This window comes from Shimia sp. FJ5 (assembly GCF_032918335.1).
GTDB classification, from domain to species: Bacteria; Pseudomonadota; Alphaproteobacteria; order Rhodobacterales; family Rhodobacteraceae; genus Shimia; species Shimia aestuarii_A.
Window position 1 is genome coordinate 277025 of the sequence record NZ_JAWJUV010000003.1, and the last position, 113692, is coordinate 390716.

At 61.0% G+C, this 113692-nt stretch carries 106 protein-coding genes and 1 tRNA gene (2 of these 107 cut by a window edge); 58 read left to right on the forward strand and 49 right to left on the reverse strand.

Features of this window, described 5'->3' with window-relative positions; genetic code table 11:
• The 3 genes in view from rplI to rpsF are tightly spaced (at most 28 nt apart) and all read right to left on the reverse strand, a layout consistent with a single transcriptional unit that may run on beyond the window.
• A protein-coding gene (rplI, locus tag R1W01_RS12045; RefSeq protein WP_297756926.1) for a 50S ribosomal protein L9 crosses the window boundary here: on the reverse strand, window positions 1-565 show its 5' portion. It extends 65 nt beyond the left edge of the window; the window shows 565 of its 630 coding nt (coding positions 1-565); the start codon lies at window positions 563-565; its stop codon lies beyond the left edge, outside the window.
• Between the two features lie 11 nt (window positions 566-576).
• Complete coding sequence (gene rpsR, locus R1W01_RS12050; RefSeq protein ID WP_008328567.1) at window positions 577-804, reverse strand: 30S ribosomal protein S18; 228 nt, start codon at window positions 802-804, stop codon at window positions 577-579.
• A gap of 28 nt (window positions 805-832) precedes the next feature.
• The gene (rpsF, locus tag R1W01_RS12055; protein WP_243613073.1) at window positions 833-1186 is read right to left on the reverse strand and encodes a 30S ribosomal protein S6; all 354 of its coding nucleotides are present in this window, start codon (window positions 1184-1186) and stop codon (window positions 833-835) included.
• Between the two features lie 265 nt (window positions 1187-1451).
• On the opposite strand from rpsF, the gene R1W01_RS12060 reads away from it, so the two are divergent.
• The 3 genes from R1W01_RS12060 (at window position 1452) to R1W01_RS12070 (ending at window position 3416) form a co-directional block, all read left to right on the forward strand.
• Window positions 1452-1946: a hypothetical protein gene (locus R1W01_RS12060; RefSeq protein WP_243613072.1), complete on the forward strand. Its 495-nt coding sequence runs from the start codon at window positions 1452-1454 to the stop codon at window positions 1944-1946.
• A 102-nt stretch (window positions 1947-2048) separates the two neighbouring features.
• Window positions 2049-2624: a YceI family protein gene (locus R1W01_RS12065; RefSeq protein ID WP_243613071.1), complete on the forward strand. Its 576-nt coding sequence runs from the start codon at window positions 2049-2051 to the stop codon at window positions 2622-2624.
• Between the two features lie 228 nt (window positions 2625-2852).
• Window positions 2853-3416 carry a dihydrofolate reductase family protein gene (locus R1W01_RS12070; protein ID WP_297756936.1) on the forward strand — a complete coding sequence of 188 codons (564 nt, stop codon included), beginning with the start codon at window positions 2853-2855 and terminating at the stop codon, window positions 3414-3416.
• 69 nt (window positions 3417-3485) lie between these two features.
• Here the strand turns inward: R1W01_RS12070 and R1W01_RS12075 are convergent, their stop codons facing one another.
• On the reverse strand, window positions 3486-4706 hold the full coding sequence (locus R1W01_RS12075; RefSeq protein WP_297756938.1) for a cytochrome b/b6 domain-containing protein: 1221 nt from the start codon (window positions 4704-4706) through the stop codon (window positions 3486-3488).
• A gap of 166 nt (window positions 4707-4872) precedes the next feature.
• On the opposite strand from R1W01_RS12075, the gene fabD reads away from it, so the two are divergent.
• The 8 genes from fabD to R1W01_RS12115 all read left to right on the forward strand — a co-directional run bounded on the left by fabD (window position 4873) and on the right by R1W01_RS12115 (window position 12846).
• A complete protein-coding gene (gene fabD, locus R1W01_RS12080) occupies window positions 4873-5811 on the forward strand; it encodes an ACP S-malonyltransferase (RefSeq protein ID WP_243613068.1) in 939 nt (312 codons plus the stop codon).
• Between the two features lie 74 nt (window positions 5812-5885).
• A complete protein-coding gene (gene fabG, locus R1W01_RS12085) occupies window positions 5886-6623 on the forward strand; it encodes a 3-oxoacyl-[acyl-carrier-protein] reductase (protein WP_243613067.1) in 738 nt (245 codons plus the stop codon).
• Between the two features lie 229 nt (window positions 6624-6852).
• A complete protein-coding gene (locus tag R1W01_RS12090; RefSeq protein WP_036558652.1) occupies window positions 6853-7086 on the forward strand; it encodes an acyl carrier protein in 234 nt (77 codons plus the stop codon).
• A 152-nt stretch (window positions 7087-7238) separates the two neighbouring features.
• Window positions 7239-8498 (forward strand): beta-ketoacyl-ACP synthase II, encoded by a 1260-nt coding sequence (gene fabF, locus R1W01_RS12095; RefSeq protein WP_243613066.1) that lies wholly within the window; start codon window positions 7239-7241, stop codon window positions 8496-8498.
• Window positions 8498-9652, forward strand: coding sequence for an endolytic transglycosylase MltG (mltG, locus tag R1W01_RS12100; protein WP_297756943.1), 1155 nt, complete (start codon window positions 8498-8500; stop codon window positions 9650-9652). Before fabF ends, mltG begins: the two co-directional genes overlap by 1 nt.
• Window positions 9653-9830: 178 nt before the next feature.
• Complete coding sequence (locus tag R1W01_RS12105; RefSeq protein ID WP_297756945.1) at window positions 9831-10169, forward strand: hypothetical protein; 339 nt, start codon at window positions 9831-9833, stop codon at window positions 10167-10169.
• A 22-nt stretch (window positions 10170-10191) separates the two neighbouring features.
• The gene (locus R1W01_RS12110; RefSeq protein ID WP_297756947.1) at window positions 10192-12549 is read left to right on the forward strand and encodes a phage tail protein; all 2358 of its coding nucleotides are present in this window, start codon (window positions 10192-10194) and stop codon (window positions 12547-12549) included.
• Window positions 12550-12846: a hypothetical protein gene (locus tag R1W01_RS12115; protein WP_297756949.1), complete on the forward strand. Its 297-nt coding sequence runs from the start codon at window positions 12550-12552 to the stop codon at window positions 12844-12846. It abuts the gene before it with no gap.
• Here the strand turns inward: R1W01_RS12115 and R1W01_RS12120 are convergent.
• Window positions 12827-13165 carry a TraR/DksA family transcriptional regulator gene (locus tag R1W01_RS12120; protein WP_243613061.1) on the reverse strand — a complete coding sequence of 113 codons (339 nt, stop codon included), beginning with the start codon at window positions 13163-13165 and terminating at the stop codon, window positions 12827-12829. The genes R1W01_RS12115 and R1W01_RS12120 overlap by 20 nt on opposite strands.
• An 85-nt stretch (window positions 13166-13250) precedes the next feature.
• Here R1W01_RS12120 and cysE point away from each other — a divergent pair, with 85 nt between their 5' ends.
• A complete protein-coding gene (cysE, locus tag R1W01_RS12125) occupies window positions 13251-14051 on the forward strand; it encodes a serine O-acetyltransferase (RefSeq protein ID WP_243613060.1) in 801 nt (266 codons plus the stop codon).
• A 72-nt stretch (window positions 14052-14123) separates the two neighbouring features.
• Here the strand turns inward: cysE and R1W01_RS12130 are convergent, their stop codons facing one another.
• The 4 genes from R1W01_RS12130 to R1W01_RS12145 all read right to left on the reverse strand — a co-directional run bounded on the left by R1W01_RS12130 (window position 14124) and on the right by R1W01_RS12145 (window position 18268).
• A complete protein-coding gene (locus R1W01_RS12130; protein ID WP_297756952.1) occupies window positions 14124-15449 on the reverse strand; it encodes a pyruvate dehydrogenase complex dihydrolipoamide acetyltransferase in 1326 nt (441 codons plus the stop codon).
• 12 nt (window positions 15450-15461) lie between these two features.
• Window positions 15462-16823 (reverse strand): pyruvate dehydrogenase complex E1 component subunit beta, encoded by a 1362-nt coding sequence (locus R1W01_RS12135; RefSeq protein ID WP_243613058.1) that lies wholly within the window; start codon window positions 16821-16823, stop codon window positions 15462-15464.
• Between the two features lie 21 nt (window positions 16824-16844).
• Entirely contained in the window at window positions 16845-17834 is a 990-nt protein-coding gene (gene pdhA, locus R1W01_RS12140) for a pyruvate dehydrogenase (acetyl-transferring) E1 component subunit alpha (protein WP_243613057.1), read from the reverse strand.
• A gap of 131 nt (window positions 17835-17965) precedes the next feature.
• On the reverse strand, window positions 17966-18268 hold the full coding sequence (locus R1W01_RS12145) for an FtsB family cell division protein (protein WP_243613056.1): 303 nt from the start codon (window positions 18266-18268) through the stop codon (window positions 17966-17968).
• A 159-nt stretch (window positions 18269-18427) separates the two neighbouring features.
• On the opposite strand from R1W01_RS12145, the gene R1W01_RS12150 reads away from it, so the two are divergent.
• A complete protein-coding gene (locus tag R1W01_RS12150) occupies window positions 18428-20047 on the forward strand; it encodes an acyl-CoA dehydrogenase family protein (protein WP_297756956.1) in 1620 nt (539 codons plus the stop codon).
• A gap of 84 nt (window positions 20048-20131) precedes the next feature.
• On the opposite strand, the gene R1W01_RS12155 is transcribed toward R1W01_RS12150, so the two are convergent.
• Together R1W01_RS12155 and R1W01_RS12160 are read right to left on the reverse strand one after the other, a co-directional pair.
• On the reverse strand, window positions 20132-21025 hold the full coding sequence (locus tag R1W01_RS12155) for a fructose bisphosphate aldolase (protein ID WP_297756958.1): 894 nt from the start codon (window positions 21023-21025) through the stop codon (window positions 20132-20134).
• A 139-nt stretch (window positions 21026-21164) separates the two neighbouring features.
• Window positions 21165-22355, reverse strand: coding sequence for a phosphoglycerate kinase (locus tag R1W01_RS12160; RefSeq protein ID WP_243613053.1), 1191 nt, complete (start codon window positions 22353-22355; stop codon window positions 21165-21167).
• A 136-nt stretch (window positions 22356-22491) separates the two neighbouring features.
• Between R1W01_RS12160 and R1W01_RS12165 the strand changes: the two genes are divergently transcribed.
• Window positions 22492-23004 carry a peptidylprolyl isomerase gene (locus tag R1W01_RS12165; protein ID WP_297756962.1) on the forward strand — a complete coding sequence of 171 codons (513 nt, stop codon included), beginning with the start codon at window positions 22492-22494 and terminating at the stop codon, window positions 23002-23004.
• Window positions 22997-23551 (forward strand): peptidylprolyl isomerase, encoded by a 555-nt coding sequence (locus R1W01_RS12170; RefSeq protein WP_297757197.1) that lies wholly within the window; start codon window positions 22997-22999, stop codon window positions 23549-23551. Before R1W01_RS12165 ends, R1W01_RS12170 begins: the two co-directional genes overlap by 8 nt.
• A 230-nt stretch (window positions 23552-23781) precedes the next feature.
• Here the strand turns inward: R1W01_RS12170 and R1W01_RS12175 are convergent, their stop codons facing one another.
• The 4 genes from R1W01_RS12175 to R1W01_RS12190 form a co-directional block, all read right to left on the reverse strand.
• A complete protein-coding gene (locus tag R1W01_RS12175) occupies window positions 23782-24315 on the reverse strand; it encodes a polymer-forming cytoskeletal protein (protein WP_243613051.1) in 534 nt (177 codons plus the stop codon).
• Window positions 24305-25618, reverse strand: a complete 1314-nt coding sequence (locus tag R1W01_RS12180) for a M23 family metallopeptidase (protein WP_243613050.1) — start codon at window positions 25616-25618, stop codon at window positions 24305-24307. Before R1W01_RS12180 ends, R1W01_RS12175 begins: the two co-directional genes overlap by 11 nt.
• Window positions 25619-25770: 152 nt before the next feature.
• The gene (locus R1W01_RS12185; protein WP_297757200.1) at window positions 25771-26580 is read right to left on the reverse strand and encodes a ferritin-like domain-containing protein; all 810 of its coding nucleotides are present in this window, start codon (window positions 26578-26580) and stop codon (window positions 25771-25773) included.
• A 20-nt stretch (window positions 26581-26600) separates the two neighbouring features.
• A complete protein-coding gene (locus R1W01_RS12190; protein ID WP_297756965.1) occupies window positions 26601-27062 on the reverse strand; it encodes a peroxiredoxin in 462 nt (153 codons plus the stop codon).
• A gap of 157 nt (window positions 27063-27219) precedes the next feature.
• Here R1W01_RS12190 and R1W01_RS12195 point away from each other — a divergent pair, with 157 nt between their 5' ends.
• From R1W01_RS12195 to R1W01_RS12220, 6 genes are all read left to right on the forward strand, one after another.
• Window positions 27220-30435 (forward strand): AsmA-like C-terminal region-containing protein, encoded by a 3216-nt coding sequence (locus R1W01_RS12195; protein WP_297756967.1) that lies wholly within the window; start codon window positions 27220-27222, stop codon window positions 30433-30435.
• A 5-nt stretch (window positions 30436-30440) separates the two neighbouring features.
• On the forward strand, window positions 30441-31499 hold the full coding sequence (queA, locus tag R1W01_RS12200; protein ID WP_297756969.1) for a tRNA preQ1(34) S-adenosylmethionine ribosyltransferase-isomerase QueA: 1059 nt from the start codon (window positions 30441-30443) through the stop codon (window positions 31497-31499).
• Window positions 31500-31585: 86 nt separating this feature from the next.
• Window positions 31586-32845 carry an MFS transporter gene (locus R1W01_RS12205; RefSeq protein ID WP_243613046.1) on the forward strand — a complete coding sequence of 420 codons (1260 nt, stop codon included), beginning with the start codon at window positions 31586-31588 and terminating at the stop codon, window positions 32843-32845.
• 101 nt (window positions 32846-32946) lie between these two features.
• Complete coding sequence (locus tag R1W01_RS12210) at window positions 32947-33525, forward strand: DUF924 family protein (RefSeq protein ID WP_243613045.1); 579 nt, start codon at window positions 32947-32949, stop codon at window positions 33523-33525.
• A 133-nt stretch (window positions 33526-33658) separates the two neighbouring features.
• Window positions 33659-35050, forward strand: coding sequence for a dihydrolipoyl dehydrogenase (lpdA, locus tag R1W01_RS12215; RefSeq protein ID WP_297756972.1), 1392 nt, complete (start codon window positions 33659-33661; stop codon window positions 35048-35050).
• A 22-nt stretch (window positions 35051-35072) separates the two neighbouring features.
• On the forward strand, window positions 35073-35669 hold the full coding sequence (locus R1W01_RS12220; protein WP_297756975.1) for a class I SAM-dependent methyltransferase: 597 nt from the start codon (window positions 35073-35075) through the stop codon (window positions 35667-35669).
• 15 nt (window positions 35670-35684) lie between these two features.
• Here the strand turns inward: R1W01_RS12220 and R1W01_RS12225 are convergent, their stop codons facing one another.
• Complete coding sequence (locus R1W01_RS12225; RefSeq protein ID WP_243613042.1) at window positions 35685-36044, reverse strand: rhodanese-like domain-containing protein; 360 nt, start codon at window positions 36042-36044, stop codon at window positions 35685-35687.
• Window positions 36045-36225: 181 nt separating this feature from the next.
• Here R1W01_RS12225 and uvrA point away from each other — a divergent pair, with 181 nt between their 5' ends.
• Complete coding sequence (uvrA, locus tag R1W01_RS12230; protein ID WP_297756980.1) at window positions 36226-39084, forward strand: excinuclease ABC subunit UvrA; 2859 nt, start codon at window positions 36226-36228, stop codon at window positions 39082-39084.
• Window positions 39081-39956 carry a patatin-like phospholipase family protein gene (locus R1W01_RS12235; RefSeq protein WP_297756982.1) on the forward strand — a complete coding sequence of 292 codons (876 nt, stop codon included), beginning with the start codon at window positions 39081-39083 and terminating at the stop codon, window positions 39954-39956. Before uvrA ends, R1W01_RS12235 begins: the two co-directional genes overlap by 4 nt.
• A gap of 31 nt (window positions 39957-39987) precedes the next feature.
• Here R1W01_RS12235 and mmsB read toward each other — a convergent pair whose 3' ends face one another.
• From mmsB to R1W01_RS12260, 5 genes are all read right to left on the reverse strand, one after another.
• A complete protein-coding gene (gene mmsB / locus R1W01_RS12240) occupies window positions 39988-40860 on the reverse strand; it encodes a 3-hydroxyisobutyrate dehydrogenase (RefSeq protein ID WP_243613039.1) in 873 nt (290 codons plus the stop codon).
• A 3-nt stretch (window positions 40861-40863) separates the two neighbouring features.
• Window positions 40864-41904 carry an enoyl-CoA hydratase/isomerase family protein gene (locus tag R1W01_RS12245; protein ID WP_297756986.1) on the reverse strand — a complete coding sequence of 347 codons (1041 nt, stop codon included), beginning with the start codon at window positions 41902-41904 and terminating at the stop codon, window positions 40864-40866.
• A 64-nt stretch (window positions 41905-41968) separates the two neighbouring features.
• Entirely contained in the window at window positions 41969-43114 is a 1146-nt protein-coding gene (locus R1W01_RS12250) for an acyl-CoA dehydrogenase family protein (protein ID WP_297756988.1), read from the reverse strand.
• Between the two features lie 110 nt (window positions 43115-43224).
• The gene (locus R1W01_RS12255; protein WP_297756991.1) at window positions 43225-44358 is read right to left on the reverse strand and encodes a carboxylate-amine ligase; all 1134 of its coding nucleotides are present in this window, start codon (window positions 44356-44358) and stop codon (window positions 43225-43227) included.
• Window positions 44359-44502: 144 nt separating this feature from the next.
• On the reverse strand, window positions 44503-46002 hold the full coding sequence (locus R1W01_RS12260) for a CoA-acylating methylmalonate-semialdehyde dehydrogenase (protein WP_243613035.1): 1500 nt from the start codon (window positions 46000-46002) through the stop codon (window positions 44503-44505).
• Window positions 46003-46103: 101 nt separating this feature from the next.
• On the opposite strand from R1W01_RS12260, the gene R1W01_RS12265 reads away from it, so the two are divergent.
• From R1W01_RS12265 to R1W01_RS12290, 6 genes are all read left to right on the forward strand, one after another.
• Entirely contained in the window at window positions 46104-47000 is an 897-nt protein-coding gene (locus tag R1W01_RS12265; protein WP_297756994.1) for a LysR family transcriptional regulator, read from the forward strand.
• A gap of 59 nt (window positions 47001-47059) precedes the next feature.
• Window positions 47060-47494: a CBS domain-containing protein gene (locus R1W01_RS12270; RefSeq protein ID WP_297756996.1), complete on the forward strand. Its 435-nt coding sequence runs from the start codon at window positions 47060-47062 to the stop codon at window positions 47492-47494.
• A 119-nt stretch (window positions 47495-47613) separates the two neighbouring features.
• Entirely contained in the window at window positions 47614-48105 is a 492-nt protein-coding gene (gene coaD, locus R1W01_RS12275) for a pantetheine-phosphate adenylyltransferase (protein WP_243613032.1), read from the forward strand.
• Window positions 48106-48413: 308 nt separating this feature from the next.
• Window positions 48414-49388, forward strand: coding sequence for a DUF808 domain-containing protein (locus R1W01_RS12280; RefSeq protein WP_243613031.1), 975 nt, complete (start codon window positions 48414-48416; stop codon window positions 49386-49388).
• Window positions 49389-49508: 120 nt separating this feature from the next.
• Window positions 49509-49952, forward strand: coding sequence for a hypothetical protein (locus R1W01_RS12285; protein ID WP_243613030.1), 444 nt, complete (start codon window positions 49509-49511; stop codon window positions 49950-49952).
• A gap of 63 nt (window positions 49953-50015) precedes the next feature.
• Window positions 50016-50138, forward strand: a complete 123-nt coding sequence (locus R1W01_RS12290; RefSeq protein WP_279391774.1) for a hypothetical protein — start codon at window positions 50016-50018, stop codon at window positions 50136-50138.
• 91 nt (window positions 50139-50229) lie between these two features.
• Here the strand turns inward: R1W01_RS12290 and tkt are convergent, their stop codons facing one another.
• Window positions 50230-52251, reverse strand: a complete 2022-nt coding sequence (gene tkt, locus R1W01_RS12295) for a transketolase (RefSeq protein WP_297757002.1) — start codon at window positions 52249-52251, stop codon at window positions 50230-50232.
• A gap of 234 nt (window positions 52252-52485) precedes the next feature.
• Between tkt and R1W01_RS12300 the strand changes: the two genes are divergently transcribed.
• Complete coding sequence (locus R1W01_RS12300; protein ID WP_317275240.1) at window positions 52486-53139, forward strand: hypothetical protein; 654 nt, start codon at window positions 52486-52488, stop codon at window positions 53137-53139.
• Window positions 53139-53522 (forward strand): cell division protein ZapA, encoded by a 384-nt coding sequence (locus R1W01_RS12305; RefSeq protein ID WP_243613027.1) that lies wholly within the window; start codon window positions 53139-53141, stop codon window positions 53520-53522. The genes R1W01_RS12300 and R1W01_RS12305 overlap by 1 nt, the downstream gene beginning before the upstream one ends.
• Window positions 53523-53617: 95 nt before the next feature.
• Here R1W01_RS12305 and grxD read toward each other — a convergent pair whose 3' ends face one another.
• The 6 genes from grxD to R1W01_RS12335 all read right to left on the reverse strand — a co-directional run bounded on the left by grxD (window position 53618) and on the right by R1W01_RS12335 (window position 59474).
• Window positions 53618-53980: a Grx4 family monothiol glutaredoxin gene (gene grxD / locus R1W01_RS12310; protein WP_243613026.1), complete on the reverse strand. Its 363-nt coding sequence runs from the start codon at window positions 53978-53980 to the stop codon at window positions 53618-53620.
• On the reverse strand, window positions 53977-54258 hold the full coding sequence (locus tag R1W01_RS12315; RefSeq protein WP_243613025.1) for a hypothetical protein: 282 nt from the start codon (window positions 54256-54258) through the stop codon (window positions 53977-53979). Before R1W01_RS12315 ends, grxD begins: the two co-directional genes overlap by 4 nt.
• 4 nt (window positions 54259-54262) lie before the next feature.
• Entirely contained in the window at window positions 54263-54493 is a 231-nt protein-coding gene (locus tag R1W01_RS12320) for a BolA family protein (protein WP_243613024.1), read from the reverse strand.
• A gap of 115 nt (window positions 54494-54608) precedes the next feature.
• Window positions 54609-56768 carry a phosphoribosylformylglycinamidine synthase subunit PurL gene (purL, locus tag R1W01_RS12325; protein ID WP_243613023.1) on the reverse strand — a complete coding sequence of 720 codons (2160 nt, stop codon included), beginning with the start codon at window positions 56766-56768 and terminating at the stop codon, window positions 54609-54611.
• A gap of 98 nt (window positions 56769-56866) precedes the next feature.
• On the reverse strand, window positions 56867-58336 hold the full coding sequence (locus tag R1W01_RS12330; RefSeq protein WP_297757012.1) for a nitrilase-related carbon-nitrogen hydrolase: 1470 nt from the start codon (window positions 58334-58336) through the stop codon (window positions 56867-56869).
• A 232-nt stretch (window positions 58337-58568) separates the two neighbouring features.
• Window positions 58569-59474 (reverse strand): LysR family transcriptional regulator, encoded by a 906-nt coding sequence (locus R1W01_RS12335; protein ID WP_243613021.1) that lies wholly within the window; start codon window positions 59472-59474, stop codon window positions 58569-58571.
• A gap of 172 nt (window positions 59475-59646) precedes the next feature.
• Between R1W01_RS12335 and R1W01_RS12340 the strand changes: the two genes are divergently transcribed.
• The 10 genes from R1W01_RS12340 to R1W01_RS12385 all read left to right on the forward strand — a co-directional run bounded on the left by R1W01_RS12340 (window position 59647) and on the right by R1W01_RS12385 (window position 71175).
• Window positions 59647-63066 (forward strand): indolepyruvate ferredoxin oxidoreductase family protein, encoded by a 3420-nt coding sequence (locus R1W01_RS12340; protein WP_297757015.1) that lies wholly within the window; start codon window positions 59647-59649, stop codon window positions 63064-63066.
• A 132-nt stretch (window positions 63067-63198) separates the two neighbouring features.
• Window positions 63199-64077, forward strand: coding sequence for a lysophospholipid acyltransferase family protein (locus R1W01_RS12345; protein WP_243613019.1), 879 nt, complete (start codon window positions 63199-63201; stop codon window positions 64075-64077).
• 30 nt (window positions 64078-64107) lie between these two features.
• A complete protein-coding gene (murI, locus tag R1W01_RS12350) occupies window positions 64108-64920 on the forward strand; it encodes a glutamate racemase (RefSeq protein WP_297757018.1) in 813 nt (270 codons plus the stop codon).
• Between the two features lie 107 nt (window positions 64921-65027).
• Window positions 65028-66056, forward strand: a complete 1029-nt coding sequence (argC, locus tag R1W01_RS12355; protein WP_297757021.1) for an N-acetyl-gamma-glutamyl-phosphate reductase — start codon at window positions 65028-65030, stop codon at window positions 66054-66056.
• Window positions 66057-66072: 16 nt separating this feature from the next.
• Window positions 66073-66516: a cytochrome c maturation protein CcmE gene (ccmE, locus tag R1W01_RS12360; protein ID WP_243613016.1), complete on the forward strand. Its 444-nt coding sequence runs from the start codon at window positions 66073-66075 to the stop codon at window positions 66514-66516.
• A 136-nt stretch (window positions 66517-66652) separates the two neighbouring features.
• Window positions 66653-67264, forward strand: coding sequence for a holin-associated N-acetylmuramidase (locus R1W01_RS12365; protein WP_297757024.1), 612 nt, complete (start codon window positions 66653-66655; stop codon window positions 67262-67264).
• Window positions 67255-67815: a holin family protein gene (locus R1W01_RS12370; protein ID WP_297757027.1), complete on the forward strand. Its 561-nt coding sequence runs from the start codon at window positions 67255-67257 to the stop codon at window positions 67813-67815. Before R1W01_RS12365 ends, R1W01_RS12370 begins: the two co-directional genes overlap by 10 nt.
• 83 nt (window positions 67816-67898) lie before the next feature.
• Window positions 67899-69875 carry a heme lyase CcmF/NrfE family subunit gene (locus tag R1W01_RS12375; protein ID WP_297757030.1) on the forward strand — a complete coding sequence of 659 codons (1977 nt, stop codon included), beginning with the start codon at window positions 67899-67901 and terminating at the stop codon, window positions 69873-69875.
• Window positions 69872-70324 carry a cytochrome c-type biogenesis protein CcmH gene (locus tag R1W01_RS12380; RefSeq protein WP_297757033.1) on the forward strand — a complete coding sequence of 151 codons (453 nt, stop codon included), beginning with the start codon at window positions 69872-69874 and terminating at the stop codon, window positions 70322-70324. The genes R1W01_RS12375 and R1W01_RS12380 overlap by 4 nt, the downstream gene beginning before the upstream one ends.
• A 71-nt stretch (window positions 70325-70395) precedes the next feature.
• Complete coding sequence (locus R1W01_RS12385) at window positions 70396-71175, forward strand: enoyl-CoA hydratase-related protein (protein WP_297757036.1); 780 nt, start codon at window positions 70396-70398, stop codon at window positions 71173-71175.
• On the opposite strand, the gene R1W01_RS12390 is transcribed toward R1W01_RS12385, so the two are convergent.
• From R1W01_RS12390 to gltX, 3 genes are all read right to left on the reverse strand, one after another.
• Entirely contained in the window at window positions 71172-72173 is a 1002-nt protein-coding gene (locus R1W01_RS12390; protein WP_297757039.1) for a calcium-binding protein, read from the reverse strand. The two genes, R1W01_RS12385 and R1W01_RS12390, sit on opposite strands and share 4 nt — an antisense overlap.
• 241 nt (window positions 72174-72414) lie before the next feature.
• Window positions 72415-73710 carry a citrate synthase gene (gene gltA / locus R1W01_RS12395; protein ID WP_243613009.1) on the reverse strand — a complete coding sequence of 432 codons (1296 nt, stop codon included), beginning with the start codon at window positions 73708-73710 and terminating at the stop codon, window positions 72415-72417.
• Window positions 73711-73780: 70 nt separating this feature from the next.
• Window positions 73781-75205: a glutamate--tRNA ligase gene (gltX, locus tag R1W01_RS12400; RefSeq protein WP_297757042.1), complete on the reverse strand. Its 1425-nt coding sequence runs from the start codon at window positions 75203-75205 to the stop codon at window positions 73781-73783.
• A gap of 79 nt (window positions 75206-75284) precedes the next feature.
• On the opposite strand from gltX, the gene R1W01_RS12405 reads away from it, so the two are divergent.
• Window positions 75285-77330 (forward strand): ComEC/Rec2 family competence protein, encoded by a 2046-nt coding sequence (locus R1W01_RS12405; RefSeq protein ID WP_297757045.1) that lies wholly within the window; start codon window positions 75285-75287, stop codon window positions 77328-77330.
• Here the strand turns inward: R1W01_RS12405 and lexA are convergent.
• The 7 genes from lexA to R1W01_RS12440 form a co-directional block, all read right to left on the reverse strand.
• Window positions 77324-78034, reverse strand: coding sequence for a transcriptional repressor LexA (gene lexA, locus R1W01_RS12410; RefSeq protein WP_297757050.1), 711 nt, complete (start codon window positions 78032-78034; stop codon window positions 77324-77326). The genes R1W01_RS12405 and lexA overlap by 7 nt on opposite strands.
• 91 nt (window positions 78035-78125) lie before the next feature.
• Window positions 78126-79301, reverse strand: a complete 1176-nt coding sequence (gene glp, locus R1W01_RS12415; protein WP_297757053.1) for a gephyrin-like molybdotransferase Glp — start codon at window positions 79299-79301, stop codon at window positions 78126-78128.
• On the reverse strand, window positions 79298-79783 hold the full coding sequence (gene moaC / locus R1W01_RS12420; protein WP_243613004.1) for a cyclic pyranopterin monophosphate synthase MoaC: 486 nt from the start codon (window positions 79781-79783) through the stop codon (window positions 79298-79300). The genes glp and moaC overlap by 4 nt, the downstream gene beginning before the upstream one ends.
• Complete coding sequence (gene trpC, locus R1W01_RS12425) at window positions 79783-80595, reverse strand: indole-3-glycerol phosphate synthase TrpC (protein WP_243613003.1); 813 nt, start codon at window positions 80593-80595, stop codon at window positions 79783-79785. The genes moaC and trpC overlap by 1 nt, the downstream gene beginning before the upstream one ends.
• Window positions 80592-81248 carry a uracil-DNA glycosylase gene (locus R1W01_RS12430; RefSeq protein ID WP_297757057.1) on the reverse strand — a complete coding sequence of 219 codons (657 nt, stop codon included), beginning with the start codon at window positions 81246-81248 and terminating at the stop codon, window positions 80592-80594. The genes trpC and R1W01_RS12430 overlap by 4 nt, the downstream gene beginning before the upstream one ends.
• 57 nt (window positions 81249-81305) lie before the next feature.
• Window positions 81306-82328: an anthranilate phosphoribosyltransferase gene (gene trpD, locus R1W01_RS12435; RefSeq protein WP_243613001.1), complete on the reverse strand. Its 1023-nt coding sequence runs from the start codon at window positions 82326-82328 to the stop codon at window positions 81306-81308.
• Entirely contained in the window at window positions 82325-82918 is a 594-nt protein-coding gene (locus tag R1W01_RS12440; protein WP_297757060.1) for an anthranilate synthase component II, read from the reverse strand. Before R1W01_RS12440 ends, trpD begins: the two co-directional genes overlap by 4 nt.
• Before the next feature lie 175 nt (window positions 82919-83093).
• Between R1W01_RS12440 and R1W01_RS12445 the strand changes: the two genes are divergently transcribed.
• The gene (locus R1W01_RS12445; RefSeq protein WP_297757063.1) at window positions 83094-84455 is read left to right on the forward strand and encodes a divergent polysaccharide deacetylase family protein; all 1362 of its coding nucleotides are present in this window, start codon (window positions 83094-83096) and stop codon (window positions 84453-84455) included.
• 42 nt (window positions 84456-84497) lie between these two features.
• On the opposite strand, the gene trpE is transcribed toward R1W01_RS12445, so the two are convergent.
• The 5 genes from trpE to fabI all read right to left on the reverse strand — a co-directional run bounded on the left by trpE (window position 84498) and on the right by fabI (window position 90621).
• Window positions 84498-86006 carry an anthranilate synthase component I gene (gene trpE / locus R1W01_RS12450; protein ID WP_297757066.1) on the reverse strand — a complete coding sequence of 503 codons (1509 nt, stop codon included), beginning with the start codon at window positions 86004-86006 and terminating at the stop codon, window positions 84498-84500.
• Window positions 86007-86031: 25 nt separating this feature from the next.
• The gene (locus R1W01_RS12455; RefSeq protein ID WP_317275241.1) at window positions 86032-87873 is read right to left on the reverse strand and encodes a peptidylprolyl isomerase; all 1842 of its coding nucleotides are present in this window, start codon (window positions 87871-87873) and stop codon (window positions 86032-86034) included.
• Between the two features lie 88 nt (window positions 87874-87961).
• The gene (locus R1W01_RS12460) at window positions 87962-89146 is read right to left on the reverse strand and encodes an aminotransferase (RefSeq protein ID WP_297757072.1); all 1185 of its coding nucleotides are present in this window, start codon (window positions 89144-89146) and stop codon (window positions 87962-87964) included.
• A 134-nt stretch (window positions 89147-89280) separates the two neighbouring features.
• A complete protein-coding gene (gpt, locus tag R1W01_RS12465; protein WP_243612995.1) occupies window positions 89281-89799 on the reverse strand; it encodes a xanthine phosphoribosyltransferase in 519 nt (172 codons plus the stop codon).
• A 3-nt stretch (window positions 89800-89802) separates the two neighbouring features.
• The gene (gene fabI / locus R1W01_RS12470; RefSeq protein ID WP_243612994.1) at window positions 89803-90621 is read right to left on the reverse strand and encodes an enoyl-ACP reductase FabI; all 819 of its coding nucleotides are present in this window, start codon (window positions 90619-90621) and stop codon (window positions 89803-89805) included.
• Between the two features lie 96 nt (window positions 90622-90717).
• Between fabI and pdxH the strand changes: the two genes are divergently transcribed.
• From pdxH to R1W01_RS12495, 5 genes are all read left to right on the forward strand, one after another.
• Window positions 90718-91323: a pyridoxamine 5'-phosphate oxidase gene (pdxH, locus tag R1W01_RS12475; RefSeq protein ID WP_297757077.1), complete on the forward strand. Its 606-nt coding sequence runs from the start codon at window positions 90718-90720 to the stop codon at window positions 91321-91323.
• Window positions 91324-91468: 145 nt separating this feature from the next.
• Window positions 91469-92005: a cold-shock protein gene (locus R1W01_RS12480; protein WP_243612992.1), complete on the forward strand. Its 537-nt coding sequence runs from the start codon at window positions 91469-91471 to the stop codon at window positions 92003-92005.
• Window positions 92002-92481, forward strand: coding sequence for a DUF192 domain-containing protein (locus tag R1W01_RS12485; protein WP_297757080.1), 480 nt, complete (start codon window positions 92002-92004; stop codon window positions 92479-92481). Before R1W01_RS12480 ends, R1W01_RS12485 begins: the two co-directional genes overlap by 4 nt.
• A gap of 27 nt (window positions 92482-92508) precedes the next feature.
• Window positions 92509-92585, forward strand: a tRNA-Pro gene (locus R1W01_RS12490).
• A 612-nt stretch (window positions 92586-93197) separates the two neighbouring features.
• Window positions 93198-96866 carry a vitamin B12-dependent ribonucleotide reductase gene (locus R1W01_RS12495; RefSeq protein WP_297757083.1) on the forward strand — a complete coding sequence of 1223 codons (3669 nt, stop codon included), beginning with the start codon at window positions 93198-93200 and terminating at the stop codon, window positions 96864-96866.
• Window positions 96867-96991: 125 nt separating this feature from the next.
• On the opposite strand, the gene R1W01_RS12500 is transcribed toward R1W01_RS12495, so the two are convergent.
• Window positions 96992-97462 carry an RNA polymerase sigma factor gene (locus R1W01_RS12500; protein ID WP_297757086.1) on the reverse strand — a complete coding sequence of 157 codons (471 nt, stop codon included), beginning with the start codon at window positions 97460-97462 and terminating at the stop codon, window positions 96992-96994.
• Between the two features lie 277 nt (window positions 97463-97739).
• Here R1W01_RS12500 and R1W01_RS12505 point away from each other — a divergent pair, with 277 nt between their 5' ends.
• Window positions 97740-97979 carry an EF-hand domain-containing protein gene (locus R1W01_RS12505; protein WP_243612988.1) on the forward strand — a complete coding sequence of 80 codons (240 nt, stop codon included), beginning with the start codon at window positions 97740-97742 and terminating at the stop codon, window positions 97977-97979.
• Window positions 97980-98212: 233 nt separating this feature from the next.
• On the opposite strand, the gene R1W01_RS12510 is transcribed toward R1W01_RS12505, so the two are convergent.
• The 3 genes from R1W01_RS12510 to R1W01_RS12520 form a co-directional block, all read right to left on the reverse strand.
• Window positions 98213-99751 (reverse strand): trimethylamine methyltransferase family protein, encoded by a 1539-nt coding sequence (locus R1W01_RS12510; RefSeq protein ID WP_317275242.1) that lies wholly within the window; start codon window positions 99749-99751, stop codon window positions 98213-98215.
• Between the two features lie 208 nt (window positions 99752-99959).
• Window positions 99960-101132 (reverse strand): pyridoxal phosphate-dependent aminotransferase, encoded by a 1173-nt coding sequence (locus R1W01_RS12515; RefSeq protein WP_297757093.1) that lies wholly within the window; start codon window positions 101130-101132, stop codon window positions 99960-99962.
• A 141-nt stretch (window positions 101133-101273) separates the two neighbouring features.
• Window positions 101274-101618 carry an MmcQ/YjbR family DNA-binding protein gene (locus R1W01_RS12520; protein ID WP_297757096.1) on the reverse strand — a complete coding sequence of 115 codons (345 nt, stop codon included), beginning with the start codon at window positions 101616-101618 and terminating at the stop codon, window positions 101274-101276.
• A 215-nt stretch (window positions 101619-101833) separates the two neighbouring features.
• Between R1W01_RS12520 and cysS the strand changes: the two genes are divergently transcribed.
• From cysS to R1W01_RS12540, 4 genes are all read left to right on the forward strand, one after another.
• Window positions 101834-103228 (forward strand): cysteine--tRNA ligase, encoded by a 1395-nt coding sequence (gene cysS / locus R1W01_RS12525; RefSeq protein WP_297757102.1) that lies wholly within the window; start codon window positions 101834-101836, stop codon window positions 103226-103228.
• Window positions 103229-103355: 127 nt separating this feature from the next.
• On the forward strand, window positions 103356-104984 hold the full coding sequence (gene cimA / locus R1W01_RS12530) for a citramalate synthase (protein WP_297757105.1): 1629 nt from the start codon (window positions 103356-103358) through the stop codon (window positions 104982-104984).
• Window positions 104985-105004: 20 nt separating this feature from the next.
• Window positions 105005-105985, forward strand: a complete 981-nt coding sequence (locus R1W01_RS12535) for an alpha/beta hydrolase (protein WP_297757108.1) — start codon at window positions 105005-105007, stop codon at window positions 105983-105985.
• A complete protein-coding gene (locus tag R1W01_RS12540) occupies window positions 105982-106758 on the forward strand; it encodes a squalene/phytoene synthase family protein (protein WP_297757111.1) in 777 nt (258 codons plus the stop codon). Before R1W01_RS12535 ends, R1W01_RS12540 begins: the two co-directional genes overlap by 4 nt.
• A 134-nt stretch (window positions 106759-106892) precedes the next feature.
• On the opposite strand, the gene R1W01_RS12545 is transcribed toward R1W01_RS12540, so the two are convergent.
• Window positions 106893-108101 carry an MFS transporter gene (locus R1W01_RS12545; RefSeq protein ID WP_297757114.1) on the reverse strand — a complete coding sequence of 403 codons (1209 nt, stop codon included), beginning with the start codon at window positions 108099-108101 and terminating at the stop codon, window positions 106893-106895.
• 58 nt (window positions 108102-108159) lie between these two features.
• Between R1W01_RS12545 and R1W01_RS12550 the strand changes: the two genes are divergently transcribed.
• The 4 genes from R1W01_RS12550 to R1W01_RS12565 all read left to right on the forward strand — a co-directional run bounded on the left by R1W01_RS12550 (window position 108160) and on the right by R1W01_RS12565 (window position 112064).
• Window positions 108160-108792: a DNA-3-methyladenine glycosylase family protein gene (locus R1W01_RS12550; RefSeq protein WP_297757117.1), complete on the forward strand. Its 633-nt coding sequence runs from the start codon at window positions 108160-108162 to the stop codon at window positions 108790-108792.
• On the forward strand, window positions 108789-109454 hold the full coding sequence (locus tag R1W01_RS12555) for an alpha/beta hydrolase (RefSeq protein WP_243612979.1): 666 nt from the start codon (window positions 108789-108791) through the stop codon (window positions 109452-109454). Before R1W01_RS12550 ends, R1W01_RS12555 begins: the two co-directional genes overlap by 4 nt.
• A 134-nt stretch (window positions 109455-109588) precedes the next feature.
• On the forward strand, window positions 109589-111238 hold the full coding sequence (locus R1W01_RS12560; RefSeq protein WP_297757121.1) for a hypothetical protein: 1650 nt from the start codon (window positions 109589-109591) through the stop codon (window positions 111236-111238).
• A gap of 241 nt (window positions 111239-111479) precedes the next feature.
• The gene (locus tag R1W01_RS12565) at window positions 111480-112064 is read left to right on the forward strand and encodes an HNH endonuclease (protein ID WP_297757124.1); all 585 of its coding nucleotides are present in this window, start codon (window positions 111480-111482) and stop codon (window positions 112062-112064) included.
• On the opposite strand, the gene R1W01_RS12570 is transcribed toward R1W01_RS12565, so the two are convergent.
• On the reverse strand, window positions 112065-112973 hold the full coding sequence (locus R1W01_RS12570) for a hydrogen peroxide-inducible genes activator (protein ID WP_297757127.1): 909 nt from the start codon (window positions 112971-112973) through the stop codon (window positions 112065-112067).
• Between the two features lie 109 nt (window positions 112974-113082).
• Between R1W01_RS12570 and R1W01_RS12575 the strand changes: the two genes are divergently transcribed.
• Window positions 113083-113692 carry the 5' portion of a sodium-dependent bicarbonate transport family permease gene (locus R1W01_RS12575; RefSeq protein ID WP_317275243.1) on the forward strand. 362 nt of this gene lie beyond the right edge of the window, so the window shows 610 of its 972 coding nt (coding positions 1-610); the start codon lies at window positions 113083-113085; its stop codon lies beyond the right edge, outside the window.

The window sequence follows — 113692 nt, forward strand, 5'->3', positions numbered from 1 at the left end:
CTTCCGACGCAGCCGCGCCGATATCGTCGAAGAGTTCCGCGATCTCGAATTCGGCTTCGGCTTCTGCCTCGGCTGCGAGTTCCTGGATCGACTTGCCCGATGCCTGAAGCTCGGCTTCTTCGTCGGAGCGTGCCACGTTGAGCTTGATCACGACGTCGACTTCGGGGTGCAGGTGCACTTCGACTTCGTGCAGGCCGAGGGTTTTGATCGGCTGACGGATCAGAACCTGCTTGCGGTCGATCGAGAAGCCGGCCTCGGTTGCCACGACTGCGGCGTCACGGGTCGAAACGGAACCGTAGAGGTTGCCGCCATCGGATGCCGAACGAATCACGACAAACTGTTGACCGTCGAGTTTCTCACCGAGAGCTTCGGCTTCTTTCTTGGACTCGAGGTTGCGGGCTTCAAGCTGGGCTTTCTGCTCTTCGAACTGGGCGATGTTGGCCGCGGAAGCGGTCAGCGCTTTGTTCTGGGGCAGGAGGTAGTTGCGAGCGTAGCCGGGTTTGACGTCGACGACTTCGCCCATCTGGCCGAGCTTGGCCACACGTTCCAGAAGGATAACTTGCATCAGTTCTCTCCTTATTTCACGGCGTAGGGAAGCAGGGCGAGGAAGCGGGCGCGCTTGATTGCGCGGGCCAGCTCACGCTGCTTCTTGGCGGAAACGGCGGTGATGCGCGAAGGCACGATCTTGCCGCGCTCAGAGATGTAACGCTGAAGGAGCTTGGTGTCCTTGTAGTCAATCTTCGGTGCGTTGTCGCCCGAGAAGGGGCAGACTTTGCGGCGGCGGAAAAACGGTTTTGCAGCCATGGTTTAGTGTCCTTTCTTCACGCGTGGATCAACGACGTTCGCGACGGTTGTCGCGGTCGTCTTTCTTCTGCATCTGGATCGACGGACCCTCGGCGTGCTCGTCAACCTTGATGGTGAGAACGCGCATCACGTCGTCATGCAGGCGCATCAGGCGTTCCATTTCCTGAACAGCCGCCGCCGGAGCGTCGGTGCGCAGGAAGGCATAGTGGCCCTTGCGGTTCTTGTTGATCTTGTAGGCCATCGTTTTGACGCCCCAGTATTCGCTGTTGATGACGTTGCCGCCATTGTCAGCGAGGACGGTGCCAAAATGTTCGATGAGGCCTTCGGCTTGCGCGTTGGACAGGTCCTGGCGCGAGATGAATACATGCTCATAGAGGGGCATGTGTGCTCCATTCATTTTCAGGCGCATTTCAAAGAGCGGGGCGTTGACGTCCTTTCGCACCCCACCCACGAGAGACTGCGCGGTTCATAATTCACGCGAAAGGATGGCGCTGTATAGCGGTTTGAGCGGCTGGCGCAAGGCTTGTTTTCAGGTTTTCACGCCACGGGCGGCGGCGTGAGAATTCCCCGGCGTTGCCGCATTCTCGCCCGAATCTCGACCGACCATAAGGCATCGAAATGATAGTCTCATGAGTGGGAGTGGGAAAATGGCTGTCGCAGTTCAGGGGCTTTCTGCCTCATCAAGCGTCCAGTCCGAGGAATTGAAGCGCGCGCAATCCTTTCCGGTCCGTGCCGCGGCAGTGCTTTTCGGCTTTGGGTTCATCTGGGCAGGGGCGGGTCTCTGGCTCGTGCCGGGGCAGGATCTCGATCCGTCGATCCTTCTTGCCAAGATGTTCCTGTCGATCATGATGGTGACCGCTGGCGTCGGCATGACCCAGATCGCCACCGACAAGCCGCGCTTTGAGTTGCATTTCGACGGGCGCAACCGTCAGGTGCTTCTTGTGCAGGGGTTGTCGCGGGGGCGCAGCCATATCGTGCGCAGCATCAACTATGAAGATATTGGCCGGATCCAGGTCTCGGATGACGTGCTGACGATGTATGGCGACACTGGTAAGATTCTTGCGGAACTGCCGCTCGAGGGGGCGAATGCCCGTCTTGACGCGATCGCACAGCTGCGGAGCCAATCGCTCGCAGTTTCGTGATGTTCACCAGCGCACAAAACCTGTTGGAGTGTAGCGAATTGTGCACGACCCGGTTGGGATAGACATTCAGGCCATCTGAAAACCCAACCGGAGTTATCCAAAATGAAAACCCATATGATTGCTGCTGCCGCACTTCTTCTTGGTGGCGGAATCGCATCGGCCGAGCCTGTTGCCTACACGCTCGACGCCAGCCACAGCCAGATCCTCTTTAGCTATAACCATCTCGGTTTCTCGACCACCTACGGGATGTTCTCGGGGTTCGAGGGCGATATCCAGTTCGACAAGGAAGACCCGGCGGCCTCGTCCGTCAACGTGGCCTTTCCGGTGCGTGCGATGATGACCGGCTGGGAAGCACGGTTCGCGCATTTCATGTCGGAAGATTTCTTTGGCGCGGGTGAAGACGAGATGGTCACCTTTACCTCGACCGGTATCGAGGTCACGGGCGAAGCGACGGCCAAGATCACCGGCGACCTGACGCTCAACGGCGTGACCAAGCCTGTGGTGCTGGATGCGGCGCTGAACCAATCTGGCGAACACCCGATGGCGGGCAAAGAATGGGCCGGTTTCGACGCGACCACCACGCTCGTGCGTTCGGACTATGGCCTTGGCAAGTTCGCACCTTACGTCTCGGACGAGGTCGAGGTGATGATCTCGGTTGAGGCGATGAAAGCCGAGTGATCCGCAAAGGGTCTATTTGAGGCATAGAAGACATAGAAAGGGCCGCCGGGGAGACCGGCGGCCCTTTTTGCGGGTTGGTTCCGTTCAGATTTGGGTCGATTTGACGCCGGAGCTACGGCCATGCTAGCCCAATGACAGTAGTAGAGGAGTGCCCTGCCAGTGATCAAATAGTTCCAAATTCGTTTCACGCCGATATCGGCAGATTTGGAATTGCTGCAGGAGCAACGCATGCAACCTATTATTTATGACGTTGCCGTCTCGTTGGACGGCTATATCTGCGGTCAGGATGGGGATATCTCTCAGTTTGCCCCAGATGGGCCAGTTGTTGACGACTACATGGCGCGACTTGACGGCTATGCGACCGCAATCATGGGACGAAAGACCTATGAATTTGGATATGATTTCGGGCTTCGTCCAGGGGACAATCCATATGCACACATGGAAACCTTTGTATTCTCGCAAAGCCTTCGTCTAGGCGATAAGAGCCAAATTCACGTTGTAGAAGACCGGTGGTCTGATCGGATAGATCGCCTGAAGGCAAAATCCCCAGGGCCAATCTACCTTTGTGGCGGAGGAGAATTCGCCGGTTGGCTTCTTAGGCAGGGTCTTATCGACCGACTCGTCTTGAAGCGTGCGCCCTGTGTCTATGGGGACGGTGTACCGCTCTTCGGTGGGCAAGGGCGGCCTCTGTCTCTTCTCAGAACGGGGACGACTTCTTACGAAGGAGGGTATCTCGTTGAGCGATTTGAGCTGGGCGCAGCCAACAGTTCGGAACCCGTTCTTGTGACATAGGCCTTGTGAGCGCCCTCGGAGAGTTCTCTGAGGGCGTTCTTTCAATGCATGATGCCCAAGACGGTAAGCTTAGCTGTTCGCGTCTGGCGCAGTGCGGGTGGCGGTGAGGGAAATGTCGAGACGGACACCAAAGCCGAGCGAGCTTTCTTCGGCGATATTGTCACCGATGGAAAAGTCGCGGCGGTCGAGGGTGAGCTCTCCTTGCATTGTGGCGGTGTCGCCGTCGATCTCGAGGGTGAAGGGCAGATCAAGCGGCTGTTCTGCGCCGCGTAAGGCGAGTGTGCCACGCGCGATATAGCCGGTCTCTGCGGGTAGGATGTCTGCTGTGAAGAGGGCGGTCGGGTGCGCTTCGGCGGCGAGGAAATCGGGGCCAAGCGCCTGATCGGTGACAGAGCCGAGGGTCAGTGACGGGATGGACACACGTGTTTCGACGCGGCCGTGGCTGCCGTTGGTGGCGGTCTCGTGGAAGGTAATCTGAGCATCCCATGTCTCAAAGCGCCCCGACACTTCGGAGCCGAACTGCGAGACGGTGAGGGCGAGCGTGCCGCTTTCGACCTGCCAATTGGCGGCGGAGTCGCTTGTGGCGGGCGCGGGCGCAGCGGCCTGTTGCGGGGCTTCGGGGGCGAAGCTCGTGCTCATGGCGCCAAAGGCGATGATCCCGGCCCAGACAGCAGCCGCGGCGAGCGGTGGCAGGATGTGGCGGCGCGGCGCGGTTGCGGGGAAATCGGCGCGCTGCGGCAGCATCCGGCGCAATGTATCGTCACGGTCGATCAGGGCATGTTTCAGCGCCCCCGCCACATGGGCGAGGATCGTGCCCGCGAGGATCAGGAAGCCGAGGTAGTGCACCGTCGAGGCCAGTTCCGAGACGGTTTCGGATTTCGGCACGAAGGGCAGGGATTGGCCAAGGGGCCAGAGAATCGGCGCGAATCCGGTTGTGGCGGCGTGATGCACCCAGCCCGAGAGAGGCACAATCACCATCGCGCCGTAGAGGAGCCAATGGGCGAGGTGGGCGGCAAAGGCTTCGAGACGGCGCTCGGGGTGGAGGAGGCCGGGGCGGGTTTGGCTCACGGCCCAGAGGATGCGCAGGAGCGCGGTCAGGAAGGCGGCGATGCCGACGGTCTTGTGAATTGAGAAGAGCGTTGCCTTGCGGGCCAGCTCGTCGCCCGTCGCATAGGCCGCGTTCTCGGCCAAAAGACCGAGGCCGATCGCGCTTAGGATCAGAAGGGCGGTCAGCCAGTGAAAGGTCTTGGTCAGGCTGCCATAGCGAGCCGTTGTGTCTTGCAGGGGCATGGAGATGTCCTTGGGTCGCGGGTTCTCGATCTATCTAGGCTGCACGGGCGAAAACCGGAACGCAGACAGGCGCACAAGGGCCGTGCGCAAATGCGCTATGGCGTTGCGCCCGTGGGGCGGTCGGGGTATCCCGGTTTGAAACGTGGAGGCAGACGGGAGACCAGTTATGAGCCGAGCATTCGTATTTCCGGGCCAGGGCGCACAGGCGATTGGGATGGGCAAGGCCCTTGCCGAAGCCTATCCGGCAGCAAAGGCCGTTTTCGACGAGGTGGACGAGGCGCTTGGGGAATCCCTGAGTGGGCTGATCTGGGAGGGGGAGCAAGACGAACTGACCCTGACGCAGAACGCGCAGCCGGCGCTTATGGCGACCTCGCTGGCGGCGATGAAGGCGCTTGAGGCAGAGGGCGTGACCATCGAGGCGGCGTCCTGTGTGGCGGGCCACTCTCTTGGTGAGTATTCGGCGCTGGCAGCGGCAGGCGCCCTGTCTATTGGCGATACCGCGCGTCTTCTGCGCACGCGTGGGCAGGCGATGCAGGCGGCGGTTCCGGTTGGGGTCGGCGCCATGGCGGCGCTTCTTGGGCTGGATTTCGAAGCGGCGCGCGAAGTTGCCGCCGAAGCTGCCGAGGGCGAGGTGTGCCAGGCGGCGAACGACAATGACCCCGGACAGGTCGTGGTGTCGGGCCACAAGGGCGCGGTCGAGCGCGCGGTGGAAATCGCCAAGGGCAAGGGCGCGAAACGCGCGGTTCTTCTTCCAGTGAGTGCACCGTTCCATTGTGCGCTTATGAAACCGGCGGCGGATGCCATGGCAGAGGCGCTTGGCCAAGTGGATATCAAGGCGCCTGCGGTGCCGGTCATCGCCAATGTCTTGGCCGAACCGGTCAGCGATCCGACCACGATCCGCGCGCTACTCGTCGATCAGGTCACTGGCTCCGTGCGTTGGCGCGAATCGGTGCAGTGGATGTCGGAAAACGGCATCACGGAAGCGTGGGAAGTTGGTGCAGGCAAGGCGCTGGCGGGAATGATCCGGCGGATTGACCGGGCGATTGCCTGCAAGGCCGTGGGCACACCCGATGATGTGAAAGCGGCGGCCGAGAGCCTCGGTTAAGCTGAAACGAGTATGGCCCGGCGTGTGACCCGTGAAAGGGCATGTGCCGGGTGGCAGGAATAAGGATAAGAGACATGTTTGATCTGACAGGAAAATGCGCCCTTGTGACCGGGGCGTCGGGCGGGATCGGCGGCGAGATCGCCAAGGCGCTTCATGCGGCGGGCGCGACGGTGGGCCTTTCCGGCACCCGCGTGGAGCCTCTTGAGGCGCTGGCGGCAGAGCTTGGCGAGCGGGCGCATGTGCTGCCCTGCAACCTCAGCGATCCGGAGGCGGTCGACGCGCTTCCGAAACAGGCCATCGAGGCGATGGGTGCGCTTGATATTCTCGTCAACAATGCCGGGATCACCCGTGACCAGATCTTCATGCGGATGTCGGACGAGGAGTGGCAGTCGGTGCTTGACGTCAACCTCACCTCGACGATGCGGCTCTGCCGCGGCGTGATGCGCCCGATGATGAAGGCGCGTTGGGGGCGGATCATCAATATCTCGTCCATCGTTGGTGCCACCGGCAACCCCGGCCAAGCAAACTATGCCGCCTCCAAGGCGGGCATGGTGGGTCTTACAAAATCCATAGCCTACGAGGTCGCAAGCCGTGGCATCACCGCCAACGCTGTGGCGCCGGGCTTTATCGCCACGGCGATGACCGACAAGCTCACGGATGATCAAAAAGGCAAGATCAACGCCCAGATCCCGGCAGCGCGCATGGGGTCGGCCGAGGAAATCGCGGCGGCGGTGCTTTACCTTGCCAGCCCGGAAGCAGGCTATGTCACGGGCACGACGCTTCACGTCAACGGCGGTATGGCGATGCTTTGAGGCAAAGGGGCAGAGGAGATGCATGAAATCGCCTCTTGCGCCACGCTCTTGCAGTCTCCATTTTGGGGTTTACGCAAGGGGCGGGAAAGCATTTGCCAAACAGGCGCAGTGTGCTATAGCGCGCCAGAGTTTGCCGAAGGGGGCTGTTCCACGGCACATCATTGCCTGTAAAAAGGCATCAGGATCACAAGACGGGACATGCTCCCAAACCAAAAATGAGGAATGAACCATGAGCGACATCGCAGATCGCGTTAAGAAAATCGTTGTCGAGCACCTTGGTGTGGAAGAAGACAAAGTCGTTGAGAACGCATCGTTCATCGACGATCTGGGCGCAGACAGCCTCGACACCGTGGAACTCGTGATGGCCTTCGAAGAAGAGTTCGGCATCGAGATCCCGGACGACGCAGCCGAGACCATCCAGACCTTTGGCGACGCGGTGAAGTTCATCTCCGAAGCGTCCTAAGGCTTTTCGACCTTCTTGAAGGTCACGGAACCCCTGCCATATTGGCAGGGGTTTTTCTTTTGCCGGATCCTGCCGATCGGGCGTCAAACTCTTGCCCCGCAGGGGCAAGCCGGGCTAAGAGCTTTCGGGAATATTGAGGAAAGGGCATAAACATGCGTCGTGTTGTCGTTACCGGACTGGGGCTTGTGACTCCGTTGGCCAACGGGGTCGAAGAAACCTGGTCGAGGCTCCTTGATGGGCAATCCGGGGCTGGCCCCATCACGCGGTTCGATCCCGAGCGCGTGACGACGAAATATGCGTGCGAAGTGCCTTATGGCGACGGCAGTGACGGGACGTTCAACCCGGACGACTGGATGGAGCCGAAAGAGCGTCGCAAGGTCGATGACTTCATCCTCTACGGTCTGGCGGCTGCCAAGCAGGCGGTTGAAGATTCGGGCTGGAAGCCGGAAGATTCCGAGGGCCGAGAGCGCACGGGCGTGATGATCGGGTCGGGGATCGGCGGTTTGCAGTCGATTGAACAGACCACGTTGCTGATGGCCGAAAAAGGCCCGCGCCGTGTTTCGCCGTTCTTTATTCCCGGCGCCCTTATCAACCTGATCTCGGGTCAGGTCAGCATCGAATACGGCTTTAAGGGGCCGAACCACGCGGTTGTCACGGCGTGCTCGACCGGCGCGCATGCGATTGGGGATGCCAGCCGGATCATCATGTTCGGCGATGCCGATGTGATGGTGGCGGGCGGCGCAGAGGCGGCGATCTGTGAGATCGGCATTGCCGGCTTCAACTCGGCGCGTGCGCTTTCGACGAAACGTGCGGACGATCCCAAGGCCGCGAGCCGCCCCTATGACGCAGATCGCGACGGGTTCGTGATGGGCGAGGGCGCAGGCGTTGTGGTTCTTGAGGAATACGAACACGCCAAGGCACGCGGCGCGAAGATCTATGCCGAAGTGATCGGCTATGGCATGTCGGGCGATGCCTATCACATCACGGCCCCCTCGGAAGATGGCGAAGGCGGCGAGCGGTCCATGCGTGCGGCGCTGCGCAATGCCGGGCTTGAGCCGAAGGACATCGACTATATCAACGCGCATGGCACCTCGACCATGGCCGACGTGATCGAACTTGGCGCGGTAGAGCGCATGATGGGCGATGCGGCAGGAAGCGTCACCATGTCCTCGACCAAGTCGATGACAGGTCACCTTCTTGGTGCCGCGGGCGCGATCGAGGCGATCTTCTCGATCCTTGCAATCCGCGATCAGGTCGCGCCGCCGACCATCAACCTCGAGACGCCTGCGGTCGAGACGCAGGTCGATCTTGCACCGAACAAGAAGGTGGAGCGCGAAATCAACGTGGCGCTGTCGAATTCCTTTGGCTTTGGCGGCACGAACGCCTCGGTGCTCTTCGGAAAGGTGAGCTAATGTGGCGACACATCGCCTCGAACGCGATCATGCTTTTGATCGTGGCATTGTTCCTGCTCGCGGGCCTCGTGCTTTGGGGGAAGGGGCAATACACCGCGGAAGGGCCATTGGATGCGCCGATCTGCCTTCGGGTGGAACCGGGGTCGACAATGGACCGCATCTCACGCCAGCTTGACGAGAGCGGCGCGATCAGCAGCGGCCCGATCTTTCGCATCGGTGCGGATTACACGGAAAAGGCCAGCCAGTTGAAGGCAGGATCGTTCCTTGTTCCGGCGCATGCCTCGATGCAAGAGATCACCGATATCGTGACCCGTGGCGGGGCGAGCACCTGTGGCACGGAGATCGTCTATCGTGTCGGCGTCACCCGTCAGGTTGTGCAGGTGCGCGAGTTGGACCCGGAGGCGAAGGCTTTTGTTGAGTTGGCGTCGTTCAACCCGGCCGAGGCCGAAGAGGTGCCGCAGGTCTATACCGATCGACGCCAGCGCCGTGATACGCGCTATCGCATCGCGTTGGCCGAGGGCGTGACGAGCTGGCAGGTGGTCGATGCGCTGAAGGCGATTGATCTTTTGTCGGGCGAGGTCGAGGTGCCTGCAGAAGGCACGCTTGCGCCCGATAGCTATGAGGTGCGCGCAGGGGATAGCCGTGCGTCGGTCATCGCGCGCATGGCTGAGGCGCAGACCGTGCGCATCGCCGCCGCGTGGGAAAGCCGCTCGGAGGATACGGTGCTTGAGTCGCCCGAAGAGATGCTCATCCTTGCGTCGATCATCGAGAAGGAAACCGGGGTTCCGGAAGAGCGCCGTCAGGTGGCGAGCGTCTTTACCAACCGCCTTGAGCGCGGCATGAAGCTCCAGACCGACCCGACAGTGATCTACGGTATCACGCGGGGGCAGGGCGTTCTTGGCCGCGGCCTGCGCCAGAGCGAGCTGCGCGGTGAAACGCCTTGGAACACCTATGTGATCGAAGGTCTGCCGCCGACGCCGATCGCCAACCCGGGGCAAGCCAGCCTTGAGGCAGCGGTCAACCCGGACCAGACGGAATATATCTTCTTTGTCGCGGATGGGTCGGGCGGCCATGCCTTTGCACGAACATTGGCCGAGCATAACGACAACGTGGCCAAGTGGCGTCGGATCGAAGCCGAACGCAACGACCAGTAAGCATATCGCGAGACAGACAGAAGGGCGCCTTTCGGGGCGCCCTTTTTCGTGTCGCACCCTCCGCACGGTGGATTCATGTTTTGGCGGGGAGGCTGGTCTAGGACTGGGGGTGCTAGACGTTCCCGATGGGGACGCTCGTGCGGAGGGGCACACCACGCATGAGAGGCGATGAGCACAGATGACCACACCCCACCCGCCTACGGGCGAGCCCACACTGGACCGCGAAATCGCACAGTTGCGACAGCTTCTCTTTGGGCTGAGCGACGCGGTCGGGACGCTGCAAACGCATCTGCGCCGCGGCGATCGCCGGGCGATTGCCCAGTGCGCGCCCTTGGTACGCGATCTGCGCGGGCTCGTCCGGTTGGCGCTTGATACGGAGACACGCTTTGACACATACCGCACAGAAGACAGAGGCCGGGCCGGTGCCCCGAAACTCGCACTCGACAGCGCGCGGGATCAGATCGGGCGCCGCTTGGATCGCCTCCGCGCCGCGGAAGACGCAGGAGGCATTTCTTGACAGCCTCAGCGAGGGAGAGCTTTTGGCTCTCCCCTTCTTGTTTGATTTCTGGGCCTACGAGCATCAACTCGCGCCGGAAGGCGATTGGGCCACTTGGGTGATCCTTGGCGGGCGCGGCGCGGGCAAGACGCGGGCCGGGTCGGAATGGGTGCGCATGCAGGTCGAGGGCGATGGCCCCACGGACACAGGCCGGGCACGGCGCGTGGCGCTTGTCGGAGAGACCGTCGATCAGGTGCGCGAGGTGATGATCTTTGGCGAGAGCGGTATCCTTGCCTGTTCCCCGCCGGATCGCAAACCGGTCTGGGAGGCCGGACGCAAGCGGCTCGTCTGGCCCAACGGTGCGATTGCGCAAGTGTTTTCGGCACATGAGCCCGAGGCGCTTCGGGGGCCGCAATTCGATGCGGCATGGGTTGATGAGATCGGCTGTGCCGCGATTGACAAGGGTACGAACCAGCCGAACCGTTTCGTCGATGTGAAATCGTCGGAGAGCGGTCTGCCATACGCCTCCAACGGCCAGCGCGACGACTACCTGCAACAGCAATACTACCGCGCCATGCTAAGCTATTGGAATGATCCCGTGCACAACCCGGTGTCGCCGCTTTACGGTGCGCCGATGGTCGATATGGGAGGAGCCTGTGCATGGGCTTGGGACACGCGGCCCTTCCCGGCGTTTCCAAACGCGCGCGCGCTTTGGAGCGACGGCGCGAACTATGCCCGTGGGCATTGGCTCAATGGGCGAGTGTCAAGCCGTGCGCTGGCGTCGGTAGTGGCAGAAATCTGCGATGATGCGGGGCTCCAACACTACGACATTCGCGATCTGCGCGGCGTTGTGAGCGGCTATGCTATCGACCAGATCAGCGACGGCCGCGCCGCGCTGCAACCACTCATGCTGCGCTATGGCTTCGATGCGGTCGAACGCGATGGACGCCTTCAGTTCCGGATGCGTGACGGGGACGATGCGGTGCCGCTCGACGAGAAGCGCCTGGCGATCAGTGAGGATCTCGACGGGCGCATCGAACGTCTGCGCGCCGCTGAAAGCGAGCTTTCCGGGCGCGTGCGGGTCAACTTTATCGAAGCGGATGGCGATTTCGACGTGGTCGCGGAAGAGGCCAACATGCCCGACGATACACTGCGCGGAGTGTCGCAAAGTGAGCTACCGCTGGCAATGACGCGCGGGGAAGGGCGGCACGTGGCAAAACGCTGGCTGAACGAGGCTCGAGTGGCGCGCGAAAGCCTGCGCTTTGCGTTGCCGCCTTCGCGCCTTTCGCTTGGGGCAGGGGACGTGGTGTCGCTTGACGGCGAAAGCGGCACAGAGCATTTCCGCATCGATTCCGTCGAACTTGGCGTTCATCAGATCATTGAGGCCGCCCGCATCCTCCCTGCAACCTACGAGGCGGTTCCTTATGAAGAGGATACGCCTGCGCATCGTGCCTTTGCTGCACCATCTCCTGTCGAGACGCTTTTCCTCGACCTGCCTCTCATGCGTGGCGACGAGTTTCCCCATGCTCCCCATATCGCGACGACGGCGAAGTCTTGGCCAGGGAGCGTCGCGGTCTATGACTCGGTGAGCGATGGCAACTATTCTCTGAACAGGCTCCTGAGCCGACCTGCCACAATCGGCGTTACGGAAACCGCGTTACATGCGGCGCCAAGCGGGCGGTTCGATGACGGCCCGGCCCTTCAGGTGCGATTGATCTCGGGCGCGTTCGAAAGCGTACCGGAAGAGGCAATGCTATCCGGCGCCAACCTAATTGCGATCGGCGATGGCACGCCGGGAAACTGGGAGCTATTGCAGTTTGGCGAGGCCGAGTTGATCGCGCCGGATACATGGTGGTTGCGTCACCGCTTGCGCGGCCAGCTTGGCACCGATGCGCTTATACCGGGGCAATGGCCTGCCGGATCGTGGGTGGTGCGTCTCGGGGACGGAGTGGAGCAGATCGACCTTGCCAGCGCTGCGCGCGATGTGGCGCGGCACTACCGGATCGGCCCGGCACAGCGCGGATATGACGATCCGTCCTATCGCCATCATGTCGAAGCCTTCGCAGGCAACGGGCTACGACCCTATCGCCCCTGTCACCTGCGCGCAGTACCAGAGGCCAATGGCGATCTCTCGCTGACATGGGTGCGCCGGACGCGGATTGATGGCGATGGCTGGGACCAGCCAGAGGTGCCCTTGGGTGAAGAGCAAGAGCAGTATCTCCTGCGTGTGCTGCAAGGAGCCTCAGTTGTCCGCGAGATGACGCTCGACGTCCCGGTCTGGATCTATGATGCGGCAGCGCAGGCCACGGATGGCCTCTCTGGCCCCTATGAGATCGCAGTTGCGCAGGTCTCGGCCCGGTTCGGCCCCGGTCCCTTCGCGCGGATCGCGCTCGAGGCTTAGATGCGTCGGGTGATGCATGGCGATGTGGTGGCGGCGGCGCGGGCGCTTCTCGTGCTGCCGCACATGATGCGGGAACCGGCTTGTCGGCGCCTGATCTACGAAGCCGACGCCGCGCACCGATATTTCAAACGCTTCGGGCATAGCCATTGTCTTTGGGGGGATGGTTCGCTCATGTCGGCAGCGGGCCAGCACCCGATGCGCCCGGAACCGGGGTTTGGCGATCAGGACTATTGCCAGTGTTTCGAGCTTGTCCTCTCTACGCTCATCGACTGGCGTCTTAGCCGGAGGCGCAGCTGATACAGAGCGCCGCACCGGGATCAAATGCGAGGCGCTTCAATGCGATCTCTCCGCCGCAATCCTCGCAATAGCCGAACTCTCCCTCTTTGATCCGATCAAGTGCCGCGCGCAGTTTCCTCACCTCGCCATCGCGCCGCGCCTGACCCGCCTTGGCCATCGCCTGTGATTGGAGCGCGTCCATACGGCTGAGCCGTCCTACCGCCTGCTGATCCAGCGTCACAACGGATTGCCCCTCTGCGCCAAGCCGGTTCTCTTCCTCGATCTGTGCCAACCGCGTCTCGATCATGGCCCGGAACTTCGCGCTCTCGCTTTCATTCATCTCCGTGATCCTTCCGTAAACGGGTTTGAATTTGCGGAAAATGTCTTATGTGGTGTAGTCTAAAGCGAACAGAGGACAGGACGCCATGGCTGAAACCCGCGCGAAATTGACCAAGATCGACCCGGTCTGGCAACAGATCACGACCGAAGCGCAACAGGCGGTTCAGGATGAGCCGATCATGGGCGGTCTCGTGCATGCCTGTGTCCTCCACCATAAATCCATCGAACGCGCGCTGAGCTACCGTTTTGCGGCCAAGCTGTCGTCGAACGAGATGTCGATGGTGATCCTGCGCGAGATCGGGGACGAGGCTTTTGCCGCCGAACCGGCCCTTGCCGAAGCCGCGCGCGCCGACCTCATGGCAATCTATGAACGCGACCCGGCCTGCCACCGCCTCTTGCAGCCGATCCTCTATTTCAAGGGCTATCAGGCCGTTCAGGCCTATCGCATCGGCCACTGGCTCTGGACACAAGGGCGTTATGACCTTGCCTATTTCATCCAGATGCGTACCTCGGAAATCTTTGGCATCGATATTCACCCTGCCGCCCGCATCGGCAAGGGGATTATGATCGACCACGCCCATTCGATCGTCATTGGCGAGACGGCTGTCGTCGGCGACAATGTCTCCATGCTCCATTCTGTGACCCTTGGCGGCACCGGCAAGGAAGAAGAAGACCGCCATCCCAAGATTGGCGATGGTGTGTTGATCGGGGCAGGGGCGAAAGTGCTCGGAAATATCAAGGTCGGCCATTGCAGCCGCATCGCCGCCGGCTCCGTGGTGCTCGAAGAAGTGCCGCCCTGTTCGACGGTTGCCGGTGTCCCGGCCAAGATTGTCGGCGAAGCGGGGTGCGAACACCCTTCGGTCGAAATGGATCAGATGTTCGACTGATCGACCGACATCCAGACATGAAAAAAGCGCCGCAACATCTTGCGGCGCTTTTGTTTTTTCCGTGACTCGCGATCAGGCGAGCATCGTCACAGGGTTCTCGAGGTTCTCGACAATCGCCTTCAGAAGCTCTGCCCCAAGCGCGCCGTCGATCACACGGTGGTCGACCGACATGGTGACCGACATCACGGTCGCCACGCTCAGGTTGCCTTCAGCGTCCACCACGGGCTTCTTCACCCCCGAGCCCACAGCAAGGATACCGGCATGGGGCGGGTTCACGATGGCGTCGAAATTGTCGATGCCAAACATACCGAGGTTGGAGATCGCGAAGGTGCCGCCCTGATACTCCTGCGGCGCGAGCTTGCGTTCGCGGGCGCGAGCGGCGAGATCCTTCATCTCGGTCGAAAGCGCAGAAAGCGTCTTCATGTCCGCGTCCTTGAGAACCGGCGTAAACAGTCCGCCTTCGATAGCGACCGCCACGGCCACATCCGAAGGTTTCAACTTCAACACCCGATCCCCGGCCCAGACAGCGTTACAATCCGGCACTTGCTGAAGCGCGTTGGCCACGGCCTTGATGATGAAGTCATTCACCGAGAGCTTCACGCCACGGGCTTCAAGCTGCTTGTTGATCTGGCTGCGGAACGCGAGAAGCGCATCGAGCTTGATATCGCGGCGCAGGTAGAAATGCGGAATGGTCTGCTTCGCTTCCGAAAGCCGCGCGGCAATCGTTTTGCGCATCCCGTCGAGCGTGACCTCTTCATAGCCGCGCCCTTCATACATGCGTTTGACGGTCTCCGTGTCGGGGCCGGTCGGCGCGGCAGCGGGGGCAGGGGCCGAAGTAGAGGCCGGTGCGGCGGTGGCTGGCGCGGCGGCTGCCTTCGTGCCGGGCTGCGCCGCTTCCACGTCGGCCTTGACGATCCGCCCACGCGGGCCGGAGCCTTTGAGCGCGGCAAGATCGACGCCCTTGTCGGCGGCGATGCGGCGGGCGAGCGGAGAGGCAAAGATGCGCGAGCCATCCCCGGCCTGAGGTGCGGCAGGTGCGGCGCTGGCCTCTGCGGGTTTCGACGCGGCCTCGGCAGGGGCCTGCGAAGACCCCGCATCCGATGCTGGCGCTGCGGCTTTCGCCGGGGCGCTGGTGTCGATGTCGTCAGCGCTTTCACCCTCTTCAAGAAGCACGGCGATGGCGGTGTTGACCTTTACCCCTTCGCTGCCGTCCTCGATGAGGATCTTGCCGATCACCCCTTCATCCACGGCCTCGAACTCCATCGTGGCCTTGTCGGTTTCGATCTCCGCCAGAATATCGCCCGAGGAGACCGTATCGCCCTCCTTCACGAGCCATTTCGCAAGCGTGCCTTCCTCCATGGTCGGCGACAGGGCGGGCATGAGAATTTCAGTAGGCATGTCCGCGTCTCCTTAGCGATAAGTGACTTGTTTCACCGCCGCGACAACCTCGTCGGTCGTCACAAGCGCGTGTTTCTCGAGGTTCGCCGCATAGGGCATGGGCACGTCCTTGCCGGTGCAGTTGATCACCGGCGCGTCGAGATAATCAAACGCGCGCTCCATGATCGTCGCCGACAGGTGGTTGCCGATCGACCCGACGGGCCAACCCTCTTCGACAGTGACACAGCGGTTGGTTTTCATCACTGAGGCGAGCACCGTGTCATAGTCGATGGGGCGCAGCGTGCGCAGGTCGATCACCTCGGCCTCGACGCCCTCTTCGGCAAGTTTTTCGGCCGCTTCAAGCGCGTATTGCATGCCAATCCCGAAAGAGACGATGGTCACGTCCGAGCCTTCGCGCCAGATACGCGCCTTGCCGAACGGGACGGTGAAATCATCCATCACCGGCACGTCAAAGCTGCGGCCATAAAGGATCTCGTTTTCAAGGAAGATCACCGGGTTGGGATCGCGGATCGCAGTCTTGAGAAGGCCTTTGGCGTCCGATGCCGAATAGGGCATCACGACCTTGAGGCCAGGGATTTGCGCATACCATGCGGCGTAGTCCTGGCTGTGCTGTGCGCCGACGCGCGCGGCGGCACCGTTCGGGCCGCGGAACACCATCGGCGCGCCCATCTGGCCGCCAGACATGTAGAGCGTTTTCGCCGCCGAGTTGATGATCTGGTCAATCGCCTGCATGGCGAAGTTGAAGGTCATGAACTCCACGATGGGCCGCAAGCCACCAAAGGCCGCGCCCACGGCGATCCCGGCAAACCCGTGTTCGGTAATCGGCGTGTCGATCACGCGCTTGCCGCCAAACTCGTCGAGAAGGCCCTGCGAGACCTTGTAGGCGCCCTGATACTCGGCAACTTCCTCGCCCATGAGATAAACACTGTCATCGCCGCGCATCTCTTCGGCCATCGCGTCGCGCAGCGCCTCGCGCACGGTCTGCGATTTCATCTCGGTGCCTTCCGGCCAATCCGGGCTGAGGTCAGCCTTGGGCGCGTCCGGCGCGGCCGCAACAGCGGCTGCCGGGGCAGGGGCCGCGTCCTCTTCCGCAGGCGCAGAGGCGCTCTTCGGGGTCGCGTCGGGCGCATCGCCCTCTTCAAGAAGCGTCGCAATGGCGGTGTTGACCTTTACGCCCTCTGTGCCTTCCGGCACGAGGATCTGGCCAATCACGCCTTCATCCACCGCTTCAAATTCCATCGTCGCCTTGTCAGTCTCGATCTCGGCGAGAATATCGCCCGAGGACACTTCGTCCCCCTCTTTCACGAGCCATTTTGCAAGCGTGCCCTCTTCCATCGTCGGCGACAGGGCAGGCATCAGAATTTCAATAGCCATCTTTCAAATCTCTCCGTCGTCTCAGGCGTAAATGTCGGTCCACAGCTCTTCGAGCGCGGGTAGCGGGCTGTCCTTGGCGAAGTCCGCACTGGCGTTGACCACGGCCTTGATGTCCTTGTCGATCGCCTTGAGGTCGTCCTCGCTGGCGTGCTTGCCTTCAAGCAGAAGCGCGCGCACATGTTCGATCGCGTCGCGCTCTTCGCGCATCTTCTGCACCTCTTCGCGGGTGCGATACTTCGCCGGGTCCGACATGGAGTGCCCGCGATAGCGATAGGTCTTCACCTCAAGGATATAGGGCCCCTTGCCCTTGCGGCAGTGCGCCACAGCGCGTTCGCCCGCCTCCTTGACGGCAAGAACGTCCATCCCATCGACCGCTTCGCCAGGAATGCCAAAGGCTTCGCCGCGCGTGTGAATGTCCGGGGTCGAGGTCGACCGCTGCTGCGCCGTGCCCATGGCATATTGGTTGTTCTCGATGACAAAGATCACCGGAAGATCCCAAAGCGCCGCCATGTTGAAGGTCTCATAGACCTGTCCCTGGTTCGCCGCGCCATCGCCGAAATAGGTGAATGTCACGCGGCCGTTGTCCTTGTATTTGTCGGCAAAGGCGAGGCCCGCGCCGATCGGCACCTGTGCGCCGACGATGCCGTGACCGCCATAGAAGTGCTTTTCCTTGGAGAACATGTGCATCGAGCCGCCTTTCCCCTTGGAGTAGCCGCCCTCGCGCCCCGTCAACTCGGCCATGACGCCATTCGGGTCCATTCCGCAGGCAAGCATATGCCCGTGGTCACGATATGAGGTCACGCGCTTGTCGCCTTCCTCTGCCGCGGCCTCAAGACCGACAACAACCGCTTCCTGACCGATATACAGGTGACAGAAACCGCCAATGAGGCCCATCCCGTAAAGTTGTCCGGCTTTCTCTTCAAAGCGACGGATCAAAAGCATGTCTCGGTAATATTGCTTGAGTTCGTCACCCGAGACATTCGTCTTCTTCGCAGGCCGTTTGGCAGCCATGTCTCACCTCCTATGAGGAAAATAGTTTAACGTTAAACAAAAACATATCGCAATCGCGTATGACATGCGAGAGAAAATTTTCCACTGGCGCGATACCAGCAGAGAAATGCTGTCAAATTCTAGGGGAGGGGTTAGCGAATAACGATCTCGTCCGAGCGGATCAGGCCAAGCACATCGCGCGCCTGCTGATCGAGAAGGTCGAGATCGAGATAGTCATCGCTCAGCCGCTGGGTGAGGTTCTCCATCCGCGTGACCTCGGACTGAAGCCGTGCAAGATCCTCTTTCAGAACGGCTTTTTCGGCTTCGACCTCAACGCGTCGGAAGAGACCATAGTCGCCCTGCACGGCAGCAAAGGTAAAGATCGAGGCAAGCGCAAACGCCACTCCGAAAAACAGGAGCGCACCAATCGCGGGACGGTTTTTTTGTGCTGTCATTTCTGCCTCTTGCGAGCCCTTTGCGAGCTTCTGCGAATCACTATGCCATAAGTGATTCGCCGTGTGAATCCCCCTCGGCCCTTGTTTTTGACGCAACGCTACGCTGGCCATCGCGCGCCTTGCGCCCCTAGCATGGCCGCGAAAAGGGAGGAGACCCGAATGAGCCAATCCGAAGCTGCAAGCCACCTTGAAACCCACGAGGTGATGAACCAACCGTCTTTGCGCGGATCGCGTGATCTTTGGGCTGAGGATGCGCCCCTGCGCGATGCGGCAACGGCAGCAGGCGCACGCACTAAGACGCTCGCCACAACCGGCGCGGCGCTCGGGGACGAGAGCCTCATTGCCGCAGGCGAAGACGCCCGCCGCGACCCGCCGCGCCTCGTTCTCTTCGACCGGGGCGGGCGTCGGCTTGACGAGGTGGCCTTCAACGACGGCTATCACACCGTCATGAAGGCCGGCCTCGAGGCGGGCTATGCCTCTGCCGCTTGGGACGGCAAACCGGGCGGCCATGCGACGCACGCGGTCGTCTCCTACATGATGGCCCAGGTCGAGCCGGGCGCTTGCTGTCCGATGACCATGACCTATGCCGCCGTGCCGGCCCTGCGTCACAACCCCGAGCTTGAGAAAATCTGGGCGCCGCGCCTTGCGTCGGGCCTCTACGATCCCTCGACCCGCCCGATTACAGAGAAAGCGGGCGCGACCATGGGCATGGCGATGACCGAAAAACAGGGGGGCTCTGACGTGCGCGCCAATTCGACCATTGCCCATCGCGACGGTGACCATTACCGCCTGCGCGGCCATAAATGGTTCTGCTCCGCGCCGATGTGCGACGGCTTTCTGACCTTGGCCCAGGCCGAGGGCGGGCTGACTTGTTTCCTCGTGCCGCGCTGGCTCGAGGGCGAGCGTAACTCCATGCGTTTGCAACGTCTCAAGGACAAGCTCGGCAACAAGGCCAATGCCAGCTCCGAGATCGAATACCACGACACGCTCGCCTATCGCCTTGGCGATGAGGGCGGCGGTGTGCGCACGATCATCGAGATGGTCCACCATACCCGCCTCGACACTGCCATTGCCCCCGCGGGCCTCATGCGCGCGGCCCTTGCAGAGGCGCATCATTGGGTCTCGCACCGCTCGACCTTCCAACGCCGCCTGATTGACCAGCCGCTCATGCGCGCCGTTCTGGCCGATCTCGCGCTTGATTGGGAAGGCGCGTTGGCTGTCGCCATGTTCATGGCGGGCACCTTCGACAAGACCGACGACGAGAGCCGCGCGCTTGCTCGGATTGGCGTCGCGTTGGCCAAGTTTCTCAACAACAAACGCTGTATCTCGGTCATTGGCGAGGCGATGGAAGTGCTTGGCGGCATGGGTTATGTCGAGGACACGCCGATGCCCATGCTTTACCGCGAAGCGCCGCTGAATTCGATCTGGGAAGGCTCGGGCAACGTGATCTGCCTCGACATCCTGCGCACATTGGCGCGCGAACCACTTGCCGTCGAGGCGCTCGACGCCGTGCTCGACGCCGCCAAGGGCCGCGATCCGCGCTATGATGCCGTCCTCAACCAACACCGCACCCGCTGGCAAGGTATCCCCACTGAACAAGAGGCGCGCTGGTTCGCCGAAAGCCTCGCCTCGCTCCTCACCACGGCGGCGCTCATGCAGTCTGCGCCCGCGCCCGTGGTCGAAGGCTACATCACTTCGCGCCTGACCGGACAACGCGGCACCATCGCCGGAAGCGTCACCGGTCTCGACACCGACGCCATCCTTACGCGCCTCGGATAGGGGCAGGGGGTCTTCTCTGAAGAAAATACTCCCGCCGGAGGCATCCGACGGGAGCAATAACTTCAGATTTCTGGAGAGGCTCTCTTAGCCCGCCACGGAGGCCGCATAGATGCTCTCGATCGTGCCCGCGATGGTGGCGTTGAAATCCGCGTCCGACTGATCCGCTGTGAGCCCTTCGGTCAGGGCCCGGCTGAACGATGCAATGACGCCAGTGTTTTGCGACAGGCGGTCATTGGCCTCCTCACGGCTATAGCCCCCCGAAAGCGCCACAACACGCATCACCTTCGGATGATCGACCAACGCCTTATAATGGTTCTCCACCTCCGGCAGCGTCAGCTTGAGCATGACCTTCTGTCCCTCCGGCAGCGCGTCGAGATGCGCGACCAACTCGGCCCGCAGGATGTCTTCCGCTTGTGCCTTATCTGCGATCGAGATCGTCACTTCCGGCTCGATGATCGGCACGAGCCCATGGCCAAGAATCTCTTGGCCAACCTCGAATTGCTGCGCCACGACCGCCTTGATCCCTTCCGGATTCGCCGCGTTGATGACCGAACGCATCTTGGTGCCGAAGATCCCCGCCTTCACGGCGCGGCCCAGAAGCGCGTCGAGCTCAGGCATCGGCTTCATCACCTGCACGCCGTTTGCTTCCTCGGCCAGCCCCTTGTCGACCTTCAGAAACGGCACCACCCCGCGCTCTTCCCACATATAGGTCGCGGTTGGTTTGCCGTCGATCTCGCGTTCCATGGTCATCTCGAACAGGATTGCGCCAATCACCTTCTCGCCGCTGAATGCCGGCGCCTTGGCGATCCGTGCGCGCATGGCGTGGATCATGTCGAACATCTCGGCTTCCGAGCCGTATTGATCCTCTTCCACGCCATAAAGTCGCAGCGCTTTCGGGGTGGAACCGCCCGATTGGTCCAGCGCGGCGATGAAACCTGCGCCGCTGGTCATCTGTTCGATCTGTGCTTGCTTGGTCATGCCGGGTCCGCCCTTGAATTTCTTGTCTGCCGCAGTTGCGAAATGAATGCGCCCCGCTTCTACGGGAGCGGGGCGCATCATGCAATTCTGGTGGCGCTAACGATCTGCGCCGGGCTTCTGAATTCGGGGCAGGGCGGCCCTATCCTTCGAGCGCGGCCACACCCGGCAGGGCTTTGCCTTCCATCCATTCGAGGAACGCACCGCCTGCCGTCGAGATATAGCTGAAGTCCTTGGCTGCGCCAGACGCGTTGAGCGCCGCGACCGTGTCGCCGCCCCCGGCTACAGAAATGATTCCACCTGACTTGGTCAGCGCCGCCGCAACAAGCGCAGCGGCATTGGTCGCCGTGTCAAAAGGTTCGATCTCGAAGGCGCCAAGCGGTCCGTTCCAAATCACAGTATGCGACGCCGAAAGCACGGCGGTGATCGTCTTCACACTTTGTGCTCCGGCATCAAGGATCATTGCATCCTCGGGGCAGGCATCCGCCGGCACCGTCTCGTTGTCCGCATGGGCCTTGAACTCGCGCGCGACCACAACGTCGCTCGGCAACACGATGCTACAGCCTGTGCCTTCGGCCTTGTCCATGATCTCTTTCGCCGTGTCGGTCATGTTCAACTCGGCCAGCGATTTCCCGATGCAGAGCCCCTTGGCCGCGAGGAAGGTGTTCGCCATCCCGCCACCGATGATCAGATTGTCGACCTTCTCAACAAGGTTCGACAACAGCTCGAGCTTGGTCGACACTTTCGCCCCCCCGACCACGGCCGTCACAGGCCGGTTCGGCTTGCCAAGCGCAGCTTCAAGCGCCGAAAGCTCGGCCTGCATGAGGCGCCCTGCACAGGCGGGCATCTTGTGCGCAAGACCTTCGGTCGAACAATGCGCCCTGTGCGCCGCCGAGAAGGCATCGTTGCAATAGATTTCGCCAAGCTTGGCCATGGCGTCGGTCAGGGCCGGATCGTTCTTTGTCTCACCTGCATGAAAGCGCGTGTTCTCGAGAAGAAGAACCTTGCCTGCGCCAAGCGTCTCGGTGGCAAGCTCGGCCTCGGTGCCAACGCAATCGGCGGCAAAAGCGACCGGAACACCAAAGGCGGTCTCAAGCGTCGGCACAAGCTGTTTGAGAGACAGGTTCTCGCGCCGTTCACCGCCGGGGCGCCCGAAATGCGCGAGCAAGATCGGCTTGCCGCCCGCAGCGAGAATGTCTTTGACCGTCGGTACGATCCGTTGAATGCGCGTGGCGTCGGTCACGACGCCGTCCACGACCGGCACATTGATGTCCACACGGGTCAAGACCCGCTTTCCGGCGAGATCCATCTCGTCGAGTGTTTTCCAAGGCATGGGGTTCCTCCCTGATGTCTTTCACAATGCGCTCGCCCCGTTTCATATAGGAAACACCCTAACCGTCAATGCGGTGTCTTGGCTTTCTGCTGGCCGGTGATTAACTATCACGCAACATGAATGACAGGAGGGCCCCATGGCCGAGATCAAAGACCCCGAAAACACCATCCTGATGGAACTCAAAGACGGCACCGTCATCATTGAACTGCTGCCCGATATTGCGCCCGGCCATTGCGACCGCATGAAAGAACTGGCGCGCTCCGGTGCCTACGATAACGTCGCCTTCCATCGCGTGATCGACGGCTTCATGGCCCAGACCGGTGATGTCGCCAACGGCAACATGGAAAAAGACTTTGATCTGCGCCGCGCAGGAACCGGTGGCTCGGACCTGCCGAACCTCAAGGCCGAGTTCTCGCGCATCCCGCATGATCGCGGCACGCTCGGCGCGGCCCGTTCGGCCATGCCCGACAGCGCAAACTCGCAGTTCTTCATCAACTTCAGCGACAACCACTTCCTCAACGGCCAATATACTGTCTATGGCCGCGTGATCGCGGGTATGGAACTTGTTGATGCGATCACACGTGGCGAGCCGCCTGCGCAACCTGACCGCATGGTCTCTGTAAAGGTGGCGGCCGATGCAGATGCTTAAATCCGCGCTCGCTCTGACCCTTCTCGCCAGCCCGGCTCTGGCCACTGGCCTCGAGATCGAAATCTCCGGCCCTGGCGCCAATGGGACAGTGGTCATCGACCTTCTCGAAGACATCGCCCCCGGCCATGCCGAGCGCCTGACGACGCTTGCCAAAGATGGCGCCTATGATGACGTGGTTTTTCATCGGGTGATCGAGGGTTTCATGGCCCAGACGGGCGATGTGGAACATGGCGTGCTCGATGATGATTTCGACATGCGCTATGCCGGACGCGGCGGATCGTCCTACCCGGACCTCACGGCCGAGTTTTCCGAGACCCCCTTTGACCGTGGCGTCGTTGGCATGGCCCGCTCGAACGAACCGGACTCTGCGAACTCGCAATTCTTCATCATGTTCGACGAAGGCTATTTCCTGAACGGCAACTACACTGTCGTCGGCAAAGTGACCTCGGGCATGGATGTGGTTGACCAGATCAAGCGCGGCGAGGGGCCGAATGGTCTCGTCTATGGTCAGCCAGACCGCATGGTCAAGGTGACCGTGACCGAGTGATCGGCCCCACATTGAAAGAGACGGGAAGGGGGCTGCGGCCCCCTTTTTTGTGGCTGGAGGCAAAGGTTAACAAATCGACGGGCGCGCGAAATGGCACTGACGCAATACCGACGTGATACCGACGCGATACAGATGCGCCATTTCGCCGTTAACTCTTTGAGAGGTTACGACAAAAAAGAAACGCCGCCCAAGAAAGGCGGCGTCTCGAAATGTCCAGAAATCTGTTAAGATCAGGAACCGTTGCCAGCCGGTTTTGCCGCCGGTGCAGGCTTGGCCGCCGGGGCCGGAGCGGCTTTCTTGGCGCCTGCCGAAAGCGGGTCGTCCTGACGCTGCACCGAACCTTCGAAATGCGCGCCGCTCTCGATGGCGATGGTCTTGTGGATGATGTCGCCTTCGACACGTGCGGTCGAGGTCAGGCGCACCTTGAGGCCACGCACGCGACCCACGATGCGGCCATTGACGACCACGTCATCGGCGATGACTTCGCCGCGGATCGTGGCGTTCTCGCCAACGGTCAGCAGGTGCGCGCGGATATCGCCTTCGACGGTGCCTTCGACTTGAATATCGCCGGTCGTCTTGAGGTTGCCGCTGATGTGGAGGTCAGAGGACAGCACCGATGCCGGCGGTTTCGCCTTGGGTGCGGAGGCCTTGAACTCGCTCGACGGAGCCGGAGCCGCAGGCTTCGGTGCGGCATCGGCCGCTGCGGGCTTGGCCGGATCCTCGGATTTCGGTGCAGGTTCGTTGATTTTGCTCTTAGAAAACATCTCTTCCAGCCTTGATAAAGTTCATCGGATTCACGGCACGACCATTGAGCCGAATTTCGTAGTGGAGGTGGGTTCCGGTCGAGCGACCAGAGTTGCCCATATCACCAATATGGTCTCCGCGCGAGACCCTTTGGCCTTTCTTCACGCGGAACTTGGATAGGTGCGCGTAACGGGTTTCGATCCCGAAATCGTGCTTGATCTTTACGAGACGGCCATAGCCCGAAAGCCAATCGGCATGGACCACAACCCCGTCCGCCGTCGCATAGATCGGAGTTCCGTGCTTCGCTGCAAAGTCCGACCCTTTATGCATCCGACCCCAGCGCATGCCAAAGCCGCTGGTAAAGCGATAGGCGCTCTTGACCGGGATCGAGAAGGGCGCGGTTTCTGCCGCAATGCGGTAGGTATTCAGAGCGTCGAGCCGGTCGAGCAGGCGGTTGGCGCGCTGCGCTTCGGGATCGATCTCGCCGCCTTTTGTCGAGAAAGACAGGGGCATCATCGGGCCGCCTTGACCGTTATAGCCGCGCTTCACCTCATTGATGAGCGCGTCCGTGTCGAGACCGGCGGATTTGAACATTTTCTCAAGCGGCGCGACTGACACCGTCATCGCGTCTTCCAACTGTCTGAAAATGCGGTCGTTTTTCTCTTCCATCAGGGCAAGTTCAAGGCGCATCGCTTCTTCGGCTTCGATTGCGGCCTCGGCGTTGCGGATCAGTTCGTCGCGCTGTGTCGCGGTTTCTTCGAGCGCTGCTGCAAGCGCATCCACCATGTCATTGCCGGTTTGCGAGCCCGCCGCCATCAGCGTGTTCTGACCGCTGGCATTGCTGCGCAGGCTTTCGCTTTCAAGCCGGGCGAGATCGCGTTCCTTCATCGTGCGGCGCAATGTCGATTGAATGACCTCGATACCGGTTTCGAGTTCCCGACCGCGCGCTTCGGAGGCCAGAAGCTCGGATTGCATTTCGGAAATCTGTGCCAGCGCCGAGTTGAACCGGTCCTGTGCTGCCAACGCCTCTTCGGTGCGGGCGTCGCGCTCATCAGAGAGGTCGTTCAGGCGTTGTTCGTATGTCTGTTGGTCACGACGGGCCTGTTCACGGAAGTTCCCGGCGCCAATCGAATCCATGAGAAGGATCGCTGTCGCAATGATGGCCCAAGCCACGATGCCGGAACTGCCGAGGAAGACCATGATCTGCGTTGCAGGGCGCAGGCGAATGAACCTCGTATCGGTCTCGGAGCGGAGGAAGAGGCGGCGTTCCGGGAAGTAGCGTTCCAGAAAGGCATTCATCTTTATCGCGAGCCGCGTTCTCAATGCTATCGTCCTTGTCCCTGTCGTCGATGCGGGGCCGCATGACACCCCGACGTAGGGGTCTTACCCATTCAGGCCCACACGAGCAAGGTTTTTGCCGATACAGAGCCGATTGGGCAACAGGATTAAAACGCGCATGGGCAAGGACTTGCCGATCAACGGGCGTAGGGCGGTGGCAGTTCGTCGGCGAGCGGCCAGTAGAAATCGGGTGGAATACCGGCTTCCGCACGCTTTTCCTCGTTGAACGGCGCCTTCAGGTTCGCGTGGAAATAGCGCTGCACGAGGGCGTGGAATTCCGATTTCGGATCGAGGTTGTCGCGGCCACAAAGGAAATTGAACCACTTGGCTCCATAGGCCACATGACCAACCTCTTCGGCATAGATAATGCGCAGCGCTTCAAGCGTCTGTTCTTCTTTGGCCTTCTCGAAAATCTTGATCATGCCGGGGGTGACATCAAGCCCGCGCGCCTCGAGCACCATGGGCACAACCGCGAGTCGACCGAGGAAGTCCTCGGCCGTATCTTCGGCGGCGCGCCACATGCCGGCATGCGCGGCGAGCGCGCCATAGTGGCTCCCCATGGCTTCAAGGCAGTCGCATATAAGGTTGAAATGCTTGGATTCTTCGTCTGCTGATTTCACCCAGTCATCATAGAAACCAACCGGCATCGGCGTGTCTGTAAAGCGCGCGATGATGTCCCAGTGAAGGTCCACCGCGTTCAACTCGATATGCGCCACTGCGTGGAGAAGTGCGATGCGGCCCTCAGGACTTCCGGGTCTGCGCCGGGGCACGTCGCGTGGCGACAATAGTTCTGGTTTTTCCGGGCGTGCAGGGCGCAGCGGTGGGCTGGCGTGACCGATTTCGATCGTCTCGCCCCGCGCGCGGGCCGCGAACCAAGTGGCCGCATGCTTGTGAGAAAGCGCGGTCTTTGCGCGCCCATCGGCGGTGGTCAAGACTTCGACCGCCATTTCAGACAGGGTCAGGTCAGTCACAGCGCGGTCACCGCCTCAAGGACTTCGGCGACATGGCCATCAACCTTAACCTTGCGCCAGACCTTCTCGATCCGACCATCACCATCAATTAAGAAAGTGCTGCGCTCAATGCCCATGAAGGTCTTGCCGTACATCTTCTTTTCTTTCCAGACGCCATAGGTCTCGCAGACATCGCTATCCTCATCCGAAAGCAGCGGCATCCCGAGATCTTTTTTGGCAATGAACTTCTCATGCGAGGCCAAGCCATCCTTGGAAATGCCAAACACCTTCGCACCAGCTGCCTTGAAGGCTGCGAGCGACTCGGTGAACTCGATCGCCTCGCGCGTGCAGCCGGCAGTGTTGTCGCGTGGATAGAAAAAGAGAACCACCGGGGCAGGGCGCAACTCTGAAAGGGTTATGTCCTGCGTACCCGTCGCCGGGAGGGTGAAGTCGGGGGCCATGTCATTGACGTCAATCATGTGCTCAGTCCTTGGGTGTCTCTAGTGTAAGGTATATAGTGCCATCCAACGAGCAAGCCCAACCAGAAAACCAAACGAGGCGGCCCTGAGCAACACGGATGAAATCCCGGACTCCGAAGACCCGAGACCCCCGCGTCGTCGGCGCGTCGGTCTGTGGATGCTCCTGAGTCTATCGCTTTCGGCGGTTGTCATTGCGCTTGGGCTTATTCTGTTGCTCGAGCGGAGCTTGACGCTACCCGACTGGGCGGCGGAGCAGGTGGTCGAGGTGGTGGCGCGCGAAGTACCCGAGCTGGATGTCGAGATTGGCCAGATCTCCATCGTGCTTGAAGAGGACTGGCGCCCGCGTATCCGCGCCTCTGCGGTGTTGTTGCAAGATCCCGAGACAGGGGCCGTCGTTGAGATCGCCGAGATTGATAGCACCCTTTCACTTGAAGCGTTGAAGGAGGGCCGCCTTGCCCCGAGCGCGCTACATGTCAGTGGGCTGTTCCTCAATATGCGCCGGCTTTCGGACGGGTCGATCAGCGTGGCACTTGGCACTGACGCTCAAACGGTTGACCCGGTGGACCGCAAGACCACACTTGCAAGCCTGTCACGAGAACTCAAAGAGGGGCTTGCCAAACCCTGGCTTGCGCGTCTGGCCGAGGCCAGCCTGACCGCCGTGACCCTGCGCTATGAAGATGTGCGCGCCGGAAAAGGGTGGACGATTGACGGTGGGCAAGCGCGCCTAAGTCGTGACGAGGCCGGGATCGATCTTTCCGCGAGTCTCGTGGCGCTTGGTGCGCGGGACTACGTCACCACGTTGGAAGTAAAATACGAAACCTCCTATGGCTCTGATGCGTCACGTTTTGGCGTCACATTCGAGGACATTTCCGCTGAGGACATCGCCTCGCAATCCCCGGCACTGGCTTGGCTCGATATCCTGCGTGCGCCGATTTCCGGCTCACTGCGCAGCTCGATTGACGAGACCGGCGCGCTTGGCGCCACCAGCGCCGCACTTCAGATCGGCGCAGGCGCAGTGCAACCAACCGATACCGTCAGTCCGATCCCTTTCGAATCTGCGCATACCTATCTGACCTTTGAGCCGACCGGTGACACGCTCTTGCTTGATGAACTCTCCGTGCAAGCTCCGTGGGTGCGGCTGACTGCGAATGGCAAGGCGCTTCTGCAGGATATGGAACTGGGGCTTCCCGGTGAAATGGTGGTGCAGTTGCGCCTCGATCAGCTCGAAGTCAATCCAAACGACCGCGAGACGATACCGGTCGCACTCGATCAGGCATTTGCCGATTTCCACCTTGATCTGTCTCCTTTCGAGATACAACTCGGCCAAGCAGTGTTGATCGAAGGAGATCAGGTCTTATCCCTGAGCGGTGACGTGCGTACCACGCCCGATAACTGGCAGTATGCGATCGACGCTCAGGCAAACACGCTCGATCATCGCCGTGTTCTTGGTCTTTGGCCCGAGGCGTTCCTACCGAAGCTGCGCATTTGGATTGATGAGAACATCCACAAGTTAGACCTACATTCCGCACGGGTCGCGCTACGCTCGCAAGAGAACGATCGCCCAAAAGTGCGCGCAGATTTTCAGTTTCGTGACCTCGACATGCGTTTCGTGAAGAGCCTGCCGGATATGCAAGGTGCGGCGGGCTATGCGAGCTTTTCCGACAATACGTTCCGCGTTGCGGCAGAAAAAGGCTATGTGACGGCGGACGAAGGGGGCGCGATTGACGCAACAGGGACGGGGTTCACCATTCTCGATACGCGGCAAAAACCTGCACCCGCGCGTGTCGATCTCAAGGCCAGCGGACCGATCCCGGCGGCGCTTTCTCTTCTCAACCGGCCGCCTCTATCGGCCATGGACAAGGCCAATTTGCCCGTGACCCTCGCGCAAGGCGATATGACGGCTTCGGGGACGATCGAACTACTACTGAAAAAGAAACTGCCCAAAGAACTTGTGACCTTTGACCTTGCGGGCACCATGCCAGCCTTCACGAGCGATCACTTCGTTAAGGAGAAGACGATCAAGGGCCGCGCGACTTGGGAGGCAACAAACAGGTCTTTGACGATCGATGGCTCCGGTCAGCTTGGCGCGGTGCCGTTCGAGGCCATTTGGGAGACAGCCCTTGGCCCAAGCGCGAACGGGCGCAGCACCTTGCAGGGGACCGCAGACATCGGTCCTGTGGCCATGGATGAATTTCGCATAAGCCTTCCACAAGGCACAGTGGACGGCACTGCCAAGGCGGCGTTTCGGATCGATTTCGATAAGGGCGAACCGCCGCAGATGCGCCTGACGTCGGATCTCGATGGTATGTCTTTGGCTTTTGCGCCACTTGGCATTCAAAAGAGCGCCACTGCCAATGGCGATCTTGCCGTTGACATGGTGCTTTCGACCCCGCCTTCTCTAGAGAAAATCGCGCTTTCCGGCGGCAATCTCAACGCGGAAGGCAGCGTCACACTGAAACCGGATGGGACGCTTGATGCCGCTGACTTTACCACCTTCCAGGTCGGGGCTTGGCTTGATGGGCAGGGACGTTTGCAGGGCCGTGGCGAAGATGTTCCGGCCGCGATACGCGTCTCTGGGGGGCGCGTCGATATTCGGGGCCTACCTTCTGGTGGCGCGTCGTCGGGGCGCCCGATGGGCCCGATCTCTGGACGTCTTGACCGTGTTGATGTGTCGGACACGATCCACCTTAGAAATGTAGCGGTTGAAACCACGGGAGGGTCGACGCTGCGCGGAGCCTTCTCAGGGTTGCTCAACGGCGAGGCGGCCGTCGATGGAACGCTTTCGCCGCTCAACGGTCGGACCCGGATTGATCTGCGCTCGCGTCAGGCTGGTAGGATTATCAAATCACTTGGATTTTCGGATGCCTCTGATGCCGGCACGCTGCAAATGGCGCTGACACCGACGCAAGGCCCCGGAGTATTCAATGGCTACGTCAAGATCGAAGATATTCGCATCCAGAACGCACCGGTGATGGCGGAGGTCTTTAACGCGTTGAGCATTGTCGGCTTGCTCGACCAATTGAACGGGCCCGGTATCAGCTTTTCCGATGTCACCGCAGAGTTCCGCGTCACGCCGGACCAGATCATCGTGGGCGAGAGTAGTGCGGTCGGCCCTGCCATGGGGATTTCGCTTGATGGTGTCTATGATCTTGCCTCGCGTCAGATGGATTTTCAGGGGGCTTTATCGCCGCTCTACGTGGTGAACGCTATCGGCCGGATCGTTGCCAAGAAGGGCGAAGGATTGATCGCCTTCAACTACAACTTGCGCGGCACGCCGGACAACATGCGCGTCTCGGTCAATCCGCTCTCGGCCTTGACGCCCGGGTTCTTACGCGAGATTTTCCGCCGCCCGGCCCCGAATCTTGAAGAGTAGCCTAAATGAACCTGTCCGATTTCGACTTCGATCTTCCTGATCGATTGATTGCCACGCGCCCAGCAGACCCGCGCAGTTCCGCGCGGCTTCTCGTGGCTGATGGCGATAAGATCACCGATGCGGTGGTGACGGACCTGACCAAATGGCTCCGTCCCGGGGATCGGCTCGTCCTGAACGACACCAAGGTTATCCCCGCTCGCCTCTTTGGGCGCCGCCTACGACAGGGGCCGGACGGTCCCACAGAGGCGCGCATTGATGTGACCTTGCTTGAGCCGCGTGGTGATGGCGCTTGGACGGCGCTCCTTAAGCCCTTGAAGAAGGTGCGCGAAGGCGAAGATATCGTTTTCTCCGAGCGGCTGAGTGCGACGCTCCTTGCCAAGGAAGAAGGGCAGGGCATCCTGAGCTTCAACCTTGTCGGGGAAGATTTCGATGCAGCATTGGCCGAGGCGGGCATGATGCCATTGCCCCCGTACATTGCGGCCAAACGTGCAGCGGACGAACGCGACAAGGACGATTACCAAACCGTCTTCGCCCGACACAAAGGCGCCGTGGCCGCGCCGACGGCTTCCCTTCATTTCGATGCGCCGCTTCTCGAACGTCTGCGTGAGATGGGTGTCACGTTTACCTTCGTGACCCTGCATGTCGGAGCGGGGACGTTTCTTCCGGTCAAGGTCGAGGACGTGACCAAGCACAAGATGCATGCCGAGTGGGGCCATGTGAGCGACACCGCTGCCGCAGAGATCGCAGCCACAAAGGCCGCAGGCGGGCGCGTGATCCCCGTCGGCACCACCGCCCTGCGCCTGATCGAGAGCGCGGCGCGCGAAAGCGGCGCGATTGCGCCGTGGCAGGGGGAAACCGATATCTTCATCTATCCGGGTTTCGTGTTTCATGTTGCGGATGCGCTGATGACAAACTTCCACCTACCGAAATCGACATTGATGATGCTTGTGTCAGCACTCATGGGAGAAGATCGGATCAAGGCGATCTATTCACACGCGATCGTGAATGAGTACCGGTTTTTTTCATATGGCGATGCGTCTTTGTTGATACCGTCACAGACGTGACGCACATGGACCGGGTTTTGTCGTTCATATGAGGCCCGGCATACGTCACGCACGGTAGTGCGGAGAAAAACCTTCAGGAGGGGTGAATGTTTCAGTTCCTGTCCAACGCCTGGGCGCTATTGCTCGGTATGATGCTCTTGATGGTCGGGAACGGCCTGCAATCCACGTTGCTTGGTATTCGCGGCGAGATTGAAGGCTTCTCGACCTTTGAGATGTCGATTGTCATGTCCTCCTACTTCCTCGGCTTTCTCGGTGGCTCGCGTATGGCGCCCGAGATGATCCGGCGGGTCGGCCATGTGCGGGTCTTTGCAGCGCTGGCGTCGTTCATCTCTGCCGTCCTGATTCTCTATCCGACCTTTGCAAACCCTTGGGTTTGGGCGATTGGGCGGATCATTATCGGGTTCTGTTTCTCGGGCGTGTATGTGACCGCCGAAAGTTGGCTCAATAACGCCGCCACGAATGAGACGCGCGGGCAAGCGCTGTCGCTCTATGTGATCGTTCAGATGATCGGCATTATCGTTGCGCAGGCTCTTCTTGTGACGGCCGATCCTTCGGGTTTTGTCCTCTTCGTCATTCCCTCGGTGCTTGTTTCGATTTCGTTTGCACCCATTCTCCTGAGCATTTCACCAACACCAGCCTTTGACACAACGAAACCGATGAACCTGCGCAGCCTCCTGGAAACATCGCCGCTTGGCGTTGTCGGCATGTTCCTTCTTGGCAGCGTATTCTCGGCGCAGTTCGGTATGTCGGCGGTTTTCGGTGCTCAGATCGGGCTCAGCGTTGCGCAGATTTCGATCTTTGTCGCGGCCTTCTATGTCGGAGCGACGTTCCTACAATATCCGCTCGGCTGGCTTTCAGACCGCATGGATCGCCGGGTGCTTATCATGGCGGCGGCGCTCATCGGTGGGCTTGGCGCGGTGCTCGGGATGATCGCGGGTGAGAACTTTGTCCTGCTTCTTGTCGCGGCTGCTCTTATTGGGGGGCTGTCCAATCCGCTCTATTCACTTCTGATCGCGCACACGAACGATTTCCTCGAACTTGATGACATGGCTGCGGCCTCTGGCGGCATGGTGTTCGTCAACGGCATCGGTGCCATCGCCGGTCCGGTCGTGACGGGCTGGATCATGTCGACCTATGGCGCCTCCGGCTTCTTTCTGCTGATTGCCGTACTCATGATTGGCCTTGGGGGCTACGCCGCGTACCGGATGACGCGCCGGTCAACTGTTGATGAAACGGCAACCTACGCGCCGGTTTTGCCTACTTCTTCGCCAGTGGCTGTTGAGGTTGCGCAGGAATTCGCCATTGAAACCGCCCTCGAAGAAGAGGAGGCCGAGGCTGCGTCATAATGTGTCGTCGCTGTTGTAATTTGTTACTGTTTTTTCGACAGTAATCATGTGTAACGTTTTTATGTCACAGGTGGGTGGCGTATGGTGAGGAGATAAGGGCAATGGCGAGCCCGGAAGAGATATTGAAGTTCTGGCTGGACGACGTCGGGCCAGACGGGTGGTACAAAGTCTCAGAAGATCTGGACGAACAGATCCGAGAAGGATTTCAAGATACGTGGACAGCTGCGCAGGAAGGTAGCTTTGCACAGTGGCTGACATACCCGAGCGGCGCGCTCGCCTATGTCGTCCTCAACGACCAGTTTCCAAGGAACATGTTCCGTGGCAGTTCCAAGGCCTTCTCGTCGGACCGCATTGCTCTCGCGGCGGCCAAGGGCGCAATTCATCATGGATATGATCTCAAAATTGCAGAGCCCGCGCGGCAGTTCTTCTATCTGCCGCTGATGCATTCCGAAAACCTCTGTGATCAAGAGCGCTGCGTGCGCCTGATGAAAGAGCGGATGCCGGAATCCGGCACCTCCAATATGCTTCATGCCAAGGCGCATCGCGAAGTCATTCGTCAGTTCGGGCGTTTCCCCTATCGCAACGAAGCCTTGTCGCGCGCCTCGACCGAGCCGGAAAAGGCCTATGTTGCCAATGGAGGCTATGGCCAGACCGTGCAAGAGCTACAGCAGGTCGGCTGAAACACGCCAGATCATGAGAATTTCTGAACCCGTGCGATAAATTCGCGCGGGTTTTTGGTATTGAATGAAATGACGTTTGAAGCGTCGGGAGAAATAGTTTAATGCTGAACTAAATTGAATCACGGAGGGCGTCATGGCCAAATCTTTCGATATGATCGTGATCGGCGCAGGGCCGGGCGGCTATGTGGCGGCGATCCGGGGCGCACAGCTGGGCCTCAACGTCGCGATTGTCGAGCGCGAACATATGGGGGGCATCTGCCTCAACTGGGGGTGTATCCCGACCAAGGCGCTTCTGCGCTCTGCAGAAGTGTATCACCTGATGCATCGCGCGAAGGAGTTTGGCCTCAGCGCAGATAACCTGTCTTACGATCTTGATGCGGTCGTGAAACGCTCGCGTGGTGTTGCCAAGCAGCTGAGCTCTGGCATCGGCCACCTGATGAAGAAGAACAAGATCACGGTGGTCATGGGCGAAGCGAGCCTTCCCGCCAAAGGCAAAGTGACCGTCAAGACAGTGAAGGGCAACGAAGAGCTGACATCCAAGCATATCGTGCTTGCGACAGGCGCCCGCGCGCGCGAGTTGCCGGGGCTTGAGGCGGATGGCGATCTCGTATGGACCTACAAACACGCACTTCAGCCCAAACGTATGCCCAAGAAGCTCCTCGTGATTGGCTCTGGCGCGATCGGAATCGAGTTCGCAAGCTTCTTCAATACACTTGGCGCCGATACCACGGTGGTTGAGGTGATGGATCGTGTCTTGCCTGTAGAAGACGCAGAGATCAGCGCATTCGCGAAGAAACAGTTTCAAAAGCAAGGCATGACCATTCGCGAGAAATCCATGGTCAAGCAACTTGACCGCGGCAAAGGCAAAGTCACGGCTCATATCGAAGCTGGTGGCAAGGTCGAGAAACACGACTTTGATACGGTCATTTCGGCGGTTGGTATCGTCGGCAACGTCGAGGGTCTTGGCCTTGAAGAGATCGGCGTCAAGGTGGATCGTACCCATGTCGTCACAGATGCCTATTGCCGCACAGATGTCGAAGGCGTCTACGCGATCGGAGATCTCGCCGGCGCGCCTTGGCTTGCCCACAAGGCGAGCCACGAGGGCGTGATGATCGCAGAATTGATCGCCGGTCAGAAGCCTCATCCCGTCAAACCCGAAAGCATCGCGGGTTGCACCTATTGTCACCCGCAAGTCGCCTCTGTCGGCTATAGTGAAGCAAAGGCCAAAGAGCTTGGGTATGAGGTCAAGGTCGGGCGTTTCCCGTTCATCGGCAACGGCAAGGCCATCGCACTTGGCGAGGCAGAGGGCATGGTAAAGACAGTGTTCGATGCCAAGACAGGAGAGCTGCTCGGGGCGCATATGGTCGGTGCGGAAGTCACCGAGATGATCCAGGGCTATGTCGTGGGCCGCACCCTCGAGACAACCGAAGCGGAGTTGATGGAAACGGTCTTCCCGCACCCGACGCTTTCTGAAATGATGCATGAAAGCGTGCTCGATGCATATGGGCGCGTGATCCATATGTAAGCAATCGGAGAGGGGCGCGCCTATGGCCCGTCCCCACCGATCCAGCCGGGAGCCCGAAGTGCCAAGCCTCAATCGGATCGTTATGGCCAAATCGAGCCGCCGCATGATCCGTGCGCTTGATCCTGAGCGGCTAGATGCAGCGGAAATCTCGGGGCGATGGGGCGAACAGTTTGGATTTCGCTCCTACGAACGCTTCATCTACCCCGAGTTTGACATTTGCGCGGGTCCGTTCCCACGTCCGGACGGAAAGCCGCGCAAATTTGACCTCATCATCGCCAACCAGGTCTGGGAACATCTTGATCGCCCCTACGCGGCGACGAAGAACGTGCGCAGGATGCTTCGGAAAGGGGGGCATTTCTGGGTCGCGGTGCCTTTCCACATTCCGTTTCATGCGGCACCTTTGGACAATTCGCGTTGGTCTGCGCGCGGCCTCAAGAACCTGTTGATTGAAAGCGGATTCGCGGAGGACGAGATTCAAGCCGAGCAATGGGGAAACCGTCCCGCCGCAGCGCGCAATCTCGAACTGCCGTGGCCTCCGATGTATGATGAGGGTCGGGACACGCTTGAAAACGATCCGGAAATGCCGATCTGTGCTTGGGCTATAGCGCGCCGCACATAGGGCGGGTGCGCAGCTCTAGGTGCGGATGACCTTGCCGCCAGCCTGCACCCAATGCGACAAACCACCGATGTTGTGTACGTCTTCATAGCCAAGTTGGCGCAACACGGATGCGGCAGAATGTGACCGCGCGCCAGAGGCGCAATAGACAGCGATCTTGCCAGTGGTCTTGAGGGCTGGGTGATAGTCAGGGTGGCGCGGATCGGCCATATCGCGCAGTCGCATCAAGGGCATGTGGAGTGCCCCTTCGGCAATACCGGAGTTCGCAAGCTCCATTCCGTCGCGCACATCAATCACGGTGATCGCCCCGGCCTTGGCGCCTTGGACGGCCTCCTGTGCACTCATTCCGGCTTTGGGCTTTTGCCTGAGAAAGAACATGGTGAACCTCTTCGCTGTCCGGTCCGCGCCGGTGTTTCCATTGCCTCAGAAATAACATTCGAAATTGTGAATACAATTCAAGAAACGGCCAAAATGATAAAGTTCATGCTTTGTTCATGTTTTTGGGTTGGCGACTCTGCTGATCTGACCTATTTCTTGGGCAGTCACCGCGAGGATTATCATGGCCGAGCTGAAGAATATCGAAGTGCGCGGCGCGCGCGAACACAATCTCAAAGACGTCGATGTGGACATTCCACGTGATCAGCTTGTGGTGATAACTGGCCTGTCCGGTTCCGGAAAATCGTCTCTCGCCTTCGATACGATCTATGCTGAGGGGCAGAGGCGCTACGTCGAATCTCTCTCTGCCTATGCGCGACAGTTCCTCGACATGATGGAAAAGCCGGATGTCGATCATATTAGCGGGCTATCCCCGGCAATCTCGATCGAACAGAAGACGACCTCCAAGAACCCGCGCTCAACCGTTGGCACGGTGACCGAGATCTACGACTACTTGCGTCTGCTTTTTGCGCGCGTCGGGACGCCCTATAGCCCGGTGACGGGCCTGCCCATCGAAGCGCAACAGGTGCAGGATATGGTCGACCGGATTATGTCTTTCGAAGAGGGGACACGCGGTTACCTTCTTGCGCCAATCATTCGTGACCGCAAAGGCGAGTACCGCAAAGAATTTCTAGAGCTGCGCAAACAAGGCTTTCAACGCGTGAAGGTCGATGGAACATTCTACGATCTGGATGAACCGCCAACACTCGACAAGAAGTTTCGTCATGACATTGACGTCGTGGTGGATCGTATTGTGGTGCGCGAAGGGATGGAAACCCGTCTTGCCGACAGCCTGCGCACGGCGCTTGATCTTGCCGACGGCATTGCGGTTCTGGAGACGGCACCGAAGGAAGGCGACCCAGAGCGGATCACGTTTTCCGAGAATTTCGCGTGTCCGGTGAGCGGTTTCACGATCCCAGAGATCGAGCCGCGCCTTTTCTCGTTCAACGCGCCGTTCGGGGCCTGTCCCGATTGCGATGGGCTTGGCAAAGAGCTGTTTTTTGACGAGCGTCTTGTGGTGCCAGATGCGACGCTGCGTCTTTATGATGGAGCGCTCGCGCCATGGCGGAAGGGGAAATCGCCGTACTTCTTGCAGACCATCGAGGCGATCGCGCGCCATTACGAATTTGACAAGAACACCCCTTGGAAAAAACTGCCGAAACATGTGCAACAGGTTTTTCTGTATGGTTCCGGCGAGGAAGAAATCCCCTTCCGATATGATGAAGGGGGCCGGGTCTACCAGGTGACGCGCGTCTTCGAGGGCGTCATTCCGAACATGGAGCGTCGCTATCGCGAGACGGATTCCAACTGGATCCGCGAAGAGTTTGAACGCTACCAGAACAACCGACCCTGTGGCACCTGCGGCGGATATCGCCTTCGGGAAGAGGCCTTGGCGGTGCGCATCGCAGGTCTGCATATCGGCAAGGTCGTCGAGATGTCGATCCGCGAAGCCTATCGTTGGATCGAAGACGCGCCAAACCATCTGACGGCTCAGAAAAAAGAGATCGCACGCGCCATCGTCAAGGAGATCAAAGAACGGCTTGGATTCCTAAATAACGTTGGTTTGGAATACCTTACATTATCACGTTCAAGTGGAACGCTAAGCGGTGGTGAGAGCCAGCGAATACGGCTCGCGTCGCAGATCGGGTCTGGTTTGACCGGGGTGCTCTACGTGCTCGACGAACCGTCGATCGGGCTTCACCAACGTGACAATGATCGGCTTCTTGGGACACTCAAGAACCTACGGGATCAGGGCAATACTGTCATCGTTGTCGAACACGACGAAGAAGCGATCCGCGAGGCCGACTATGTGTTCGATATCGGCCCCGGCGCTGGTGTGCATGGTGGTCGCGTCGTCTCTAAAGGCACGCCGAAAGAGATCGCCGAGGATCCGGCCTCGCTGACCGGTCAGTATCTTTCAGGCGAACGCGAGATCACCGTACCGACAGAGCGCCGGGATGGGAACGGCAAGAAAGTCACTGTCGTCAAGGCGACCGGGAACAACCTCAAATCTGCCACAGCGGATTTCCCACTTGGGAAATTCGTGTGCGTGACGGGTGTGTCTGGAGGGGGTAAGTCAACCCTCACCATTGAAACCCTGTTCAAGACGGCCTCAATGCGTCTCAACGGGGCGCGCCAAACGCCTGCTCCTTGTGAGACGATCAAGGGACTCGAGCATCTCGACAAGGTCATCGACATCGACCAACGCCCGATTGGCCGCACACCGCGTTCCAACCCGGCGACCTATACCGGGGCGTTTACTCCGATCCGAGATTGGTTCGCGGGGCTACCAGAGGCCAAGACGCGGGGCTACAAGCCGGGACGGTTTAGTTTCAACGTCAAAGGTGGGCGTTGTGAAGCCTGTCAGGGGGACGGGGTCATCAAGATCGAGATGCATTTCTTGCCTGATGTCTATGTCACCTGCGAAACCTGCAACGGTGCGCGCTACAACCGCGAGACACTGGAGATCAAATTCAAGGGCAAAAGCATTGCGGATGTCCTCGATATGACGGTGGAAGATGCGCAGGACTTCTTCAAGGCGGTGCCCTCGATCCGGGACAAGATGGATGCGCTGGCGCGGGTTGGCCTTGGCTACATCAAAGTCGGCCAGCAGGCGACGACGCTCTCTGGTGGTGAGGCACAGCGGGTCAAGCTTTCCAAGGAACTGGCAAAGCGGTCCACAGGGCGTACCCTCTATATCCTAGATGAACCGACCACGGGCCTGCATTTCGAAGACGTGCGAAAACTTCTCGAGGTTTTGCATGAGTTGGTTGAGCAGGGCAATACGGTCGTCGTGATCGAACACAACCTCGATGTGATCAAGACGGCGGATTGGATCATCGACATTGGCCCCGAGGGCGGCGATGGCGGGGGCGAGATCGTGGCTTGCGGCACGCCCGAGGATGTGGCCGACGTCGAACGCAGTCATACTGGGCGCTACCTGAAACCGATGCTAGCGGCCAAACGGGTTGCCGCGGAATGAGCCGGCTCGGGATCGCTCTTGGCTCTGGTGGTGCGCGAGGGTGGTGCCATATCGGTGTGCTCAAAGAGCTTGATGCGATCGGCGTTGCTCCGGACGTGGTCGCTGGATGCTCTATGGGCGCGCTTGTGGGCGCGGCATGGGCCTCTGGCCGTCTGTCTCGCCTGGAAGATTGGGCGCGCGCCCTGACACAACGCGGAATGCTCAACTACGTCGACCTGCGGTTTGAACATGGCGGTCTTTTGCGCGGTGGGACAGTGCGCGAGATGCTCAAGGATCTCGATCTGCCGGAACGGATCGAAGACCTCGGCAAGCCGTTTATCGTCGTCGCAACGGATATGGCGACGGGGCGGGAGATCTGGATCCAACGCGGATCGCTTTTTGACGCCATTCGGGCGACCATCTCGATCCCCGGTTTGTTCAGCCCTCACAAGGTTGATGGGAAATGGCTGTTGGATGGAGGGCTGGTCAATCCGGTCCCAAGCTCTGCCTGTCGTGCACTTGAGGCGGACGTGACCCTTGCTGTAAATCCCAACGCAAAGTTCGGCAACCTTTGGGAACCACGCGAAAGCTTTCTATCCAAATTGGGTTCTGCGGGGTGGGTGGAGAAGCTGCCAGATAGCGTGCGCGATATGCTGCAACCGGATAGCGATCCGGGGCCGAACTCGCTCGATGTGGTGTCGACTTCCATTGATATCATGACGGAATATGTCCGAAAGACCCGAAGCGCCTCTGATCCACCGAACCTCGCCCTTGAGGCGGATCTAAACGATATGTCGGTGTTGGAACTGTTCCGAGCCGATAAGGCGATCAGTGAAGGTGAACGGATCGTGCGGGATCAAGCAGAGGCGATCCGCGATCTGCTGAAGGGGTGACCCCGCGCAAGACGGGCGGGGCCTTACGTCTTTAGCCGCGCCCGCGTTTCTCAAAGCGGGGTAGCATGGCCGAGAAATCCATTCCGGCCCCATCTTCGTTTTCCACGAACTTGGCATAGAGGTCGCGCGCCATCTGACCCATCGGGGTGTCTGCGTCAGCGGCCTCAGCGGCCTGTTGTGAAAGGCGCAGGTCCTTGAGCATCAGGTCGGCCGCAAAACCGGGCTTGTAGTCGTTGTCCGAGGGCGATTGCGGACCAACACCCGGGGCTGGGCAATAGGCATTCATGGTCCAGGAATAGCCCGAAGAGGTCGACACCACGTCGAACATCTTCTGACGATCAAGACCAAGCTTGTCGGCGAGCGCAAAGGCTTCGCAGGTGGCGATCATGGTCACACCAAGGATCATGTTGTTGCAGATTTTCGCGGCCTGCCCGGCACCTGCTTCGCCGCAATGCACGGCCTTCTGGCCCATGATGTCAAAGAGGGGCTCGGCCTTGGCAAATGCGGCGTCGCTGCCGCCGGCCATGAAGGTGAGCGTGCCGCCGGCTGCACCGCCAACACCGCCAGACACGGGGGCGTCCACGGCCAGAAGACCCGCGGCCTCGGCCTGTTCTGCCACAGCACGGGCGCTCTCGACATCTACGGTCGAGCAATCAACAAGTGCCGCGCCTTTATCCATCGCGGGGATCAGTTCTGCCGCAACGCTGCGCAGGATTTGGCCGTTGGGGAGCATGGTGATCACCACGTCGGCACCCTTGGCGGCGTCGGGTCCGGAGGCCGCCATGGTGACGCCCTCAACAGTCACCTCGGCCATATCGAACCCCGTGACCTCATGCCCGGCTTTGGCGAGGTTTGCGGCCATAGGACCGCCCATGTTGCCAAGTCCAATAAATCCGATCTTCATGGCTTAGTCTCCCTTTTCGAATGTGAGTTTTGCCTCTCCCAAAGGCATCAACATCTGGCTCACGGCGGTGGCCGGGAGCGCGGAAAGCGCGTGTTTCCAGCTTGGGTTTCTGTCCTTGTCGATGATCTGGGCGCGGATTCCTTCAAGGAAATCGCCGTTTTGCATCGCGCGATAGGTAAAGCGGTATTCTTGTTCGAGGGCCGGGCGGAGTGTCTCGGTGCCGCGTACACGGTGGATGATCTCGAGCGTGCACCCCATGGCGAGGGGCGAGTTGCGGGAGAGCTTCTTGAGCGCGGCTTCTGCGAAGGCGCTTTTGCTGGCCTTCAGGGCGTTGACAATATCGGGCAGTGCCTCGCCGCCGAAGAAGGCGTTGATCTCGTCTTCTTGTGTGGCGAGCGCCGCCTCAGGCACCGGTTCCGCAGCGGCGTCAATCAATGTCCAGTCGCCAGTTTCTTCAAGTTTTGCAATGAGTTCCGGCCAGTTCTTCTCGTGGATATAGTAGTCTGCGAAGCCCGCGAGGATGGCGTCTCCGGCGGCGAGGCGTGAGGCGGTGAGGCCGAGATACTCGCCAAGACGGCCCGGCGCATGAGCGAGGATGTAGGAACCGCCGACATCCGGCACGAGGCCAATGCCGCATTCAGGCATGGCGATCTGGCTCGACTCGCCAACCACACGGTGCGACGCGTGGCAGCCGACACCGACGCCGCCGCCCATTGTGAAGCCCTGCATGAAGCTTGCCACTGGCTTGCAAAATTCGAACATCTTGGCGTTCATTCTGTACTCGTCAGCCCAGAATTTCTGTCCAAATGCGAAATTTTCGGCTTTCCCTGTTTCGTACAGTTCAGCGATGTCGCCGCCTGCGCAAAAGGCCTTCTCGCCTTCGGCGTCAATCACCAGCATCTTGACCTGATCGTCATCGGACCACGCATCGAGCGCGTCTTCGATGGCGATGCACATCTCGTAGCTCATCGCGTTGAGCGCCTTGGGGCGGGTAAAGGTGATGCGGCCGGTCTTTCCGACCTTGCGAATGTTGATATCGCCCATGGGAAAACCCCTATCTGTAACGCGTCGGTATCACGTCGGTATTGCGTCGGTGCGAAATGCGGAATCAGGCCGCATCGGCGATCATTTGGCGCGATACGATCAGGCGCATGATCTCATTTGTGCCTTCGAGAATCTGGTGGACGCGCAGATCGCGCACGATCTTCTCGACCCCGTAATCCGCAAGGTAGCCATAACCGCCGTGCAGTTGCAGACAGCCATTTGCCACTTCGAAGGCGACATCGGTCACCATGAGCTTGGCCATGGCGCAGAACTTGGTTGCGTCGTGGGATTTGTTGTCGAGCTTCCATGCGGCCTGACGCAGGAAGACGCGCGCGGCTTGCAGTTTGGTCTCGAACTCGGCGAGGCGGAATTGCAGGGCCTGGAACTGATTGATGGGTTTGCCGAAGGCCTTGCGCTCGGCCATGTATTGCATCGTCAGGTCGAGGGCGTTCTGCGCACCACCAAGCGCAGAGGCGGCGATGTTGAGGCGGCCCCCGTCGAGACCGGCCATCGCGTAGGAGAAGCCTTTGCCTTCCTCGCCGATGAGGTTGTCATGCGGAACTTTACAATCGTCGAACTGCACCTGCGCGGTCGGTTGCGAGCGCCAGCCCATCTTGTTCTCAAGCCCGCCAAAGCTCAGGCCATCGGAACCGTCTTCGACAACCACGGTCGAGATGCCCTTGGGGCCGTCATCGCCGGTGCGCACCATGATGACATAAGCATCGGAGTAGCCGCCGCCGGAGATAAACGCCTTGGTGCCATTCAGCACATAGCCGTCATTGGTTTTGGCGGCGCGGGTCTTGAGCGCGGCCGCGTCGGAACCGGAGCCGGGTTCGGTCAGGCAGTAGGAGAAGACCTTGGACATGGTGCAGAGGTCTGGAAGCCATTTCTGCTTGGTTTCTTCGCTGCCGAATTTGTCGATCATGCCGCCGCACATATTGTGGATCGACAGGAAGGAGCCGACAGAGGGGCAGGACATGGCGAGCGCCTCAAAGACGAGGGTCGCGTCGAGGCGCGACAGGCCGGAGCCGCCGTACTCCTCGCTGACGTAAATGCCGCCAAGGCCAAGCTCGGCAATCTGCGGCCAGAGCTCTTTCGGGATCGTGCCTTCGGCCTCCCATTTCTGGGCGTTGGGGGCGATGTGTTCTTCGCCAAAGCCCTTGGCCATATCAAAGATCAGGGTTTGCTCTTCACTCAGTGCAAAATCCATCGGGTTCCTCCCAAAACGCGAAATTGAACGACTGTTAAATTATACAGTGCCGTAAGCGTGGTGTCAGTGCGCAAAAATGCAAAACAGGCTGGCGAATATGCCCGGACCTCCTACAAATCTGCGTGGTATTCTTCGGTCAGGTGTTTGACCACGGCGCGCAATGCCTCTTCATGGGTATATTCGGCCTGGATCGCATCTCGGTAGACCGCGCGTTGTTGATCGGCGCTATTGCCGGTGGCGACGATGGTGCGGGTGTTCTCGATTTCGCGCAGGCAGCCGAGGGTGTCGGCGTCTTCATGTAGAAGCGCGATGAATTCTTCTGCGAGTTCTTCGAAGGAAACGATTTCGCGGCGGCCCCAGTCGATCAGGCCGGATGAAATGCCATATCGCTGTGCACGCCAGCGGTTCTCGGAGATGAGAAAATTATCATAGAGGCGCCAGCGTTGGTTCTTGATCGCGAGGCGCCAGAGCATCCGGGTCAGGGCTTGGGTCAATGCGGCAAGGGTTAGTGCGGTTTCAAGGCGGGGCGACACATCGCAAACCCGGCTCTCGATGGTTGGAAAGCGAGAGGAGGGGCGCAGATCCCACCAGATCTTGGAGGCGTCCTCGATCACGCCCACGGTTTTCATCGCCTCAACCGAGCGTTCATATTCGCCCCAGCCCTCGACGCGCGGCGGCAGGCCGGTGCGAGGCAGGTTGTCAAACACCGTCAGACGATAACAACTCAGGCCCGTATCCTCGCCTTGCCAGAACGGCGAGGAACAGCTCAGCGCAAGCAGATGCGGCAGGAAATACTTGAGCTGGTTCATCAGGTCGATGCGTTGGTCCGGGCCGTCGATGCCGACATGGACATGCATGCCGCAGATCAGCATACGCCGCACCACACCTGCGAGGTCGTCGCGCAGCTCGTTGTAGCGTTGCTTGTCGGTGTGATGTTGGTTGCGCCAGTCCGAGAACGGATGGCAAGAGGCGGCGATCGGGGCGAGGTTATACTTGCCCGCCACCCGCGCCACGGTCGAGCGCAGGCGCTTGAGGTCTTCGCGGGCCTCGGCCACGTTGCGACAGACGGCCGTGCCGATTTCGATCTGGCAGTTGAGGAACTCGGGGCTGACCTGGCCTTCAAGCTCGGCCTTGCAGGCCTCCATCAGCCCGTCCGGTGCGGCCGCGAGGTCGAGGCTGTCCTTGTCGATAAGGAGGTATTCCTCTTCCACGCCGATGGTGAAATCCGGTCCCTGCGGTGACATGGCGGCCCTCCCGAGTGGTCTTGGAAGGAGTTGAGCAGGAATGTGGGATCGTTTCAAGCGCCGCGGGCGGTCGGGGCCTGTGGCATAAACGCGAAAGAGGCCGGAACGATGTCCGGCCTCTCTTGGGTGACTGTCGCAGGGAGATCAGTCCATCTGCTTGAAGTGGAACTCTCCGCCTTCTTTGATGCCCGAGAACCAGCGCGCGGTGACGGTCTTGGTCTTGGTGTAGAAGCGGAAGGCGTCGGGGCCGTATTGGTTGAGATCGCCAAAGGCCGATTTCTTCCAGCCGCCGAAGGTGAAGTAGCTCAGCGGCACCGGGATCGGGAAGTTGATGCCGACCATGCCGACATTGACCTTGGTGGCAAAGTCGCGTGCGGTGTCGCCATCTGCGGTAAAGATCGAGGTGCCGTTGCCGTATTGGTTGGTCATCACGAGATCGAGCGCTTCTTCATAGCTCTCGGTGCGCACGGTCGACAGGACCGGGCCAAAGATCTCTTCCTTGTAGATGTCCATGTCCTTGGTGACGTTGTCAAAGAGGCTCGGGCCGACAAAGAAGCCGTCCTCGTAGCCCTGCATCGAGAAGTCACGGCCGTCGACGACAAGCGTCGCGCCTTGGTCGACACCGCTCGAGACGAGGCCGTTGATGCGGTCCTTGGCTTGCGGGGTGATGACCGGGCCGTAATCCACGTCGGCGCCAGCAGTATAGGGGCCAACCTTGAGTTTCTCGATACGCGGCACGAGGCGTTCGATAAGGGCGTCGGCGGTCTTCTCGCCAACCGGCACGGCCACAGAGATCGCCATGCAGCGTTCGCCAGCCGCACCAAAGCCCGCGCCCACGAGCGCGTCAGCGGCTTTGTCCATGTCCGCGTCGGGCATGATGATCATGTGGTTCTTGGCACCGCCGAAGCATTGGGCGCGTTTGCCGTTGGTGCAGGCGCGGCCATAGATATACTGGGCGATCGGAGTCGAGCCGACAAAGCCCACGGCCTGGATCGTCTCGTTGTCGAGGATCGTGTCCACGGCTTCTTTGTCGCCGTTGACAACCTGAAGCACACCATCGGGCAGGCCCGCTTCTTTGATAAGTTCGGCAAGGCGCAGCGAGGTCGAGGGGCAGCGCTCGGAGGGTTTCAGGATCATCGCGTTGCCGGAGGCAAGCGCGGGGCCCATCTTCCAGAGCGGGATCATGGCCGGGAAGTTGAACGGGGTGATGCCCGCGACAACGCCGAGCGGCTGGCGCATGGCGTAGAGGTCGATGCCGGGGCCACCATCGTTCATGTATTCGCCCTTGAGCAGGTTCGGCGCGCCCATGCAGACCTCGATCACCTCGAGGCCGCGCTGCACATCGCCACGCCCGTCGGGCAGGGTCTTGCCGTGTTCGCGGCTTACCAGCTCGGACAGCTCGTCCATGTGCTCTTCGATCAGAGCGGCGAACTTCATCATGACGCGGGCGCGGCGCTGCGGGTTGGTCGCGGCCCAAGCGGGCTGAGCGGCTTCGGCAGCGGCGATGGCGGCGTTCATCTCGTCCACGGTCGCGAGCGGCACCTTGGCCTGCACTTCGCCGGTGGCGGGGTTGTAGACATCTGCGAAACGGCCGGACGTGCCTTTGACGTGCTTGCCGTTGATGAAATGGGTCAGTTCTTGCATGGGATCTCCTCCAAAGCGTTCCGGGGCAGATTAGACTTGCAAGAATACCTTTAAAAGAGCCAACATCTCAAAACAGCTTTGCGAGAATGCAGGAGGGCAGCATGGCACCACAATGGGACGATCTTCGGGTGTTTCTGGCTGTGGCGCGTGAAGAAAGCCTTTCTGCGGCGGGTCGGCGGCTCAAGGTGGATCCGGCGACAGTAGGGCGGCGGGTGGCGCGGCTCGAGACGGATATGGGTGCGCCGCTTTTTGTCAAATCACCCTCGGGCTATGCCATGACAGATGCCGGGCAGCGGCTCTTGGTGCATGCGGTGCGGATCGAGCAGTCGCTCGAAGAAGCGACGCAGGAGATGGCCGGGACGAGCGGGGGGCTTTCGGGACAGATCCGCATCGGGGCGCCGGACGGGGCGGCGAACTACCTCTTGCCGCAGGTCTGTGCCGAGATCGCGCGGAGCAATCCAGACCTTGAAATTCAGATCGTGGCGTTGCCGCGGGTCGTCAACCTATCCAAGCGTGAGGCCGATCTTGTCGTCGCCGTAAGCCCGCCAAGCGCAGGCAAGCTCACGGTGCAGAAGATCACCGACTACGCGCTGCACCTTGCGGCGGCGCGTTGGTATCTGCGCAATGCCCCACCGATCGAGAGCCTTGAAGACCTGCGTGAACATATGGTGGTCGGCTATATCCCGGATATGATTTTCGACAAGGAGCTCGACTATCTCAACGAGACCGGGGTGGAGCGGGTGCGGCTTGCGTCGAACTCGGCCTCTGTTCAGTTCAACTGGGTCCGGGGCGGGCATGGGATCGGGATCGTACATGACTTCGCCTTACCTTCGGCGCGCGGCATGGTGAAGGTCTTGCCGGAGGCGGTCAGCCTGACGCGGAGTTTCTACCTGATCCGGCATGCGGATGATCGGCGGCTTGAGCGGATGAACCGTTTTGCCGAAGCGCTTTGCGAGGGAATTCGCGCAGAGGTCGCGCGGCTTGAGAGCGAAGCTTGACAGGTGAAAAAATTGCGACGACCATTGGATTTACGCAATATTCTTATGGAGGAATGAATATGCTGGTCCATCAGATCCTGAAACACAAAGGCGATCAAGGCGTTGTCACGGTGCCACCGTCCATGACGGTTGCGGAAGCGGCAAAGCTTCTTGATGAAAAACGGATCGGCACATTGGTCATTTCTTCCACAGGCGACACCGCCGACGGCATCTGTTCCGAGCGCGATATCGTGCGCGAGGTGGCGCGGCGCGGCTCTGTGTGCCTTGAGATCAAGGTCGAAGAGATCATGTCGCGCAATATCATCACTTGCGGCCTTGGCGAAAAGGCCGATGCGGTGCTTGCGACGATGACCGAGAAACGGTTCCGTCACATGCCGGTGGTCGATGCCGGCGTTATGGTCGGTTTCATCAGTATCGGAGATGTGGTTAAGGCCCGCTTAACGGAGCTTGCGATGGAGAAAGACGCTCTTGAGGGGATGATCATGGGCCATTGAGGCCCAATCCCAGAGCGGTACATACCCCGTAAGACTACGGGTGCGACCAATGAGGGCTTGCATTTCTGGGCGCAATAATGTTGCGTGCCGCGGAAGCCACTGAAAAGCGGAGACAATCCATGCGCGTTGGTCTTTATCCGGGCACGTTTGACCCGATCACAATGGGTCATATCGACATTATTCGCCGGGCCTGTCTCTTGGTGGACAAGCTGGTCATCGGGGTTGCGATCAACCGTGACAAGGGGCCGCTGTTCACGCTTGAAGAGCGCGTTGCCATGGTCGAGGCGGAATGCGCCGCGCTCTCGAAAGAGACCGGCACCGAGATTGTCGCGCATCCGTTCGAGAACCTTTTGATCGATTGCGCCCATGATGTCGGGGCCCAGGTGATCGTGCGTGGGCTTCGGGCTGTGGCCGATTTTGAATATGAATTCCAAATGGTTGGCATGAACCGGGCGCTCGACTCTTCGGTTGAGACGGTGTTCCTTATGGCCGAGGCCAAGCATCAGGCGATCGCCTCCAAGCTCGTCAAAGAGATCGCGCGGCTTGGTGGGGACGTTTCGAAATTCGTCTCGCCCGATGTCAACGAAGCGCTGAAGGCTCGTTTCGCCTGATCCAGACGCCGCACAGGATTTCTGCAACGCCTCGCATCTTATCGGTGCGGGGCGTTTTCACATTCGAATCACGGCAAATGTGAAGGCCGTGGGGCAGGGCGGACTCGGGGTCTGTATCACGTCGGTATCACGTCGGTATTGCGTCTGTGGCGCGGCCCCGATGGTGCGGATGAAGGCAGCGCACGGTCTCATGCAAGGTGACGGGGGAAGGCGGTCGGTTTTTCCCCGTCGTGGACCCTTTGGGTATGCTTGTTTGGCGCGTCGGATCGGGTAGGGTGCAAAGAGCGGTTTCAACGGGAGTATTTCGGATGAGTGGATTGCTGGCCTTGCTCGATGATGTGGCAGGGATTGCCAAGGTTGCAGCGGCATCGGTGGATGATGTGGCGGCGCAGGCGGCCAAGGCCGGGGCCAAAGCGGCAGGCGCGGTGATCGACGATGCGGCAGTGACGCCGAAATATCTCCACGGGTTCGCACCGGCGCGGGAACTGCCGATCATCTGGAAGATCGCGCGCGGATCGATCCGCAACAAGCTCTTGATCCTGCTTCCGGCGGCGCTGCTTCTGTCGAATTTCGCACCGTGGCTCATCGCGCCTTTGTTGATGCTTGGCGGCGCGTATCTTTGTTTCGAGGGGGCGGAGAAGATCTATCACGTGCTTGTGCCGCATGACGATCATGCGGTGTTCAAGGAGGATGCGCCGGGCGATCCATTGCACCTTGAGGAACGCAAGGCGGCGGGTGCGATCAAGACAGATTTCATCCTCTCGGCCGAGATCATGACGATCATTCTTTCGGCCATTCCCGAAAGCACCTTTTGGATGGAGGCGGCGACGCTGGCGGTGGCCGGGGTCGGGATCACGGTGGCGGTCTATGGCTCGGTCGCGCTTATCGTCAAAATGGACGATGTGGGGCTTTTCATGGCGCAGAATGGACGGCTTGGCCTGACGCAGGCCTTTGGGCGGGGCCTTGTACGGGCGATGCCGAAGTTCATGAAATTCCTGACGATTGTCGGCACGGCGGCGATGCTCTGGGTCGGCGGCGCGATTATCGTGCACGGGCTAGAAGAGCTGGGCTATGGCTGGCTCGGGCATCATATCCACGACTGGGCCTATGCCGTGGCGCATATGGTGCCTGCGGCGTGGGAGGGGCTTGTGGAGTGGTCCGCGAAGGCGGCGATGGACGGGGTGTTCGGCCTCGCGCTTGGCTTCGTGCTTATTCCTGTCGCCACCAAGGTCATCGCGCCAATTTGGGGCGCGGTGTTTGGCGGGAAGAAAGAGGCGCATTGAGATTTATGCTCTGGCGAGCGCCTTCGAAATCGCTTGGACAAGGGCTTACAAGATCCCTATGAGGCGGTGTTCGATATGGGCGATGCCGCAGATTGATATAGAGGCCAAAGGAGATTTTGAATGAAGAAGTTTGTTTCAGGTATGGCGCTGGTGGCGCTGCTTGGAGGCTGCGAAGTTCCGGTCATCGTTGCGGCGAACCAAAATGACGGCAAGATGACCGGTATGTTCGAAGTGACCCTGCCAGCCATGTTGCTCATCGAGGCGGCAGGCGAGGAGCAGCAGCTTCTTCGCGGGGAGTTGATCGGCCATATGAATGGCAGTGCGAAATTCAACCTGACCGGCCCTACATGGGGCGACTGCGAAGGCCAAAGCACCAAGTCTGGCTACACCAGCATGACCTGTGAAAACGGAATGGCCTATGCCTTTGAGGCTGGCCAACAGAAAGCCAAGATGTCGGGGATCAACGTCACGCGCGGGGTGCGCGAAGGGCATCCGTTCGTGGCGGTGTTCGGTTGGGGCAAAGAAGCCAATGAGGCGGCTGTACGTGCGGCGATCTCTGGCTAGGTCTGCACCGGGTGATTTTTGACATTTCGGGGTATGGACGGCACGAGGGGGCGCTCTACCTAAATGTCTGCGAACACGTGCACAGGAGCAGAAATCACCATGTTCAAAGGACTCGGACTTTCGGTCGCAATCATCGTTGGCGGAATGCTTGGCGTGCCAGCGCTTATGGCGGCGATGATCCAGTAAGGGCGAGGGGGCGTGCGTCTGCGCGTCTCTTGAAGCAAAGAAAAAGCCGCCGGGAGAGACCGGCGGCTTTTGTGTTTCTATGGCGTCGAGATTAGCCGAGCAGGGTTTTGACCTTGGCCACGACGTTGTCGGCGGTGATGCCGAACTTCTCGAACAGTTGACCGGCCGGGGCAGAGGCGCCGAAGCGGTCCATGCCGACGAAATCGGATTTGCCGGGCTTGGCGCGCTCACCGAGCAGCCATTGATCCCAGCCCTGACGCGCGGCGGCCTCGATGCCGACGCGGACAGCGGCGCCTGCGGGCAGCACCTTGCGGCGATAGGCTTCGTCTTGTTCGGCGAAGAGCTCCATACAGGGCATGGAGACGACGCGGGTGCCGATGCCTTCGGCTTCGAGCTTGGCCTTGGCGTCCATGGCGACGGAAACCTCAGAGCCGGTCGCGATCAGGATGGCCTGACGCTTGCCTTCCGCCTCGGCCAGCACGTAGGCGCCTTTCTCGGTCAGGTTGGTGTTCTTGGCCTCAGTGCGCACGGTCGGCAGGTTCTGGCGTGTGAGCGCGAGGACCGAGGGCGTGTCCTTGGAGGTCAGGGCGATTTCCCAAGCCTCGGCGGTCTCGGCGGTGTCGGCGGGGCGGAACACATAGGTGTTCGGCGTGGCGCGACAGATGGCGAGGTGTTCGACCGGCTGGTGGGTGGGTCCGTCTTCGCCAACACCGATGGAATCGTGGGTCATCACAAAGACCGTCGGGGTTTTCATCAGAGCCGCGAGGCGCATGGCCGGGCGGGCATAATCGGTGAAGCAGAAGAAGGTGCCGCCATAGGGGCGGATGCCGCCGTGCAGCGCCATGCCGTTCATCGCCGCCGCCATGCCGTGTTCGCGGATGCCATAGTAGATGTAGCGGCCCTTGCGGTTATCCACGTCAAAGATACCGAGGTCTTCGGTCTTGGTATTGTTGGAGCCGGTAAGGTCCGCCGAGCCGCCCACGGTTTCGGGCATGATCGGGTTCACCGCCTTGAGCACCATCTCAGACGATTTGCGGGTCGCCACGGAGGGCGCCTCTTCGGCGATCTGTTTCTTCAAGGCCTTGATGGTGGCCGAGAGTTTCTTGGGGGCGTCGCCCGCATAGGCGCGCTCAAAACGGTTGCGCTTGGCGGAGCCGACCTCGGCGAGGCGGGCTTCCCATGCGGCGCGCTCCTCTGCGCCACGGGCACCGATGGCTTCCCATTGCGATTTGACATCGGCGGGGACTTCGAACGGGCCGTGGTTCCAGCCATAGACCTCTTTTGCGGCCTTGAGTTGGTCCGCGTCGGTCAGGGCGCCGTGGCCCTTGGACGTGTCCTGAGCCGCGTGGCCGAGGGCGATATGGGTCTTGCAGGCGATCATCGAGGGCTTGCGCGATTTTTTGGCGGCGGTGATGGCGGCGTCGATGGCCTCCGGGTCGTGGCCGTCGATTTCCTGCACATGCCAGCCGGACGCCTTGAACCGCTGCACCTGGTTGGTGCGGTCCGAAAGCTCGACCGTGCCGTCGATGGTGATGTTGTTGTTGTCCCAGAAGACGATCAGCTTGCCCAGCGAAAGGCGACCGGCGAGGCCGATGGCTTCCTGGCTGATGCCTTCCATGAGGCAGCCGTCGCCGGCGATCGCGTAGGTGTGGTGATCGACCAGCTTTTTGCCGTATTGGGCGCGTTGGATTTCCTCGGCGATGGCGAAGCCGACAGCGTTGGAGATACCCTGGCCGAGCGGCCCGGTGGTCGTCTCGACCGCGTCGAGCAGGAAGTTCTCGGGGTGACCGGCGGTCAGCGCGCCAAGTTGGCGGAAGTTCTTGATCTGGTCGAGTGTGACCTGCGCATCACCGACGAGGTGCAGGAGCGAATAGATCAGCATCGAGCCATGACCGGCAGAGAGGATGAAGCGGTCACGGTCGGGCCATTTGGGGGCCGAAGCGTCGAACTTCAGGTGGTTCTCGAACAGGACGGTGGCGACATCGGCCATGCCCATGGGCATGCCGGAATGACCGGAATTGGCGGCGGCCACGGCGTCAAGCGTCAGCGCGCGGATCGCGGCAGCTTTCATCCAGTGGTCGGGGTTCTTTGCGCGAAGGGCAGCGATATCCACGGGGCAGGTCCTTTGACTGGTGGGTCTGTTTGTGGGTGCTCAATACCAGCCCACGACCAATTATCAAGCATGTGCGTGGCGTGGGGCGGGCAATGGGGGAAGCAATTTGCACATTCATTGGATAAACTCGTGAAAACTCCGGGCAAAAGGCGATTCGTGTGACGGATTGGGCACTGGAGGAGCAAAGAAGCAGACGGGACCGGCGATAACGGTTCGAACCAAGGAGAGGGGCCGATGAGTGAGATCAGTGACCTTGAAAGCCGGATCAGCGCCGCGATGGATCGCATCGGGCGCGGTCTTGAGGGGCTGAAGACGGCGTCGGGCGCAGAGGCGGCGAGCAGCGAAAGCGACAGCGCGGCCCTCGGCGAGGCACAAGACGCGCTTGCCGCAGAGAAAGACCGGGTGGTCGAGCTTGAGGCGCGGGTCGAGGCGCTGACGGTGGAGCGTGAGGCGCTGGAGACGGCGCTTGAAACCGCCAAGGCCGAAGCGCGGCGTGCTACGGATGAGGCCGAAAGCGCCAAGGCCACGGCGGAGGCCGCTGAGGCCAAGTGTGCAGAGGTCGAAGCGACGGCCAGCCAAGCCGCCGAGCCTGCGCAGGTGTCGGTCGATCTTGAAGAGAGCCGCGATATTCTCAATCAGCTTGCCGGTCGGTTGCGCCGGATGCGTCGCACCAGCCGGATGCTCCGGGCGTCGAACCAGATGATGCGCGATGCGATGAAGGCGGAGTTGTCGGATGCGACGCTGGTCAATCAGGCGCTCGAGGCCGAGCTTGCCGATCTCAAAGCGATGCGCGAGACGGAACTTGCCGAGATGAAGGCGGTCAACGCGACGCTGCGCCCGATGCTGGTGCAGGCGGAGAAAGACCAAGCCGCAGAAGGAGGTGCATGATGCCCGAAGTGGAAATCCATATCGGTGGCCGGACCTTCGAGGTTGCGTGTCAGGACGGGGAGCAGCATTTCCTGCAGGCGGCGGCCAAATTGCTTGATGACGAAGCGCAGGTGCTCACGAGCCAGATCGGCCGCATTCCCGAACCGCGGATGCTATTGATGGCGGGGCTGATGCTTGCCGATAAGACGGCGGGGCTTGAGGACAAGCTGCGCGAGGTCGAGGCGCAACTGGCGCAGGTGCAGGGCGAGTTGCAGGGCTTGAAGGATGCCGGGCCGGAGAAGGTTGAGGTGGCTGTGATCCCGCCGGAGGTCACCGATACGCTTGCCGAACTGGCCGCGCGGGCCGAGTCGCTTGCCGATACGGTCGAAGAAAAGGTCGGCTGATAAGGTATTGAGACAACATGAAAAAAGGCCGATCCTTGCGGATCGGCCTTTTCTGTTTCGGATGGTGGGGTGAAGCCCACCCTACGGCGACAGGATCAGGCGTTGGCTTCGCGGATCTTGTCGGCGGCTTCCTTGTTGTAGGCGACGCCGTTTTCTTCGAACAACGTATCCAACTCGCCCGAGAGGGTCATTTCAGTGATGATGTCACAGCCGCCCACGAACTCACCCTTCACGTAGAGCTGGGGGATGGTCGGCCAGTCGGAATAATCCTTGATCCCTTGGCGGATGCCTTCGTCTGCGAGCACGTTCACGTCAGTATAATCCACGCCCATGAAGTTGAGCACGCCCGCGACGCGCGAGGAGAAGCCGCATTGCGGCATTTCCTTGGTGCCTTTCATGTAGAGCACCACGTCGTTGGCTTTGACAATTTCGTCGATCTGGGTTTTTGCGTCGGTCATGATGTCTTGTCCTGTTCCTTGGGGTCTGCCTCGGCAGGGGCCGAAGCGGTTTGGACCGGGTCTTGTGTGTCGTCTGGGTTGAAATCTTCGAGGTCGAAGTGATCCTCTTCATCCGCCAGCGCGGTCACGTAGGTGCTATTGGTTTCGGGATCGTAACTCAAACCGTAGGAAGATGCACCGTCGCGTTTGAAGCGGTTGTATTCGTGCCATGCCGCATAGAGGAACACCAGCACGAAGGGCGTCAGCAGCAAGAGGCTTGGGAGACGTGCAAAGAGCATGGAATTAGCCGGGCGCTTTGGTCATCAGGGCGAGGGCGTGCAGCTCGCCGCTGTCGATCTTTTCCTTGAGCGTCGCATTCACGGCGCGTTGCTGGGCCACACGGGACATGCCGCGAAAGCTCTCGTCGATCACCTCGGCAGAAAAATGCTGACCGTCATCGCCCATGACGGTGATCTTGGCGTCCGGAAAGCCCACGCGGATCAGGGCTTCGATATCAGAGGCGAGCATGGCCATGGAGGTCTCCCGAATAGATGTCGTTAAGATGTAGGATGTGCGTTTGCGGCTTGCAAGCAAATCCGCGTAGGGCCTCCGGGCCAGTGAGGTCCGGAGGCCGGATGCGTTGGTCGGGTCAGGCGACGGCCTCGGCAAAGCCCGCGCGGAACAGCGCCGAAAGTTCTTCGAGGGAGGCGGAGCTATTGCCCATGCAAACATCGGTGCCGGTAAAGCGACCGACGCTATGGACCGCCACACCAGCCTGACCTGCGGCGATCATCAGGGCCTCGGCCTGATCGAAGTTACAGGCCACGAGGTAGCGCGCCTGATCCTCGCCAAAGAGGGTTGCGGTGTCGTCGCTGTCGAGATGGATGCCGACGCCCGCGGCCTCGGCCATCTCGAAGGCGGCAAGCGCAAGGCCACCGTCGGAGAGATCGGTGCAGGCCTTGATGAAATCGCGGTTGGCGCGGATGAATTCACCGGTCGCTTTCTCTGCGGCGAGATCCACATGCGGCGCGTCGCCATCTTCGCGGTTGAACACCTCGGCCAGAAGCGCCGATTGGCCCAGATGACCGGTCGTGTCGCCGATAACAAGGGCCACATGGCCGTCGCGGACTTCGCCGATGATCGGTTCTTCGTCGGCCGCGATCAGCCCCACGGCGCCGATGGTCGGCGTCGGCAGGATGGCAGATCCATCGGTCTCGTTATAGAGCGAGACGTTGCCCGAAACGATTGGCATGTCGAGCGCGGCGACGGCTTCGCCGATGCCTTTGATGGCGCCGACGAACTGGCCCATGATCTCGGGCTTTTCGGGGTTGCCGAAGTTGAGGTTGTCGGTTGTCGCCAGCGGCTTGGCCCCGACGGCGCAGAGGTTGCGCCAGGCTTCTGCCACGGCCTGCTTGCCGCCTTCGACGGGGTTGGCGCGCACGTAGCGCGGTGTCACGTCAGAGGTAAAGGCGAGCTTTTTGTCGGTACCGTGGACCCGGATGATCCCGGCGCCGAGGCCCGGCAAGCGGGCGCTATCGGCCATGACCATGGTGTCATATTGTTCATAGACCCATTGTTTGCCCGCGTAGTTCGGCGAGGAGATCAGCGCCTTGAGGCCGTCGATGGGATCAATCTGCGGCACGTCGGCCAGCGGTTCAGCCGGCGGGGTTTCGACCCACGGGCGATCATATTCCGGCGCACGGCCCGAAAGGGGCGAGAGCGGCAGGTCGGCTTTGACTTCGCCATTGTGCAGGATGAGGAAGCGATCCTCGGCAATGGTCTCGCCGACGATGGCGAAATCGAGGTCCCATTTCTCGAACACGGCGCGTGCCTCGGCCTCTTTCTCGGGGCGCAGGACCATGAGCATACGTTCCTGGCTCTCGGAGAGCATCATCTCGTAGGCGGTCATATTGTCTTCGCGCTGCGGCACGTCTTCGAGGTTCAGCTTGACGCCGAGCTTGCCCTTGTCGCCCATTTCCACGGCCGAGCAGGTCAGACCCGCCGCGCCCATGTCCTGGATCGAGATCACGGCGCCGGTCTGCATGAGTTCCAACGTCGCTTCCATCAGGCGTTTCTCGGTGAAGGGGTCACCGACCTGAACGGTGGGGCGTTTTTCTTCGATGGTGTCGTCGAATTCGGCGCTTGCCATGGTTGCGCCGCCGACGCCGTCACGGCCGGTTTTTGCGCCAAGATAGACGACGGGCATGCCGATACCGGAGGCCGCCGAATAGAAGATCGCATCGCTTTTGGCGAGGCCTGCTGCGAAGGCATTGACGAGGCAGTTGCCATTATAAGCCGGATGGAAGCGCACTTCGCCGCCCACGGTCGGCACGCCGAAACAGTTGCCGTAGCCGCCGACGCCTTCGACGACGCCATTGACGAGCTGGCGGGTCTTGGGGTGGGACGGCTCGCCAAAGGAAAGGGAGTTCATCGCCGCGATGGGGCGGGCGCCCATGGTGAACACATCACGCAGGATACCGCCGACCCCTGTGGCCGCGCCCTGATAGGGCTCGATGTAGGAGGGGTGGTTGTGGCTTTCCATCTTGAAGACCACGGCGTCGCCATCGCCGATATCCACAATGCCCGCGTTTTCGCCGGGGCCGCAGATCACCTGCGGGCCATCGGTCGGCAGGGTGCGCAGCCATTTCTTGGAGGATTTGTAAGAGCAGTGTTCGTTCCACATGGCCGAGAAGATGCCAAGCTCGGTGAAACTCGGTTCGCGTCCGATGATCTCGAGGATCAGGTCGTATTCGTCGGGCTTCAGACCGTGGCTTTCGATCAGGTCGGGGGTGATGGCGGGCTCTTGCATGGGGACTCTCTCTCCGGCGGCGCGTGTCTGGCGCTTCTTTAGGGCATTGCGGCGCTGTGGAAAAGGGGGCTTTCGGTCTCTGGCCCCTCGCATTTCTCTCAGGTCGTGCGCCCACGCCGCCAGCCGAAGAGCGCGAGAAGCGCGGCGGCAAGGACGAGCGCCCATCCGAACCAGTCACCGAGGCGGGTATAGAGGCTTTGGCCTGAGTGTCGGAAGCTCTGTCCGTGGATGGCGCCGGCGGTGTTGACGGGGCTTTCTGCGACGATTTTGCCAGCGGGTGATACGACGAGGCTTATGCCGTTGACCGAGCCGACGCCGATCGTCAGGCGGTTCTCGACGGCACGAAAGACGACATCGGCGGCGTGATGATAGGGAAAGATCGGGTCGGCGTCGAAGTCATTGTCCATCGGCAGCGCGATGACGTCTGCGCCTTTGCGGGCGAGGGCGCGTAGGATCCAGAGGCGGTGCGTGTCCCAACAGATCGCGCCGGAAAGGCGGCCAAAGGGCGTTTCTATATGAGCGAAGGATTCAGGCCCGCGCGCATATCCGGCGGCGATTTCCGCCGGGAAGAGATTGATCTTGGCGCGTTGTAGGGCTTGCTCGCCAGAGGGGGCAAAAAGGGTGTTGGTGTTTTCTTTGCCCGCCGGCCGGTGATGCAGGAGGTTCGCGGAGAGATAGGCGCTTTGGGCCTTGGCAAGCGCGGAGAGCGCGGCGCGGGTCTCTTTGTTGTCATCGTAGGCGAATTTGTTTTCCGGCCAGACGATCAGGTCCATGCCCGCGGGCAGGGTTTCTGTCAGGCGGATATTCTCGTCCAGCACCTTGCGGGAGAGGGCGGGGTCGGCGGCGATCTGGCCAAGGTCGCCTGCCAAGGGCATGTCGGCGCGTTGCAGGGTCATGTCAGTCACGGCGGCGATGGTCACGGGTGTGCCCGTGCGCGGCATAAGGGCGGCTCCGGCAAGGAGAAGCGTGCCGATCACGGCCAGAGCGGCAATTGCGGCGCGGGGCGCGATTTCAAGGCCCGTGCGTGGCGTGAGGCGTAGGGCGCGGATCAGGAGCGCGGCAAGGGAAAGGTTGGCCACAAGCACCATAAGGGTCAGGCCCGGAAACCCGGTCACCGAGAGGATTTGCAGCGCCGGGGGAAACCGCCATTGTGTGGCAGAGGGCGAGACGAACCACCAATCGCGCACATAAGGCGCGATGAAATTCACGAACTCCACCGCGCTCCAGACCAAGGGCAGGGCGAGAAGGCGGAGCGCGCCCGGCATGCGCCGGGTGAGCCAGAGGCCAAGGCGAATTTTCAGCCCATACCAACCTGCCACTGCGAAAACGAGGCTCCAGCCGAGGGCGGGGCCGAAGATCGCCGGATACCAGCTATGGGCGCCGAGCGAGAAGACAAGGAAGAAGGCGATCGACAGGAGCGGCACCTGACGGTCGGGCTGGGTCAGCAGGAGGGTGAAGTAGGGAACAAAGCCAACCCAGCCAAGAAAGGGCAAGTCATAGCCCGGCAGGGCGGCAGCGGTCACTGCGCCGGAGAGGGCGCAGATCAGAACGGCAAAAAGGAAAGGCATATTCGGCAAACACATGAGAGGAAATAACTCTCTGTCTTGTGTCATGCCGGGGGCCACAAGTCCAAAAAAAAGGCCGAGCATCAAGCTCGGCCGAAGTCCAACAGGGAGGTTGAAGATGATGCGCTTTTCAGCAATCACCGTCTTCGAGAGATGAATTAGGCATCAGTTTTGAATCGATCAAGGGAAAGAATGCCGCAGGTGCAACATAGCCGCTATGCTATATGTGCATGTCTCAGGAATTTCCCTGATCTCTCAGTTGCTTGCGGTGTGAAATAATCTCTTCCTGCACGAAATCGCGGAAGGCCGCGATGCGTTTAGATTGCCGCAACTCTTCCGGATAGGCGAGAAAAACGGGGATATCGCCGGATTCAAGGTCTGGCAAGACCCGCTCGAGATTCGGGAAATCCTGCGTCAGATAGTCGGGCAGGACACCAATACCGAGATTGTGGCGCACGGCTTGCAGGACGCCGTAGTAGTTGTTGACGTAAAGCACCGAAGGCACGTCATAGCTCATGATCTGCTGCACGAGATTGGCACCGGCACCGACCTGCGCGGAGGTGACGTTCTGGCTAATGAGGCGGTGCGACGACAGATCGTCGAGCGTTTCCGGGCGGCCGTTCTGATCGAGGTATTCGGGCGACGCGTAAAGGCGCATATGCACGTTCATCAGGCGCTTGCGGATCAGGTCGGCCTGGGACGGTTCCTTCATGCGGATGGCGACATCGGCCTCGCGCATGGGCAGGTCGAGCACCTTTTCCTCGAGCATCAGGTCGATGTTGAGGTCAGGGTATTTCTCGTAAAGCTTGGGCAGGCGCGGGGCGAGCCAGAGGGTGCCGAAACCGATCGTTGTCGTGACGCGCAATTCGCCGAACACTTCTTCTTCGCTATCGCGGATGCGGGCGGCGGCGGCGTCGAGGCGTTTGATCATTGCCGATGTGGCATCAAACAGAAGTTCGCCCTGTTCGGTGAGAATCAACCCGCGGGCGTGGCGGTGAAACAGGGTCGTGTTGAGCGATTCCTCGAGCGCGCGAATCTGGCGGGAGACCGCTGATTGCGACAAATGCAGCGTGTCACCCGCGTGGGTGAGGCTGCCAGCATCTGCAACCGCGTGAAATATTCTGAGCTTGTCCCAATCCATGTCCGCAACTTTCTCAAGGTAATCCCTGTCTATGGGAAAGCTTTGATAAACGAAACACCGTGTCGACACGATGGTGCGACCTTTTGGCAAAAATCGCTTGTTAGGTCAAAAATAGTGACCTAATATTGCGATATATTTGATCTAGAAAAAATCCGCCGAGGGGAGGTGCGTGATGAGTATCCAGAAAGTCAGTCTCGCTGATCGATTCGATCTGGAGAAGCAGAATGTTCTGCTCAACGGGACACAGGCGCTTGTGCGTCTGATGTTGATGCAAAAGGCGCGCGACCGGGCCTCGGGGCTTGATACGGCGGGGCTTGTGACCGGGTATCGCGGCTCGCCGCTTGGTGCAGTGGACAGCCAAATGATGCGCGCCGAAAAGCATCTGACGGAAAATGACATCACCTTTCAGGCGGGTCTCAACGAAGACCTTGCGGCAACGGCGCTTTGGGGTAGCCAGCAGGCCGAGCTGCGCGGTGAAGGCAAGTTCGATGGCGTTTTCGGCCTTTGGTATGGCAAGGGGCCGGGGGTGGACCGCACCGGTGACGTGATGCGCCACGCCAATATGGCGGGCACTTCGGCGCATGGCGGTGTGCTGATGGCAATGGGCGATGACCACACGGGCGAAAGCTCGACCGTGTTGCATCAATCCGAATGGGCCATGGTCGATGCCTATATGCCGGTTGTATCGCCCGCTGGGGTGCAGGAAATCCTCGATTACGGTCTGTACGGTATCGCGTTGTCGCGATTTGCCGGCGTCTGGGTCGGGCTCAAGACGATGAAGGACACGATCGAGGCGACGGCGGTTGTCAATGGCGATCCGAACCGTTTGAGTTTCGTGACGCCGGAGTTCGAGATGCCGGAAGGCGGTCTCAATATCCGCCTGACCGACACGCCGCACGCGCAGGAAGCGCGGATGATCGACTATAAACGTTTTGCCGCCGAAGCCTTTAGCCATGCCAACAAGATGGACAAGCGCATGTGGGGCAAGCCCGGCGCGAAGATCGGGTTCGTGGCGGCGGGCAAGAACTGGCTCGACCTTGTGCATGCGCTCTCGCTTCTCGGGATCGACGAGGCAGAGGCCGAGCGTCTTGGCATCACGACCTACAAAGTCGGTCAGACATTCCCCTTGGATATGAAGGGGTTCCATGATTGGGCCGAGGGGCTCGACCTGATCGTTGTGGTGGAGGAAAAGCGCAAGCTCATTGAGGTGCAGGTCAAGGAAGCGATCTTTGACGACCGTCGGGGCCGCCGGGTCTATGGCTGGCACAAGGGCGGTGGTGCGGGCTCGATGCATGGGCCGGAACTGTTCCAGACCAAGGCGGCGCTTGATCCGATCATGATTGCCGAGAAGCTTGGCGAAATCCTCATTGAAGAGGGCCGTGGAACCGAAGCCGTCAAGGCGGGGCTGGCGCAGATCGCCGAAGCGAAACGCGCCGACAATGCCGAGGAAATCGCTGCGCGTATCCCGTATTTCTGCTCGGGCTGTCCGCATAACAGCTCCACCAAGCTTCCGGATGGGAGCCGGGCCTATGCGGGTATTGGCTGTCACTATATGGTGCAGTGGATGGATCGCGATACCGTGGGCTTTACCCATATGGGCGGCGAAGGGGCGAACTGGATCGGGGAAGCGCCGTTCTCCAAACGCGCGCATGTGTTCCAGAACCTCGGCGATGGCACCTACAACCACTCTGGCATTCAGGCGATCCGCGCTGCGCTCGCGGCGGGGACCAACATCACCTACAAGATTCTCTATAACGATGCCGTCGCGATGACCGGTGGGCAGGCCAACGAGGGCGATCTTTCGCCCCAGCAGATCGCCGCCGAAGTGAAGGCGATGGGGGTTGAGCATGTGGCCGTGGTTTATGACGAGAAGGAAGAGGTCGACCGTGCCGGTTTCCCGACCGGGCTAGACTTTCATGAGCGCAAAGAACTGCTCTCGGTTGAGGAAAAATTTAGGGATCACAAAGGTGTATCGGTCATTCTTTACATCCAGACCTGCGCCGCAGAGAAGCGCCGCCGCCGCAAGCGCGGGCTTTTCCCGGACCCGGATCAGCGGGTGTTCATCAACACCGATGTCTGCGAGGGCTGTGGCGATTGCGGGGTGCAGTCGAACTGTATCTCTATCGAGCCGGTGCAGACCGAGCTTGGCCGCAAACGGGCGATCAACCAATCCTCCTGTAACAAGGACTTCTCTTGTCTGAATGGGTTCTGCCCGAGCTTCCTTACCGTGGAAGGGGCGAAGATCCGCAAGGAGGCGACGGCGGAATTGGACCTGCCGGAGATGGTCGGCCCTGAGATCAAGACGATCGAAGGCACGCATAACGTCGTGATTACCGGCGTCGGCGGCACGGGTGTTGTCACCATCGGCGCGGTGCTTGCACAGGCGGCACAGATCGACGGCAAGGCCGCAGGCATGATGGAGATGGCGGGCCTCGCGCAGAAGGGCGGTGCGGTGCATATCCATTGCCGCCTTGCTGAGACGCCGGAAGACATTAGCGCGATCCGCGTTGCCACGGGCGAATGCGATACGCTGATCGGGGGCGACCTTGTGGTGAGCGCCGGGGCGAAGACGCTTGGCCTTACATCGACGGGGCGCACGGGGGCTGTTGTGAACAGCCACGAGATCATCACCGGCGATTTTACCCGCGACACAGAGTTCAAACTGCCGACCGACCGGCTTGAGGTGGCGCTTGAGGCGCGGCTCAAGGAGGGGCTTTCGATGTTTGATGCGTCGGAGCTTGCGCGGATCGTGCTTGGGGATTCGATCTTTTCCAACATGATCATCTTTGGCGCGGCGTGGCAGAAGGGGCTTGTCCCGGTCAGCCATGAAGCACTCAAATCGGCGATCGAGCTTAATGGTGCGGCGGTCGAGAAGAACCTGCGCGCCTTCGAGATCGGGCGTTGGGCCGTGCTTTACCCGGAAGAGGCGGGCAAAATGGTCACGCCGAACGTGGTGTCCTTGCCGAAGTCTCTTGAGGAGAAGATCGCGTTTCGGGCCGACCACCTGGTGAAGTATCAGGGCAAGGGCCTTGCCAAGCGGTATCGCAAGATGGTCGAGGGAATCCAAGACGAACGCCTCAAGGAGGCGGTGGCGAAGGGGTATCACAAGCTTCTGGCCTATAAGGACGAATACGAGGTCGCGCGCCTGCATCTTGAGAGCCGGGCGAAGGCGGAAGAGGTGTTCGAGGGGGACTTTAAGATGAAGTTCCACCTTGCGCCGCCGATCCTGTCGAAGATGGGGGCGAACGGCCGGCCAGAGAAAAAGACCTTTGGTCCGGGCATGCTTCGCGGGTTCAAAATCCTTGCCAAGCTCAAAGGGCTGCGCGGTACGCCGCTTGATCCCTTTGGCCGCACCGAAGAACGCAAGATGGAGCGCGCGCTCATCAAGCAGTATGAGGCCGATATGAAGGCGCTTCTGGCTGAGCATGGTGACAAGGCGTCGGATGCTGCCATCGCGCTTGCCGAGTTGCCGCTCTCGATCCGGGGCTTTGGTCCGGTCAAGGCGGAGAACGCCGAGAAGGCCGCTAAGCGCCGGGAGGAAATCCTTGCGGTTCTGAAGAGCGGCGAGGCGCTTCCTGAGGCAGCGGAATAAGCGCGGGACGAAGAGATCCCGGCGGCAGAGTGTTGCCGCCGGGTCATCTGGCTGTCACGGCAGTGTCATAAGGTCTTTCCAGAGGCGCGGAACGGGATTATGTGACGCGTGAGAAGCCGGAAAGACACAGCCATGGCGCACCAGAAAGACGTTGCCAGAGAAATCAGCTATGCCCATTCCGCCGCGACCAAGGGCGGGCGGGCGATGATCCGTGTCCTAGAGAACGCGACCGGGCGGATCGGGCTTATCAAGCGGGCCAAGGGCTATGAGCACGAGGTCGCGCAGGGGCGCGATTTCTGGGAGGTGATGACCGAACGCTACGGGCTCAAGCTCGAGGTGGTGGGCGGCTCGCTCGATAATATCCCGCGCGAGGGTCCGTTGATCCTCATTGCTAACCATCCTTATGGGATTCTCGATGGGTTGATGCTTGGCCATATTCTGTCGGAGACGCGGGGCGATTTCCGCATTCTCGCGCATCAGGTGTTTCGCAAGGCTGAAGATCTCAACCGGATCATCCTGCCGGTCTCGTTTGACGAGACGAAAGAGGCGGTGAAGCTCAACCTGCAAACTCGCAAGACGGCGCTCGACTACCTAGCGCAGGGCGGTGCGATCGGGATTTTTCCGGGCGGCACGGTGTCGACGGCGCAGACGCCTTTTGGCTTGCCGCTCGATCCGGGCTGGCGTGGGTTTACGGCGCGGATGGTGGCGAAATCCAAGGCGACGGTGGTGCCGGTCTTCTTTGATGGCACGACAAGCCGCCTGTTCCAACTTGCCAGCCATTTGCATGTCACGCTTCGGATGGGATTCCTCATTCGGGAGTTCAAAAAACGGGTCGATACGCCGGTGCGCGTGGTGATCGGAGAGCCGATTGACCGCGCCGCGCTTGATGCACGTAGCAAGGATACCAAGGCGCTGATGGACTTCCTCAGGATGCAGACCTATGCTCTGTCTCCAGAACCCATTCCGCTTGAGGGATACGGGTTTGAATTTGAAGAGAAATACAAGGCCTGAGACAGGCCCCGAGGGTAGTGGCGAGAGATCATGGCAGTCGGCATTTTTGATAGTGGCCTTGGTGGGCTGACGGTTCTGGACGCGGTGACCAAGCGGTTGCCGGATGTGCCCTTCGTGTATTTCGGAGACAACGCACATGCGCCTTACGGGGTGCGGGATGCGGATGATGTCTACAACCTCACCACCGCCGCGGTGGAGCGGATGTGGGCGGCGGGCTGTGATCTCGTGATCCTTGCCTGTAACACCGCAAGTGCGGCGGCCCTCAGACGGATGCAGGAAAGCTGGATCCCGACGGATAAGCGGGTCTTGGGGGTTTTCGTGCCTTTGATTGAAGCGCTGACCGAGCGGAGCTGGGGCGATAACTCTCCACCGCGCGAGGTTGCCGTCAAGCACGTGGCGCTTTTCGCGACGCCCGCGACCGTGGCGAGCCGTGCGTTTCAGCGCGAATTGGCCTTCCGCGCCATCGGTGTCGATGTTGAGGCGCAGGCCTGTGGCGGGGTGGTGGATGCCATCGAGGAGGGCGACATGATCCTCGCCGAGGCGCTTGTGAATAGCCATGTCGACGCGCTCAAGCGCAAGATGCCAAACCCGGAAGCAGCAATCCTTGGCTGCACGCACTACCCGCTCATGCATGAGGCGTTTCAAAACGCGCTTGGCGCAGACGTTGCGGTTTATAGTCAGGCAAACCTCGTCGCAGAGTCGCTTGCCGACTACCTTGCGCGGCATCCGAAGATGATCGGCGCGGGGGAGGAGTCGCTTTTCCTGACGACGGGCGATCCGGCGAAAGTCTCGAGCCGCGCGACGCAGTTCCTGCGACGAAAGATCACGTTCGAAAAAGCGTGATCCGCGCGTCTCTCGCATTCCTGAATTAGAATGATTATAACCGTCTCAAAGTTTGGGACGGCGCGCCCCGGAAGGGCGCGAAACCCACAGATGAAAGAGGTCCAGACATGACCCATAAAATCGCCATCCTCGGGGCCAGCGGCTATACCGGAGCCGAGCTTGTCCGCCTTATTGCAACCCATCCCAGCATGGAGATCGTCGCGCTTTCGGCGGATCGTAAGGCCGGGATGGAGATGGCCGAAGTGTTCCCGCATCTACGTCATCTTGAGCTTCCAACGCTTTGTAAAATCGACGAAATCGACTTTGGCGGAGTGGACCTGTGTTTCTGTGCCTTGCCGCATGCGACGAGCCAGAAGGTCATCAAGGCGCTGCCAGAGGCCGTCAAAGTGGTCGATCTCTCGGCGGATTTCCGTCTCCGCGACCCGGAAGAATACGCCAAGTGGTATGGCGGAGAACATGATGCGGTCGAGTTGCAAAAAGAAGCGGTCTATGGCCTGACCGAGTTCTACCGCGATGAGATCAAATCGGCGCGGCTTGTCGCCGGAACCGGCTGTAACGCGGCGACAGGGCAGTTCGTGCTGCGCCCGCTTATTGCCGAGGGTGTGATTGACTTTAATCATATCATTCTCGACCTGAAATGCGCAGTCTCTGGTGCAGGTCGGTCGTTGAAGGAAAACCTGCTGCATGCCGAGTTGAGCGAAGGCTACAACGCCTATGCCGTAGGCGGGAAGCACCGTCACCTTGGCGAGTTCGATCAGGAGTTCAGCGCGGTCGCAGGGCGCGAGGTGCGGATTCAGTTCACGCCGCATCTTCTTCCGGCGAACCGGGGGATTCTTGCGACGGCCTATGTGCACGGGGATGCCGAGACGGTTCACGCGACGCTTGCGCGGGTCTATGAGGCGGAGCCGTTCATCGAGGTCTTGCCGCTTGGCGAGACGCCGAATGTGAAACATGTGCGGGCGTCCAACTTCTGCCATATCGGCGTTGTGGGCGACCGGATTGAGGGCCGCACCATCGTTGTGGCGGTGCTCGACAACCTGACCAAGGGGTCCAGCGGGCAGGCGATTCAGAACGCCAACCTGATGCTTGGGGAAGAGGAGACCGCGGGGCTTATGCTCGCGCCGGTGTTCCCCTGATACGGAGAATGAGAGAATGAAGAACCTCAAGAAGAGACGGCGCATCCAGATCATCGTGCTGGCCTTCGTGGCGCTCGCGGTGTCGACGGGGTTGATCGGGTTTGCCTTCAAGGACGGGATCAACTTCTTCCGCAGCCCCAGCGAGGTGGCCGATGCGCCGCCGCCGCCGAACGAGGTTTTCCGGATTGGCGGGCTTGTCGAGGAAGGTTCTCTCAAGCGCGGGCAAGGCGAGACGATCCATTTCGTGGTGACGGATGGCGGGGCGTCGATCCCGGTCGTGTTCACCGGCGTGTTGCCGGACCTGTTTGACGAAAACCAAGGCATGATCGGCACCGGGCGGTATATCAATGGCGTGTTTGAGGCCGAGGAAATCCTCGCCAAGCATGACGAGACCTATATGCCCAAGGAAGTGGTGGATGCGCTCAAGGAGCAGGGGGTCTATCAGGAACCCGGTTCCTAATCCCGAGCACCAGTGTAACAGGACGGCCCGTGGCAGCTGCTGCGGGCCGTTTGCGTTTGGGCCGTGCGATGGGGTGAGGCGCGGTTAACCCGGGCGCGGCAGGGTCAATCTTGCAGGCAACGCATAGAGGTCGATCATGCAGGATGTGGCAGCGATTGCGCGCGAGATCGTGGCGCGCGAAGGGGGCTATGTGAATGACCCGGACGATCCGGGCGGGGCGACGAAACATGGCGTGACAGTGCACACGATGCGTCGTTTGGGGCTCGATCTCGACGGGGATGGCGATGTGGATGCGCAGGACGTGCGGCGCGTGAGCGAGGCGCAGGCGGTCGAGATTTTCCTTGAACACTACTATCGCCGTCCCGGCATAGAGGGCCTGCCAGAGAGCCTTCGTGCGTCGGTTTTTGACATGTATGTCAACGCGGGCGGGCAGGCGGTGCGTATTCTGCAAAGGCTCCTTTGCGAGATGGGTTGGTCGGTGACGGTTGATGGGGTGATCGGGGGCGAGACGGTGCAGGCCGCGGCGGAGGCCGACAGGGCCGCGCCGGATCATCTTGGTGATGCCTATGCCATCGCGCGACGCAATTACTATTTCGCCTTGGCTGACCGCCGCCCGGCGAGCCGCAAATACGCGCGCCGCCGGGATGGCGGCAAGGGCGGATGGATCACGCGGGCCGAAGCCTTCATGGCGCCGCGGTATCGCCTAAGCGAAGCGGCGTTTCAGGAAAGGGTGGCGGCATGGGGCTAATCGCGCGGATTTTCACAATGATCTTCGGCGACGGGCGCAACGCGGTGCGCGAGACGGTCGAGGTGTTCCGCGAGAACGCCGAAGCCGGCGCGGCGCGGGCCAAGGAGGTGCAGCTTGCGGCGCTGGCGGCGCAGGGGGCGGAGTTTCGCGCCGCACGGCGCGGCGTGTTCGACCGGATCATGGATGGGCTCAATCGCCTGCCGCGCCCGGTCATGGCGCTTGGCTGTATTGGCCTTGTCATCGTTGCGATGATCGACCCGGTTTGGTTCTCGGCGCGCATGGCGGGGCTGGCGCTTGTGCCGGAGCCTCTGTGGTGGCTTCTCGGTGTCATCGTGAGCTTCTATTTCGGTGCGCGGCATCAAGCGAAAGGGCAGGAATTTCAACGCTCTATCGCGGAAACCTTGATGCGTGTGCCGCAAGTCAAGGGCGCGATTGATACGCTGCGGGAGGGCGGCGAGGACAGCGTTGTGGATGTGCAAAACCCGGCGCTCGGGGCGTGGCGGGCAGAGGCGCGCAAAGCCGCGCCGCCTGATGCGGGCGAGCTGCGATAAAGCGCCGCCCCCGCGACAATGTGATCGCATTCACATCGCGAAATGCATTGGCCGCCGGACGCGTGCGACTTATAACGCAGGGCATGATAGTAGAACTCGGCCACTTCGCCCTTATACTCGCCGCCCTCACCGCCGTGGTGCAGGCGGTGGTTCCGCTCATTGGTGCTCATAAACGCTGGCCCGCCTGGATGGCGGTTGCTGAACCGGCGGCGGGCATTCAGTTCCTTCTCACCGCCTTCTCGTTTTGCGCGTTGACCTATGCCTTCGTGGTCTCTGATTTCTCGGTGACGCTGGTGGCGAACAACTCGCATTCGATGAAGCCGATGCTCTATAAGATTTCGGGCGTCTGGGGCAACCACGAGGGGTCGATGCTCCTTTGGGTGTTGATTCTGACGCTGTTCGGGGCGACGCTGGCGTGGTTTGGAAACAACTTGCCGCCAAGCCTGCGGGCGCGGGCGCTTGCGGTGCAGTCGCTTGTGTCGGTGGCCTTCTACGCCTTTATCCTATTTACCTCGAACCCGTTCCTTCGCGAAGGCGTGCCGCCGTTTGATGGCAACGGGCTCAACCCGCTTTTGCAAGACCCCGGTCTCGCCTTCCATCCGCCGTTTCTCTATCTCGGGTATGTGGGCCTTTCGATGGCGTTCAGCTTTGCTGTGGCTGCCTTGATCGAGGGCCGTGTCGATGCGGCATGGGCGCGGTGGGTGCGGCCTTGGACGTTGGCAGCATGGGTGTTCCTCACCATTGGTATCGCGCTTGGGTCTTGGTGGGCCTATTACGAGCTTGGCTGGGGCGGGTTCTGGTTCTGGGATCCGGTCGAGAATGCCTCGTTCATGCCGTGGCTTCTTGCGGCGGCGCTCTTGCATTCGGCCATCGTGGTCGAGAAGCGCGAGGCGTTGAAAAGCTGGACCATTCTGCTTGCTATTCTGGCCTTTGGCTTCTCCCTCATTGGGACGTTCATCGTGCGCTCGGGCGTCATCACCTCCGTGCATGCCTTTGCCAATGACCCGGAACGCGGGGTGTTTATCCTTGCGATTCTTGCGATCTTCATGGGCGGGGCGCTTATGCTTTTCGCCGCGCGGGCAAGCGCCATGGAGGCCAAGGGCGTCTTTAGCATCGTGAGTCGCGAAAGCGTTCTCGTGATGAACAACATTCTTCTCGCGGTGGCCTGTTTCGTTGTGTTTATCGGCACGATCTGGCCGCTGGTGTCGGAGATATTCTTTACCCGCAAGCTCTCGGTTGGGGCGCCGTTCTTCAATATGGCGTTCACGCCGTTCATGGTCTTGCTCGGGGTGCTTCTGCCGGTGGGTGCGATGCTGCCTTGGAAGCGGGCCAATGTGCTGCGCGCGGCACGTCCGCTCCTGCCGGCGCTCTTGCTGGCGTTTGCATTGGCCGGGCTCGCGTGGTCGGTGCAGAGCGAAAAGTCGCTTCTTGGTCCGGTCGGGGTCTTCCTTGGGACGTGGATCGTTGTCGGTGCGATGGTCGATATCTTTAGCCGCACCGGGCGCGGCGCGTTCGGTCAGCGTCTTGGTCGTCTCAAACGCCTGCCGCGCGCGGACTGGGGCAAGGCGGTGGCCCATGCCGGGCTTGGCGTGACGATGGTCGGGATTGCCGGTCTGATGGCGTGGGAGCAGGAAGATATCCGCGTTGTGCAGACGGGCGAGCCATGGACAGTGGGCGCCTATGAGTTCACGCTCAACAGCGTCGAGCGCGTGCAGGGGCCAAACTATATCTCGACCATGGGCGACGTGACCGTGCGCCGCGATGGCGATTTCGTCGCGACGCTACATCCTGAGAAACGCGCCTATCCGGTACAGTCGATGCCGACCACAGAGGCCTCGATCGACTACCGGTTCCTGCGTGATGTCTATGTGGTGATCGGCGATCCGCAGAATGATGGCGGTTGGGCCATGCGGATTTACATTAAGCCGCTGACCAACTGGATCTGGCTAGGGTGTTTGATGATGGCGATTGGCGGTGTCTTCAGCCTCAGCGACCGGCGCTATCGCGTCGCCGCAGGGGCGCGCAAATCGGTGCCGAGTGCGGGAGTGCCTGCAGAATGAAACGTCTTCTGGTCATCCTTGCCCTGATCGCGGCGCCGGTTTGGGCGCTGCAGCCTGACGAAATCCTTGATGATCCGGTGCTCGAGGAACGGGCGCGGGATCTGTCGAAAGACCTGCGTTGTCTTGTCTGCCGCAACGAGAGCATCGACGATTCCAATGCCGAACTGGCGCGTGACCTACGGCTTTTGGTGCGGGAACGGCTTGTCGCCGGGGATACGGATGAGGAGGCGGTGGATTTCATCGTTTCGCGCTATGGCGAGTATGTCCTTCTCAAGCCGCGCGCAGGGGGAACGAACCTTGTGCTCTACCTTGCGGGGCCGGTGATGCTCCTCCTCGCGCTTGGCACGGCGGCGCTTTACCTGCGCCGACGCCAGAGCGCGCCGAAGACGGCGGAAAAAGGGCTTGATGCCGAGGAACAGGCGCGGTTGAAAGAAATTCTCGAGGAATGACGCGCGGTTTCGCTTGGGTGCGAGGGGTGTCCGGGTATGCTCTGGGCAAATCGAACTGACGGGGAAACGCCATGGACTATCAAGCCATCACCTATGAGCTCACGGACGGGATCGCGATCATTGCGCTCAACCGCCCGGATGTGATGAACGCCTTTACCGCACAGATGCGGGCTGAGATCACGCATGCGATGATCGAAGCTGGACGCGAGGCGCGCGTCGTCGTGCTTACCGGGGCAGGGCGGGCCTTTTGTTCTGGGCAAGACCTTGGCGACGGCGTGGGCAATGCCACGAATCTCGATCTCGAGCGGGCGTTGCGCGATGAGTATACGCCGATGCTACGGGCGATCCGGGATTGTCCGGTGCCTGTCATCGCGGCGGTCAACGGTGCGGCAGCGGGGGCAGGGGCCAACCTTGCGCTCGCGGCGGATGTGGTGATCGCGTCGGAGCGGGCTTATTTCATGCAGGCGTTTTCCAAGATTGGTCTGATCCCGGATGCGGGCGGCACTTATGCGCTGCCGCGGCTTGTCGGGCAGGCGCGTGCCATGGGCGCGTCGCTTTTCGCCGAGAAGATCAGTGCGAAACAGGCGGAAAGCTGGGGCATGATCTGGGAAGCGGTCGCGGATGACGCCTTTGAGGAGACGTGGCGCGGCCGGGCCAAGACGCTCGCAGAAGGGCCAACGCAGGCTTACGCGCATATCAAGGCCGCGATTCAGGCTTCGCCGGAGAACGATTTCGAAGAGCAGCTTTCGCTCGAGGCGAAGCTTCAGGGCAAATGCGGCAAGACCCGCGATTTCCAAGAAGGCGTTGTCGCCTTCCTAGAGAAACGGCCAGCGCATTACGAGGGGCGTTAAGCGCTTTCGACAAGGACGATGGCGGCCAGAACGGTCGCCACGTCCTCATCCTCGACGATCAGTGCTTTGACCCCATCCAGCGAAACATGGGTGTCGTCGCCGATCTTTTCGGCAGTGACGGCGGGGGGCGTGGTGCCACCTTTGTAGATCACGGCAATCTGTTCCGCGTCCGACCCGTTGTTGAAATCGACGATAGATGCCGGGGCGCTGCCGTCGGTTTGGTCATTAAAGAGGGTGAAGAGATCTTCGCCGTCGCCGCCCCAGACCTGATCGCCCGCGCCGAACACCAGCCAATCATCTCCGGCTTCGCCATAAAGCGTGTCAGCGCCGCTTGTGTCTTCGCTGACATCGGCGGAGAGACCGGCGAGGGCGGAGGCGTCGGGGGAGATCTGTGCCAGGTCATCGAAGGTCAGCTCGTGGGCGAAAGGATCGGTCCCGAGGAGCACGTCATTACCGTCACCACCAAGAAGGACGTCCTCTCCGCTGCCGCCAGCCAGAGCATCCGCGCCATTGCCACCGATTAGGCTATCATCGCCTGCATTGCCGAGCAGAGAGTCATCGCCGCGTTCGCCAAAAAGCGTATCGGTGCCATCGCCGCCTGCCATCTGGTCATTCTGGGCGCCGCCTTCGAGATGGTCGTCGCCGGTGCCGCCGCTCAGGAGGTCATCGCCATCGCCGCCTCGGAGGCTATCGTCGGCAGAGCCGCCATCGAGCGTATCCATGCCGTCGCCACCAAAGAGGGTATCGAACCCGGCCCATCCACGCAGGTCGTCGTTGCCATCGCCGCCGGTGAGCGTGTCGTCGCCGCCCTTGCCGATCAGGAGGTCATTGCCGGTGCTGCCGGTCAGGTCGTTGTCTTCAGCGTCGCCTTTGGTGACGGTATCGTACTCTTGTTCTTCGACCACGGTTTCAGGCGCGGAGTCATCGTCTTCACCAAGCAATTCGATGAGACCCCAGCCAAGAAAGGCGGTTCCGAGAATGGCGGCAGCGTAGAGCATGAAGGCCCCCTTGGCGCAAAGCGCGTGTTGGCAGATCGGGAAATGAGGCAGAAATGTGTCCCAGCGCGTTAAGATTTGCGCCGAGTCGTGAGAGAAGTCAAATCACAGTCGCGGTTGTTTACGGTTTGCGAACAATCCAAGGAAAGCGTCAGAATTAGAAAGGGTTAGCACCAAAAACCCAACGAAAAACGCGCCCGCGGCAAGGCCGGGGCGCGTCTTTGAATGTGGGTTGAGTCGCGCCTTAGCGGTCTTCGATGTCCGTGTAGCTGCGCTCGGTTTCGCCGAGATAGAGCTGACGCGGGCGGCCGATCTTGTGGGCCGGATCCGAGAACTGTTCTTTCCACTGCGAGATCCAGCCGACGGTGCGCGACAGCGCGAAGATCGGGGTGAACATCGAGGTCGGGAAGCCCATCGCCTCGAGGATGATGCCCGAGTAGAAGTCGACGTTCGGGAAGAGCTTTTTCTCGGCGAAATAGGGATCGGCGAGGGCTGCTTCTTCGAGCGCCTTGGCGGTCGCGAGGATCGGGTTGTTTTCCACGCCGAGCAGTTCGAGCACCTCGTCGGCGGACTGTTTCATCACGGTCGCGCGCGGGTCAAAGTTCTTGTAGACGCGGTGGCCAAAGCCCATCAGGCGGAACGGATCGTCCTTGTCCTTGGCGCGGGCGATGTATTCCGGGATGTTCTCGGGCGAGCCGATTTCCTTGAGCATCTCGAGGCAAGCCTGGTTGGCGCCGCCATGTGCGGGGCCCCAAAGACAGGCGATGCCCGCTGCGATACAGGCAAACGGGTTGGCGCCCGACGAAGATGCAAGACGCACGGTCGAGGTCGAGGCGTTCTGCTCGTGGTCGGCATGGAGCGTGAAGATACGGTCCATCGCGCGGGCGAGGATCGGGTTCACTTCATAGTCTTCGGCCGGTACGGCGAAACACATGCGCAGGAAGTTCGACGCATAGTCGAGGTCATTGCGCGGATACACGAAGGGCTGGCCGATGGTGTATTTATAGGCCATCGCCGCGATGGTCGGCATCTTTGCGACAAGGCGGTGCGATGCGATTTCACGCTGGCGCGGGTCGGAGATGTCGGTCGAGTCGTGGTAGAAAGCCGACATTGCGCCGACGACACCGACCATGATCGCCATCGGGTGCGCGTCACGGCGGAAGCCACGGAAGAAGGTGTGCATCTGCTCGTGCACCATGGTGTGGCGCGTGATCGTGTCTTCGAACTGCTCAAGCTCTGCCGCGGAGGGCAGGTAGCCGTAGAGCAGCAGGAAGCAGACTTCGAGATAGTGCGATTTGCCTGCGAGATCGCTGATCGGATAGCCGCGGTGCAGCAGGACGCCTTCGTTGCCATCAATATAGGTGATGGTGGAGTCGCAGGACGCGGTCGAGGTAAAGCCCGGATCGTAGGTAAAGACACCGGCCTGAGCATAGAGCTTGCGGATGTCGAGCACGTCTGGCCCCGCCGTCGGCGAATGGATCGGCAAATCAAACGACTTGTCTCCAATGGTCAAAGTCGCAGTTCTCTGGCTATCGGTCATACGTGTTCCCTTCCTCTCGTTCCCTCGGCGTGGCGCGTCGGGCGGTTCGTCTCATAACGCAGGCAGGGGATTAGGCCTCCCCGGCCTGCGGATCAAAATCAGCCGCTTCCTCCAGGCGGGCGAGGGATTCGTCGCGGCCCAGAACAAGCATCATATCAAATACACTGGGGGTCACCGCGCGTCCGGCGAGGGCTGCCCGGAGGGGGCCTGCCATCTTGCCAAACTTGATTTCTTTCGCCTCTGCGAAAGCGTTGGTAACAGCCTCCAGACCGTCTCGCGTCCAGCTAGCATTTTGCAACTGCGGCGTCAATTCATTCAGTATACCACGGGATACTGAATCGAGATTCTTCATCGCTTTCTGGTCCGGCTGAAGAGGCCGGTCAGTCAGGATAAAGTAAGCCTTTTCAATGAGGTCGGGGAAGGTCTTGGCGCGATCTTTGAGGCAGTAGAGAGCCCGGTCCATCCCCGCAATTTTTTCGTCCGAGAGCGGTGTCTCGCCCGAGGCCACCAGAAAGGCCTGAAGCTCATGCAGCAGCGCAGCATTTTCTGCGACAGCAAAGTGCTGACCGCAGAGGTTTTCGAGCTTCTTGGTGTCAAAACGGGCCGGGCTCTTGCCGATTCCATCGAGGTCGAACCAGTCGAGTGCCTGAGCATCGGTAAAGAACTCATCATCGCCGTGGCTCCAGCCCAAACGCGCGAGGTAGTTGCGCATGCCTGCCGCGGGATAGCCCATGACTTGGTATTCCTGCGCCCCGAGCGCGCCGTGCCGCTTGGAGAGCTTCTTGCCATCGGGGCCGTGAATGAGCGGGATATGGGCCCAGACCGGCACGTCCCAGCCCATCGCCTCATAGATCATCATCTGACGCGCGGCATTGTTGAGGTGATCGTCGCCCCGGATCACGTGGGTGACGCCCATGTCATGGTCATCGACGACAACAGCCAGCATGTACACAGGCGTGCCATCGGAGCGTAACAAGATCATGTCATCGAGTTGATCATTGCGGATCGTCACGTCGCCTTGCACCTCGTCGCGGATCACCGTGGTGCCATCCTGTGGCGCCTTGATGCGGATGACATAGGGCGCGTCCGGATGTGTCGCGGGATCGGCATCGCGCCAGGGCGAGCGGTAAAGCGTCGACTTGCCCTCGGCGCGGGCAGTCTCGCGGAAGGCGGCGATTTCGTCTTGCGTCGCGAAGCACTTGTAGGCCTTGCCTTGGGCGAGGAGGTCACGGGCCACCTCGGCGTGACGGTCGGCGCCTTCGAATTGCGAGATCACCTCACCATCATGGTCGAGGCCAAGCCAGTCGAGACCCTGAAGGATCGCTGCCGTGGCCTCGGGCGTGGAGCGCTCGCGGTCCGTGTCCTCGATGCGCAAGAGGAACTTGCCGCCGCGCCCCCGGGCATAGAGCCAGTTGAACAGCGCGGTGCGCGCGCCACCGATGTGCAGAAAACCGGTGGGCGAGGGAGCAAAACGGGTGACGACCTGGCGTGTCATGAGGGGGTTAACCTTTCCGTAACCAAGATTGGACTAGCGTTGGCGCCTGTCTAGCGACCTGCCCGAGAGAGGACAAGGCTTGCAACTGTTGGCGCGGATCGGGGCGGCCCTTCAGGGGCAACGCGGCTATCTCTTCCCTTGGGCACCGGTGTGCCTCGCGCTTGGGATCGGGGCCTTTTTCCTAAGCCGAGAAGAGCCATCCATCCTCTTTCTCGGTGTCTGTGGGGCAATGGCTTTTGCCGGGCTTGGGGGCGTCTGGGCCCTGCCGGAAGCTTCGCGGCCGTTGGCGCTCGGGGTGGCGTTCTGTTTGTTGGGCGTCGCCATCGCCGGGGTACGTGCGCACCGGGTTGCCGCGCCGGTGTTGGACTGGCGCTACTACGGACCGGTCGAGGGGCGGATCGTGGGTATTGATCGTTCGGCCTCAGATGCGTTGCGCCTGACATTGGATAGGGTGGTGCTTGCGCGGGTGGTGTCAGAGAAGGTTCCGAAACGGGTCCGGGTGGCCCTGCATGGCGACCAAAGGTTCATCGACCCGAAACCCCATATGACCGTGATCCTGACCGGACATCTTGCGCCGCCGTCCGGCCCGGTGGAGCCGGGGGGCTTTGATTTCAAACGCCACGCGTGGTTTCAGGGGATCGGGGCGATCGGCTATACGCGGGTGCCGGTTCTGGCGCTTGCCCCGGCGCCGGACCGCCAGAGCTTGCTACGGCTGCGGCTTCGTCTGTCCGACGCCATCCGAAACCGCCTTTCCGGGGAGACAGGCACCCTCGCGGCGGCGGTGACGACCGGAGACCGCAGTGGCGTGCCACAATCGACGCTCGAGGCGCTGCGCGCGTCGAACCTTGCGCATCTTCTGGCGATCTCGGGGCTGCATATGGGGCTTTTGGTGGGCTTTGTCTTTGCCAGCCTGCGCTATGGCATGGCGCTGCATGAGTGGAGCGCGCTTTACCTGCCGACCAAGAAGATCGCCGCAATGGTCGCGCTTGCGGCTGCGACGGGTTACCTGCTCTTATCGGGCGGGAACGTGGCGACAGAACGGGCCTATGCCATGGCGGCCGTGGCGCTCTTGGCGGTCATGGTCGACCGGCGCGCGATCAGCCTGCGGGCGGTCGCGGTGGCGGCGATGGTGGTGCTGATGTTGCGGCCCGAGGCGATGCTGGGTCCGGGGTTCCAGATGTCCTTTGCCGCCACAACGGCGCTTGTCGCGGTGTTTGAGATTCTGCGCAAGCGTGGACCGCTCAGGATTCCGCGCCTCTTGCGTCCGGTCTTTGCTGTGGCGGTGTCGTCACTGGTGGCCGGTTTGGCCACCGCGCCGTTCGGGGCGGCGCATTTCAATACGGTGTCGCACTTTGGGCTTGTGGCAAATCTTCTGGCAGTGCCGATCATGGGGACGGTTGTCGTGCCTTCGGCTGTGGTTGCGGCCTGTCTTGCGCCGATTGGGCTTGAGGCGGTGGGGCTTGTGCCGATGGGGCTTGGGCTTGATGCGATCCTTTGGGTGGCGCGGTGGGTTGCCGGGCTTGAGGGGGCGGTTGGTCATGTGCCGCGCCCGCCTGCTGCGGTATTGCCGCTCTTGGCGCTTGGCATGCTTTGGGCGATCCTCTGGCAGGGGCGGGCGCGGTGTCTTGGCGCGGTGCCGGTGCTTATCGCGGGCGTCCTATGGATCGGAACAGAGCGACCTCTGGCGCTCATCGCGGATACAGGTGGCCTTGTGGGGGTGATGCAGGAGACGGGCGCGCGCGCGCTGAGCAAGCCGCGCGGCGCCGGATTTGTGGCGCGCAACTGGCTCGAGAATGATGGCGACGGGGCGGATCAGGCGGATGCGGCGGCGCGATGGGGGGCTGGCGAGGGCAGGGTGCGCAAGGTGGAGCTTGGCGGTCTCGCGCTCTGGCATGTGTTTGGGAAACGCGAGGTCGCGGCGCTGGCAGACTGTCCGGAGACCGCGCTTGTGGTGCTCAGCCACGACACAGACACCGACTTGCCCTGTGATGTGTGGACCCCGGCGCGGCTCCGCAAATCGGGCGCGGTTGCGCTATATGCGCGCAAGGATGGCCTGCAAATGAAAACCGCCCGCGACATCAGCGGGCGGCGCATGTGGAATACGAGGGCGCTTCGGCCTCAGTAGGTGCGGATCAGCCCGACAAGCGTGCCCTGCACTTTGACTTTGTCGGAGGGGTAGACGCGGGTCTCGTAAGATGGGTTCGCCGCCTCGAGCGCAATGGAATTGCCGTTCTGATGGAAGCGTTTCAGGGTCGCTTCCTGATCCTCGACGAGGGCGACGACGATTTCGCCATTCTCGGCGGTTTCGCTTTCGCGGATGATGACGACGTCACCATCGTTGATCCCGGCCTCGATCATCGAGTCGCCCTTGACCTCGAGCGCGTAATGCGAGCCCCCCGAGCGCAGCATTTGCCCCGGCACGGCGACGTGATGGTCCACATGACTGATGGCCTCAATCGGGACGCCGGCGGCGATCTTGCCCATCACCGGCAGTTCGCGGGCATGCAGCACGACCTCTTCGGGCAGGATATTGGCGGGCTGCGAGGGCGAGGGGTGCGGGCCTTCGATGACGCGAGGCTTAAATCCGCCCTGCACTTCGGAGGCACCGCCAAGGGATTCAGGCAGTTTGACAATCTCGATTGCGCGGGCGCGATGCGCAAGGCGTCGAATAAAGCCACGCTCCTCAAGCGCCGTGATGAGGCGGTGAATACCGGACTTCGACCGCAGGTCGAGCGCATCTTTCATCTCGTCAAAGCTTGGCGGGACGCCATCGCGTTGCAAGCGCTTGTGGATGAATTCGAGCAGGTCGAGTTGCTTTTTGGTCAGCATGGGGCATCTCCGCGTCGGATATTTCCTTTTGTTCTACCCATGTTCCCGTTTTGTGTCAACTGGGGCGCGAACAGAGCGGAAACAAACGCGATCAGAGCGAGATGTACCGGACCGTCTCACCCGCCTCGCGAGCCGGATCGTTCGGCGGGCGGATCAAGAGGCCATTGGCGGCGGCGAGCACCGAAAGCAGCGCGCTGTCTTGGCGATTGAAAGCGGTGATCTGGCCGTTCTCGATCCGGGCGCGCATGTAGTGCTCTCGCGGGCCATTGGCCGCGACGGGCGCGGCGAGGGCGGCTGTGGCCTCGGTCGCCGGGGCAGGGGGCAAGCCTTGTAGCGCGCGGATCACCGGAGTGACGAAGACATGACCGCAGACCATGGCCGAGACCGGGTTGCCGGGCAGGCCAATCATCATCGCGCCTGTTGCCAAACGGCCCGCCATGAGTGGCTTACCGGGGCGCATGGCGATCTTGTAGAAACTGCGCTCCATGCCGAGATCGGCAGCGACATTGCCCACGAGATCATGATCCCCGACCGATGCCCCGCCGATGGTCAGCACGAGATCGGCATCCTCGATGAGCGAAAATGCGGTCCTGAGAGAGTCATGGTTATCGCGGGCAATCGGCAGCAGGCGCGGTTCCGCACCCAGATCGGAGAGAAGCGCGGCAAGGCCAAAGGAGTTGGAGACGATGATCTGATCGGGGCCGGGCGTTTCGCCGGGCATGACCAGCTCGTCGCCCGTCGACATGATGGCGACGCGGGGGCGGCGGATGACCGGCAGCTCGGCGAGGTTCATCGCGGCCAGAAGGGCGATATCGGCGGGTGTCAGGCGCTTGGGCGCGTGAAAGGGCGTGCCTTCGGCAAAGTCCGCGCCGGCCGGGCGGATATGGGGGCCTTTGTCGAGCGTATCGCCAAGCGTGATCATATCCCCGTCGCGGACCACATCTTCCTGAATGATAACGCGGCTGGCGCCTGCCGGTATCGGAGCGCCGGTGAAGATGCGCACTGCATTGCCGCGTGCGACGGTGCCTTCGAAACGGTGCCCGGCTGCCGCTTCTCCGATCACGCGCAATTGGATCTCTGGACAAGCATCTTCTTCGCAAATCGCATAGCCATCCATGGCGGAGGCGGAAAATGGCGGTTGCGTGAGGCGCGCGGCAAGCGGCGCGGCGAGCACGCGGCCATGACCTTGGGCAAGGGGCACGGTTTCCGTCTCAAGCGGTCGCGCCAACGCGAAAAGCTTGTCGAGCGCCTCGGCAACCGAGATCATTGCGCTTCGTAGCGGCCAGATTTGCCGCCGTCCTTGAGGATCACTCGGATGCCGCCTATTTCCATGTCCTTGTCCACGGCTTTGGACATGTCATAGACCGTCAGCGCCGCGATATTGACCGCTGTGAGCGCTTCCATTTCGACCCCGGTCTGGCCCGTGGTCTTGACCGTCGCCTCAATCCGCACGCCGGGAAGGTCGGCGTCTGGCACGAGGTCCACGGCAACCTTGGTGATCGGTAGGGGATGGCAAAGCGGGATCAGGTTAGAACATTGCTTGGCGCCCATGATCCCGGCAAGACGGGCCACGGCGAGCACATCGCCCTTCTTGGCACGGCCCTCGGCGATGATGTCATGGGTGTCGCGCGCCATCTTGACCCAGCCCTCGGCGGTGGCGATGCGCGAGGTGACCGCCTTGTCGGAGACATCGACCATATGGGCGTCGCCCTTCTGGTCAAAATGCGTAAGGCCCTTGGCGTCGCTCATCACATGCCTCCCGGGCGCAGCGGGTTGGCAAGAAGCGTGCGCGTGGCAAGCTCAACGTCATCCTGTCGCATCAGGCTTTCGCCGATGAGGAAACAGCGTGCACCATAGCGGGCCATTTCGGAAAGGTCTTGCGGTGTGTTGAGGCCACTTTCCGAGACCATGAGGCGATCCACGGGAACGAGTTTCGAGAGCTGCCGGGTGGTGTCGAGCGTGGTCTCGAAAGTCTTGAGGTTTCGGTTGTTGATGCCGATCAGGGGCGATTTCAGATGCGCGGCACGTTCGAGTTCTTCGGCGTCATGCACTTCGATCAGAACATCCATGTCCCAGCCGAAGGCCGCATCCTCAAGCTCCTGCGCCTGTGCGTCGGAGACAGAAGCCATGATGATGAGGATGCAGTCGGCCCCAAGCGCGCGGGCCTCGGCAACCTGATAGGTGTCATACATGAAGTCTTTGCGCAGGGCCGGAAGGGACGTCGCGGCGCGGGCTTCGGTCAGGAAGCTTTTGTCTCCCTGAAACGAAGGCGTGTCCGTCAGGATCGAGAGACAGGTCGCGCCGCCCGCCTCATAGGCCTGAGCGAGGGCGGGCGGGTTGAAATCCTCGCGGATCAGCCCCTTGGAGGGCGAGGCCTTTTTCACCTCGGCAATCAGGCCATAGCCCTCTCGGCTTGCCATGCGGAGCGCTTCGGCAAAGCCGCGGGTCGGATCGGCGGCCTTGGCTTCGGCTTCGACCTCGGCCAAAGGCTTGGCGGCCTTGTCGGCGGCGATCTCTTCGAGCTTGTAGGCCTTGATCTTGTCGAGCACGGTAGCGGTCATGGGCGGGTCCAGTTGATTGCGGGCTGGCCTTGGGCGGCAAGCCATGAATTGATCCGTGAAAACGGGCGAGAGCCGAAGAAACCGCGCCGGGCCGAAAGCGGCGAGGGATGCGCGGATTCGATCAGCAGATGTTGGCCCCCATTCTTAGGCGCTGAAATATGGCGCGCAAGTGTCTGTGCCTGTTTGCCCCAGAGGACAAAGGCGGTGGGGCGGGACGAGATTTCGGTGAGCACTTCTTCGACAAGGCGGTTCCAGCCGAGTTTCGCGTGGCCTCCAGCCTCTCCGGCAGGGACGGTCAGGGCGGTATTGAGCAAGAGCACGCCTTGAGACGCCCAGAAGCGCAGGTCGCCGTTCTCGGGCGCGTCGCCAAGGTCTTCGCGCATTTCCTTGTAGATATTGCCAAGTGAGCGCGGCAGAGGGCGCACATCCGGCTCGACCGAAAAGGCAAGGCCATGCGCGTGGCCGGGAGTCGGGTAAGGGTCTTGGCCGAGGATCACCACACGCGTGTCGGTGGGCGCACAGGCGTCGAGCGCGGCAAAGCGTTGCGCCTCGGGAGGCAGAATGACCCGTGTCTCGGCGATCAGTGCCGCTTTGAGGGCGGGGTAGTCGTTTGCAAAGAAGGGCAGATGCGCCCAAGCCGCGGGGATCGGCATCCTGTTGCTCTCCTCTTGGCGCGGGCAAGCGGTATTGAAACCGCTGCCGCCCTTGGTTCAGCTTGCCGCGGAGGTCACCTTGGCGAGCCCTTGGATCGCGGCGAGCGCCTTCCCACTGTCGATGCTTTCGCGTGCCTTTTCAACGCCCTCGCGCAGATCGTTCACGGCATCGGCGACAACGAGCGCAGCGGCGGAGTTCAACAGGACCGCATCGCGATAGGCGCTTGGGGCGCCGTCGAGGAGGGCGCGGAACGCTTTGCCGTTCTCCTCCGGCGTGCCGCCAAGGATGTCCTCGAAAGGATGCACCGGGAGGCCCGCGTCTTCGGGGTGAATCTCTACATCCTTCACCGAGCCGTCGGTTTCGAGCGCAGAGACCCAGCTGACGCCGGAAATTGCCAGTTCGTCGGTGCCGTCGCTGCCATGGACGAGCCAAGCGTGTTCGCTCCCGAGCTTGCCGAGGGTTTCGGCCATCGGGCGAATGAGATCGCGCGAGAAGGCACCGGTGAGTTGGCGTTTCACCCCCGCCGGGTTGGTCAGCGGGCCGAGAATGTTGAAGATCGTGCGCGTGCCGAGCTCTTGTCGGGTCGGCATCACATGGGCAATCGCCGGGTGATGCATCGGCGCCATCATGAAGGCGATACCGCAGGTTTCGAGCGCCTTTTCAACGACTTCCGGGCCAACCATGACGTTGACACCCATCTGTGTCAGGGCATCTGCCGCGCCGGATTTGGACGACAGGTTGCGGTTGCCGTGCTTGGCGACAGGGACGCCTGCGCCCGCGACGACGAAGGCGGTCGCGGTCGAGATGTTGAGCGTGCCCTTGCCATCACCGCCCGTGCCAACAATGTCGATCGCGCCTGCGGGGGCTTTGACCGGTTTGCATTTGGCGCGCATGACAGCGGCGGCAGCGGCATATTCGTCTACCGTTTCACCCCGCGTGCGCAGCGCCATCAGCAGGCCACCGATCTGCGACGGTGTCGCTTCGCCATCGAACAGGATTTCGAAGGCGGTTTCAGCCTCGTCACGGGACAGGGGACGATCGGCGGCGGCGCCAATCAACGGTTTGATGGCATCGCTCATGCGGGTTCCCCTTCTTTGGCCGGCATCATGTCGAGGAAATTCTTCAGCATCGCATGGCCGTGTTCGGATGCGATGGATTCGGGGTGAAACTGAACACCCTGGATTGGCAACGTACGGTGCTGCAGGCCCATGATGGTGCCATCTTCGAGCTCGGCCGTGACTTCGAGGCACTCAGGTAGGCTCTCGCGTTCGACGACGAGGGAATGGTAACGCGTCGCGGCAAAGGGCGAGGGCAGGCCCTTGAAAAGGCCTTTGCCGCTATGATGCATGGTGCCCATCTTGCCGTGGACGATCTCATGACAGCGGATGACCTTGCCACCAAAGGCCTGTCCGATGGTTTGATGTCCGAGGCAGACGCCGAGCAGCGGCAGCTTGGTCTCTGCGGCGGCCTGTGTCAGGGCGAGGCAGATGCCTGCTTGGTCGGGGTCGCAGGGACCAGGGGACAGCAGAATACCGGACGGGCGCAGTGCCATCGCATCCTGCACCGTCAGGGCGTCGTTGCGGTAGACGCTCACATCTGCGCCAAGCTCGCCAAGATAGTGCACGAGGTTGTAGGTAAAGCTGTCGTAATTGTCGATCAGGAGCAGCATTTTGAAGTTCTTCGCTCAAAGTTCTTGAAACGGGGTGGAGACCCCGGCCATGGTCGCGGTATACATGCTCAGGCTTGACGCTGGGGGTCAAGGGGGCCACGGGGCGCGAAGACCCCTTTTCGGTTCCCGGAATGGACCAAGAGACCAGTTTGGCGGCGAATGGAGGGCAGGGCAGATGTTTCGAGGGTTTCTAGGCGGTGTGATCTGGGGCGGCGTGTTCGTCAGCCTTGTCGTGGCTGTGGCATCGCTTCTGGCACCATTGCCGGCGACCGTTGCGCCGCAGACCAGCGCCGTGGAGACGACCACTGGCTCTGACAAGGAAGACACGGGCGGCATCGAAAGCCCGTCGCAGGCCGATGAGAGCCTTGGCGGCGATGCGGGCGGCACGGTCGAAGCCGAGGCGTCAGAGGATGATGACTCGCCGCTTGCCGATACGGCCTCGGCGCCGAAACCGGACCCGGCCGTTCCGCAGGATAGCCTGACCGCCCCCGACCTTGAGACCTCGGAAAGCGGTCTTGGAGGAGAGGGCGATGCGGAGAATCCCGTGATCCCGGCCCCGCAGGCCCGTGCACCGGAAGCGCCCGAGGCCGAAGTGGCTGCACTGCCTGAAGCCGAGGCCGAGGCGTCGATCACGACCAATCCAGATCAACCCGCCGCCCCGACTGTGCCTGCTGTTGGTAGTGCGTTTGAGACACCCGAAGGGGATGCGGACCTGACACCGGGGGCCGAGGCGGATGAAGTTGGCAATGACACGCCCGCGCCGCTTATGCAGCCGGCAGGAACGCTCGAAGAGAGCTTTCCGCAGCACAAGTCCTCGCGGCTCCCCACTGTGGGCGACGAGGGCGCCGATGAGGCCGCACCGCGTCCCTTCGACGTCAATGCAGTGGCGTTCGAGGCGGAAGGCGGCAAGCCTCTGATGTCGATCGTCCTTGTGGATGATGGCAGCGCGCCGGTTGATGTCACGGCCTTCACGGACTTTCCCTATCCGCTGAGTTTCGCGATCAATACGCTGGCGCCTGATGCCGCGGCGCGCGAGGCGGCCTATCGCGAGATGGGGTTCGAGACGCTTGCCATGGTGGATATTCCCGCCGCAGCTGCTCCGGCGGATGTGGAGATCGCGATGGAAGCGCATCTCAAGGCGATGCCGGGGGCCGTGGCCGTGATGGAAGGCGGCGAGGACGGGCTTCAGGGCGCGCGGGCATTGTCCGATCAGGTGGCACAGGTGCTACTTGCGTCGGGGCATGGGCTCGTGATGTTCCCCAACGGTCTCAACACGGCGCAAAAGCTTGCCAGCCGCGAAGGTGTTCCGGCGGCGACCGTGTTCCGCGACTTCGACGGCAAGGGCCAGAATGCGACTGTGATCCGCCGCTTCCTCGATCAAGCCGCGTTCAAGGCCGATCAGGAAGGTGGCGTCATCATGGTGGGCCGGGTGCGCGAAGAGACGCTTTCGGCGCTGTTGGTCTGGGGCATTCAAGACAGGGCGCGCACCGTTGCGCTTGCGCCGGTGTCGGCGGTCTTGCGCGCCAAAGAGAACTAAGGTCGGAAGGTGGGTTGAAGACCCACCCTACGCGTGTGGTTGTTAGTTCCCGTCACCGGTAAAGCGCGAGGCGTCCGCAGCGGCGCGGCGGATGGCGTTCGATTTATGGACGGTTTCCATATACTCGGCCTCCGGGTCGCTGTCGTAGACGACGCCGCCCCCGGCTTGGATATAGAGCTTTTCATCCTGCACGATCGCCGTGCGCAGGGCGATACACATGTCCATGTCGCCGCCTGCCGAGAAATAGCCGACGCCGCCGCCATAGACACCGCGTTTCTCTGGTTCCAGCTCGTCGATGATCTCCATCGCGCGGACCTTGGGCGCGCCCGAGACAGTGCCAGCGGGCATACCGGCGAAAAAGGCCGAGAGCGCATCATGGTCCTCGGACAATTCGCCCACCACGTTTGAGACGATGTGCATCACGTGGCTGTAGCGTTCGATGATGAATTTTTCGGTCGGGCGCACGCTGCCGATTTTGGCCACGCGACCCACGTCATTGCGCCCGAGGTCTAAGAGCATGAGATGTTCGGCGAGTTCCTTCTTGTCCGCCAGAAGATCCTCTTCGAGCGCCTTGTCCTCTTCCGGCGATGCGCCGCGCGGGCGGGTGCCAGCGATGGGGCGGATCGTGACTTCGTTGCCGAAGACCCGGACGAGGATTTCGGGGCTGGCACCGATGATTTGAAAGCCGCCGAAGTTGAAATAAAACATGAAGGGCGAGGGGTTGGTACGCCGCAAGGACCGGTAGAGCGCGAAAGGCGGCTCGCGGAATTCCTGTGTCCAGCGTTGTGCGGGCACGACCTGAAAGATGTCGCCGGCGCGGATATAGTCCTTGGCCTTCTCAACCGCCGCCATATAGGCGTCCTTGGTAAAGTTGGACTGGGGCGGGGCGATTTCGTGGGCTTTGCCAAGATCGCGTGCGGCCTGCGGCATGGCGCGTTCAAGGTCGCGCACCGCGTCCATCACGCGCTCGGCGGCCTGCGCATAGGCGGCGCGCGCGGACATGCCATCGGTGACCCAGGCCGGGCTTACCACCGTGACCTCTCCCTTGACCCCATCAAGCACGGCAACCACCGAGGGGCGCAGCATACAGGCATCGGGCAGACCGAGCGGGTCGGGGTTCACATCCGGCAGGTGTTCGACGAGGCGGATCATGTCATACCCGAGATAGCCAAAGAGACCAGCCGCCGCTTGGGGCAAGTCTTCGGGCAGGTCGATGCGGCTCTCGGTGATGAGGGCGCGCAGGGCGGCGAGGGGGTCTTCTTTCTGGTCCACGAACCCTTCGGGGTCAAACCGTGCATTGCGGTTGATCCGGGCCGTCTCTCCGTGACATTGCCAGATCAGATCCGGCTTCATGCCGATGATCGAATACCGACCACGCACCTCACCGCCAGTCACCGATTCAAGGACAAACGCGTCTTTTTGTGCGCCCGTCAGCTTGAGCATGAGCGACACTGGGGTGTCGAGATCGGCGGCCAGCCGGGCATAGACGACCTGATTGTGACCGGCCTCATAAGCGGCGGCGAAGGTCTCGTAGGAGGGGGTCAGTTCCACGGCAGGGGCCTTTTCGTCGGAGTGCTTATTGGAATTGCGCGTGCACGGCGTTGATTGCTGGCTGGTCGAGGGTGACACCCTTCTGCGCCTGAATCTCGGTGGCGTAGGCTTGGAACACATCTTGTGCGATGCCTTCGGCCGCCTGACGCAGGAGCGTATTGGCGAGGGAGGTGATTTCCTCGTTCTCCTTGTCCGGCTGACGCACGGCGTCGAGACGCAAGATCAGCACGGTATCGTCATGCGGCAGCGTCGCAACCGCACCGTCCTCAAGCGAGAACACGGTCTCAAGGAAGGTCGCGGGTGTATCGGGCACAAATCCGTTGCGCAGGATGCCGGTCTCGGTACGCGGTGCGAGTCCATAGACCGAAAGGTCCGCATCCCCGCCGAGCATCGGCGTCAGGTTCGCAGCCATCTCTTCAAGGCGGCGCACGGTTTCATCACGGGTCCACGCGGCGGCGACCTCATCGCGCACATCGTCAAAGGGGGCAGGTGCGGCCGGCGTTTCGCCATCAAGGCGCAGGGCAAAGATGCCACCATCCTCGAGGGTCTCGATCTGGGGGAAGTCCTCGGCGCTCAGTGTCGCGGCAAGTGCGCGGAATTCTTCATAGCCCGCAATGCCATCGCCCAACCCGTCATGCCAGGAAATCTGGTCCACCTGCATGTCGGATTCCTTGGCGAGTTCTTCGAGCGTGGCCCCGGCCGCGAGAAGGTCGTCAATCGCGCTCATCTCGGAGTCGATCACACGGCGCGCCCGTTCAGCGGCTAGTTCTTCGCGCAGTTCGGGAAGGGCCTCATCAAAGGGGACTTCGTTGCCAGGCAGAACACCGTTCACACGGAACAGCGCCGGGCCAATGATGGTTTGGATCGGGCCTGCAACGCTTCCGACCTCTGCGGAAAATATGGCCTCACCAGCGGCGCCAAGATCGGCGGTGCTCACGTCGCCGAGATCGGTATCGGAAAGCTCGAGACCGCGCGCCGCGACCAGATCTTCAAAGCTGCTTTCGCCTGCATCAAGCTTTGCGCGGGCCGCCTCTGCGGCGTCCATGTCGGCAAAGGCGAGACGCTCCACGAGGCGGCGCTCGGGCGTGTTGAACTCTGCGCTGCGCTCTTCGTAGAGCGCGCGCAGGGTCTCTTCGTCGATTTCAACCGTGTCGATCAGCATCGAAGGCGACAGCCATGCATAGGTGATCTCGCGCATGGCGGGACGTGTGAAGGCGTCGATGTTGGCCTCGTAATAGGCCAAGAGTTGATCGTCGCTCGGCGTTGCAACCGGGTAGGCAAGCGCCTCGGCGTCAAGACGTGCAATGGTCACATCGCGCTCTTCACCGACAAAGTTCAAGATCACCTCGCCGTAGGAGACCGGCATGGAAAGGCCAGAAACAATCGCCGTTTGAAGCAGGGCGCGGGCACTTTCTTCGCGCATGGAGGTTTCGAACTCGGCTTCGCTCATGCCGATCTGCTCGAGCGCGAATTTATAGGCTTCGCGGTCAAATTGGCCATCCGGCGATTTGAAGGCGGAAATTGCCCGAAGTTCCTGTGCGAGGCGGGCGTCGCCAAGCGAGATCCCAAGGCGATCATTCTCAGCGTCAAGCGCGCGGGTGGTGACAAGATTGCCAAGTACAATCTGATCGAGACCCATAGCGCGCGCATCGGCAAAGCTCAGCGATTGGCCGGTCTGTGCTTCGACCGCGCGCAGTTCGTTTTGCAGGGCGCGGGCGTATTCGTTGATGTCGATTTCCTTGTCGCCGACAGAGCCGACAGAGGTTGCCGAACCCCCGAGATTGGTAATCCCGAACCCGCCCAGACCGAAGATGAGCATGGCCATCAGAATCCAGACGAGGGTTTTCGACGTGCTTGACTTGGACATGACGGCTCCCTGCCTTCTCCATTGCGTTTATCGAGCGATGTCTACGACGCAAGAAGAAGGGGAGCAAGGGGCGATGCAGCCCCCGGGCCTAGCGTTTCTCGAAGGAAACCGCGGCAAGGCGGTCAAAGAGCGCGGCAATGCCCGTCCGGTCCACATTTGCAAAGGCAATACGAAGCTGTTCGTCGCCCGCTGCGTGATCCTCGGGCATAAACATCGTGCCGGGCAGGCAGAGCACCCCGGCCTCGCGCACCAACGCAGGGGCGAGATCGCGGGAGGACATGGCAAACGGGTGACGAAGATAGGCGAAATAGGCCCCCACCCCCATGAGATGCCAACCTTCCGCTTCGAGCGCGGGCATGGCCTCTGAAATTGCGGCGCGGCGGTCGAGAATCTCGGCGCGCTCACCCGAGAGCCATTGCGAGAGGTTCTGCATGCCCCAGAGCGCGGCATGCTGGCCGAGTTGGTTGGGGCAGATGGTGACCGTATCGAGGAACTTCTCGACCTCTGACAAGAGCGTTTCAGAGGCAATCATCGCGCCGACGCGGTGTCCGGTGAGGCGATAGGCTTTGGAAAAGGAATAAAGCTGCACCAAGGTCTCGGGCCAGTCCGGATCGGCGAAAAGATCATGCGCCGCGCCGCTGCGCGCATCGAAATCGCGGTAGGTTTCATCGACGATCAGACGCAGGCCGGTTTCGCGCGCAAGCTCATAGAAGGCGCGCACGAGCGCGGCGGGATATTCCACGCCGCCGGGGTTGTTCGGGGTCACAAGCACAATCGCGCGGGTGCGAGACGTTATGAGCGCGCGGGCGGTTTCCGGATCCGGAAGAAGGTCATCCCCGGTGCGAAGCGGCACGGATTTGACGCCCATCATGTCGAGCCACATTTTGTGATTAAAGTACCACGGCACCGGGAGGATAACCTCGTCTGCCTCGCCGCAAGTGGCTGTGATCGCAGCACAAAACGCCTGATTGCAGCCTGCGGTGATGGCGACCTGCGCGGCGCTGATCTCGCCGCCGTAGGCCGCGCCAAATTGTGTCGCGACCTCTTCGCGCAGCCCGGGCAGGCCGAGGACGGGACCATAGAGATGCGCCTCAGGCAGGTTGAGTGCGACGTCAGCGATATGGCGGCGCAGGGCTTCCGGCGGCGGATCGACGGGCGCGGCTTGGCTCACGTTGATGAGGGGGCGGTCCTGCGGGAAGGTCACCCCTTCAAGCCAGCGCCGGGCCTCCATGACAGGCGGGGCAAAACTGGCGGCTGTGCGGGGCAAGGACATGGGCGCTCTCCGTGGGATTCAAACAACAAGAGCGACCCTAAGGGCCGCTCTCACCGGGGGCAATGCGCCCCTGTCTTCTTCACTGTAAAAATACCTCCCGCCGGAGGCATCCGCCCTAGACGCCAGCGCCGGTCTCAGTCGGTGCCGCGATAGGGCTCCACATATTGCAGCGCCATGTCCCAGGGGAAGAAAATCCAGGTATCCTGGCTTACCTCGGTGATGAAGGTCTCAACCTGCGGACGGCCCTTCGGCTTGGCATAGACGGTGGCGAAATGCGCCTTGGGATACATTTCCCGCACCAGCTCGAGCGTTTTGCCGCTATCGACAAGGTCGTCGATGATGAGGATGCCGGTGCCGTCGCCCATCAGATCTGCGTCGGGGGATTTCAGGACTTCCGCCTCGCGCTGCTGGTCCTGCTTGCCACCGCCGGAGTGGTAGGACTTGACGCTGATCGTGTCGACGGTGCGAATGTCCAACTCGCGGCTGACGATCATTGCTGGCGCCATGCCACCGCGGGTGATGGCGACCACGGCGCGCCAAGCCCCGTCGTCCGGTCCTTGCCCGTCAAGACGCCATGCAAGTGCGCGGGAGTCGCGATGGATCTGATCCCAGCTGATGTGAAAGCCTTTTTCGTGGGGCAGGCGGTCGCTCATGGTTTACTTCCTTCCGGTGACAGCGTCGATATCCGGCGCATCGACCGCTTTCATGCCGACCACGTGATAACCCGCATCGACATGCAGGTTTTCGCCCGTGACACCGCTTCCGAGATCGGAGAGCAAGTAGAGCGCCGAGTTGCCAACGTCGTCGATGGTGACATTGCGGCGCAGCGGCGAGTTCAGCTCGTTCCATTTCAGGATATAGCGGAAATCGCCGATGCCGGAGGCGGCGAGCGTCTTGATGGGGCCGGCCGAGATCGCGTTGACGCGGATGCCGTCCTTGCCGAGGTCTTCGGCGAGATACTTTACAGAAGCCTCAAGCGCGGCCTTGGCGACGCCCATGACGTTGTAATGCGGCATGACCTGCTCTGCACCGTAGTAGGTCAGGGTCAGGGCCGAGCCACCCGCGTTCATGAACTTCTCAGCGCGTTGCATCACGGCGGTGAAGCTGTAGCAGCTCACATCCATCGTCATCAGGAAGTTATCGCGGCTGGTATCGACATAGCGCCCGCGCAGTTCGTTCTTGTCGGAAAAGCCGATGGCGTGGACGAGGAAGTCGATCTTGCCGAATTTGGCTTCGATCTCGGCAAAGGCCGCATCGACGGAGGCCATGTCGGACACGTCGCAATCGATCAGCGTCTCGACGCCCAGTTGTTCGGCCAGCGGGGCCACGCGTTTCTTGAACGCCTCGCCCATATAGGTAAAGGCCATCTCGGCGCCCGCATCGGCGCAAGCCTTTGCAATGCCCCAGGCAATCGACTTGTCATTGGCAAGGCCCATGATCACGCCGCGCTTGCCCGCCATCAGATTGTTTGACATTCCGTCAGTCTCCGTCGCAATTCGGTTAGAGGGACGTTTAGGCGATCCGCATGATCGCATCAAGAGCGGTGAGACGCAGCAGAGAGGCTTTGCACCATGTCAGACAGAACCGGGATTTTCGCAGGGGATGATCCATTCGCCATCGCGCGCGCATGGTTGAGTGAGGCAGAGGCAAGCGAGGTCAATGACCCAAACGCCATCGCCCTTGCGACGGTGGATGCGGATGGCTTGCCGAATGTGCGGATGGTCCTTCTCAAGGAAATCGAAGACGCAGCCTTTGTCTTTTACACCAATTACGGCAGTGCCAAAGCGCGGGAGATCGAGAGCGCGGGCAAGGCGGGGTTCGTGATGCACTGGAAATCACTGCGCCGTCAGGTGCGGGTGCGCGGGCTTGTCAGCCGTGAAGAAGGGCCGCAAGCAGATGAGTATTATGAGTCCCGCTCTCTCAAGAGCCGTCTTGGGGCCTGGGCCTCGCGCCAATCCGAGCCACTGTCGTCGCGTGCGGCGCTGATGGCGGATGTGGCGAAGATCACGGCGCAGAAGGGGACGAATCCCAAGCGACCGCCTTATTGGGGGGGCTACCGGATCACACCTTTGGAGATAGAGTTCTGGGCCGATGGCGCCTTCAGGTTGCATGATCGTTTTGTCTGGCGTCGCGCTTCCTTTGACGAGGCTTGGAGCGTGACACGGCTCAACCCCTAAGGGGGCAAGGCAGGACGTGTCATTCACGTAACGTGGAATGCAAGTCCTTGAAAACAAATTACTGCTTTTCTTGCCCAAGTTGGAAAAATCGCGCAGACTGGCGTCCGCATGGGGCGCGACTCACGAAAGGCGTAAGGTTAAGCTGTTGAGTGATACAAAAAGAGAGCTGACTCGGATCATTGGGGAAGTAAAATGGTTCGATCCAGTCAAGGGATTTGGATTTGTCGTCAGCGATGAGGGCGGACCGGACGTGTTGTTGCACGCCAACGTTCTGCGAAATTTCGGTCAGAGCACCGTCGCAGATAGCGCCCGGATCGAGATTGATGCGCAAAAGACCGACCGCGGGGTGCAGGCCGTCGAAGTGATCCGGATCGAAGTACCGGGCGCAAGTGAGTCGCATACGCTCGCCGATTTCATCGAGTTGGATGAAGAAGACATTCGCAACGCGCGGCTCGAACCCGCGCGGGTGAAATGGTTCGACAAGGGCAAGGGGTTTGGCTTTGCCAATATCTTTGGGCGCCCTGAAGACGTCTTTTTGCATATAGAAGTCCTGCGCCGGTCGGGTCTTGCGGACCTGCAGCCAGGCGAAGCCCTTGCAATTCGCGCTATCGAAGGCAAACGGGGCCTCATGGCCATCGAGGTCAGCGCATGGGAAAACGCGCTCGATAAGGAAACCGTATGATCCGACGCGGTCTTGTCGCCGGTGTTTGGCTGCTCTTGTCCGTGACGGGCGGGGCCGCTGAGACCACCTGCCGAGAAGATCGTGTCAGTTTGCGCGGCGCTTGGGGGCAAGCTCATTTCCGCGTCGAGATCGCTGATGACGAGACGGAACGCGCGCGCGGATTGATGATGCGTGAGTCGCTGCCGCGTGGGGCAGGCATGCTTTTCATCTTCGACAGGACACGCCCGGTCAGTTTCTGGATGGAGAATACGCTGATCCCTTTGGACATGCTCTTCATCGATGAGGCTGGTGCGGTCGTTCGCATACACCACGAGGCCATCCCCGGCGACCGGACCCAGATTCCAAGCCGGGCACCTGTGCGCTATGTGCTCGAGATCAACGGCGGGCTGGCGGATGCGCTTGGGATCACGGTCGGCAGCGAGATGCGTCATGCATCTATTTCCGAAAGCAACGCTGTTTGGCCTTGTTCGCGCTAGACGAAGCCGCTAAACCCAGCCTCGGTTCGGGGCGTAGCGCAGTCTGGTAGCGCACCTGTTTTGGGTACAGGGGGTCGTGAGTTCGAATCTCGCCGCCCCGACCAATTTTCAAAGACACATCTTTGGTGCCTGTTTAGCGGGCAACTGCTTTTTGCTTTGGCGCCTTGCGGGCGCTTTTTGCGAAGAATCACCTTCTTGCAAGATTCGATTTTCATGTCATTCGCATGAAGGCGACATATATATTGTGTTAACCTTTTCGGTCTCGCTAGATGTTGTGGATATCTTGGACCGTTTCGGACCCGTTCCGGATTTTCCTTGAATTTTAGGCGCTTCGCCAAAGCTCCCGAAGTGATGCGCCAACTCAACGGCGACTTCGCGTTAAGAAAGGAATCGGACGACGGCAGCGAGCGTCAAAATCAGCCTTTCTGGTCAACATCAAAAATCCCCTCAAAAGCCAAATAAAATGTTTGACGGTCTTGTGCCGAATGCGTCAGGTTGTGGGGGTCAGCCGAGAGCGCCACAACATATAGTGGTGACGCAGGCTGGAGCAGGGACAGAACACCAAACAGCGATCCGAACAGCGGGATGGTTCGGGAGACCGGCGCACCTATGGGCGCCGCGCGGGGCTGTTTTGTCTCTTCCTCCAGAGCCACCGGCGGACAGGGCGCACAGGCGCCCTTGGGGACGACAACACGCTGGGAAGCAGAGGCATAACAATGAAAATCGAAAGAAATTTCACCAAGGCAGGGCAGGACGCATACGCAAGCTTGGATTTCGCAAGCACTGTGAGCGAGATTCGCAATCCGGATGGCACGATCGTGTTCCGTCTCGACAATGTCGAAGTGCCGACGAGCTGGAGCCAGGTTGCAAGCGATGTGATCGCCCAGAAATATTTCCGCAAAGCAGGCGTGCCCTCGAAGACCAAGAAGGTCAAAGAAAAGGGCGTGCCAGAGTTCCTTTGGCGCTCGGTTCCGGCCGAGGGCGCAGAGATGGGCGGGGAGACCTCGTCCAAGCAGGTTTTTGATCGCCTCGCAGGCGCATGGACCTACTGGGGCTGGAAGGGGGGCTATTTCTCGACCGAGAAGGACGCCCGCGCCTATTTCGATGAAATGCGCTACATGCTTGCGACCCAGCGCGCGGCACCAAACTCTCCGCAATGGTTCAACACCGGCCTGCATTGGGCCTATGGCATCGATGGCCCGAGCCAAGGACACCACTATGTCGACCATAAGACCGGCAAGCTGACTCGTTCGAAATCCGCTTATGAGCACCCGCAGCCGCATGCGTGCTTTATTCAATCCGTGGCCGACGACCTTGTTGGCGATGGCGGTATTATGGATCTCTGGGTGCGTGAGGCACGCCTGTTCAAATACGGCTCCGGCACCGGCACCAACTTTTCGTCGCTACGGGCGGCCAACGAGAATCTGTCGGGCGGTGGGAAATCCTCAGGCCTGATGGGGTTCCTGAAGATCGGCGACCGCGCGGCGGGCGCAATCAAATCCGGCGGCACGACGCGCCGCGCGGCCAAGATGGTCATCGTCGATGCCGATCACCCGGATATCGAGGAATACATCAACTGGAAGGTCAAGGAAGAGCAGAAGGTCGCCTCCATCGTGGCCGGCTCGAAGATGCACGAAGAGAAGCTCAATGCGATCTTCGCAGCGATCCGTGCCTGGGACGGTAGGGAAGAGGACGCTTATGATCCGAAGGTCAACGAAGGCCTGAAGGCGGCGATCAGGGACTCCAAAAAGGTCGCGATCCCCGAGACTTACGTCAAGCGCGTGCTTGATTACGCCAAGCAGGGTTATGGCTCCATCGAGTTCCCGACCTATGACACTGATTGGGATAGCGAGGCCTATGCGTCTGTCTCCGGTCAGAACTCCAACAACTCGATCCGCGTCACCGATGCTTTCCTGAAGGCGGTTAAGGACGACGCAGATTGGGAGCTGATCCGTCGCACGGACGGCTCGGTCGCCAAGACCATCAAGGCGCGTAAGCTCTGGGAAGACGTGGGCCACGCGGCCTGGGCCTGTGCCGACCCCGGCATTCAGTTCCATGACACCGTGAACGCCTGGCATACCTGCCCGGAAGACGGCGAAATCCGCGGCTCCAACCCGTGCTCGGAGTACATGTTCCTTGACGATACGGCCTGTAACCTCGCGTCGATGAACCTGCTGACCTTCCTTGAAGACGGCAAATTCAACGCAGAAGACTACATGCACGCGACGCGTCTTTGGACCGTCACCCTCGAGATCTCGGTGATGATGGCGCAGTTCCCGTCGAAGGAAATCGCGCAGCTGTCCTATGACTTCCGGACGCTCGGCCTTGGCTATGCCAACATCGGTGGCCTCTTGATGAACATGGGCATGAGCTATGACTCCGAGGAGGGCCGGGCGCTCACCGGCGCGCTCACCGCGATCATGACCGGCGTCGCCTATGCAACCTCGGCGGAGATGGCGGGCGAACTCGGGCCGTTCTCCGGCTACAAACGCAACGCCGATCACATGCTCCGGGTCATTCGCAACCACCGCCGGGCCGCCTATGGCGAAACGGAAGGCTATGAAGGGCTTGAGGTGAAGCCGGTCGCGCTTGATCTTGATAGCTGCCCGGATCAGAAGCTCGTCGCGCTCGCACAGTCGAGCTGGGACGAGGCACTGCGCCTAGGCGAAAAGAACGGCTATCGCAACGCGCAGACCTCGGTCATCGCGCCGACCGGCACGATTGGCCTTGTCATGGATTGCGACACGACCGGGATCGAGCCGGACTTTGCTCTGGTGAAATTCAAGAAGCTCGCTGGTGGTGGGTACTTCAAGATCATCAACCGCTCTGTGCCTTCGGCGCTCGAGAAACTTGGCTATTCTTCCTCGCAGATCGAAGAAATCGTGTCTTACGCGGTGGGCCATGGGAGCCTTGGCAACGCGCCGGGCATCAACCACACCTCGCTTATCGGGCATGGGTTCGGTCAGGCGGAACTCGACAAGATCGAAGCCTCGCTCGAAACCGCGTTCGACATCCGCTTTGTGTTCAACCAGTGGACCCTTGGAGAGGCCTTCTGCACCAATGTGCTTGGCATCCCGGCGGAGAAGCTCAACGATCCGACCTTCGACATGCTGACCCATCTTGGGTTCTCGCGGAAGGATATCGACGCGGCGAACGACCACGTCTGCGGCACGATGACCCTCGAAGGGGCGCCCTTCCTCAAGGAAGAACACTACGCGATCTTCGATTGCGCCAACCCCTGCGGTAAGAAGGGTAAGCGGTATCTCTCGGTCAACAGCCACATCACCATGATGGCGGCGGCGCAGTCGTTCATCTCGGGCGCGATCTCCAAGACGATCAACATGCCCAACGATGCGACCATCGAAGATTGCCAGAAGGCCTATGAGCTGTCTTGGTCGCTCGGTGTGAAGGCCAACGCGCTCTACCGTGACGGCTCGAAACTCTCGCAGCCTCTCGCGGCGGCGCTGGTCGAGGATGACGACGAGGCGGCCGAGGTGCTCGAGAGCGGCTCGATGCAGGAAAAGGCCACCGTTCTCGCCGAGAAAATCATCGAGAAGGTCGTGGTCAAGGAGATCATCAAGTCTCAGCGCACCAAGATGCCGGAACGCCGCAAGGGCTATACCCAGAAAGCGGTTGTTGGGGGTCACAAGGTCTATCTGCGCACCGGAGAGTATGAGGATGGCTCGCTCGGTGAGATCTTCATCGACATGCACAAGGAAGGCGCGGGCTTCCGGGCGATGATGAACAACTTTGCCATCGCGGTTTCTGTTGGCCTTCAGTATGGCGTGCCGCTTGAGGAGTTCGTCGACGCCTTTACCTTCACGAAATTCGAGCCGGCGGGCATGGTCCAGGGTAACGATTCTATCAAAAATGCAACATCCATCCTCGATTATATCTTCCGGGAACTGGCTGTTTCTTATCTTGATCGAACAGACCTGGCACATGTGAAGCCGCAGGGTGCGTCCTTCGATGACCTCGGTCGTGGCGAGGAAGAGGGCGTGTCGAACGTGCAGGAACTCAGCGAAAGCGCGGCGTCGAAATCGCTCGAAGTGCTTAAGCAGATCTCCTCGACCGGCTATCTGCGCAAGCGCCTTCCGCAAGAACTTGTGGTGCTGAACGGCGGTGCCGGGGCGGTGGCGCTCAATACGGCCGACCCGGAGGTCGCGCTACAGACACTCGTGCCCGAAACCGGCGGCGCGACGGTCAGCGCCACCACGACCACGACCGCCGTATCGACAGGGACCGTGTCGATGGATGCGCGCACCAAGGCCAAAATGCAGGGCTACGAGGGCGATCCTTGCGGCGATTGCGGCAACTACACGCTGGTGCGCAATGGCACCTGTATGAAATGCAACACCTGCGGCGCGACAAGCGGGTGTAGCTAAAGAACACGGGGCGGGTGCGCTCGCCCCGACGACGCTCAGGCCGCAGGCAAAAACTACGGGCGGTATATAGAGTGAGCTTGAGTGGCGAAACTGGGGGGCGTTAGCCCCCCTATTTTTTGACCAAGCTATGAATCCGTAAGATCGCGTAGCCGCGCGCGGGCACGGGCGAGGCGGGAATTGACGGTTCCAAGTGGCAGACCGGTCCGGGAGGCAATGTCATAGGGGCTCTGTGTCCCTTTGGCGACGAGGCGCAGCAAGCTGGCCTGATGGTAGGGCAAGGCGTCTATGGCCGCGAGGGTCTCTCTCGCTTCGAGATGGACGCTGGCGTCCGCCTCTGTGACTGTCATTCCCTCGTCAAACTCTTCGGTTGCGACCATCTTTCGCCATCTGGAGCGGGCCAGATTGTGCAGCGTTGTCGTGGCGTAGGCCTCGAGATTGTCGATCTCGGCCCCCTCTGCCAGATGCGTGAAGAGTTTCAGGATCGCCTCCTGCACAAGGTCTTCGGCCTCTGATCCATAGCGCCGCGATTTCCGAAGCAGCCTTGTGCGAAGCTGGGCGAAATCGACCTCTTTCTCGCGTGTTTTCGTGCATTTCATCGGGAGCTTCCTTCGTGCCTGTTGTCTTGTCCAGAACATTGGTGAGGCAGAACCCTTTGAAAAGGCCGGGGTTTTCCGCCGAGGAGCGGGAAGGGGGCTTTTTCGGCACCGGTTTGCCGGTCGCGCGGGGCGAATTTGGCAGGTTTCGGCCAGTTCCGGGGAAACGGCGGCGGCGAGGAACGATAATGGGATTTCCCGCGTCTATGGTTTCGAAGGCATCAGCAACGCGCCTTCACAATGAAACAAGATCAATCTGATCGACATAGGAGTACATCAAATGAAACGTGCAATGATTGCCACCGTCCTGACCCTCACCGGTGCCGCTCTTCCCGCCTACGCCATGACCGCAGACGCCAATGGCGACGGGGCTATCAGCATGGAAGAAATCAAGCAGGTGCACCCCGACGTGACCGAGGAGGTCTTTGCCGCGATCGATGCGGATGCCGATGGGAGCGTCTCGGAGGAAGAATATCAGGCGGCCGTGGAAGCCGGCGTGCTTGCCAAGAAAGACGGCTGACGCAAAGCACAAAGCTCCGGTCGCCTTTCATTCCCCCCCCAGGGCCGGAGCGATCAGGCCGGGCGTGTCCTGCCGCACGCCCGGCCTTGAGGGCTAGTTGGAAGATCTGGTTCGTCCTTTAGGATATTGTAATTATTTATATATTCCTTGTTCGAGACGCCCATAGCGCGGTTGCCAGCGCAAACTCCAAAGGGATGACGGAAAGCACCTTGCAAGATGCCCGCGCGCTCTCCTTAGGGGCGCAGGTGGATATTGAAACGCTTCCGGATTTCCCGATCAATGCGCGGATCAAACTGGGCAAGGCCTGGCGCGGCGAGGATGTCATTCTTGCGAGCCGTGGCCTTGGCAATCAAGTCAGGTTTCCCTTTTTCATCCCATTCTTTGGGTGAGGTTCTGTCCCCAAGTTTCGGATAAACATGATCTTTTTCCATTCGCCCAAGGGTTTGCGAGGTTCCAAGGTAATGTCCTGGTCCCTCCAAGCAAACCTCGCGCATCTGATCGAGGGCAAGGGTTTCATCATCGACCTCGATGCCCCGTACACAGCGCAACGCCTGCCCGATGAGATCGTCCCCAAGGATCAGGGACTCCTGACAGAATCCTAGGAGAGAGGCATGCATTCCCGCAGCTTCATAAACCATGTTGCAACCGGAAAGCCCGGTCATCACGGCCGAGCACATCTGCTCCCAACCGGCTTGCATATCTGGGAGTTTGGAGTCCGCCGCACCGGCCGCGGAGCCGCCGGGGAGATCGTAGTAGCGGTGCATCTGGGCGCAGCCCGACGACAGAAGTGCCTGTTCGCCTGACCCGACGCTCATTGCACCGGTGCGCAGGTCGAGGCCGAAAGGCCAGGTGCCAAAGATCGCCGGGTGACCGGGTTTGATGGCGTTCACATAGACGAGACCGGCAAGGCACTCTGCGGTCGATTGCACGATGGCGCCTGCGACGGTGGAAGGTGCCGTGGCCCCGGCCATGCCAGCCGACAACAAAAGGACAGGCATGCCGCCCGCGATGCAGGCCTCCATCACTTCGCAGCTCTCTGTTGCGAAACGCATGGGTGGCACAACGAAGCAATTGGAATTGCTAACAAATGGTCGCGCACGCCAAGCGTCTTCACCGCCCGCGATAAGGTGAAGCATCTCAAGCGCGTCGGCCACATGGGCCTTATCAGAGAAAGAGGTGCCTATATGTTTTCGCGTCCCGGAACAGCACGCATAGACCGTGTTATAATCCATCTCGCGGTTATCCGTGATATCGCGAGCGACCATCGGGCGTTGTAGGAAATGGATGTTGTCGAGGTGGTCTGTGATCTTTGCCGCCTCAAACAGGTCTTGCAGGGTGCTTTCCCGGTAATGCCGCCCCTCGGGATCGACCACGTGCACGGCAGCCCCGGCCGTTCCGTAGTGGACACGTGCACCGGAGAGCTGCATGTCTTGCAAAGGATCGCGGCCAAAGAGCGTTACGCTCCTGTTGGCCTTGGCCAATGTGTCTTCAACAAGGGCGCGCGGGAAGCGCAGGCGGCCATCACTGCCAAGCACCGCGCCAGCGCCTGTTAGGGCGGCGATACCGCTTTCGGGTGCGCCTGCGAGGCCGATCTCTTCAAGCGCAGTCAGGGCGGCGGCGTGTATCCGGGCCATGTCTTTTTCGCCTAAGGGATTATAGCGCCCCCCTTCAAGACCGGGACGGATCGGGCGTTCGTTGGAAGCGAGCGGGGTGCTACGGCTGATGTGGCGTGCTGCGCGGCCACCAGAGCGACGGGGTTGAATCTGTGTCATGGGATCTAAGCCTTTGAAGTCCTGTCTGAAATCTGTGTTGGTGACAGGACGGGCTTGGCCGCCCACGGGCAGCACGGCCACGGGCCGCCCCGATGACAAGGCGCGTCAGGTAGATTTTCCAACGCATGTGAACTCTCCCTGTTTTGGGAAAGTCTGGGCGGGAAAAGCGGCGAAATCTGTGCGGAAAGCGACAGAATGTCGCGAATGGCTATTTCGAGAGTGATTCCGCGAAGGTGCAGATCGTTTCAAGCGCTGCAGCGAACGCCTTGTCGTCGATGGTCATGGCGGCGCGCACGTGACCCGCCGCGGCCTTGCCAAAGCTCTCGCCCGGCATCACGGCGATGCGATGCGCATCCAGCAGGCGATTGGCGAATTCGAACCCGCTCAGGCCCGTCGCGCGAAGGTCGAGCATGAGATACATCGCACCTTGTGAGGGGATCAGACCGACCGCGTTGTGCCGTGCGAGAATATCCCGCGCAAGGGCGCGGCGTCGGCGGAAGGGTTCGGCAATTTTTTCTTCGAGATCAGGACCTTGCGCGATGGCAAAATCGGCGGCGTCCTGAATGTATCCCGGCACGCCATAGGTCGTATGCGTGGCGAGGTTTATGAGGTGCCGAACGACGTCGGCAGGGCCACAAATCCAGCCGACGCGGCTTCCGGTCATGGCGTGGGATTTCGACATGGAACCGACGACGAGGGTGCGGTCGGCCATGTTGGGGAGGGCGCGGGGGGAGAGGTGTTGGCCTTCCCAGACTTGGGTGTCGTAGACTTCGTCGGAGATCAGCCAGAGATCGTGCTTGCGGCAGACCTCGGCAATGCCGTCGAGGGTTTGGCGGGAATAGATCGTGCCAGTGGGGTTGTTCGGCGTGTTGATGAGGAGCGAAGACGCGCCTTTCGCGTGCGCCTCGATATCCTCGGCGCGGGGCTGAAACGCGTCTTCGGCGCGGGTTTGGATGGCGACGGGCTTGGCACCGATGCCGCGGATTGTGCCGGGATAGGTCGCATAATAGGGGTCAATATAAAGCGCGGTGTCGCCCTCGTCACAGGCCGCGAGATGCGCGGCGAAAAGGGCTGATTGCCCGCCGGGTGTGATGAGGATATTCTCGTAAGTCGTTGGAACACCAGTTCTTTCCTCGATCCGGCGCGCCACGCTTTCGCGCAAGGACTGGATGCCGGGGACCATGGCATAGCCCGTGTGCCCGCCCTTGGCGGCGCGGTCCATCGCGTCGAGAATCACGGTATCGGTGCCGATATCATGCTCGCCAATCGTCAGTTCGATCACGTCCTCACCAGCGGCGACCATCTGGCGGGCGCGGTAGAAAACCTCCCATCCGTCAGAGCCGGAGGGGGTCAGGTGCGTGATGCGATGGGAGAGCTTCATGGGGCGTCCTTGCTGCGTGAAAATGAGCCCAGAGAGGGCCAAAGCGACGCGGGGAAGTCAAATGCAATTGTGTGATGGGAGGTATCAAAACCGGGATATGTATCGCGTCGGTATTACGTCGGTATTGCGTCAGTGCAGATTTCAGGCGCGCGGCGCGAGCGCGGCTTGGGCCTTCTTGGTCAGGCTCGCGCGGATGAGGTCGTAGGAGGCGGTGATGCGGTGGCGCAGTTCCTCGGTCTCGGCATCCAGTGGCAAGTGAATCCAGCTCTTGTGAAAATAGGGGGCCTTCACGCCGACGCCCGCGTCGATCAGCATCTGCGCGGTCTCGACATCGGGGGTCTTCACGGAAACGCCAGTGCTTTGCGCGCCGATGGCGGCAAAGATCTTGTCTCCGACCTTCCAGACATCATGCCCCGGCCCGAAAGGTTCGGACCAGTCGGCACCGGGCAGGGCGGCGCAGATCGTATTGACGGTGTCACGGCTCATGGCTCGTAGGGTGAGGTGCGGGCTGGCCCGCGTCAAGCGTCTTGACCGCTCCGAAAGGGCAGCCTAGGGTCTGGCGCATGAAGATCACCTGCACCATCATTATTTGCTGCATTCCCTGCTGAGACATTCCGGCGGGCCGTTCTTCTATTCCAAACATGATCTGAAGTTGTTAAGCCCGCCGCGCAAGCTCTCTTTGCGTGCCCGAAGGACGAGACATGACGACGATCAAACTGCACAACACGAAGACCCGCAAGAAAGAGGTCTTTACCCCGATCGACCCCGAGAATGTGCGGATGTATGTCTGTGGTCCGACGGTCTATGATCGCGCCCATATCGGCAATGCGCGGCCCGTGGTCGTCTTCGACGTGCTCTACCGGCTTTTGCGGCATGTCTACGGGGCGGATCACGTCACCTATGTGCGCAACTTCACGGATGTGGATGACAAGATCAACGCACGCGCCAAGGAGTCGGGGCGCGAGATCGGCGAGATCACCGCGGAGACGACGCAATGGTATCTCGACGACATGCGCGCGCTTGGGGCGATGGATCCCAATGAGATGCCGCGTGCGACGGCCTATATCCCGCAGATGATCGCGATGATTGAAAAGCTTATCGCGGATGACTTTGCCTATGCCAAGGATGGCCATGTCCTGTTCCGTGTGCGGGCCTACAAGCACTATGGCGCGCTTTCTGGGCGTTCTGTCGATGACATGATCGCGGGCGCGCGGGTCGAAGTTGCGCCTTACAAAGAAGATCCGATGGATTTCGTGCTTTGGAAGCCGTCCTCGGATGATTTGCCCGGTTGGGATAGCCCGTGGGGGCGGGGGCGTCCGGGCTGGCATATCGAATGCTCGGCCATGGCCAAGGACCTATTGGGCGAGACCTTTGATATCCATGGCGGTGGCAACGATCTACAGTTTCCGCACCATGAAAACGAGGTCGCGCAAAGCTGCTGTGCGTCGGGTCATGCCGAGGACGGTGGCGGCTTTGCCAACTATTGGCTTCATAACGAGATGTTGCAGGTCGAGGGCAAGAAGATGTCCAAGAGCCTGGGCAATTTCTTTACCGTGCATGATCTGTTGGAGCAGGGGATACCGGGCGAGGTGATCCGGTTCGTGTTCCTAAGCACGCATTATCGTAAGCCGATGGACTGGACGGCGAAGAAGGCGGCGGAGGCGGAGAAGACTCTTAGTAGATGGGCAGCGATGGCTCTGGATGGTTCGGTTGGTGAGCCGCCCTCAGATGTTGTCCAAGCACTTGCAGACGACCTAAACACGCCGTTGGCGCTCGCTGCAATGCACGCGCTCTACAAGAACGGAGACGCTGATGGTCTTCGCTCCGCTTTGGAGTTGTTGGGATTGGGAGAGCTTGATTTTGGGCAAGCGGTCAAAGGTATGGTCTATCGGATGGATGATATGGTTCTTGGGCCGCTTGAAGTCCTGCTTGCCGAGACCCGCGCCAAAGCCATGGAAACCAAGGATTTCTCCGAAGTAGATCGGCTCAAGGCGGCGCTGGTTGCGGCGGGCGTTGAGGTCAGGATGAGTAAGGCAGGGGTCGAGTTGCTCCCGGCGGCCGGGTTCGATCCGGCCAAGCTGGAGGGGCTGCTATGAAAGTGCGCGTGACAGAGGTTCGCGCCCGGCCCGAGGGTGGGGGCGTATTCGCCCCCGCCCTGGGGGGCGGGTCGGGGGCGAACCGGGCCGCAGGCGGCCCGGAAGGATTTGCTGGAAAGGCTGAGCGATGACCAAGGACCGCCTCTATCTCTATGACACGACGCTGCGCGATGGGCAGCAGACGCAGGGCGTGCAATTCTCGACGCCCGAGAAGATGCAGATCGCCAAGGTGCTCGATCAGTTGGGGATCGACTATATCGAGGGCGGCTGGCCCGGTGCGAACCCGACGGATAGCGAGTTTTTCGAGGCCCGCCCCGAGATGCGCGCGACGTTCACCGCCTTTGGTATGACCAAGCGGGCGGGGATGTCGGCGGAAAACGATGACGTGCTTGCGGCGGTGATGAATGCGCGCACGCCGGCGGTGTGCCTTGTCGGCAAGACGCATGATTTCCATGTCACAACCGCGCTTGGCATTACGCTTGAGGAGAATGTCGAGAACATCGCGAAATCCGTGGCCTATCTTGTCGCGCAAGGCCGGGAGGCGCTTTTTGATGCCGAGCATTTCTTTGACGGCTACAAGGCCAATCCGGCCTATGCGATCGAGACGGTGAAAGCGGCCTATGACGCTGGGGCGCGGTGGGTTGTTCTTTGCGATACCAATGGCGGGACGCTACCGGGCGAGGTTCGGGCGATCACCGAGGCGGTCATCGCAGCGGGTGTGCCGGGCGATCATCTGGGCATCCATACCCACAATGATACCGAACACGCGGTGGCCAACTCACTGGCGGCGGTGGATGCGGGCGCGCGACAGGTGCAGGGGACGCTCAACGGGCTTGGCGAACGCTGTGGTAATGCGAACCTGACGACGCTCATTCCGACGCTACTGCTCAAGGAGCCCTATGCCTCGAGGTTTGAGACCGGGATCACGCGTCAGGCGCTCAAAGGGATCACGCGGGCGAGCCGGTTGCTCGACGACATCCTGAACCGTGTGTCGATGAAACAAGCGCCCTATGTGGGGGCCTCGGCCTTTGCCCATAAGGCGGGGCTTCATGCGAGCGCGATCCTCAAGGATCCCTCGACCTATGAGCATGTGGAGCCGGGCCTTGTCGGCAACGAGCGCATCATCCCCATGTCAAACCAAGCCGGGCAGTCGAACCTGCGCAAGCGGTTGGCGGATGCGGGCCTTGAGGTCGAGAAGGGGAACCCGGCGCTGGGGCGTATCCTCGACCGTATCAAGGCGCGGGAATCCGAGGGGTTCAGCTATGACACCGCGCAGGCGAGTTTCGAGCTCTTGGCGCGCGAAGAGCTTGGCCTCACCGAGGTGTTCTTTGACGTGGAGCGCTACCGGGTGATCTCTGAGCGCCGCCGCAATGCGCGCGGGCAGCTCGTCGTGGAATCCGAGGCGGTCATCACCGTGCAGATGCCGGACGGGGCGAAGGTCACCTCCTTCTTCAAGAACGAGCATGAGCATGACATGAGCGACGAGGGGCCGGTCAACGCGCTCTGGCAGGCGCTCAAGAAAGACCTTGGCCCGTATCAGGACAGCATCGACGCGGTGCGACTCGTGGACTTCAAGGTGCGGATCACCAATGGCGGCACTGAGGCCGTGACGCGTGTCATCATAGATTTCGAGGATGACGCCGGGCGGCGTTGGGCGACGGTCGGGGTTTCGGCGAACATCGTTGATGCGTCTTTCGATGCGCTTCTTGATGCGATCAACTGGAAGCTCACGCGGGATGCGCGGGTTCAGATCTAACCCCTATGGGAGTCTTGTTTTTGTTTCTTTCGATTTTGAAATTCCTCCTGATTTCGATCGCAATTACCGCGATCATTCCGATCGTTCTTATCCTGTCGCAGAGGCCCGTTGATCCAGAGGAACTCCCGGCGGGGAAGATGAGCTTTGATGATGTGACAGCCGACAGGCCGCGCGCCGAAATGGTGCTTGATCAGGTCGAGGCGCGCGATGGCGAGACACTCAGCGCCTGGTCGTTGCCCGCATCGCGCCAAGATGTGCCGCTTTTGGTCATGGTGCATGGATCGGGCTGGCATGGCGGGCAATTCGCCGGTCTTGCAGCGCGGCTCGAGGGAGCGGCGGATGTCTTGGCGGTCAACCTACGTGGCCATTTCAACGGGCCGGGGGCGCGCGGTGATATCGCCTATATGGGCCAGTTGGAGGACGATCTGGCCGATCTGATCGCGGCCAAGCGCAAGCCGGGGCAGGAGGTTGTCCTTCTCGGTCATAGTTCTGGCGGCGGGCTTGTTGTGCGGTTTGCAGGCGGCGCGCATGGCGGGATGATCGACAAGGCGGTTTTGCTCGCGCCTTTCCTCAAGCACAACGCGCCCACGACGCGGGCGAAATCCGGCGGGTGGGCGCATGTGCTCTTGCGGCGGATTATTGGCCTGTCGATGCTGAATACAGCGGGCATTCACGCGCTCGACCATCTGACGGTGATTCAGTTTGCCATGCCGAAAGCCATCCGTGAGGGGGAGCGCGGGAACGAGGCGACGCTGGCCTATTCCTGGCGCTTGAACCAATCCTATGCGCCGCGCGGAGACTATCTTGCGGATGCAGCCGCGTTGCCCGAGTTCCTTTTGGTTGTAGGCAAGGATGACGAGAGCTTTGTTGCGCAAGGCTACGAGCCGCTTCTTGCGCCGGTCAATGACAGCGGGCAGTACCATGTGCTCGACGGGGTGACGCATCTCGGCGTGGTTGACGCGGCGCGCACCGCAGAGTTGATCCGGGGCTTTTTGTCATGAGCGCAGGGGACGATCTTGGGGCTTGCGCGCTGATCGTGCAGAAGGGCGATCCGGATAGGTTCCTTGCCACGATGGCCGCGAAGCCGGCGGCGCGCGAGGTGCTTTTCCCGCTACATGCCTTTGCCATCGAGGTCGCGCGCGCGCCGTGGGTCACGCAGGAAGCGATGATCGGCGAGATGCGCCTGCAATGGTGGCGCGATGCGCTCGAGGAGATCGGCAGCGGCGGTAGGGTGCGGCGCCACGAGGTTGTGACGCCGCTTGCCGCATGGCTCGACCCGGAAGGCGCGGCGGTGCTTGACGCGGCCGTAGAAGCGCGGCGTTGGGATCTTTACCGCGAGCCGTTCGAGGATGAGGCTGCCTTTGCCGCGCATATCGACGCGACGACCGGCGGGCTTTTTTGGGTCGCGGCGCGCGCGCTTGGCGCAGCGCAAGAGCGTGTCGTGCGCGATTTCGCCTATGGGGTTGGTGTGGCCAATTGGCTTTTGGCGATCCCTGACCTTGAGGGGCGGGGATGTTTCCCGCTTGTTGATGGGCGGCCCGAGGCGGTTGCGGAGCTTGCCCGCGAAGCGCTTGCGCAACTATTGGCAGCGCGGGCGCAGCGTGGCGCGGTGTCGCGCGCGGCTGGTCAGGCGTTGTTGGCGGGTTGGCAGGCTGAAGGCGTGCTGCGCCGGGCGCTTGAAGCCCCGGGCCGTGTGGCGTCGGGCGACTTGGCGGCGAGCGAATTCGCGCGCAAGGCCGGGTTGATGCGTCGGGCGCTCACGGGCCGTTGGTAAGCGGCGCGCGCCTGAGGGCGCGCACAGGATGAGCGCCTTTGGCGCGAGGAAGGGGCCAGCCCCTCACGTTGCTTTTGCCGGGGCAAAAGCATCGCTCACCCCGGGATATTTTCGGCAAGAGGAAAAGGCCCTGCTCAGTCATCCTTGGGGCGCAGCACGAGCCAGATCAGCGCGCCGCCTGCGAGCATCAGGAACGGGGCCATGGCAAGGTTCACCGAGGTCCAGCCGACCTCTGCCGTGCCGCCGGAGCAGTTCATCAAGCCGCCCGAGGCGAGCGAGGCCATGGTGACGCCGCCGAAGACGAGTAGATCGTTGAGGCCCTGCATGCGGCCGCGTTCATGCGGCTCATGCGCGCCGGCGAGCATGGCGGTTGCGCCGATGAAGCCGAAGTTCCAGCCCACGCCCAGGAGGATCAGAGCGATGAAGAAGTTTTCGAGCTCCACGCCTTGCAGAGCAACGGCCCCGGCCCCGGCGAGGATCAGCAGGCCGAGGGCGACGATCTTTTCGGTGCCGAAGCGGGCGATCAGGTGACCGGTAAAGAAGGAGGGGATATACATCGCCAGCACGTGGGCCGAGACGATATCCGCAGCCATGCCTTCCTCAAATCCACAGCCAACGACAGCGAGCGGTGTTGAGGTCATCACCAGGTTCATCAGCGCGTAGGAGACCATGGCACAGATCACGGCCACGGCAATGCGCGGCGTGGTGATGAGTTCCCAGCGGCTACGGCCATAGGGGGCATCGGCGCTTGGGGCTTGAGGGCGGGGGATGCGGATGAAAAGAAAGAGCGCGGAGCCGACCACGTTGATGGCGATCACGGTGAGGTAGGTGCCAAGGAAGGGAATCACCATCGACTGGCTTGTGACCTTGACCAGTTGCGGGCCGATGATGGCGGCGGCGAGGCCTCCAGCCATGACATAGGAAATCGCCTTGGGGCGGAAGGCGTCAGAGGCAGTATCGGCGGCGGCGAAGCGGTAGAAGCCCTGCGCGCTCATGTAGATGCCGGTAAACAGGCTGCCGATGAGGAAGACGGTGAAGGAGTTGAGGTAGAGGCCGTAGGCGCCGATGGCCGCACCGATCGCCCCGCCCATCGCCCCAAGCATGAAGCCCGCGCGGCGGCCGTATTTCTGCATGATCATCGAGACCGGTGTCGCGGCGAGCATGGAGCCGATGACGATCAGCGAGATTGGCAGAGTCGCGAAGCAGGGATTGGAGGCGAGCGATTGCCCGGCGAGGCCGCCAATGGTGAAGATCATCGGCATTTGGGCGCCGAGAAAAGCCTGTGCTAGGACCAGCACAATCACGCTGCGTTTGGCGGTGCTATCGTCTACGGTATGAATCATGGACAAAGCGTTAGCTTGATATGTGAAGCGCGTCCAGCGGGACGCGGGAGCGAATGAGATGACGGTCGGACGGATTATCGAGAGCGATGCCTGCGTGGCGGAAGGGGCGGCGTGGCTTGCTGCGCAAGAGCCACGCTTTGCCGAGGCGCTTGCCGTGACCGGGAGCTTGCCGCTTCGGCGCAAGAAGGACGGGTTCGAGCCGCTTCTGAGCGCGATCGTGAGCCAGCAGGTCAGCGTGGCGGCGGCGGAGGCGATCTGGCAGCAGATGCGGGCGGCGCGTCTGACCGGGCCGCGCAAGATCATGTGGGCGAGCGATGACGCATTGCGGGCCTGTGGTCTGAGTCGTCAGAAGGTGCGCTATGCCCGAGCTTTGGCTGAAGCGCGCATTGATTTCAAAGAGTTACGCGGTGCTCCGAATGCAGAGGTGATCGAGACCCTCACGCAGGTGAGCGGGATCGGTGTGTGGACGGCAGAGATCTACGCGATGTTCTCGCTTGGGCGGGCGGATGTGTTCGCGCCGGGCGATCTTGCGCTTCAGGAATCGGCGCGGGTTCTCTTTGCGCTTGACGAACGCCCCAAGGAACGCGCCTTTCGTGAGATGGCCGAGGGCTGGGCCCCGTGGCGGGCGGTTGCAGCGCGGCTTTTGTGGGCTTACTACCATCATGCAAAGGACAGGGAAGGGATCAGATGACTCGTGTTTTGACCAGTGGCCGCAAGGAGCCGCAATCGGGCACCACCCGTTCGGTGGTGATTTTCCTGCATGGCTATGGCGCCAATGGGGCGGACCTTCTTGGGCTTGCTGATCCGCTGGCCGAGCATTTGCCGGACACGCTTTTCCTTGCGCCGGATGCGCCGGAAAGCTGTGCCGGGGTGCCGTTCGGGTTCCAGTGGTTTCCGATCCCGTGGATCGACGGCTCGTCGGAAGAAGAAAGCGAGCGCGGGATGCGGGCGGCGATCGACGATCTCAATGCCTATCTCGATGGCGTAATGGTCGACGAGGACGTGCTGCCAGAGCAGGTTGTCCTGTTCGGGTTCAGCCAAGGCACGATGATGAGCCTGCATGTCGCTCCGCGTCGGGAAGACCCGGTGGCGGGGATCGTGGCTTTCTCCGGGCGGCTTCTTGCGCCGGAAACGCTAGAGGATGAGGCGCTTTGCCGTCCTCCGGTGCTTCTTGTGCATGGGGATGCCGATGATGTGGTGCCGGTACAGTCCTTGCCGGAGGCGGCAGAGGCGCTTCAAAAGGCCGGGTGGACCGATGTCTACGCCCATATCATGAAAGGCACTGGCCACGGTATTGCACCGGACGGTCTTTCGGTGGCGCTTGCCTTCATGCGCGACAAGCTTAGCCTCTGAAGCGCGTGACATTTATGCACGGCCCATCGTGTTCCTCGGCGGGATTGCGTCGGCGGGGCATTTTGGGTTTCGTGCGCCACGCGCAATGGCCTATAGATGGGGCAGATGCGCCCATTTCAGGACCGGAGAAACCCGTGACCGTATTTACCAAAACGCCTTTCAAACCGTCCAACAACAAGAGGCTTTTCGGCCTCGCAGCGGGGCTCGTGATGACCGCGGGGGCGGTTGCGGCCCAAGGGACCGGATTGCGCACCCCCGTCGAGATGCATCCGGATCGCTTTGTCAATTTCACCACCGCGAACCTTTTGCCGGCAGGCACGCTTCGGCTTTGGGTTGGATCGCACCAGACCGCGCCGGGCAAGGCCGCAGTTGGCACCGCGAACCAGACCTATTACGGCGGTGTGACCTATGCGGCTAGTCCCCGGTTCCAGATCGGGATCGGACACTCGGAGTTTCATGATCCGCCCGTGTCACCGATTGGCGGCGTGACCTCGCAGATTCGGTTCCACACCACGAGCCTTGAGGGCAAGGTTGGCCTTGTCGAATCCGGCCCTTGGAAAGTGGCTGTGCAGGGCTCGGTCGAGCAGTTCATCTTCCGCTCTCCCTATTTCGGCATCCCGACTGCGGCGAGCAATTCGCATGTGGTGGGTTCGCTGCACATACCGGTGAGCTATTCTGTGTCCGATGCGTTACAACTTCATGTGACGCCGGGGGTCAGCGCGCTGCCCGATACGATTGGCGGGCTGCCGTTCTATGGCACGGTGGCGAGCCTCGGGGCCGGGTTTAGTTATAAACCGTCGCTGCGTTGGACCACCTATGGGGCGGTGAATGTTCCGCTCTCGGGTGGCAATTCGATCTCGAGCGCGGGCGCGATTGAGAAGAAACCGGTGCTAACACTTGGCGCGCGGTTCAACATCTCCCCCAAAGGGGCGCTTGATGTTTTTGTGACCAACGGGCTTGGGGTGTCACCCGCGACGCGGATCATGACCATGTTCCCCGATGGCGATCAGTTCATGGTTGGCGCGACCATGACCTATACGCCGGGGCGCGGTCCGGCCTATCGGCCGAACTACCGCGGTCTTGCAGCCGAACCGCTGACCATGCGGCAACGTCATTTGCAGCGCGACGGCTTTACCCTTGCATCCGCAGATACGCTCACGCCCGGGATTTTTGTTGGGCGCGCGAGCGGGGGATCGGATGGCGCCTATGCTGGCGAGCTTCAGTTCAGCCCCGACTATGACGGGCAAATTGATGTCAGCTATGAGAAATTTGCCAATGACGGCTCGGTGCCGGTTGGCACGATCCCGAGCCGCGCCGCAAGCTATGCGCTGGGTCTGAAGCTGCGCTTCATGGATCAGAACAACGGTAGCCCGTTCTCTCTCTCGATGCTGGCGAAGCTGGGTCGCGATCGGTCCGGGTCGAAGAATGGGACGTTCTTCATTGCGATGCCGATGATGTATAAGGCGAGCCCGAAACTCGCCCTCATGGCAAGTCCGAAGGCGGCTGCCTTTAGCTCGAAAGAGTACTATGGTCTCGGTCTGGGTGTGAACTACGAGATCGCGCCGGGCCTTGAGGTCATCGGCGAAGTGACACCGGTCAGCGCAGGACAGCGCACTGTGTGGGCGACGGGCCTGCGCTATTATCCGAAGAACAGCAGTGCGAGCATCGACCTTTCGGCGACGAATGCCATTGGCAGCGAAGCGCTTGGGTCGATGATCGGGCAATCGGATGTGCGCGTATCGCTTGGTATCACGCTGGCGCTTGACGCGCGCGGGTTCCGCTAGATCCCTTTCGACGACGCAAAGCCACAGATGGTAGGCCGATGCCCTTGGGGTGTCGGCCTTTTTTCTGCGCGTCTGCCTGTCATATGGGCGTTACGGACACACTCTATCCCTGTTGTCATCCGCATATATCATGAGGCTTGTCAGATGCTTGCCACGAGATATAGTGGGTACAGGCAGGGGCGGGTTCGCCCGCCTCGGTGCCATGAGACTGGGCAGGCGAGGCGAAGGGCGACTCGGAACAATGGACGGCGATTTCAGGACAGAATTCACACGGCAACCGGCGGGGATGCGTCAGCACCCGGCGCTTGTGCTCAATGCGGACTACAGGCCGCTTTCTTATTACCCCCTCTCTCTTTGGCCTTGGCAGGAAGCGGTCAAGGCGGCGTTCATGGACAGGGTCGATATCGTGGCGGAATATGATGCGGTCGTGCGAAGCCCCTCGACCGAGATCAGGATCCCGAGCGTCGTCGTCCTCAAAGACTATGTCAAACCTCAAAAGCGCGTGGCCTTCACGCGCTTTAATTTGTTTCTGAGGGATGAATTCCGCTGTCAGTATTGCGGCGCGAAGGGCGATTTGACCTTTGACCATGTGGTGCCGCGCGCGGCGGGCGGAGTCACGAGCTGGCAGAACGTGGTTGCAGCTTGTAGTCCCTGCAACCTGCGCAAGGGGTCAAAATCCTTGCGTCAGGCAGGAATGCACCTGCGCAAGCCGCCCCGGCAGCCAGCCTCAGAAGAGCTGCGCAATATGGGGCGGCGCTTTCCGCCGGGCTACCTGCACGAAAGCTGGCTCGACTTCCTTTACTGGGACGCCGAACTGGAGGCGTGATCAGAGATCATCCATGAGGCGGTTGGCCTCGCGCGACAGCGCGCCGGCGAGGATGTCGGTGCCGGGGCGGGGTTCGAACGCGGCGGGCTGGATCAGGGCGATCGTGCGCTGCGTGCGCGGGGCGTCGATCCGGCGCATGACGGTATCGCCGATCCGGCGCGCCTCGGCGGCGGCATAGAGCCGGGGGAGGACCGCGACCCCATTTCCCGCCGCCGCCATGATACGGATCGCGGCGAGGCTCGTGCCTTCATACTCATCCGGCACATGGGCATTGGCCTGCGCGGCGAGCTCCGCGACGATCCCGGAGAGACGATGGCGCGGCCCGATGGTCAGCAGGCTCCGCCCGGCGAGCGCGTCGGGGGCGAGAGGCGCGTCAGTTGCGGCAAGCGGGTCATCCGGGGCGAGCGCGGCCCAGAGGCTTTCATGGAAAAGCGGCGTCTGTAGCGTGCCGGGGTGGTCTTCGGGGGTGGACAGGATCATGTCGAGCCGGCCCGCGCGCAAACCCTGTTCAAGGTCGGTCGTGGCTTCCTCGCGGATCACAAGGCGAAAGCTCGGGTGATCGCGGTGCAATTCGTGCACCACGCCGGGCAGGAGATAGGGGCCGATGGAGGGCAGGACGCCGAGGCGCAGGCGCCCGTCGAAAATCCCGTCGCCCGTCACGGAGGCGCGCAGGTCTTCCATCTCGTTCAGGATGCGCCGCGCTCGCCGCACGATCTCGACCCCGGCCTCGGTCAGTGTCGCGCCGTGTCGTCCCCGGTTGAACACACGCGCGCCGAGATCGGCCTCGGCCTCGCCGATCTGGGTCGAGAGGCTGGGCTGGCTGATATTGAGCCGTTCGGCAGCGAGGCCGAAACGCCCGCAATCCGCGACTTCGACGAGATATTGAAGCTGGCGCAGGGTCGGGCGCATTTACATAGTCCAAAACTATCAAAACTGTTGAAACAATATATTGGAGATATGATTTGGTTCAAGCCATACCGCCAGCCCAGTGAAATAACGAAAAATAAGGAGGCCCGTGATGGATACGGCCCTGACCATGCTGGCGGACAATCTTCTCGTTCCGACAATCCTTTTCTTCGCGCTCGGCCTCGTGGCGGCGGTCATGCGCAGCGACCTTTCGATTCCCGTGGGGGCGGCGAAGGTCATGTCGATCTACCTCCTCTTTGCCATCGGCTTCAAAGGCGGTGTGGGTGTCTCCGAGTCCGGGGCCTCTGGCAAGCTCATCGCGACGCTCTTTGCGGGGGCGGTGCTCTCGCTCCTGATGCCGTTCCTCGCCTATATCCTCCTGCGCGCGCTCACGCGGCTTGGTCAGCTCGATGCGGCGGCGGTTGCGGGGCACTATGGCTCGATCTCCATCGTGACTTTCGTGACGGCGTCGAACCTTCTGGAAACACAAGGGATTTCCTCGGAGAGCTACATCGTGGCGGTGGCTGCGGTGATGGAGGTTCCGGCGATCCTCTCGGCGCTCTGGCTCGCGGCGCGGAGCCGCCCCGGCACAAAGCTCGATGCGACACTCCTGCGCGACATCCTTGCCAATGGCTCCATCGTGCTTCTTGTCGGGGCCTTCCTGATCGGCGCGGTGACGGGCAAGCCGGGGCTTGAACAGATCGACGAATTCATCGTCGTGC

Bases quoted from the DNA above. Each gene is read 5' to 3' on its own strand.
- rpsR (WP_008328567.1), bottom strand. From the start codon at position 804: ATGGCTGCAAAACCGTTTTTCCGCCGCCGCAAAGTCTGCCCCTTCTCG.
- rpsF (WP_243613073.1), bottom strand. From the start codon at position 1,186: ATGCCCCTCTATGAGCATGTATTCATCTCGCGCCAGGACCTGTCCAAC.
- R1W01_RS12060 (WP_243613072.1), top strand. From the start codon at position 1,452: ATGGCTGTCGCAGTTCAGGGGCTTTCTGCCTCATCAAGCGTCCAGTCC.
- R1W01_RS12065 (WP_243613071.1), top strand. From the start codon at position 2,049: ATGAAAACCCATATGATTGCTGCTGCCGCACTTCTTCTTGGTGGCGGA.
- R1W01_RS12070 (WP_297756936.1), top strand. From the start codon at position 2,853: ATGCAACCTATTATTTATGACGTTGCCGTCTCGTTGGACGGCTATATC.
- R1W01_RS12075 (WP_297756938.1), bottom strand. From the start codon at position 4,706: ATGCCCCTGCAAGACACAACGGCTCGCTATGGCAGCCTGACCAAGACC.
- fabD (WP_243613068.1), top strand. From the start codon at position 4,873: ATGAGCCGAGCATTCGTATTTCCGGGCCAGGGCGCACAGGCGATTGGG.
- fabG (WP_243613067.1), top strand. From the start codon at position 5,886: ATGTTTGATCTGACAGGAAAATGCGCCCTTGTGACCGGGGCGTCGGGC.
- R1W01_RS12090 (WP_036558652.1), top strand. From the start codon at position 6,853: ATGAGCGACATCGCAGATCGCGTTAAGAAAATCGTTGTCGAGCACCTT.
- fabF (WP_243613066.1), top strand. From the start codon at position 7,239: ATGCGTCGTGTTGTCGTTACCGGACTGGGGCTTGTGACTCCGTTGGCC.
- mltG (WP_297756943.1), top strand. From the start codon at position 8,498: ATGTGGCGACACATCGCCTCGAACGCGATCATGCTTTTGATCGTGGCA.
- R1W01_RS12105 (WP_297756945.1), top strand. From the start codon at position 9,831: ATGACCACACCCCACCCGCCTACGGGCGAGCCCACACTGGACCGCGAA.
- R1W01_RS12115 (WP_297756949.1), top strand. From the start codon at position 12,550: ATGCGTCGGGTGATGCATGGCGATGTGGTGGCGGCGGCGCGGGCGCTT.
- R1W01_RS12120 (WP_243613061.1), bottom strand. From the start codon at position 13,165: ATGAATGAAAGCGAGAGCGCGAAGTTCCGGGCCATGATCGAGACGCGG.
- cysE (WP_243613060.1), top strand. From the start codon at position 13,251: ATGGCTGAAACCCGCGCGAAATTGACCAAGATCGACCCGGTCTGGCAA.
- R1W01_RS12130 (WP_297756952.1), bottom strand. From the start codon at position 15,449: ATGCCTACTGAAATTCTCATGCCCGCCCTGTCGCCGACCATGGAGGAA.
- R1W01_RS12135 (WP_243613058.1), bottom strand. From the start codon at position 16,823: ATGGCTATTGAAATTCTGATGCCTGCCCTGTCGCCGACGATGGAAGAG.
- pdhA (WP_243613057.1), bottom strand. From the start codon at position 17,834: ATGGCTGCCAAACGGCCTGCGAAGAAGACGAATGTCTCGGGTGACGAA.
- R1W01_RS12145 (WP_243613056.1), bottom strand. From the start codon at position 18,268: ATGACAGCACAAAAAAACCGTCCCGCGATTGGTGCGCTCCTGTTTTTC.
- R1W01_RS12150 (WP_297756956.1), top strand. From the start codon at position 18,428: ATGAGCCAATCCGAAGCTGCAAGCCACCTTGAAACCCACGAGGTGATG.
- R1W01_RS12155 (WP_297756958.1), bottom strand. From the start codon at position 21,025: ATGACCAAGCAAGCACAGATCGAACAGATGACCAGCGGCGCAGGTTTC.
- R1W01_RS12160 (WP_243613053.1), bottom strand. From the start codon at position 22,355: ATGCCTTGGAAAACACTCGACGAGATGGATCTCGCCGGAAAGCGGGTC.
- R1W01_RS12165 (WP_297756962.1), top strand. From the start codon at position 22,492: ATGGCCGAGATCAAAGACCCCGAAAACACCATCCTGATGGAACTCAAA.
- R1W01_RS12170 (WP_297757197.1), top strand. From the start codon at position 22,997: ATGCTTAAATCCGCGCTCGCTCTGACCCTTCTCGCCAGCCCGGCTCTG.
- R1W01_RS12175 (WP_243613051.1), bottom strand. From the start codon at position 24,315: ATGTTTTCTAAGAGCAAAATCAACGAACCTGCACCGAAATCCGAGGAT.
- R1W01_RS12185 (WP_297757200.1), bottom strand. From the start codon at position 26,580: ATGGCGGTCGAAGTCTTGACCACCGCCGATGGGCGCGCAAAGACCGCG.
- R1W01_RS12190 (WP_297756965.1), bottom strand. From the start codon at position 27,062: ATGATTGACGTCAATGACATGGCCCCCGACTTCACCCTCCCGGCGACG.
- R1W01_RS12195 (WP_297756967.1), top strand. From the start codon at position 27,220: ATGCTCCTGAGTCTATCGCTTTCGGCGGTTGTCATTGCGCTTGGGCTT.
- queA (WP_297756969.1), top strand. From the start codon at position 30,441: ATGAACCTGTCCGATTTCGACTTCGATCTTCCTGATCGATTGATTGCC.
- R1W01_RS12205 (WP_243613046.1), top strand. From the start codon at position 31,586: ATGTTTCAGTTCCTGTCCAACGCCTGGGCGCTATTGCTCGGTATGATG.
- R1W01_RS12210 (WP_243613045.1), top strand. From the start codon at position 32,947: ATGGCGAGCCCGGAAGAGATATTGAAGTTCTGGCTGGACGACGTCGGG.
- lpdA (WP_297756972.1), top strand. From the start codon at position 33,659: ATGGCCAAATCTTTCGATATGATCGTGATCGGCGCAGGGCCGGGCGGC.
- R1W01_RS12220 (WP_297756975.1), top strand. From the start codon at position 35,073: ATGGCCCGTCCCCACCGATCCAGCCGGGAGCCCGAAGTGCCAAGCCTC.
- R1W01_RS12225 (WP_243613042.1), bottom strand. From the start codon at position 36,044: ATGTTCTTTCTCAGGCAAAAGCCCAAAGCCGGAATGAGTGCACAGGAG.
- uvrA (WP_297756980.1), top strand. From the start codon at position 36,226: ATGGCCGAGCTGAAGAATATCGAAGTGCGCGGCGCGCGCGAACACAAT.
- R1W01_RS12235 (WP_297756982.1), top strand. From the start codon at position 39,081: ATGAGCCGGCTCGGGATCGCTCTTGGCTCTGGTGGTGCGCGAGGGTGG.
- mmsB (WP_243613039.1), bottom strand. From the start codon at position 40,860: ATGAAGATCGGATTTATTGGACTTGGCAACATGGGCGGTCCTATGGCC.
- R1W01_RS12245 (WP_297756986.1), bottom strand. From the start codon at position 41,904: ATGGGCGATATCAACATTCGCAAGGTCGGAAAGACCGGCCGCATCACC.
- R1W01_RS12250 (WP_297756988.1), bottom strand. From the start codon at position 43,114: ATGGATTTTGCACTGAGTGAAGAGCAAACCCTGATCTTTGATATGGCC.
- R1W01_RS12255 (WP_297756991.1), bottom strand. From the start codon at position 44,358: ATGTCACCGCAGGGACCGGATTTCACCATCGGCGTGGAAGAGGAATAC.
- R1W01_RS12260 (WP_243613035.1), bottom strand. From the start codon at position 46,002: ATGCAAGAACTGACCCATTTCATCAACGGCAAGCACGTCAAAGGCACG.
- R1W01_RS12265 (WP_297756994.1), top strand. From the start codon at position 46,104: ATGGCACCACAATGGGACGATCTTCGGGTGTTTCTGGCTGTGGCGCGT.
- R1W01_RS12270 (WP_297756996.1), top strand. From the start codon at position 47,060: ATGCTGGTCCATCAGATCCTGAAACACAAAGGCGATCAAGGCGTTGTC.
- coaD (WP_243613032.1), top strand. From the start codon at position 47,614: ATGCGCGTTGGTCTTTATCCGGGCACGTTTGACCCGATCACAATGGGT.
- R1W01_RS12280 (WP_243613031.1), top strand. From the start codon at position 48,414: ATGAGTGGATTGCTGGCCTTGCTCGATGATGTGGCAGGGATTGCCAAG.
- R1W01_RS12285 (WP_243613030.1), top strand. From the start codon at position 49,509: ATGAAGAAGTTTGTTTCAGGTATGGCGCTGGTGGCGCTGCTTGGAGGC.
- R1W01_RS12290 (WP_279391774.1), top strand. From the start codon at position 50,016: ATGTCTGCGAACACGTGCACAGGAGCAGAAATCACCATGTTCAAAGGA.
- R1W01_RS12300 (WP_317275240.1), top strand. From the start codon at position 52,486: ATGAGTGAGATCAGTGACCTTGAAAGCCGGATCAGCGCCGCGATGGAT.
- R1W01_RS12305 (WP_243613027.1), top strand. From the start codon at position 53,139: ATGCCCGAAGTGGAAATCCATATCGGTGGCCGGACCTTCGAGGTTGCG.
- grxD (WP_243613026.1), bottom strand. From the start codon at position 53,980: ATGACCGACGCAAAAACCCAGATCGACGAAATTGTCAAAGCCAACGAC.
- R1W01_RS12315 (WP_243613025.1), bottom strand. From the start codon at position 54,258: ATGCTCTTTGCACGTCTCCCAAGCCTCTTGCTGCTGACGCCCTTCGTG.
- R1W01_RS12320 (WP_243613024.1), bottom strand. From the start codon at position 54,493: ATGGCCATGCTCGCCTCTGATATCGAAGCCCTGATCCGCGTGGGCTTT.
- purL (WP_243613023.1), bottom strand. From the start codon at position 56,768: ATGCAAGAGCCCGCCATCACCCCCGACCTGATCGAAAGCCACGGTCTG.
- R1W01_RS12330 (WP_297757012.1), bottom strand. From the start codon at position 58,336: ATGCCTTTCCTTTTTGCCGTTCTGATCTGCGCCCTCTCCGGCGCAGTG.
- R1W01_RS12335 (WP_243613021.1), bottom strand. From the start codon at position 59,474: ATGGATTGGGACAAGCTCAGAATATTTCACGCGGTTGCAGATGCTGGC.
- R1W01_RS12340 (WP_297757015.1), top strand. From the start codon at position 59,647: ATGAGTATCCAGAAAGTCAGTCTCGCTGATCGATTCGATCTGGAGAAG.
- R1W01_RS12345 (WP_243613019.1), top strand. From the start codon at position 63,199: ATGGCGCACCAGAAAGACGTTGCCAGAGAAATCAGCTATGCCCATTCC.
- murI (WP_297757018.1), top strand. From the start codon at position 64,108: ATGGCAGTCGGCATTTTTGATAGTGGCCTTGGTGGGCTGACGGTTCTG.
- argC (WP_297757021.1), top strand. From the start codon at position 65,028: ATGACCCATAAAATCGCCATCCTCGGGGCCAGCGGCTATACCGGAGCC.
- ccmE (WP_243613016.1), top strand. From the start codon at position 66,073: ATGAAGAACCTCAAGAAGAGACGGCGCATCCAGATCATCGTGCTGGCC.
- R1W01_RS12365 (WP_297757024.1), top strand. From the start codon at position 66,653: ATGCAGGATGTGGCAGCGATTGCGCGCGAGATCGTGGCGCGCGAAGGG.
- R1W01_RS12370 (WP_297757027.1), top strand. From the start codon at position 67,255: ATGGGGCTAATCGCGCGGATTTTCACAATGATCTTCGGCGACGGGCGC.
- R1W01_RS12375 (WP_297757030.1), top strand. From the start codon at position 67,899: ATGATAGTAGAACTCGGCCACTTCGCCCTTATACTCGCCGCCCTCACC.
- R1W01_RS12380 (WP_297757033.1), top strand. From the start codon at position 69,872: ATGAAACGTCTTCTGGTCATCCTTGCCCTGATCGCGGCGCCGGTTTGG.
- R1W01_RS12385 (WP_297757036.1), top strand. From the start codon at position 70,396: ATGGACTATCAAGCCATCACCTATGAGCTCACGGACGGGATCGCGATC.
- R1W01_RS12390 (WP_297757039.1), bottom strand. From the start codon at position 72,173: ATGCTCTACGCTGCCGCCATTCTCGGAACCGCCTTTCTTGGCTGGGGT.
- gltA (WP_243613009.1), bottom strand. From the start codon at position 73,710: ATGACCGATAGCCAGAGAACTGCGACTTTGACCATTGGAGACAAGTCG.
- gltX (WP_297757042.1), bottom strand. From the start codon at position 75,205: ATGACACGCCAGGTCGTCACCCGTTTTGCTCCCTCGCCCACCGGTTTT.
- lexA (WP_297757050.1), bottom strand. From the start codon at position 78,034: ATGCTGACCAAAAAGCAACTCGACCTGCTCGAATTCATCCACAAGCGC.
- glp (WP_297757053.1), bottom strand. From the start codon at position 79,301: ATGATCTCGGTTGCCGAGGCGCTCGACAAGCTTTTCGCGTTGGCGCGA.
- moaC (WP_243613004.1), bottom strand. From the start codon at position 79,783: ATGAGCGACGCCAAGGGCCTTACGCATTTTGACCAGAAGGGCGACGCC.
- trpC (WP_243613003.1), bottom strand. From the start codon at position 80,595: ATGACCGCTACCGTGCTCGACAAGATCAAGGCCTACAAGCTCGAAGAG.
- R1W01_RS12430 (WP_297757057.1), bottom strand. From the start codon at position 81,248: ATGCCGATCCCCGCGGCTTGGGCGCATCTGCCCTTCTTTGCAAACGAC.
- trpD (WP_243613001.1), bottom strand. From the start codon at position 82,328: ATGAGCGATGCCATCAAACCGTTGATTGGCGCCGCCGCCGATCGTCCC.
- R1W01_RS12440 (WP_297757060.1), bottom strand. From the start codon at position 82,918: ATGCTGCTCCTGATCGACAATTACGACAGCTTTACCTACAACCTCGTG.
- R1W01_RS12445 (WP_297757063.1), top strand. From the start codon at position 83,094: ATGTTTCGAGGGTTTCTAGGCGGTGTGATCTGGGGCGGCGTGTTCGTC.
- R1W01_RS12455 (WP_317275241.1), bottom strand. From the start codon at position 87,873: ATGTCCAAGTCAAGCACGTCGAAAACCCTCGTCTGGATTCTGATGGCC.
- R1W01_RS12460 (WP_297757072.1), bottom strand. From the start codon at position 89,146: ATGTCCTTGCCCCGCACAGCCGCCAGTTTTGCCCCGCCTGTCATGGAG.
- gpt (WP_243612995.1), bottom strand. From the start codon at position 89,799: ATGAGCGACCGCCTGCCCCACGAAAAAGGCTTTCACATCAGCTGGGAT.
- fabI (WP_243612994.1), bottom strand. From the start codon at position 90,621: ATGTCAAACAATCTGATGGCGGGCAAGCGCGGCGTGATCATGGGCCTT.
- pdxH (WP_297757077.1), top strand. From the start codon at position 90,718: ATGTCAGACAGAACCGGGATTTTCGCAGGGGATGATCCATTCGCCATC.
- R1W01_RS12485 (WP_297757080.1), top strand. From the start codon at position 92,002: ATGATCCGACGCGGTCTTGTCGCCGGTGTTTGGCTGCTCTTGTCCGTG.
- R1W01_RS12495 (WP_297757083.1), top strand. From the start codon at position 93,198: ATGAAAATCGAAAGAAATTTCACCAAGGCAGGGCAGGACGCATACGCA.
- R1W01_RS12500 (WP_297757086.1), bottom strand. From the start codon at position 97,462: ATGAAATGCACGAAAACACGCGAGAAAGAGGTCGATTTCGCCCAGCTT.
- R1W01_RS12505 (WP_243612988.1), top strand. From the start codon at position 97,740: ATGAAACGTGCAATGATTGCCACCGTCCTGACCCTCACCGGTGCCGCT.
- R1W01_RS12510 (WP_317275242.1), bottom strand. From the start codon at position 99,751: ATGACACAGATTCAACCCCGTCGCTCTGGTGGCCGCGCAGCACGCCAC.
- R1W01_RS12515 (WP_297757093.1), bottom strand. From the start codon at position 101,132: ATGAAGCTCTCCCATCGCATCACGCACCTGACCCCCTCCGGCTCTGAC.
- R1W01_RS12520 (WP_297757096.1), bottom strand. From the start codon at position 101,618: ATGAGCCGTGACACCGTCAATACGATCTGCGCCGCCCTGCCCGGTGCC.
- cysS (WP_297757102.1), top strand. From the start codon at position 101,834: ATGACGACGATCAAACTGCACAACACGAAGACCCGCAAGAAAGAGGTC.
- cimA (WP_297757105.1), top strand. From the start codon at position 103,356: ATGACCAAGGACCGCCTCTATCTCTATGACACGACGCTGCGCGATGGG.
- R1W01_RS12540 (WP_297757111.1), top strand. From the start codon at position 105,982: ATGAGCGCAGGGGACGATCTTGGGGCTTGCGCGCTGATCGTGCAGAAG.
- R1W01_RS12545 (WP_297757114.1), bottom strand. From the start codon at position 108,101: ATGATTCATACCGTAGACGATAGCACCGCCAAACGCAGCGTGATTGTG.
- R1W01_RS12550 (WP_297757117.1), top strand. From the start codon at position 108,160: ATGACGGTCGGACGGATTATCGAGAGCGATGCCTGCGTGGCGGAAGGG.
- R1W01_RS12555 (WP_243612979.1), top strand. From the start codon at position 108,789: ATGACTCGTGTTTTGACCAGTGGCCGCAAGGAGCCGCAATCGGGCACC.
- R1W01_RS12565 (WP_297757124.1), top strand. From the start codon at position 111,480: ATGGACGGCGATTTCAGGACAGAATTCACACGGCAACCGGCGGGGATG.
- R1W01_RS12570 (WP_297757127.1), bottom strand. From the start codon at position 112,973: ATGCGCCCGACCCTGCGCCAGCTTCAATATCTCGTCGAAGTCGCGGAT.